The organism is Devosia sp. FKR38 (assembly GCF_005222805.1).
Taxonomy (GTDB): Bacteria; Pseudomonadota; Alphaproteobacteria; order Rhizobiales; family Devosiaceae; genus Devosia.
Genome location: NZ_STGC01000002.1, coordinates 250,329 through 360,868, shown reverse-complemented (window position 1 = coordinate 360,868; position 110,540 = coordinate 250,329). Strand labels below are relative to the sequence as shown.

At 64.7% G+C, this 110,540-nt stretch carries 109 protein-coding genes, 2 tRNA genes and 1 pseudogene (1 of these 112 only partly in view); 62 read left to right on the top strand and 50 right to left on the bottom strand.

What is annotated here, in order from left to right:
- Window positions 1–465, top strand: the 3' portion of a protein-coding gene (locus tag E8M79_RS01675) for a peroxiredoxin (RefSeq protein WP_137150195.1). It extends 171 nt beyond the left edge of the window; 465 of the gene's 636 nt are visible here — the last part of the coding sequence; its start codon lies off the left edge, out of view; its stop codon occupies window positions 463–465.
- A 55-nt stretch (window positions 466–520) separates the two neighbouring features.
- Here E8M79_RS01675 and E8M79_RS01670 read toward each other — a convergent pair whose 3' ends face one another.
- The gene (locus tag E8M79_RS01670; protein WP_137150194.1) at window positions 521–1,945 is read right to left on the bottom strand and encodes an MFS transporter; all 1,425 of its coding nucleotides are present in this window, start codon (window positions 1,943–1,945) and stop codon (window positions 521–523) included.
- 169 nt (window positions 1,946–2,114) lie between these two features.
- Between E8M79_RS01670 and E8M79_RS01665 the strand changes: the two genes are divergently transcribed.
- A complete protein-coding gene (locus E8M79_RS01665) occupies window positions 2,115–3,908 on the top strand; it encodes a hypothetical protein (protein ID WP_137150193.1) in 1,794 nt (597 codons plus the stop codon).
- Here E8M79_RS01665 and E8M79_RS01660 read toward each other — a convergent pair.
- The 3 genes from E8M79_RS01660 to E8M79_RS01650 all read right to left on the bottom strand — a co-directional run bounded on the left by E8M79_RS01660 (window position 3,880) and on the right by E8M79_RS01650 (window position 5,392).
- Window positions 3,880–4,266 carry an MmcQ/YjbR family DNA-binding protein gene (locus E8M79_RS01660; RefSeq protein WP_137150192.1) on the bottom strand — a complete coding sequence of 129 codons (387 nt, stop codon included), beginning with the start codon at window positions 4,264–4,266 and terminating at the stop codon, window positions 3,880–3,882. The genes E8M79_RS01665 and E8M79_RS01660 overlap by 29 nt on opposite strands.
- Window positions 4,267–4,355: 89 nt before the next feature.
- Window positions 4,356–5,012 carry a peptide-methionine (S)-S-oxide reductase MsrA gene (msrA, locus tag E8M79_RS01655; RefSeq protein ID WP_137150191.1) on the bottom strand — a complete coding sequence of 219 codons (657 nt, stop codon included), beginning with the start codon at window positions 5,010–5,012 and terminating at the stop codon, window positions 4,356–4,358.
- A 56-nt stretch (window positions 5,013–5,068) separates the two neighbouring features.
- Window positions 5,069–5,392 (bottom strand): hypothetical protein, encoded by a 324-nt coding sequence (locus E8M79_RS01650; protein ID WP_137150190.1) that lies wholly within the window; start codon window positions 5,390–5,392, stop codon window positions 5,069–5,071.
- 243 nt (window positions 5,393–5,635) lie between these two features.
- On the opposite strand from E8M79_RS01650, the gene E8M79_RS01645 reads away from it, so the two are divergent.
- Together E8M79_RS01645 and E8M79_RS01640 are read left to right on the top strand one after the other, a co-directional pair.
- Window positions 5,636–5,725, top strand: a tRNA-Ser gene (locus E8M79_RS01645).
- 306 nt (window positions 5,726–6,031) lie between these two features.
- Complete coding sequence (locus tag E8M79_RS01640) at window positions 6,032–6,703, top strand: DNA-3-methyladenine glycosylase I (RefSeq protein WP_137150189.1); 672 nt, start codon at window positions 6,032–6,034, stop codon at window positions 6,701–6,703.
- Between the two features lie 28 nt (window positions 6,704–6,731).
- Here E8M79_RS01640 and E8M79_RS01635 read toward each other — a convergent pair whose 3' ends face one another.
- The gene (locus tag E8M79_RS01635) at window positions 6,732–7,769 is read right to left on the bottom strand and encodes a LacI family transcriptional regulator (protein WP_171015664.1); all 1,038 of its coding nucleotides are present in this window, start codon (window positions 7,767–7,769) and stop codon (window positions 6,732–6,734) included.
- 280 nt (window positions 7,770–8,049) lie between these two features.
- Between E8M79_RS01635 and E8M79_RS01630 the strand changes: the two genes are divergently transcribed.
- From E8M79_RS01630 to ugpC (E8M79_RS01610), 5 genes are all read left to right on the top strand, one after another.
- Window positions 8,050–9,366 carry an extracellular solute-binding protein gene (locus E8M79_RS01630; protein ID WP_137150187.1) on the top strand — a complete coding sequence of 439 codons (1,317 nt, stop codon included), beginning with the start codon at window positions 8,050–8,052 and terminating at the stop codon, window positions 9,364–9,366.
- Window positions 9,367–9,526: 160 nt separating this feature from the next.
- Complete coding sequence (locus E8M79_RS01625) at window positions 9,527–10,417, top strand: sugar ABC transporter permease (protein WP_137150186.1); 891 nt, start codon at window positions 9,527–9,529, stop codon at window positions 10,415–10,417.
- On the top strand, window positions 10,418–11,233 hold the full coding sequence (locus E8M79_RS01620) for a carbohydrate ABC transporter permease (RefSeq protein WP_137150185.1): 816 nt from the start codon (window positions 10,418–10,420) through the stop codon (window positions 11,231–11,233).
- Window positions 11,230–14,430, top strand: a complete 3,201-nt coding sequence (locus E8M79_RS01615; RefSeq protein WP_137150184.1) for a glycoside hydrolase family 38 C-terminal domain-containing protein — start codon at window positions 11,230–11,232, stop codon at window positions 14,428–14,430. The genes E8M79_RS01620 and E8M79_RS01615 overlap by 4 nt, the downstream gene beginning before the upstream one ends.
- 10 nt (window positions 14,431–14,440) lie before the next feature.
- Window positions 14,441–15,496, top strand: coding sequence for a sn-glycerol-3-phosphate ABC transporter ATP-binding protein UgpC (ugpC, locus tag E8M79_RS01610; RefSeq protein WP_137150183.1), 1,056 nt, complete (start codon window positions 14,441–14,443; stop codon window positions 15,494–15,496).
- Between the two features lie 112 nt (window positions 15,497–15,608).
- On the opposite strand, the gene E8M79_RS01605 is transcribed toward ugpC (E8M79_RS01610), so the two are convergent.
- Window positions 15,609–15,980, bottom strand: a complete 372-nt coding sequence (locus E8M79_RS01605; protein ID WP_137150182.1) for an integration host factor subunit alpha — start codon at window positions 15,978–15,980, stop codon at window positions 15,609–15,611.
- 180 nt (window positions 15,981–16,160) lie between these two features.
- Here E8M79_RS01605 and rirA point away from each other — a divergent pair, with 180 nt between their 5' ends.
- Together rirA and E8M79_RS01595 are read left to right on the top strand one after the other, a co-directional pair.
- Window positions 16,161–16,622: an iron-responsive transcriptional regulator RirA gene (gene rirA, locus E8M79_RS01600; protein WP_137150181.1), complete on the top strand. Its 462-nt coding sequence runs from the start codon at window positions 16,161–16,163 to the stop codon at window positions 16,620–16,622.
- A gap of 279 nt (window positions 16,623–16,901) precedes the next feature.
- Window positions 16,902–18,716, top strand: a complete 1,815-nt coding sequence (locus E8M79_RS01595) for an ATP-binding cassette domain-containing protein (RefSeq protein ID WP_137150180.1) — start codon at window positions 16,902–16,904, stop codon at window positions 18,714–18,716.
- A 12-nt stretch (window positions 18,717–18,728) separates the two neighbouring features.
- On the opposite strand, the gene E8M79_RS01590 is transcribed toward E8M79_RS01595, so the two are convergent.
- The gene (locus E8M79_RS01590; RefSeq protein WP_248304858.1) at window positions 18,729–19,775 is read right to left on the bottom strand and encodes a LacI family transcriptional regulator; all 1,047 of its coding nucleotides are present in this window, start codon (window positions 19,773–19,775) and stop codon (window positions 18,729–18,731) included.
- A 53-nt stretch (window positions 19,776–19,828) separates the two neighbouring features.
- Between E8M79_RS01590 and E8M79_RS01585 the strand changes: the two genes are divergently transcribed.
- Complete coding sequence (locus tag E8M79_RS01585; protein WP_137150178.1) at window positions 19,829–20,176, top strand: hypothetical protein; 348 nt, start codon at window positions 19,829–19,831, stop codon at window positions 20,174–20,176.
- A gap of 113 nt (window positions 20,177–20,289) precedes the next feature.
- Window positions 20,290–20,511, top strand: coding sequence for a hypothetical protein (locus E8M79_RS01580; protein WP_137150177.1), 222 nt, complete (start codon window positions 20,290–20,292; stop codon window positions 20,509–20,511).
- A gap of 44 nt (window positions 20,512–20,555) precedes the next feature.
- On the opposite strand, the gene E8M79_RS01575 is transcribed toward E8M79_RS01580, so the two are convergent.
- From E8M79_RS01575 to E8M79_RS01560, 5 genes are all read right to left on the bottom strand, one after another.
- Window positions 20,556–20,759 (bottom strand): hypothetical protein, encoded by a 204-nt coding sequence (locus E8M79_RS01575; RefSeq protein WP_137150176.1) that lies wholly within the window; start codon window positions 20,757–20,759, stop codon window positions 20,556–20,558.
- Window positions 20,746–20,895 (bottom strand): hypothetical protein, encoded by a 150-nt coding sequence (locus E8M79_RS18290; protein ID WP_171015662.1) that lies wholly within the window; start codon window positions 20,893–20,895, stop codon window positions 20,746–20,748. Before E8M79_RS18290 ends, E8M79_RS01575 begins: the two co-directional genes overlap by 14 nt.
- A gap of 63 nt (window positions 20,896–20,958) precedes the next feature.
- The gene (phnN, locus tag E8M79_RS01570) at window positions 20,959–21,525 is read right to left on the bottom strand and encodes a phosphonate metabolism protein/1,5-bisphosphokinase (PRPP-forming) PhnN (RefSeq protein ID WP_137150175.1); all 567 of its coding nucleotides are present in this window, start codon (window positions 21,523–21,525) and stop codon (window positions 20,959–20,961) included.
- A gap of 3 nt (window positions 21,526–21,528) precedes the next feature.
- Window positions 21,529–22,659, bottom strand: coding sequence for an alpha-D-ribose 1-methylphosphonate 5-triphosphate diphosphatase (locus E8M79_RS01565; RefSeq protein WP_137150174.1), 1,131 nt, complete (start codon window positions 22,657–22,659; stop codon window positions 21,529–21,531).
- Window positions 22,656–23,348 (bottom strand): DUF1045 domain-containing protein, encoded by a 693-nt coding sequence (locus E8M79_RS01560; protein ID WP_137150173.1) that lies wholly within the window; start codon window positions 23,346–23,348, stop codon window positions 22,656–22,658. The genes E8M79_RS01565 and E8M79_RS01560 overlap by 4 nt, the downstream gene beginning before the upstream one ends.
- A 135-nt stretch (window positions 23,349–23,483) precedes the next feature.
- Between E8M79_RS01560 and E8M79_RS01555 the strand changes: the two genes are divergently transcribed.
- The 3 genes from E8M79_RS01555 (at window position 23,484) to E8M79_RS01545 (ending at window position 26,130) form a co-directional block, all read left to right on the top strand.
- Window positions 23,484–24,713 carry a glycerate kinase gene (locus E8M79_RS01555; RefSeq protein WP_248304894.1) on the top strand — a complete coding sequence of 410 codons (1,230 nt, stop codon included), beginning with the start codon at window positions 23,484–23,486 and terminating at the stop codon, window positions 24,711–24,713.
- Between the two features lie 58 nt (window positions 24,714–24,771).
- Window positions 24,772–25,119: a VOC family protein gene (locus E8M79_RS01550; RefSeq protein WP_137150171.1), complete on the top strand. Its 348-nt coding sequence runs from the start codon at window positions 24,772–24,774 to the stop codon at window positions 25,117–25,119.
- A gap of 72 nt (window positions 25,120–25,191) precedes the next feature.
- The gene (locus E8M79_RS01545) at window positions 25,192–26,130 is read left to right on the top strand and encodes a Gfo/Idh/MocA family oxidoreductase (RefSeq protein ID WP_137150170.1); all 939 of its coding nucleotides are present in this window, start codon (window positions 25,192–25,194) and stop codon (window positions 26,128–26,130) included.
- A gap of 86 nt (window positions 26,131–26,216) precedes the next feature.
- Here E8M79_RS01545 and E8M79_RS01540 read toward each other — a convergent pair whose 3' ends face one another.
- Both E8M79_RS01540 and E8M79_RS01535 read right to left on the bottom strand, forming a co-directional pair.
- Window positions 26,217–27,155: an aldo/keto reductase gene (locus tag E8M79_RS01540; RefSeq protein ID WP_137150169.1), complete on the bottom strand. Its 939-nt coding sequence runs from the start codon at window positions 27,153–27,155 to the stop codon at window positions 26,217–26,219.
- Between the two features lie 52 nt (window positions 27,156–27,207).
- Window positions 27,208–27,582 (bottom strand): VOC family protein, encoded by a 375-nt coding sequence (locus E8M79_RS01535; protein WP_248304857.1) that lies wholly within the window; start codon window positions 27,580–27,582, stop codon window positions 27,208–27,210.
- A gap of 247 nt (window positions 27,583–27,829) precedes the next feature.
- Here E8M79_RS01535 and E8M79_RS01530 point away from each other — a divergent pair, with 247 nt between their 5' ends.
- Genes E8M79_RS01530 through E8M79_RS01510 form a run of 5 tightly spaced genes read left to right on the top strand, consistent with a single transcriptional unit; the run spans window position 27,830 to window position 33,066 of the window.
- A complete protein-coding gene (locus E8M79_RS01530) occupies window positions 27,830–29,422 on the top strand; it encodes an ABC transporter substrate-binding protein (protein ID WP_137150167.1) in 1,593 nt (530 codons plus the stop codon).
- Between the two features lie 51 nt (window positions 29,423–29,473).
- Window positions 29,474–30,487, top strand: coding sequence for an ABC transporter permease subunit (locus E8M79_RS01525; RefSeq protein ID WP_137150166.1), 1,014 nt, complete (start codon window positions 29,474–29,476; stop codon window positions 30,485–30,487).
- The gene (locus E8M79_RS01520) at window positions 30,484–31,386 is read left to right on the top strand and encodes an ABC transporter permease subunit (protein WP_137150165.1); all 903 of its coding nucleotides are present in this window, start codon (window positions 30,484–30,486) and stop codon (window positions 31,384–31,386) included. Before E8M79_RS01525 ends, E8M79_RS01520 begins: the two co-directional genes overlap by 4 nt.
- Window positions 31,387–31,390: 4 nt before the next feature.
- Window positions 31,391–32,239, top strand: a complete 849-nt coding sequence (locus E8M79_RS01515; RefSeq protein ID WP_137150164.1) for an ABC transporter ATP-binding protein — start codon at window positions 31,391–31,393, stop codon at window positions 32,237–32,239.
- A complete protein-coding gene (locus E8M79_RS01510) occupies window positions 32,236–33,066 on the top strand; it encodes a dipeptide ABC transporter ATP-binding protein (protein WP_137150163.1) in 831 nt (276 codons plus the stop codon). Before E8M79_RS01515 ends, E8M79_RS01510 begins: the two co-directional genes overlap by 4 nt.
- A gap of 49 nt (window positions 33,067–33,115) precedes the next feature.
- Here the strand turns inward: E8M79_RS01510 and E8M79_RS01505 are convergent, their stop codons facing one another.
- From E8M79_RS01505 to E8M79_RS01485, 5 genes are all read right to left on the bottom strand, one after another.
- Entirely contained in the window at window positions 33,116–34,150 is a 1,035-nt protein-coding gene (locus tag E8M79_RS01505) for a Gfo/Idh/MocA family oxidoreductase (RefSeq protein WP_137150162.1), read from the bottom strand.
- Window positions 34,151–34,226: 76 nt separating this feature from the next.
- Entirely contained in the window at window positions 34,227–36,893 is a 2,667-nt protein-coding gene (locus E8M79_RS01500) for an EAL domain-containing protein (protein WP_349236033.1), read from the bottom strand.
- Between the two features lie 106 nt (window positions 36,894–36,999).
- Entirely contained in the window at window positions 37,000–37,782 is a 783-nt protein-coding gene (locus E8M79_RS01495; protein ID WP_137150161.1) for a DeoR/GlpR family DNA-binding transcription regulator, read from the bottom strand.
- A 1-nt stretch (window position 37,783) separates the two neighbouring features.
- Window positions 37,784–38,338, bottom strand: a complete 555-nt coding sequence (locus E8M79_RS01490; protein ID WP_137150160.1) for a gamma carbonic anhydrase family protein — start codon at window positions 38,336–38,338, stop codon at window positions 37,784–37,786.
- Between the two features lie 10 nt (window positions 38,339–38,348).
- On the bottom strand, window positions 38,349–39,755 hold the full coding sequence (locus tag E8M79_RS01485; protein WP_137150159.1) for a protein adenylyltransferase SelO: 1,407 nt from the start codon (window positions 39,753–39,755) through the stop codon (window positions 38,349–38,351).
- Window positions 39,756–39,859: 104 nt separating this feature from the next.
- On the opposite strand from E8M79_RS01485, the gene E8M79_RS01480 reads away from it, so the two are divergent.
- A complete protein-coding gene (locus tag E8M79_RS01480; RefSeq protein ID WP_137150158.1) occupies window positions 39,860–40,543 on the top strand; it encodes an HAD family phosphatase in 684 nt (227 codons plus the stop codon).
- Between the two features lie 333 nt (window positions 40,544–40,876).
- The gene (locus tag E8M79_RS01475; protein WP_137150157.1) at window positions 40,877–41,809 is read left to right on the top strand and encodes a cell wall hydrolase; all 933 of its coding nucleotides are present in this window, start codon (window positions 40,877–40,879) and stop codon (window positions 41,807–41,809) included.
- A 649-nt stretch (window positions 41,810–42,458) separates the two neighbouring features.
- Here the strand turns inward: E8M79_RS01475 and pckA are convergent.
- Window positions 42,459–44,051, bottom strand: coding sequence for a phosphoenolpyruvate carboxykinase (ATP) (pckA, locus tag E8M79_RS01470; RefSeq protein WP_137150156.1), 1,593 nt, complete (start codon window positions 44,049–44,051; stop codon window positions 42,459–42,461).
- A gap of 253 nt (window positions 44,052–44,304) precedes the next feature.
- Between pckA and E8M79_RS01465 the strand changes: the two genes are divergently transcribed.
- From E8M79_RS01465 to E8M79_RS01445, 5 genes are all read left to right on the top strand, one after another.
- Complete coding sequence (locus E8M79_RS01465; RefSeq protein WP_137150155.1) at window positions 44,305–45,021, top strand: response regulator transcription factor; 717 nt, start codon at window positions 44,305–44,307, stop codon at window positions 45,019–45,021.
- Window positions 45,022–45,029: 8 nt separating this feature from the next.
- A complete protein-coding gene (locus tag E8M79_RS01460; protein ID WP_248304856.1) occupies window positions 45,030–46,847 on the top strand; it encodes a sensor histidine kinase in 1,818 nt (605 codons plus the stop codon).
- Window positions 46,848–46,856: 9 nt separating this feature from the next.
- On the top strand, window positions 46,857–47,315 hold the full coding sequence (locus E8M79_RS01455) for an HPr kinase/phosphatase C-terminal domain-containing protein (protein ID WP_137150154.1): 459 nt from the start codon (window positions 46,857–46,859) through the stop codon (window positions 47,313–47,315).
- A 178-nt stretch (window positions 47,316–47,493) separates the two neighbouring features.
- The gene (locus tag E8M79_RS01450; RefSeq protein WP_137150153.1) at window positions 47,494–47,895 is read left to right on the top strand and encodes a PTS sugar transporter subunit IIA; all 402 of its coding nucleotides are present in this window, start codon (window positions 47,494–47,496) and stop codon (window positions 47,893–47,895) included.
- Window positions 47,896–47,941: 46 nt separating this feature from the next.
- Window positions 47,942–48,241, top strand: a complete 300-nt coding sequence (locus E8M79_RS01445; RefSeq protein ID WP_137150152.1) for an HPr family phosphocarrier protein — start codon at window positions 47,942–47,944, stop codon at window positions 48,239–48,241.
- Window positions 48,242–48,279: 38 nt separating this feature from the next.
- Here E8M79_RS01445 and E8M79_RS01440 read toward each other — a convergent pair whose 3' ends face one another.
- Window positions 48,280–48,894 carry an HAD-IA family hydrolase gene (locus tag E8M79_RS01440; protein ID WP_137150151.1) on the bottom strand — a complete coding sequence of 205 codons (615 nt, stop codon included), beginning with the start codon at window positions 48,892–48,894 and terminating at the stop codon, window positions 48,280–48,282.
- 219 nt (window positions 48,895–49,113) lie between these two features.
- Window positions 49,114–50,421, bottom strand: a complete 1,308-nt coding sequence (locus tag E8M79_RS01435; protein ID WP_205747855.1) for a serine hydrolase domain-containing protein — start codon at window positions 50,419–50,421, stop codon at window positions 49,114–49,116.
- On the opposite strand from E8M79_RS01435, the gene E8M79_RS01430 reads away from it, so the two are divergent.
- On the top strand, window positions 50,407–51,030 hold the full coding sequence (locus E8M79_RS01430; protein WP_137150150.1) for a TetR/AcrR family transcriptional regulator: 624 nt from the start codon (window positions 50,407–50,409) through the stop codon (window positions 51,028–51,030). The two genes, E8M79_RS01435 and E8M79_RS01430, sit on opposite strands and share 15 nt — an antisense overlap.
- A gap of 95 nt (window positions 51,031–51,125) precedes the next feature.
- On the opposite strand, the gene E8M79_RS01425 is transcribed toward E8M79_RS01430, so the two are convergent.
- Complete coding sequence (locus tag E8M79_RS01425) at window positions 51,126–51,461, bottom strand: antibiotic biosynthesis monooxygenase (RefSeq protein ID WP_137150149.1); 336 nt, start codon at window positions 51,459–51,461, stop codon at window positions 51,126–51,128.
- A 198-nt stretch (window positions 51,462–51,659) separates the two neighbouring features.
- Between E8M79_RS01425 and E8M79_RS01420 the strand changes: the two genes are divergently transcribed.
- The 4 genes from E8M79_RS01420 (at window position 51,660) to tsaE (ending at window position 56,989) form a co-directional block, all read left to right on the top strand.
- A complete protein-coding gene (locus E8M79_RS01420; protein ID WP_137150148.1) occupies window positions 51,660–52,172 on the top strand; it encodes a DUF2937 family protein in 513 nt (170 codons plus the stop codon).
- A 95-nt stretch (window positions 52,173–52,267) separates the two neighbouring features.
- A complete protein-coding gene (gene ahcY / locus E8M79_RS01415) occupies window positions 52,268–53,668 on the top strand; it encodes an adenosylhomocysteinase (RefSeq protein ID WP_137150147.1) in 1,401 nt (466 codons plus the stop codon).
- A gap of 501 nt (window positions 53,669–54,169) precedes the next feature.
- Window positions 54,170–56,563, top strand: coding sequence for a PAS domain-containing sensor histidine kinase (locus E8M79_RS01410; protein ID WP_171015661.1), 2,394 nt, complete (start codon window positions 54,170–54,172; stop codon window positions 56,561–56,563).
- Window positions 56,564–56,566: 3 nt separating this feature from the next.
- Window positions 56,567–56,989 (top strand): tRNA (adenosine(37)-N6)-threonylcarbamoyltransferase complex ATPase subunit type 1 TsaE, encoded by a 423-nt coding sequence (tsaE, locus tag E8M79_RS01405; protein ID WP_248304855.1) that lies wholly within the window; start codon window positions 56,567–56,569, stop codon window positions 56,987–56,989.
- Window positions 56,990–56,995: 6 nt separating this feature from the next.
- Here tsaE and E8M79_RS01400 read toward each other — a convergent pair whose 3' ends face one another.
- Window positions 56,996–57,490, bottom strand: coding sequence for a cytochrome b/b6 domain-containing protein (locus E8M79_RS01400; protein ID WP_137150144.1), 495 nt, complete (start codon window positions 57,488–57,490; stop codon window positions 56,996–56,998).
- Between the two features lie 390 nt (window positions 57,491–57,880).
- Window positions 57,881–58,297, bottom strand: coding sequence for an OsmC family protein (locus E8M79_RS01395; protein WP_137150143.1), 417 nt, complete (start codon window positions 58,295–58,297; stop codon window positions 57,881–57,883).
- A 314-nt stretch (window positions 58,298–58,611) separates the two neighbouring features.
- Here E8M79_RS01395 and E8M79_RS01390 point away from each other — a divergent pair, with 314 nt between their 5' ends.
- The gene (locus E8M79_RS01390; protein WP_137150142.1) at window positions 58,612–58,920 is read left to right on the top strand and encodes a GIY-YIG nuclease family protein; all 309 of its coding nucleotides are present in this window, start codon (window positions 58,612–58,614) and stop codon (window positions 58,918–58,920) included.
- Between the two features lie 532 nt (window positions 58,921–59,452).
- On the opposite strand, the gene polA is transcribed toward E8M79_RS01390, so the two are convergent.
- Window positions 59,453–62,380, bottom strand: a complete 2,928-nt coding sequence (gene polA, locus E8M79_RS01385) for a DNA polymerase I (RefSeq protein WP_137150141.1) — start codon at window positions 62,378–62,380, stop codon at window positions 59,453–59,455.
- Between the two features lie 219 nt (window positions 62,381–62,599).
- Here polA and E8M79_RS18520 point away from each other — a divergent pair, with 219 nt between their 5' ends.
- From E8M79_RS18520 to E8M79_RS01375, 3 genes are all read left to right on the top strand, one after another.
- Window positions 62,600–63,028, top strand: a complete 429-nt coding sequence (locus E8M79_RS18520) for a hypothetical protein (protein WP_248304854.1) — start codon at window positions 62,600–62,602, stop codon at window positions 63,026–63,028.
- A complete protein-coding gene (locus E8M79_RS18515) occupies window positions 63,022–63,234 on the top strand; it encodes a helix-turn-helix transcriptional regulator (protein ID WP_282568092.1) in 213 nt (70 codons plus the stop codon). Before E8M79_RS18520 ends, E8M79_RS18515 begins: the two co-directional genes overlap by 7 nt.
- A gap of 68 nt (window positions 63,235–63,302) precedes the next feature.
- Window positions 63,303–64,265 (top strand): NAD(P)-dependent alcohol dehydrogenase, encoded by a 963-nt coding sequence (locus E8M79_RS01375; protein ID WP_137150139.1) that lies wholly within the window; start codon window positions 63,303–63,305, stop codon window positions 64,263–64,265.
- A 21-nt stretch (window positions 64,266–64,286) separates the two neighbouring features.
- On the opposite strand, the pseudogene E8M79_RS18695 reads toward E8M79_RS01375, so the two are convergent.
- Window positions 64,287–64,628, bottom strand: a pseudogene (locus E8M79_RS18695) (lytic transglycosylase domain-containing protein); the annotation flags it as partial.
- Window positions 64,629–64,986: 358 nt separating this feature from the next.
- Window positions 64,987–65,223, bottom strand: coding sequence for a hypothetical protein (locus E8M79_RS01365; protein ID WP_137150137.1), 237 nt, complete (start codon window positions 65,221–65,223; stop codon window positions 64,987–64,989).
- A gap of 201 nt (window positions 65,224–65,424) precedes the next feature.
- Here E8M79_RS01365 and E8M79_RS01360 point away from each other — a divergent pair, with 201 nt between their 5' ends.
- Together E8M79_RS01360 and E8M79_RS01355 are read left to right on the top strand one after the other, a co-directional pair.
- Entirely contained in the window at window positions 65,425–67,329 is a 1,905-nt protein-coding gene (locus E8M79_RS01360) for a hypothetical protein (RefSeq protein ID WP_137150136.1), read from the top strand.
- 158 nt (window positions 67,330–67,487) lie between these two features.
- Window positions 67,488–67,564: transfer RNA gene (locus E8M79_RS01355), tRNA-Arg, on the top strand.
- A gap of 146 nt (window positions 67,565–67,710) precedes the next feature.
- On the opposite strand, the gene E8M79_RS01350 is transcribed toward E8M79_RS01355, so the two are convergent.
- From E8M79_RS01350 to E8M79_RS01315, 8 genes are read right to left on the bottom strand one after another with little or no spacing between them, the layout of a single operon-like run.
- Window positions 67,711–68,559 carry an intradiol ring-cleavage dioxygenase gene (locus E8M79_RS01350; RefSeq protein ID WP_137150135.1) on the bottom strand — a complete coding sequence of 283 codons (849 nt, stop codon included), beginning with the start codon at window positions 68,557–68,559 and terminating at the stop codon, window positions 67,711–67,713.
- 9 nt (window positions 68,560–68,568) lie between these two features.
- Entirely contained in the window at window positions 68,569–70,353 is a 1,785-nt protein-coding gene (locus E8M79_RS01345; RefSeq protein WP_137150134.1) for an FAD-dependent monooxygenase, read from the bottom strand.
- A gap of 23 nt (window positions 70,354–70,376) precedes the next feature.
- A complete protein-coding gene (locus E8M79_RS01340; RefSeq protein WP_137150133.1) occupies window positions 70,377–71,438 on the bottom strand; it encodes a branched-chain amino acid ABC transporter permease in 1,062 nt (353 codons plus the stop codon).
- A gap of 9 nt (window positions 71,439–71,447) precedes the next feature.
- On the bottom strand, window positions 71,448–72,311 hold the full coding sequence (locus tag E8M79_RS01335; protein WP_137150132.1) for a branched-chain amino acid ABC transporter permease: 864 nt from the start codon (window positions 72,309–72,311) through the stop codon (window positions 71,448–71,450).
- On the bottom strand, window positions 72,308–73,015 hold the full coding sequence (locus E8M79_RS01330; RefSeq protein WP_137150131.1) for an ABC transporter ATP-binding protein: 708 nt from the start codon (window positions 73,013–73,015) through the stop codon (window positions 72,308–72,310). Before E8M79_RS01330 ends, E8M79_RS01335 begins: the two co-directional genes overlap by 4 nt.
- Window positions 73,015–73,734, bottom strand: a complete 720-nt coding sequence (locus E8M79_RS01325; RefSeq protein ID WP_137150130.1) for an ABC transporter ATP-binding protein — start codon at window positions 73,732–73,734, stop codon at window positions 73,015–73,017. The genes E8M79_RS01330 and E8M79_RS01325 overlap by 1 nt, the downstream gene beginning before the upstream one ends.
- A 58-nt stretch (window positions 73,735–73,792) precedes the next feature.
- On the bottom strand, window positions 73,793–75,067 hold the full coding sequence (locus E8M79_RS01320; RefSeq protein WP_137150129.1) for an ABC transporter substrate-binding protein: 1,275 nt from the start codon (window positions 75,065–75,067) through the stop codon (window positions 73,793–73,795).
- Window positions 75,068–75,108: 41 nt separating this feature from the next.
- A complete protein-coding gene (locus tag E8M79_RS01315) occupies window positions 75,109–76,182 on the bottom strand; it encodes a maleylacetate reductase (protein ID WP_137150128.1) in 1,074 nt (357 codons plus the stop codon).
- 104 nt (window positions 76,183–76,286) lie between these two features.
- Here E8M79_RS01315 and E8M79_RS01310 point away from each other — a divergent pair, with 104 nt between their 5' ends.
- Window positions 76,287–77,237: a LysR family transcriptional regulator gene (locus E8M79_RS01310; protein WP_137150127.1), complete on the top strand. Its 951-nt coding sequence runs from the start codon at window positions 76,287–76,289 to the stop codon at window positions 77,235–77,237.
- Window positions 77,238–77,248: 11 nt separating this feature from the next.
- Here the strand turns inward: E8M79_RS01310 and E8M79_RS01305 are convergent, their stop codons facing one another.
- Both E8M79_RS01305 and E8M79_RS01300 read right to left on the bottom strand, forming a co-directional pair.
- Complete coding sequence (locus E8M79_RS01305) at window positions 77,249–77,905, bottom strand: phospholipase (RefSeq protein WP_137150126.1); 657 nt, start codon at window positions 77,903–77,905, stop codon at window positions 77,249–77,251.
- The gene (locus tag E8M79_RS01300) at window positions 77,905–78,864 is read right to left on the bottom strand and encodes a VOC family protein (RefSeq protein WP_137150125.1); all 960 of its coding nucleotides are present in this window, start codon (window positions 78,862–78,864) and stop codon (window positions 77,905–77,907) included. The genes E8M79_RS01305 and E8M79_RS01300 overlap by 1 nt, the downstream gene beginning before the upstream one ends.
- 224 nt (window positions 78,865–79,088) lie before the next feature.
- On the opposite strand from E8M79_RS01300, the gene E8M79_RS01295 reads away from it, so the two are divergent.
- The 8 genes from E8M79_RS01295 (at window position 79,089) to E8M79_RS01260 (ending at window position 87,782) form a co-directional block, all read left to right on the top strand.
- Window positions 79,089–80,066: a LysR family transcriptional regulator gene (locus tag E8M79_RS01295; RefSeq protein WP_137150124.1), complete on the top strand. Its 978-nt coding sequence runs from the start codon at window positions 79,089–79,091 to the stop codon at window positions 80,064–80,066.
- A gap of 115 nt (window positions 80,067–80,181) precedes the next feature.
- Window positions 80,182–81,264, top strand: a complete 1,083-nt coding sequence (locus E8M79_RS01290) for a LacI family DNA-binding transcriptional regulator (protein ID WP_137150123.1) — start codon at window positions 80,182–80,184, stop codon at window positions 81,262–81,264.
- Between the two features lie 2 nt (window positions 81,265–81,266).
- Window positions 81,267–82,523 carry an extracellular solute-binding protein gene (locus E8M79_RS01285; RefSeq protein ID WP_137150122.1) on the top strand — a complete coding sequence of 419 codons (1,257 nt, stop codon included), beginning with the start codon at window positions 81,267–81,269 and terminating at the stop codon, window positions 82,521–82,523.
- A 70-nt stretch (window positions 82,524–82,593) separates the two neighbouring features.
- Window positions 82,594–83,667 (top strand): sugar ABC transporter permease, encoded by a 1,074-nt coding sequence (locus E8M79_RS01280; protein WP_137150121.1) that lies wholly within the window; start codon window positions 82,594–82,596, stop codon window positions 83,665–83,667.
- Window positions 83,667–84,545: a carbohydrate ABC transporter permease gene (locus E8M79_RS01275; protein WP_137150120.1), complete on the top strand. Its 879-nt coding sequence runs from the start codon at window positions 83,667–83,669 to the stop codon at window positions 84,543–84,545. The genes E8M79_RS01280 and E8M79_RS01275 overlap by 1 nt, the downstream gene beginning before the upstream one ends.
- A 12-nt stretch (window positions 84,546–84,557) precedes the next feature.
- The gene (locus E8M79_RS01270; RefSeq protein WP_137150119.1) at window positions 84,558–85,550 is read left to right on the top strand and encodes a levansucrase; all 993 of its coding nucleotides are present in this window, start codon (window positions 84,558–84,560) and stop codon (window positions 85,548–85,550) included.
- Window positions 85,551–85,553: 3 nt separating this feature from the next.
- Window positions 85,554–86,627, top strand: a complete 1,074-nt coding sequence (gene ugpC, locus E8M79_RS01265; protein WP_137150118.1) for a sn-glycerol-3-phosphate ABC transporter ATP-binding protein UgpC — start codon at window positions 85,554–85,556, stop codon at window positions 86,625–86,627.
- A 165-nt stretch (window positions 86,628–86,792) separates the two neighbouring features.
- Window positions 86,793–87,782, top strand: coding sequence for an AraC family transcriptional regulator (locus E8M79_RS01260; RefSeq protein ID WP_137150117.1), 990 nt, complete (start codon window positions 86,793–86,795; stop codon window positions 87,780–87,782).
- 63 nt (window positions 87,783–87,845) lie between these two features.
- Here E8M79_RS01260 and E8M79_RS01255 read toward each other — a convergent pair whose 3' ends face one another.
- On the bottom strand, window positions 87,846–88,403 hold the full coding sequence (locus E8M79_RS01255; RefSeq protein WP_137150116.1) for a hypothetical protein: 558 nt from the start codon (window positions 88,401–88,403) through the stop codon (window positions 87,846–87,848).
- Between the two features lie 366 nt (window positions 88,404–88,769).
- On the opposite strand from E8M79_RS01255, the gene E8M79_RS18285 reads away from it, so the two are divergent.
- The 4 genes from E8M79_RS18285 to E8M79_RS01240 all read left to right on the top strand — a co-directional run bounded on the left by E8M79_RS18285 (window position 88,770) and on the right by E8M79_RS01240 (window position 91,048).
- Window positions 88,770–88,934, top strand: a complete 165-nt coding sequence (locus E8M79_RS18285; RefSeq protein ID WP_171015660.1) for a hypothetical protein — start codon at window positions 88,770–88,772, stop codon at window positions 88,932–88,934.
- Between the two features lie 131 nt (window positions 88,935–89,065).
- On the top strand, window positions 89,066–89,587 hold the full coding sequence (locus E8M79_RS01250) for a GNAT family N-acetyltransferase (RefSeq protein ID WP_205747854.1): 522 nt from the start codon (window positions 89,066–89,068) through the stop codon (window positions 89,585–89,587).
- 174 nt (window positions 89,588–89,761) lie between these two features.
- Window positions 89,762–90,121, top strand: coding sequence for a hypothetical protein (locus tag E8M79_RS01245; RefSeq protein ID WP_137150114.1), 360 nt, complete (start codon window positions 89,762–89,764; stop codon window positions 90,119–90,121).
- 129 nt (window positions 90,122–90,250) lie between these two features.
- Complete coding sequence (locus E8M79_RS01240) at window positions 90,251–91,048, top strand: Crp/Fnr family transcriptional regulator (RefSeq protein ID WP_137150113.1); 798 nt, start codon at window positions 90,251–90,253, stop codon at window positions 91,046–91,048.
- An 81-nt stretch (window positions 91,049–91,129) separates the two neighbouring features.
- Here E8M79_RS01240 and pcaF read toward each other — a convergent pair whose 3' ends face one another.
- From pcaF to pcaD, 8 genes are all read right to left on the bottom strand, one after another.
- Window positions 91,130–92,332, bottom strand: a complete 1,203-nt coding sequence (gene pcaF, locus E8M79_RS01235; protein ID WP_137150112.1) for a 3-oxoadipyl-CoA thiolase — start codon at window positions 92,330–92,332, stop codon at window positions 91,130–91,132.
- Between the two features lie 4 nt (window positions 92,333–92,336).
- A complete protein-coding gene (locus E8M79_RS01230) occupies window positions 92,337–93,008 on the bottom strand; it encodes a 3-oxoacid CoA-transferase subunit B (protein ID WP_137150111.1) in 672 nt (223 codons plus the stop codon).
- Window positions 93,005–93,727, bottom strand: a complete 723-nt coding sequence (locus E8M79_RS01225) for a 3-oxoacid CoA-transferase subunit A (RefSeq protein WP_137150110.1) — start codon at window positions 93,725–93,727, stop codon at window positions 93,005–93,007. The genes E8M79_RS01230 and E8M79_RS01225 overlap by 4 nt, the downstream gene beginning before the upstream one ends.
- 155 nt (window positions 93,728–93,882) lie before the next feature.
- Window positions 93,883–94,914, bottom strand: coding sequence for a 3-carboxy-cis,cis-muconate cycloisomerase (locus E8M79_RS01220; RefSeq protein ID WP_137150109.1), 1,032 nt, complete (start codon window positions 94,912–94,914; stop codon window positions 93,883–93,885).
- Window positions 94,915–94,932: 18 nt separating this feature from the next.
- Window positions 94,933–95,553: a protocatechuate 3,4-dioxygenase subunit alpha gene (gene pcaG / locus E8M79_RS01215; RefSeq protein WP_137150108.1), complete on the bottom strand. Its 621-nt coding sequence runs from the start codon at window positions 95,551–95,553 to the stop codon at window positions 94,933–94,935.
- Entirely contained in the window at window positions 95,553–96,299 is a 747-nt protein-coding gene (gene pcaH, locus E8M79_RS01210) for a protocatechuate 3,4-dioxygenase subunit beta (RefSeq protein ID WP_137150107.1), read from the bottom strand. The genes pcaG and pcaH overlap by 1 nt, the downstream gene beginning before the upstream one ends.
- Window positions 96,296–96,685 (bottom strand): 4-carboxymuconolactone decarboxylase, encoded by a 390-nt coding sequence (gene pcaC / locus E8M79_RS01205; protein WP_137150106.1) that lies wholly within the window; start codon window positions 96,683–96,685, stop codon window positions 96,296–96,298. Before pcaC ends, pcaH begins: the two co-directional genes overlap by 4 nt.
- Window positions 96,678–97,472, bottom strand: coding sequence for a 3-oxoadipate enol-lactonase (gene pcaD, locus E8M79_RS01200; RefSeq protein WP_137150105.1), 795 nt, complete (start codon window positions 97,470–97,472; stop codon window positions 96,678–96,680). Before pcaD ends, pcaC begins: the two co-directional genes overlap by 8 nt.
- 150 nt (window positions 97,473–97,622) lie before the next feature.
- Between pcaD and pcaQ the strand changes: the two genes are divergently transcribed.
- On the top strand, window positions 97,623–98,546 hold the full coding sequence (pcaQ, locus tag E8M79_RS01195; protein WP_137150104.1) for a pca operon transcription factor PcaQ: 924 nt from the start codon (window positions 97,623–97,625) through the stop codon (window positions 98,544–98,546).
- Here pcaQ and E8M79_RS01190 read toward each other — a convergent pair.
- The gene (locus E8M79_RS01190) at window positions 98,543–99,364 is read right to left on the bottom strand and encodes a helix-turn-helix domain-containing protein (RefSeq protein ID WP_137150103.1); all 822 of its coding nucleotides are present in this window, start codon (window positions 99,362–99,364) and stop codon (window positions 98,543–98,545) included. The genes pcaQ and E8M79_RS01190 overlap by 4 nt on opposite strands.
- A gap of 84 nt (window positions 99,365–99,448) precedes the next feature.
- On the opposite strand from E8M79_RS01190, the gene pobA reads away from it, so the two are divergent.
- Entirely contained in the window at window positions 99,449–100,603 is a 1,155-nt protein-coding gene (gene pobA / locus E8M79_RS01185; protein WP_137150102.1) for a 4-hydroxybenzoate 3-monooxygenase, read from the top strand.
- A gap of 39 nt (window positions 100,604–100,642) precedes the next feature.
- On the opposite strand, the gene E8M79_RS01180 is transcribed toward pobA, so the two are convergent.
- Window positions 100,643–101,764: a 5-methyltetrahydropteroyltriglutamate--homocysteine S-methyltransferase gene (locus tag E8M79_RS01180; protein ID WP_137150101.1), complete on the bottom strand. Its 1,122-nt coding sequence runs from the start codon at window positions 101,762–101,764 to the stop codon at window positions 100,643–100,645.
- 121 nt (window positions 101,765–101,885) lie between these two features.
- Here E8M79_RS01180 and E8M79_RS01175 point away from each other — a divergent pair, with 121 nt between their 5' ends.
- From E8M79_RS01175 to E8M79_RS01140, 8 genes are all read left to right on the top strand, one after another.
- The gene (locus E8M79_RS01175) at window positions 101,886–102,932 is read left to right on the top strand and encodes an aromatic ring-hydroxylating dioxygenase subunit alpha (protein WP_137150100.1); all 1,047 of its coding nucleotides are present in this window, start codon (window positions 101,886–101,888) and stop codon (window positions 102,930–102,932) included.
- Entirely contained in the window at window positions 102,932–103,663 is a 732-nt protein-coding gene (locus E8M79_RS01170; RefSeq protein ID WP_137150099.1) for a GntR family transcriptional regulator, read from the top strand. The genes E8M79_RS01175 and E8M79_RS01170 overlap by 1 nt, the downstream gene beginning before the upstream one ends.
- Window positions 103,664–103,818: 155 nt before the next feature.
- Entirely contained in the window at window positions 103,819–104,799 is a 981-nt protein-coding gene (locus tag E8M79_RS01165; RefSeq protein ID WP_137150098.1) for a PDR/VanB family oxidoreductase, read from the top strand.
- A gap of 66 nt (window positions 104,800–104,865) precedes the next feature.
- Window positions 104,866–106,725, top strand: a complete 1,860-nt coding sequence (locus E8M79_RS01160; protein WP_137150097.1) for a feruloyl-CoA synthase — start codon at window positions 104,866–104,868, stop codon at window positions 106,723–106,725.
- A gap of 3 nt (window positions 106,726–106,728) precedes the next feature.
- Complete coding sequence (locus E8M79_RS01155; RefSeq protein WP_137150096.1) at window positions 106,729–107,973, top strand: thiolase family protein; 1,245 nt, start codon at window positions 106,729–106,731, stop codon at window positions 107,971–107,973.
- Window positions 107,970–108,731 carry an SDR family NAD(P)-dependent oxidoreductase gene (locus tag E8M79_RS01150; protein WP_137150095.1) on the top strand — a complete coding sequence of 254 codons (762 nt, stop codon included), beginning with the start codon at window positions 107,970–107,972 and terminating at the stop codon, window positions 108,729–108,731. Before E8M79_RS01155 ends, E8M79_RS01150 begins: the two co-directional genes overlap by 4 nt.
- 9 nt (window positions 108,732–108,740) lie before the next feature.
- Complete coding sequence (locus E8M79_RS01145) at window positions 108,741–109,157, top strand: thioesterase family protein (protein ID WP_137150094.1); 417 nt, start codon at window positions 108,741–108,743, stop codon at window positions 109,155–109,157.
- A 23-nt stretch (window positions 109,158–109,180) separates the two neighbouring features.
- Window positions 109,181–109,945: a crotonase/enoyl-CoA hydratase family protein gene (locus E8M79_RS01140; protein WP_137150093.1), complete on the top strand. Its 765-nt coding sequence runs from the start codon at window positions 109,181–109,183 to the stop codon at window positions 109,943–109,945.
- Window positions 109,946–109,948: 3 nt separating this feature from the next.
- Here E8M79_RS01140 and E8M79_RS01135 read toward each other — a convergent pair whose 3' ends face one another.
- On the bottom strand, window positions 109,949–110,401 hold the full coding sequence (locus tag E8M79_RS01135) for a MarR family winged helix-turn-helix transcriptional regulator (RefSeq protein WP_137150092.1): 453 nt from the start codon (window positions 110,399–110,401) through the stop codon (window positions 109,949–109,951).
- Between the last annotated feature and the right edge of the window lie 139 nt (window positions 110,402–110,540).

Sequence of the window (110,540 nt, the reverse complement as noted above, 5' to 3'; positions counted from 1 at the left end):
GAGTTCGACAAGCGTGGCGTCAAGGTCCTGGGCCTGTCGGTCGACAAGCTTGAGGATCATGCCGGCTGGGCCCGAGACATCGAGGAAACCCAGGGCACTGCGCTCAACTTCCCGCTGCTGGCCGATACCACCGGCGAAGTCGCGCGCAAATACGATATGATCCATCCCAATGCCGACAACACGCTGACTGTCCGCTCGGTCTTCGTCATCGGCCCGGACAAGAAGGTCAAGCTCAAGATCGAATATCCGGCATCGACCGGCCGCAACTTCAATGAAGTGCTGCGTGTCATCGATAGCCTGCAGCTCACCGCCAAGCATTCGGTGGCGACGCCGGTGAACTGGGAGAATGGCGACGACGTGATCATCGCCGCTTCGGTCAACAACGAGGCCGCCAAGGCCAAGTTCCCCGAGGGCTGGAAGGAACTCAAGCCCTATCTGCGCATCGTGCCCCAGCCCAAGGGCTAAGCGTCGACGCAGCCTGACAGCGATCAAGGGCGGTGGTTTCCACCGCCCTTTTTGCTTAGGCCGGGCGGGCCATCTGGCGCTCGGCCTTCTGCATCAGCCCCACCATGCGCCACGCCGCCAGCAGGGCCAGCACTGCCACGATGGCGCCCAGCCCATAGACCGGGATCATGCTGGCCAGCACGGCATCGGGCGCGGTCGCCGTGGCCAGGCCCGCCGCATTGGCCGCCACTCCGGCCAGCGCCGCGCCGATGGCGCCACCAGCTGATTGCGTGGTGGGCACCAGCGCCGATGTGCGGTCCCGCTCGGCATCGCTGGCCGCTTCCATCATCGACAGGTTCAGATAGCCATTGCAGGTGCCAAAGCCGGCCCCGATCAGCAATTGCCCGGCCAACACCACCCCGGCCTGGCCCATTTCGAGCCCGGCCAGCACCAGCAGCAGCCCGCCCGCGATCATCGCCGGCCCGGTGCGGATCAGCAGCTTGCGCGTCGCCCGCTGGCGCACATTGGCCACCACGATGGCCGATGCACTCCAGGCCACGGCCAGCACGGCCGCCACGGCGCCGGCCAATGTCGGGCCATAGGCCCAGGCCTGCTGCACCACCAGCACCAGATAGACCGCCGATCCCGCCCCGGCGATGTTCATCAACAGGCTCATCCACAGCCCCGTGCCCACCACAGTGCTCAGGCGAAAGGCGTCGGGCGGCATCAGCCGGTCGCGGCTGCGCCCATCCAGCCACACCGCGCCCACCAGCACCACAGCGGCCAGCGCCAGCAGTCCGGTCGCTGCCAGCGGCGGCATCACTGCCGCCAGCGCCACCAGCAAGATGCCGGCGCCGATCGCCAGCAGCCGCACGCCGGGGAACTGCACCACCTGCTCATCGGCGATCTGCGCCGGCACGGCCACCAGCACCATGGCGCCAAAGATCAGCACCAGCGGCACGCTGAACAGGAACGCTGCGCGCCAGGACAGCCATTCGGTCAACAGCCCCGCAACGGCCGGCCCGCCAAACGCGGCAATCGCCCACATCATGGCCTGCAGCCCGAACACCTTGGGCACCAGCCGGGCGGGAAACAGCGCCGGAATCAGCGCAAAGCAGATGGCCGCCACCATGCCTTCGCCCAGGCCTTGCAGCGCCCGGCCGACCAGCACCTGCGGCATGGCGCCCGCGCCGCCCACCACCAGCGTGCCGACCAGGAACAGCCCCGCCGATCCCAGCAGCGCGCGACGCGCCCCGAGCTTCTGCTTGAGCAGCGCCGCGCCCGATCCGCCCACGATCGCCAGCACCAGATAAAGCGTCACCGCCCAGGAGATCAGCGCCACCCCGCCCAGCTCTTCAACGGCGGTGGGCAGCGAGACCGTGGCCACAAAGGAGTTCAGTGCCAGCAGCGCCACGCCCAGGCTGATGATCAGCGTGGCAGGGGCATAATGCGGCGTCAGGATTTCGCCCCAGCGGCTGGAAACGTCTTCACTCGTGGCCATGGGGCACACTCCGTAATTAAACAAGTCTTTGCTTGATATATTGGGCTAATTAAAAAAGCAAATGCTTGTTTAATAGTCGGGTCCTGGCCATGCAAAAGCTCTGGCTGTGCCAACCCCATCTTAACGCCGCCCGGCGCATGGTCGACCCGCAATCTCCAGGGTATCCAACGTGCGCCAACCATCCCCCGTCCGAAGCGGTGTCGACCTGCGTCTCGTGCTGGCGGTGTTCGCGCTGGCTTCAGCCATGCTGGTTTGGCGGAGCCTGTCGGGCGGCGAGGCCACGCCCTTCTTCAGCGATACCGATGACGCCATGCGCATGGTGGTGGTGCGCGATTTTCTCGGCGGTCAGGCCTGGTACGATCCGATCCAGCATCGGCTCAATACCCCCTGGGGTGCAGAGATCCACTGGTCGCGCCTGGTCGATCTGCCGCTGGCCGGGCTCCTGGCGCTGTTCACGCCATGGCTCGGCCCCGATGCCGCGCTGGTCGCCATTGGCTATGTCTGGCCGCTGCTCTTGCTGGCCGTGCTGCTCTGGCTCAGCGCCGGGCTGACCCAGCGCCTCGTCGGACCCGAGGGCGTGTTGCCCGCGCTGATCCTGCCGGTGCTCAGCCCCGCCGTCACCGCCGAGTTCGTCCCTGGCCGCGTCGACCACCACAATGTCGTTATCCTGCTCACCCTGGCCACCATCTGGGCTGGGGTTGAGGCCGTGCGCCGGCCGCGCTTTGCCATTCTGGGCGGGCTATTGGCCGCGACCGCGCTGGCCATCGCCACCGAATCGCTGCCCGTCATTGTCGCAGCCGTCGTCGTCTCGGGCCTGCTCTGGGTCGCCGATCCCCATAAGGCCGGCACCATGCGTGGCTTCGGCCTCGCCTTCCTCGCCGGCATGGCGATCCATCTGGCCATCTATCGGCCGCCCGCGCGCTGGCTCGAGGCCGCCTGCGATGTGCTCTCGCCAGTCTATCTGGCCTTTGCCGCCGTCGTGGCTGTTGCCTTCACTCTGGCCAGCCTGCTGCGCCTCTCGGCGCCCTGGCAGCGCCTCCTGCTGCTCGCCCTGCTGGGTGGCCTGGGCAGTGCCGCAGTGGTCGCGCTCTATCCGCAATGCCTCAAGGGCCCCTATGGCGCGCTCGATCCCTGGCTGCAGCTCCATTGGCTGGCCGGCATCACCGAGGCCAAGCCCTGGGTGCTGAGCCTGTTCGAATTGCCCGGCTATGTTGCCGCGGTCGGGCTGCCGGTCTTGCTCGCGCTTGGTGTGGTGGCCTGGCGCCTCTGGCGCCAGCCGCAGGATCGCCCCGAATGGGCGGCACTGCTGCTGTTCATGCTGGCCACCGCCCTGGTCATGCTGGCCCAGGTGCGCGGTGCGCGCCTCGCCATCATGCCGGCCATGCCGGCTGCCGCCTGGCTGATCGTCTCTGCGCGCCATCACTATCTCCGCCGTGCCAGCATCGGCTCGGTGGCCGGTCTGGTCGGCAGCTGGCTCGGCTTTGCCGGCGTGCTGATCGCCGTGCTGGTAACGGTTGGCGTCAATCTGGCGCCCAGTGGCGTCGCTGCGGCAGCCGATGCCGCCGCCCGCCAGAGCCGGGAAGCCTGTCTCGCCCCGGCGGCCTTCGCCGATCTGGCTGCCCTGCCGCCCGAGCGCATCATGTCGCCCATCGATCTGGGCTCACACCTGCTGCTCTATACGCCCCATGCGGTGGTGGCCGCGCCCTATCATCGCAATGAACGCGGTGTGCGCGACGCCTTCCGCTTTTTCAACGATCCCATCGACGAGGCCCGCGCTATCCTGACGGCACGCGGCATTGGCCTGGTCGTCATCTGCCCGGCCATGCCGGAAGTGTCTGGTCTGTCCGACCGTGCGCCCGACAGCTTTGCCGCGCTCTATGAGCAGGGCCGCCTGCCGGCCTGGCTGGCCGATGTCAGCCTGCCCGATAGTCCGCTCAGGGTGTTTGCGGTGCTGCCGCAATAGGGCCTAGGCCCAACGCTTCGCGTTGCCGCTTGGGCAGCTTGCTGGCCACCAGGCGGTGCGCCTCGCGCACATAATTGCGCAGCTCATCCTCCCCCAGGGCCGAGCCAGCTATGATCTGCACCCATTTGGCGCGCGCCAGATAGGGCGCCGGGCGCACACCGTCGAGGTCAGGCAGCAGATCAAAGCTCATGTCCGAGCACTTAAAGCTCAGCCCGACGTCGCCGCCGGTGCTCCAGCCCGAGAGCAGGGCAAAGATCTTGCCGCCCACCTTGGCGACACTGGCGTCGCCCCATTGATGCACAATCTCCACCGCAGGCAGGCTTGATACAAAGCGCTCAAAGCCTGCCCGCGTCAGCATGCTACCGATCTGCTGTGTCACAGGTTCACCCCATGCGAGCCATTTGGGACAATCGGTGCCTGCCAATTCAGCAGCATGCTACGCCGATTTCAGGCCGCTGTGACGCCCAGCCCGATCGGGCAGCTGACGCCCGTGCCCTGCAGCCCGCAATAGCCGGCCGGGTTCTTGGCCAGATACTGCTGGTGATAGGTCTCGGCATAAAAGAACGGGCCAGCCGGCGCGATCTCGGTAGTGATCCGTCCCAAGCCTTTGGCATTCAAGGCCTTTTGATAGGCGTCCCGGCTCGCGGCCACGGCCGCCGCCTGCTCCGACGAGGTCGTATAGATCGCGCTGCGATACTGCGTGCCCACGTCATTGCCCTGGCGCATGCCCTGGGTCGGATTATGCTCTTCCCAGAAGCACTTAAGCACGGTCTCCAGGCTGGTCACCTTGGGGTCGAACACCACCTTGACCGCCTCGGTATGGCCCGTGCGGCCCGAGCAGACTTCCTCATAGCTGGGGTTGGGCGTGCTGCCGCCCTGATAGCCCACGGCGGTGACGATCACCCCCGGCAGCTGCCAGAACAGGCGTTCGGCACCCCAGAAACAGCCCAGGCCCAGATAAATCGTTTCCGAATCAAGGGGATAGGGCCCCTTGAGCGGCTGGCCATTGACGAAGTGGTTGGCAGCAACCGGCATCTCGACAGCACGGCCAGGCAGCGCCTCAGCTGCCGAGGGAAGGGTGGAAGGCTTGGTTTTGAAGAACATGTGAACTTCCTTTCATGCCTCTATACGGCCAATGGCCGCAAAGGGTTACATCACCTTCAGATCTGGTCTTCGCGCAGGAACAGCGCGCGCCGCGGCTTGCGGCCCAGCACAGTCAGCACGATGCCCGGCACGCCGAACACTGCAAACGCCGGCAGCGCCAGCACCTGCACCAGCCCCGCCTCCAGCAGATCGGCAAACATCCGGCTGCCGAGAAATTCATGCAGGCCTTCAAGGCTTTGCGGATGCAGCTGCAGCCACATCTGGCTCAGGCTGGTCAGCAGCAGCGCATTGGCGCCCAGCGACTTTGTGCCGTCGATGACCAATAACACCAGCGCCAGGCCGATCAGCCAGGTGCCCAGAATTCTCAAGATCAGCCGCATGCGCATTCCCGGTACTGGCAGCGATCCGACCCCGTCTGGCCTGGCTGGATGGTCGCCGCGCAGGGCCTTTGTGCCATGCCCGCGCCCCCTCTCACAAGCTGGGATGCCGCCCCGGCAAAAACAATCGTCATCTCGGTGTCGTGATCCCTTGCGCCCAAGCCCATGATAAGTATATTGCGCCTCGCTCGCGCCGGCCAACCAGCCGGCCCCTCCGGCGATTCCAGCCCGGAGATTAGGCGATGCGGAGAGATGGCCGAGTGGTCGAAGGCGCACGCCTGGAAAGTGTGTAGGCGGGGAACCGTCTCAAGGGTTCGAATCCCTTTCTCTCCGCCATTTATTTCCAGAAGAGCTATAGTCTCCATCGGATAGCTGTCGTCTGGGGCCTTGCAGCCCCTCACCTGCAAACAGAGCGGTATGCATGGGCAACCCGCGTCGCCCACCATCTCCCCACGGCCTACGACATTTCCGACCCGGCCATCACCAGGGCAAGGGGCGTGGTGATCGATAGGGGCCACGTCCTGGCTGTGCTTGACAACCCGCAGCCCCCCTATTCAATCGCCGTCAGGACTACTGCGGACATCCGCTGCCATGCGCTGACCTCGTGCACATATGGCGCTGGGTATTTGGAGAGGAAGAGCCATGCGCCCGTTCGAGGATATCTTTGCCATCGCCGCAGCGCGACAGGGTGGCGCCGATGCGCTCGAGGCGCGGCTGACGGTGCCGGCGCCCATTACGGCCCTGCGCGCCACTTCCGATGATCGCTGGCTATCGGCCATGGCACGCGGCCTGTTTGAAGCCGGTTTCAACTGGTCCGTCATCGACGTGAAATGGTCCGGCTTTGAAGCTGCTTTTGACGGCTTTGCGGTCGAACGGGTCAATCTCTACCATGATGGCGACCTTGACCGCCTGTTGGCAAATTCAGGCATCGTGCGCAACCGCGCCAAGCTGGCAGCGGTGATCGCCAATGCGCATTTCCTGGCCGAGATCGCTGCCAGCCATGGCAGCTTTGGCGCCTTCATTGCGGCCTGGCCCCGTGCCGATCTTGTGGGCCTGCTCGATGTGCTCGACCGGCGCGGCGCGCGTCTGGGTGGACTGACCGGTCAGCGTGTGCTGCGACGCATGGGCGTGGACAGTTTCGTGCTCTCGCCAGACGTTGTTGCCCGTTTGATCGCCGAGGGTGTCGTGAACAAGCCACCCAGTTCGCGCGCCGACATGGCGGCAGTTCAAGCGGCCTTTACGGAATGGGCAGCGCAGTCAGGTCGCAGCTTCACCGCGATTAGCCAGACCCTGGCGGCCAGTATCGACGCGTGAGGCGTCCTCGCGGCGGCCTGCCCTGGCTTCAGTTGCGCCACTGCGGCTGCGGTTCGGCCAGGGTTTGGAGGGTTTCGGGCTCCGCGCCCTCGATGCGGCGCAGCAGGAGATTGGTCAGTTCCACGCCCGCCGCGAACACGTCCTCGCGGATGCTGTCGACCGCTGGGAACAGTGTGGGCAAGATACCCGAGGTCTGTTTGTAGATCAGATGCACATCCTGTCCCATGCGCAGGCCGCCCTCCATTAGGCCGCCGGTCAGGGCAATGGTGCGCATTTCGCTGTCGCAGATAATGCCGTCCGGCCGGTCAGGCTCGCTGGCCAGTTCCATGGCCATGCGGCGCATCTCGGTGGGCGGCAGATATTGCATGCCGGTCATGATGCGCGGCTCGAGCCCGGTGCGGGCGGTGGCGCGGTGAAAGGCCGTTACGATATTGTGGTGGTTGGTGGTGGTGTCGTCGCCCACCACCAGCATCGCCCGCTTGCAGCCCTTGCTGGCCAGGCGCTCAACCGCTGTGGAGGCGAACACTTCCGAGTGGAAATCGTGGAACGGGTGCGGGGTGAAGAACTCCGTTCGCCCGTGGCTGACAAAGGGAAAGTCGGCATCGATCATCATCTGCACGCGCCGGTCACGCGGCGCGGTATGGGTGATGATGACCCCGTCGGCGGTGCGGTTGTCCAGCACATAGCGCACGGTGTCCGGGCTGATATTGCGCTCGAACTCGGGGATCACCGTCAGATGATAGCGCGTGCCCTTGATGGCATGCCCGATGCCCTGGATCATTTGCCGCGCGAAATCGATCGAATCTTCGGCGCCGTCAAGCACCAGGGCGATCACATTGGTCTTGCCGGTGCGCAGGCGTACGCCGGCGCGATCGGGCACATAGCCCAGCGCTTTGGCGGCCTCGGCGACCTTGTCGCGTGTCTCCTGCTTGAGCGTGGTGCCCCCGCGCAGCGACAGCGAAACCGTCGATAGGCTCAGCCCGGTCATCTGCGCAATGGTGCGCAAGGTGACCCGTCCGCCACCGCCAGCGCGCCCGCTGCCATTCTCTGTCGTTCTGATCGCCATGGGACCCTTCCTTCCCTCGGTTTTACACCGCCGTGAGCAGAAACCAAATATGCTAAAATATGCAACGATGCAGACGCCACCCTGGAATATCTGAAACGATTTCATTGTAGTAAGCTACTGAAAAGAATGGTGAAAACTCTAGAATGGTCAGGCTGACTGACCAAAGCAAGAAATAATTTGCAACGTTGCATATCCTGTGGTTACGTCAGCCCGCGTTGAGGCCCCGCGGTCTGACGCGGCGCCGTCCAACGAGGCGGCGAGAGCAGCAGAGGAGGAGTTCATGCTCAAGAAGGGTTTTCTGACCACCGTGGCGGCCCTGTCGCTGGTGGCGGCCGCCGCAATCCCGGCCCGGGCCGAAGTGACATTCATGTATGCCGACTGGATTGAATCGCTGGTCGAGCCCGGCATCAAGGCCTTCGAGGCCGAGACCGGCGAGACCGTCAAGGCTATCAAGCTGCCCGGCCAGGGCTATGACCAGCGCATTGCGCTCGATCTGGCTGCCGGCACCGCCGCCGACGTCAATCTGATGGATAGCTTCATGGTGTCCGAGCTGGCCTCGTCGGGCTATCTCGAGCCGCTCAACGATCTGGCTGCCGGCTGGGACCAGTATCAGTACTATCTGCCGGGCCTGCTGGAAGTGGCCTCCTACCAGGGCAAGGTCTACGCCCTGCCCACCGACACCGACGTGCGCATGCTCTGGTACGACAAGTCCAACTTCGAAAAGGCCGGCATTGCCCTGCCTTGGGAGCCCAAGACTTGGGCCGATATTCTCGACGCGGCCCAGAAGCTCAAGGATGCGGGCGTGCAGTATCCGTTCCAGCTGCCCGCCGGCACCAAGCAGGCTGAAGCCGCCACCATGCAGGGCGTCTATATGGCGCTGCTCGGCGCCGACGTCCCCGAAGGCGACCGCAATCGCCTGCTCAATCGTGAAACCGGCCAGTGGATCGGCGACAGCCCGGCGCTCCGTCGTACGTTCGACCTCTACCATCAGGTCTATGTCGACAAGCAGCTCAACCCGGCAGACCTGAACTACGCCACCGATATCGGTGCCGCTGTTCGCGCGGCCCTTGCCAATGACCAGCTCGGCATTCTGGCCAGTGGTTCGTGGGAAGATGCCTGCCTGTGGGATTGCAACAATCCGCCCAGCCGCGAAGAGCGCGACGCCCAGGTGGGCTGGACCCCCTGGCCCGGTTCGGGCGAGCCTGGCGCCAAGACCACCACCAATATCTCGGGTGGCTGGACCATCGGCGTCAATGCCAAGGCCGCCGACAAGGATATGGCTTTTAAGCTCGTGACCGCCATTTTCGACGAGGCCAACTTCAAGGCCTGGACCTTGGCCAACCACCGCATGGCTGTGCGCACCGACATCTCGGAATCGCCTGAATATACCGCTGACCCCTTCCTGGCCAAGGCAACCGCGCTGGCGGCCGAGACCACGGGCCGCGATACCGTTCCGGGCTACCAGACTGTCTCCGCGCTGGTCCAGCAGGCCACCGCCGATATCCTCGATGGGGCTTCGGTCGATGACGTCATCCAGGAGTATCACGATGCTCTGGTCGACGAATTCGGCACCGACAAGGTCATGACCTACGAGTAACCGCTCTCCCCAGCGACGCCCGCACTGTCCTCCGGGCGTCGCTCCAGGGGTGCCGCGACCGCAAGGTTGCGACACCCTTTGCTTGATTGGTTGGCGCAGCCATCGCGCCGGCGCTTAGCCATTTGCTCGACTGACTATTGTCGCCAGTGAGGGATCCGCAATGAAGAACCAGTCCAATCCCTGGCTCACCAGCAATCTGCTCGTCCTGGGCCTGGGCATGCTGCCGGCGGCCCTGCTGATCGGCGTGCTGCTCTATTTCACCGCCTGGGCCTTTGCCTTCAGCTTCACCGATCTGGCCCTGGTGGGCCGCAAGTCGGTGGAATGGAGCTGGGTGGGCCTGCAGAATTTCGAGCGCCTGTTCACCCGCAAGGGCTTCCTGGACGCGCTGTGGACCACGGTGGTCTTTGTCTTTTTCTCCGCCATCGTCGGCCAGTCGGTGCTCGGCTTCCTTCTGGCGGCCACGCTGCGCGGCACGCAATCGACCATCCGCAGCGTTGTGGAAGTCTGCATCATGCTGGGCTGGCTGTTGCCCGATATCGTGGCGGCGTTCCTGTGGTCGGCCACCACCAGTCAGACCGGCCTGATCAACGCCCTCATTGTGGTGCCGCTTGGCTTCCCGCCGATCAGCTTCATCAATGACTATGCCCTGCCGGTCGTCATTGTCGCCAATGTCTGGAAGGGCACGGCCTGGTCCTATCTGCTGTTCTCGGCAGCACTGGATTCGGTGTCCCGCGAAGTGGTCGAGGCGGCCAAGGTCGATGGCGCCACGCCACTGCAGCGCATCTGGCTGGTCATGCTGCCCATCATCCGGCCGCACATCGCCACCAATATGCTGTTCATCACCATCTGGACCTTCACCTATTTCCCGCTGATTTTCGCGATGACCGGCGGTGGTCCTGGCCGGCAGACCGAAACCCTGGCGGTCTTCCTCTACAATCAGAGCTTTGCCCGCGGCAACCTGGGCTTCGGCAGCGCCATTTCCGTAGCCATGCTGGCCATCGTGGGGGTTCTGTCCATCTTCTATCTGCGCCTGCTGCGGGAGCCCAAGTAAATGGAAACCAACCCGACGCATTCGCGGCTGACGGCCATTGCCTTGACCTTCATGGCCATCATCTGGGTCAGTCCCTTTTCCTGGCTGTTCCTGAATGCCTTCAACACCGCCTCCACCGGGCAGCTGGAAATCCCGCGCTCGGTGGGCCTGGACAACTTCGCCATGGCCATCAGCGGCAATGCCGGGCGACAGTTCCTCAATTCCATGCTCATTGCCGCCGGGACAGCAACGCTGAGCGTTGTGGTGGGCATTGCGGCCGCCTATCCGCTGTCACGCCTGCGCATCCCGGGCCGCAATGCCTTTTTGTGGACCCTGGTGCTGCTGCGCATGCTGCCATCGGCGGGCGTGCTGGTGCCCCTCTATTTCGCAGCCCAGCGCGGCGGCCTGCTCAATCAGCTCGGCGTCATCATCGCGCTGACAATTCTCAATCTCCCCTTCACCCTGCTGCTGCTCAAGAACTTCTTCGACACCGTGCCGATCGAGCTTGAGGAAGCCGCCTATGTGGAGGGAGCAACACTGTTCCAGATCGTCACCCGCATCGTGCTGCCCATGTCGCGGGCCGGCATTGCCGTGGTCTGGTTCTTCAGCTTCACCGGCGCCTGGAACGAGTTCCTTTTGCCGCTGATCTTTGCCCGCGTGCAGGATGCCTTCCCCATGTCGGTGGGCCTCTATGCCGCCTTCGGCCAGCAGGGGGCCATCAACTACGGGTTCCTCACGGCCTATTCCATCATCTACGCAGCGCCGGCGGTCGGCGTCTATTTCTTGCTGCGGCGAAACATGAACACTGGTTTCGCCGGCGTCGGAGTCAAAGGATGACCTATTCCAATCCCCTCTCGTCCAAGCTGGGCCTGCTGGACGACGATCTCAAGATGGAAGGCAAGCTGCTCCGGCTGTGTGCCGATCTCGAGCAGAAGATCCTTACCCCCATCGCCGATGCGCCCTTCCAATGGCATGTGCAGCGCGCCGATGTAACGGCAGCGGCTGCACTCGCCGATGACTGGCGCGCCTGGGAACAGTTTGGCAGCCATTCGGTCTGGGCCAAGAAACAGGGGCACACCTGGTTCGCTGCCGAGGTCGAGGTGCCCGCCGCCGCGGCCGGCAAGACGCTGGTGCTCAAGTTCACCAGCCAGTGGCAGGATCGTCCGGGCTCCACCGATCCGCAGTGCCTGGCCTATCTCGATGGCAAGATCGCCCAGGCGCTCGATGGCAACCACACCGAACTGGTCATCGAACGCAAGGCCAAGCCGGGCAACAAGCATATCCTTTTGGTCAATGCCTTCACCTTCTTTGATCGCCCGCTGGTGGGCTTCAAGGTCGAGTTCTTCACGCGCAACGAGCGCGTTGAGAAACTCTACTATGACCTGATGACGCCGCTGGAAGTGGCCGTGCGCCTGCAGCAGCAGGATTCGCGCCGCCATGCCATTCTGGCCATCGTCGAGCGGGCGCTGCGCGCGCTCGACCGCCGCGATGGCAATGTCGAGGGGCTTGAGGCCTCGCTGGGTGCGGCCGAAAAGATCGCCGCCGAAGTCTATGCCCTGGTCGATACCGAGACCCAGCCGCAGATCACCGCGGTCGGTTCCACCCATCTTGATGTGGGCTGGCTCTGGCGTGTCATGCACACGCGCGACAAGACCGGACGGTCCTTCGCCACGGTGCTCAACCTGATGGAAGAGTATCCCGAATTCGTCTTCATGTATAATCAGTCGGTGCTCTTCGACTTCATCAAGAAGGACTATCCCGAGCTTTGGACGCGGCTGCTCAAGCGCGTCAAATCCGGCCAGTTCGAGATCGAAGGCGCCATGTGGGTGGAGCCCGACGTCAATATCGTCTCCGGCGAATCCCTGGTCCGCCAGATCATGCGCGGCCGCCGCTTCCACCTGGAAAACTTCGGCGTCGACCCCAAGACCGTCTGGTTGCCCGATACCTTTGGCTATTCGGCCAACCTGCCGCAGGTGATGGACAAGTCAGGGCTGAAGTATTTCGTCACCAGCAAGCTGAGCTGGAACGACACCGACCGCTTCCCCTATGACAGCTTCCATTGGCGTGGCATCGACGGCACGGTCACCAAGGCGCAGCTGATCACCGCCCAGCGCTTTGAAAGCGAGCAGATCTTCACCACCTATAATGGCGATCTCTCGGTGTCCGAGACCATGGGCGCTTGGAAGCGCTATGAGCCCAAGGCCGCCCATGACGAGGTGGTGATGAGCTATGGCTATGGCGACGGCGGTGGCGGCCCCACCCGCGGCATGATCGAGCGCGGCATTCGCCTTGAGCGCGGCATTCCCGGCGCCCCCCGCGTCAAGCTCGAAGGCATCGTGCCCTTCCTCGAGCGCCTCGGCGCCCATATGGACGCCCCCGATTCCCGCTTCCCCACCTGGAACGGGGAGCTCTATCTGCAGTATCACCGCGGCACGCTGACCTCGGTGGCCAAGAACAAGGCCAACAACCGCAATGCCGAGCGCAAGCTGCGCGAGCTGGAGTTCCTGGGCATGATGGCCCTGGCCCAGACCGGCGCTGCCTATCCGGTCGATGTGCTCGCCCAGTTCTGGGAGCTGGTGCTGATCAACCAGTTCCACGATATCCTGCCAGGCACCTCGATTCCCGAGGTCTATGTCGACAGCGACGCCGAATACGACCAGATCTTCTCAACCCTGAGCTCGCACAATGGTCCCTGGCACAATGCGGCCCAGGCCTTTGCCAAGCCCGGTGCTGACCAGCTGCGGCTGTTCAACTTCACCGGTCAGGAGCGCACCGGCCTGGTCGTGCTGGGCAGTCAAGCAAGTCTGGCCGGCACGGCTTTGGCCACAGCCGGCGCCAACCATCCAGTGCAGCGCCTCGTCGGCGCTGCCGGCGAAACCAGCTATGCGGCCCCGGTCGCCGGGATTGCCCCGCTCGGCTGGACAGCGGCGCAACTGGTGCAGGGCGATGGCGGCAAGGCCAAGTCGACCCTGTCGGTCTCGGCCACTCATCTTGAGAACGAGCTGATCAAGCTGACCTTTGATGCGTCGGGCGAAATCACTTCGATTTTCGACAAGACGCGCCAGCGCGAGACCCTGGCCGCGGGCGCCCGCGCCAACCGGCTCATTGCCTATGAAGACAAGCCGATGGAATGGGACGCCTGGGACATCGACCGCTATTTCGAGGAGCAGTTCTGGCCCCTGGCGGACGGCAAGTCGTCGGTGACCGTCGTCGAGACGGGCCCGCATCGGGCCGCCATCCGCGTCGAGCGCAGCTATCAGGCCTCAAAGCTGGTGCAGATCATCTCCCTGGTCGCCGGCGAGCGGCAGGTGGAGTTCGACACCTTCATCGATTGGCACGAGCGCCACACCGTGCTCAAGGCGCAGTTCCCCTTCGATCTCAACACCTCAGAGATTCGCTCGGAAATCCAGTTCGGCCATGTCAAGCGCCCCACTCATCGCAACACCAGCTGGGACAAGGCGCGTTTCGAAGCCTCAATGCACCGCTGGGTTGACCTCAGCGAAACCGACTTCGGCGTCGCCCTGCTCAACGACAGCAAATATGCCTATGACTGCCTGGAGCAGTCGGTGCGTCTGACTCTGGTGCGCGGCTCGATCTTCCCCGATCCCCAGGCCGACATCGGTCACCATCGCATCCGCTATGGCCTGTTCGTGCACGGTGGCGTCACCGATCTGGCCGAAGTGCACCGCGCCGCCGAACGCTTCAACAATCCGGTTGCCGTCATCGGCGCCCTGGCGCCGGCCAAGGCGCTGGCCGCCGAACTGCCCAGCTTCAGCTTTGCCCGGGTCGACTGCAACAATGTCACCCTTGAGACGGTCAAGAAGGCGGAAAAGTCCGATGCTGCCGTGTTGCGCGTGTTCGAGCACGCCAATATCCGCGCCAACGCGACCATCACTTTCGGTATGAAGGTGAAATCGGTCCGCACCGTCAATCTGATGGAGGAGCACCCCGGCAAGCCCCTCAAGCTGACCGACAACAGCGTGACGCTGGCACTGCGGCCGTTTGAAATCGCCACCTTGCTGATTGAAACCTGAGGAGTCTGCTATGGCTGATGTGTCCCTGCGCGGTATCCGCAAATCCTACGGCAGTGTCGAGGTGGTCCATGGCGTCGACCTCGACATCAAATCGGGCGAGTTCGTCGTCTTCGTCGGGCCCTCGGGCTGCGGCAAGTCCACACTGCTGCGCATGATCGCCGGGCTTGAGCCGATCAGCGGCGGCGACATCTCGATCGGGGGCGTGCTGGTCAATGACGTGCCCTCGCCCAAGCGTGGCATTGCCATGGTGTTCCAATCCTATGCGCTTTATCCGCATATGACGGTCTACGACAATATGGCCTTCGGCCTCAAACTGGCCAAGACGCCGCGGGCGGAGGTGGATCAGCGCGTGCGGGCAGCGGCGCGCATCCTGCAGATTGAGGACTATCTCGAACGCATGCCCAAGGCGCTCTCGGGCGGCCAGCGTCAGCGCGTGGCTATCGGCCGAGCCATCGTGCGCGACCCCAAGGTGTTCCTGTTCGATGAGCCGCTGAGCAATCTGGACGCCTCCCTGCGCGCCCAGACTCGCATCGAGATCGCCAAGCTGCACGATACGCTCGACGCCACCATGATCTATGTGACCCATGATCAGGTCGAGGCCATGACCCTCGCCGACCGCATCGTGGTGCTCAACGCCGGGCGGATCGAGCAGGTCGGCAGCCCGCTCGAGCTCTATTCAAACCCGGTCAATATCTTCGTGGCCGGCTTCATCGCCAGCCAGCGCATGAACTTTACTGCGGTCGAGCAGCATGCTGGCGGCCTGCGCCTGCCTGGCGGCAAGCTGCTCTCCATTGCCCATGGGCAATTGTCCAAGGCGCGGACCCTGGGCGTGCGCCCCGAGCATCTGCACCTGGCCACACCCGAGACCGCGCATTTCTCTGGCACGCTGTCGGTGATCGAGCAGTTCGGCGAATATGCCCTGGCCTATGTCGAGCTGCCAGGCGGCGAGATGATCACCGTCAAGCTCGATGGTGCGCCCGACCTCAAGCTGCATGACACCATCCATATCGGTCTGCCCGACCATGGCGTGCATCTGTTTGATGAGACTGGTCGCGCCCTGCGCTGACCGGAGGCAGTCAGGACTGTCTATTGGCGCAACGGTGGCCCGGCTGCAGCCGGGTCGCAGGTCGCAAGAGGGCGCTTGACCTGGCCGCGCCGGCCTGGCGCGAGCCTACGTCCTAGCTATCGACGCTTTCCTTGGCCTTCGCCTTGGCGTCAGCCGGGGGCAGCTCAACGGCATCGAGCGTTTCGCGCAGCTGCGCGCTTGGCGTGAACACCACCGTCTGGCGCGGCGATATCTTGTGCTCTTCGCCCGTGCGGGGGTTGCGGCCAAGACGCTCGGCGCGCTTGCGCACCTGAAACGACCCGAATGCCGTCAATTTGACATTCTCGCCGTCCATGAGAGCAGCCGCCATGTGAGCGAACATGCTGTCCACAAACGGCGCGATGTCGGCTTTGTGCAGCCCTGTCCTCCGCGCTGCCGCTTCCGCGAGCATGGCCCGCGTGATTGTCTTACTCAACGTCGATAATCTCCCTTTCCTTAAATCCATTAGCAGAATTTAAGGTCCTGTCCAGAGGCAACGCGGGCCCTTTAAATATGAATGACCCCATCATGTTTCGTTGACATAGCTTAGAATGGTTATAATATACGGCCAGCGCATCGATCTGGATCGCTGTGCTGTCCTTGCCGTCATCGGGCCGTCCGGGTGGCGCCTGCTAAGAGGTTCAATGTGCGTCTGACCCGTCAGTCCAACTATGCAATCCGCACCCTTGTGTACTGCGCCGTAAATGAACCGGACCTGAGCCGGGTGGCCGACGTGGCTAAGGCCTACAACATTTCCGAGCTCTTCCTGTTCAAGCTGATCAAGCCATTGGTTGAAGCGGGCCTGCTGGCCACCGTGCGCGGTCGCCATGGCGGCATTCGTCTGGGCAAGAAGGCCGAAGACATCACCCTGCTCGATATCATTCGCCTCACCGAAGAGAGTTTCGCGCTGGCCGAATGCTTCGAAGAGGGCTCCGAATGCCCGCTGGTGGGGGAATGCGACCTCAATGGCGCGCTGCGCGAGGCACTTGGAGCCTTCTTCGAGGTTCTGGCCGGCTATACAGTCGCCGATCTCGCCAGCAAGAAACGCTCCATCCGCGATCGCCTGGGCCTGACCGCTATCGAGGCTGTCTCGGTGCCCCTGCACTGAGGCTGACGCGAGATACATCCGTCAAACAAATATGAGTTTGACAATCATATTTAGGCGTGCTCTAGTCTGAGCCATCGGGCGCATGCGTCTGGACCCATTAGGTCCACCCCTGACGCCGCCCGACGAGCGGGGCTTGCTGCTGCCGTCTCCCCAGGCCGGTCCGGGTCCTCAACGCCTTGGCCGGCCTTTCCTTGTCTGGCCATTGCCTGGCTCCGCAAGCGGGCGTTTGGACCGCGAACCAGCTTCCCTTTGGGCGCCGGCTATGCTCTATCCGCGGACATGGCTGCAGCACCCCTTCTTTCGCTTCAAAACATCCAGTTGACCTTCGGCGGCACCCGCCTGCTCGAGGCCGCTGAACTCATCGTTTCCCCCGGGCAGCGCATCGCCCTGGTGGGGCGCAACGGCTCGGGCAAATCGACCTTGCTCAAGATCGCCTCCGGCGAGGTCGGCCACGACGCCGGCCAGCGCTTTGTCGAGCCCAGCGCTACTCTGCGCTATCTGCCGCAGGAGCCAGATCTCAGCGCCTATGCGACCACGCTCGAATACGTCGAAGCGGGCCTGGGGCCGGGCGACGACGAGTACCGCGCGCAATATCTGCTGAGCTCGCTGGGCCTCAATGGCACCGAAAATCCGCGCACCCTGTCGGGCGGCGAGGGGCGCCGCGCCGCGTTGGCGCGCGTTCTGGCGCCCAAGCCCGATATCCTGCTGCTTGACGAACCGACCAACCATCTCGACCTGCCGGTGATCGAATGGTTGCAGTCCGAACTCGATTCCATGCGCTCGGCCATGGTGCTGATCAGCCACGATCGGCGCTTCCTCAGCGACCTCACCCGCTCCACTGTCTGGCTCGATCGCGGCCTGACCCGGCGCCTCGACAAGGGCTTCGGCGATTTCGAGGCCTGGCGCGACCAGGTGCTGGAAGAAGAAGAGCGCGACCGCCACAAGCTCGATCGCCAGATCGTGCGCGAAGAGCATTGGGTGCGTTATGGCGTCACCGCCCGGCGTAAGCGCAATGTCGGCCGCATGGAGCGGCTGGCCGGCCTGCGTCAGGATCGGCGCGAACAGCGCAAGGTGACCGGCGCGGTCAATATGCAGGCCACCGAGGGCCGCACCTCCGGTGCGCTGGTGGTCGAAGCCGAGAACATCACCAAGGTCTATGGCGACCGCACCATCGTGGGCGATTTCTCCACCCGCGTGCTGCGCGGCGACCGCATCGGCATTGTCGGCCCCAATGGCGCCGGCAAGACCACGCTGATCAAGATGCTCACCGGCATGCTCAAGCCCGATAGCGGCACCATCAAGCTCGGCTCGGCCCTCGAACTGGCCATGCTCGACCAGGGCCGCGCCAAGCTTGATCCGGAAACCCGGCTGCGCGATGCGCTGACCGGCGGCGGTTCAGACACGCTGCAGATCAACGGCCAGCCCAAGCATGTCGTGGGCTATATGAAGGATTTCCTGTTCACCGCTGAGCAGGCCAATACCCCCATCGGCAAGCTCTCTGGCGGCGAACGGGCCCGCGTGGCCCTGGCGCGCCTCCTGTCGCTGCCGTCCAACTTCCTGGTGCTCGACGAGCCCACCAATGATTTGGATCTCGAAACCCTCGACCTGCTTGAGGAAATGGTCAGCGACTATGCCGGCACCGTGGTGGTCGTCAGCCATGACCGTGATTTCCTCGATCGTGTCGCCACCTCGGTGATCATCGCCGAGGGCGATGGCAACTGGACCGAATATGCCGGCGGCTATTCCGACATGGTGATCCAGCGCGGTGAGGGCGTGCAGGCGCGCTCCGCCGCCAAGGTGCATCGCCCAGGCAAGACTGCCATGGCCCCCATTGCGGCCACGCCGTCGCCAGCCAAGCGCAAGATGAGCTTCAAGGAAAAGCACGCGCTCGAAACCCTGCCCGCCCAGATCGAAAAGCTCGAGGCGGAAATCCAGGCCATCAACACCGCGCTGGCCAAGCCGGACTTCTATACCCGTGACCCCCGCGGCTTCGCCGAAAAATCCCAGGAACTGCTCGCCGCCGAGGCCAAGCGCGCCGCCGCAGAAGAGCAGTGGATGGAGCTGGAAATCCTGCGCGAGGAAATCGAGGGCTGAGGCCGTCCTTGACTAGTCGGCCCAGGTAAAGACCGGCTGGGCCAGCGCGCGCAGATCGCCCGTATCCCCGGAAATGCGCCGCAGCAGCAGCGAGCCCAGGGTCCGGCCGGATTCGGTGAAATCCTCGAACACCGTTTCGGCGCCACTCTGGAACTGGGCGAACAATTGCGTGGCCTGCTTGGTCACCACATGCACATCGCCGCCCACCTTGTGCCCGGCCTCACCGATGCCACTGATCACTGCGAGCGCCGACACTTCCGAGGCACACACCCAGCCATCGGGACCATCGGGCCGCCTGCTGCGCTTGATCACGTAATTGCGGATCGCATCGTTCGCGCTGCTCAGATTGACGTCGGCGGCAAATTCATAGGCGATACCCACTTCCTGGGCCGCCCGGGCAATGCCGGCCTTGAGATGCTCGGTATAGGTCAGGGCGCTGTCGGGCAGCACGATCGACACCCGGCGGCAGCCCTTGGCAGCCAGCCGCAGCGTAGCGCCATAGGCATAGGCTTCATTGTCGAAATCCACCGATGGATGCGCCTCGGGCCAGCGGCTGCGCCCATGGGTGACGAAGGGAAAATCATTCTCGATCAGGAAACGGATGCGCTCGTCAAAGCTTTCGGCCTTCGAGAAGATGACGCCATCGGCCATGCGGTTGCGCACGATATGCTTGATGGGTTCCATCGGCTCGACATTGCGGAACAAGGGCATGATCACCAGGTGATAGGCCGTGCCACGCAGCGCCTCGGTCAGCCCACTCACGATCGATGAGCCAAAGCCATAGATCTGCTCATCGGGCTCGAGCACCATCGCGATCACATTGGTCCGCCCGGTCTTGAGCCGCAGGGCCGCGCGATCAGGCAGATAGCCGATTTCAGCGGCGATCTTCTGCACCCGGTCGCGCGTTTCCTGCGCCAGTTCGGGCGCATTGTTGAGCGCACGCGAAATGGTGGTCACCGCAAAGCCGGTCATCTGCGCAATGGTCTTGAGCGTCGGTTTGCCGGACGGCTTGGCACCGCGCTTGGCCTTGTTAATTTTCGGCAGTTCGTCGTCCGGCACCACTGATACCTCTCGCATCGCCCGAGAATGGCGATCACGTTTACGCAGATGACATGACCAGATTGTCCGGCACAGTTCAAGCGCGCCGCACCCTATGGCACAAATCGGACGGCGCCGGCCAGAATGCGACAAACTGGTGTTCTGCGACGAAAGTCGAGCAGGCTTTTTTGTCTTTTCTGCAATCTGTGGTTTGCCGCACCCTAGCTTTCAACGGCAAACGCGCCTATCTTGCCCTTGCATCGTCACATGGCGATGCAGTGTACGTGCCAACCACCCGCAGGAAAGGATTGAAGATGAATACATCCCATTGCTTCACCATCCATGCCGGTCATGCGCTCGTACGCACCCAGATGCGCGGCGTAAAACGCTGGCAAGGGACCTGTCGCTGCAAACGAATGTGATCCGTCACACCTTCGTCTCACAACTTCGATAGACCCCCAGCGTTGTCGGCCCGGATGGAGCAGGTGTTGCTCATTCGATTCCCCGTCACGACGCGCAAGTGGAGCATCCACCCATGCTGGAACGTAATCTCGATCGGGCCAAGGCCCACAAGCCCATTGTCATAGAAGTCGCCGGGGAGCCGCTTGGCGTCGTGGTTCCGCACGGCCAGGGCTACCGCTTTCTCGCCGTCAAGCTGCCGGCCTTTGCCATCGATGGCCAGGAATTCGCCTCGGTCGAACTGGCCCATGTGGCCGTGTCGCAGGCTGTCCGCGACGGGCTGTCGCCCGCCGCCTGAAACCAAACGGTGCTGGCGCGTCGCGCGCACCAGCACCGTGTTATCTAGTCATCATTGGTGGCGTTGAGCTCGTTGGGGCGCTTGCCTTCATCGATACGCTCGGGCGCATCGAGCGCAGCTTCGACGGCCGTGGCAATCGCCTCGATGTCAAACCCGGTGGCGCCGGCATCGGCCTGACGCGCCAGCTCAGCGGTTATGGCCGCAGCGATAACGGCGCGCCGCGATGTGTCGCGGTCAGCCGTTGCCATCGATCGAGATCCCATTGCTGTCCACCTTCACTTCAATGCCCGGTTGGGCCTGCTGTTGCTGGTAGCTGTAGATGCCAAAGCCAACCACCGCGATCAGCAAGATGGCGATGACGGCGTAAAGTCCATTGCGGCTCATGCGAGCTCCTGTTCCTCAACAAAGCACTATCGATCAATGGCTCTATTGGGACGCAAAGCGTGTCTATTCTTGGGCGGCGATGGCGCGCAGGGCCATGACAAAGGCAGTCACGCCAATTGCCAGCGATCCGGAATTGTCAATGATCACCGGATCCACCCCGCTGGGCACCGCTGCCGTCTCGCGCGCAAGGCGCGAGGTCACCTGGTCGCGGCTCTCGCGGCCCCTGGCAATCAGCCGCTCGGCGCGCAGCGAGATTTCGGCCGTCACCATGACCACCGCGCAGGCGGGGTATTTCGCCATCGCCTCTGCGACCACATGGCGTGACACGCTCGCCACCACTGTCTTGCCCAGGGCAATGTCGGTTTCCACGCTGATCGGCAGGCCATAGCGCAGATTGTGCGCGTCCCAGGTGAGGCAAAAGCGTCCGGCTGCTTCGGCGCGCGCAAAGTCTTCGGGGGGCAGGGGATCATGCTCGTCCAGGTCGATATCGGCCGGGCGGGTCACCACCCGACGCACGAAGACGAACCGTTTGTCATTATCCAGGGCTCGGCTGGCGCCATCGATCAGCGTGTCCTTGCCAACCCCCGAGGGACCAACGACCAGGACCAGAGAACCGAGCGGTCGCGCCATATATCAGCTTACCCTTTTGCCTTGCCGCCAGACGCTGCGCACCACGGGAAGATCGCCTACCATGCTGACGCGCACAAGGTCTGCGCGCTTGCCCAGTGCAATTTCTCCGCGGTCGGTGAGCCCGGCTGCTTTGGCTGGGTTGAGCGTGACCTTGGCCACAGCCTCGGGCAGCCCCAGTCCGTCCACCTGCCGAGGCAGCACAAAGGCCGCCTGCAGCAGGGCAAAGGGGACATAGTCCGAACTCAGAATGTCCAACAGTCCCGCCCGCACCAGATCGGTCGCGGCGATATTGCCCGAGTGCGAGCGGCCACGCACCACATTTGGCGCGCCCATCAGAATCGCCAGCCCGCCGTCATGGGCGGCAGCGGCAGCTTCCAGCGTCGTTGGGAATTCCGAGATCGCCACGCCATCGGCAATGGCTTCTTCGGCATGGGCCAGCGTCGCGTCGTCATGGCTGGCCAAAGCCAGACCCAGTTCGCGCGCCCGCTTGACGATATGGCTGCGGTGCGGCGCCGAATAGCGGGCATGGTCGGCTAGCCGGTCGGCGATGTAGCGATCAAGCTCCTCGGGCGTGCGCCCGATGCTGTAGAAACGCTTATAGGCCTCCAGCGTGCGGAACTGCCGCTGGCCGGGCGTATGATCCATCATCGAGGCCAGCCGCGTTTGCGGATGGCTGGCATGAGCCTCGAACTGCACGATCACATCGTGGCTGGGCAGTTCGCAGCGCAAATGCACCAGATGTTCAGCACGCAGCCAGCCGTCGCGGCCGGCCGTGGCAATCGCCGAGGTCAGCTTTTCGACATGGCTGCCCATCTCGGGCATGTCGGTATCCGAACCCACGCGCACCGAATCGAACACTGTGGTGATGCCCGATCCGGCCACCTGCACGTCATGGGCATGCAGCGCCGCCAGCGGATCCCAGAACACGCCGGGTCGCGGGCGATAGTGGTTTTCGAGGTGATCGGTGTGCAGTTCGATCAGGCCGGGGATGAGGAAATCACCCTCCATGTCCTCGCCCACCTGGCTGACGCCGGTGTCGATGGCCGCGATCAGCCCTTCTGCAACAGAAAGGCTGCCGTCCACCACCCGGTCGGCCAGCACCAGCCGGGCGTTGCGCAGCGCCTGAGCCGTCATTCGGCGGCCCCCAGCTTGAAATCGGCAATGCGGCGGAACGGTTGGCCGGCATCAGGCTCGTGGAACAGGCTCAGACGATCGAGCACCAGTTCGTCCTCCAGCACCGGCTTGAACCAGGTGGCGGCGGCCCGGCCGATCTCGGCCGCATCGGCTTCGCCCAGCCGGTCGGTCAGCGTCATGTGGAAGCGGAATTCCTCGAACACATAAGGGTAGCCATAGGCGTCGAGCAGTTCCACCTGCCGCTCGCTGAGGCCACGGCTGGCCCGGGCGGCGCGATCCTTGACGCTCATAGGCGCCCGGAAGCTGTCAAATTCCTCGACCACATAGGCGGCGAAATCCTGCAGCGCCTCATTGGGCTCCACCAGCAGCGCCAGGAAGCCGCCCAGCGATTCCAGCTTGGGCCGGCCCAGGGCGACCGGCTGGTGCTGCACGGCAAAGCTGGCCAGCGCCGTGCGCAGATCGGCTTCCGTCGCGCCATCCACCAGCGCCATCGGCGCCTTGATGGTGGCATGAAAGCCATAACGATTGGCCGATTGGGTGAGGTTGAGCAAGCGGTCGCGGTCAATGCCGGCCACTGGACCACTCAGGATCTCGTCATTGGCGGCGTCGCGGCCCAGCCAGGTGGCGGCACGCTCCCAAAGATTGCTCGTTGCGGACGGGGCGTAGTAAATCGCGAATCGTTCGGTCATCGGAACTCCTTGCCCTGCCGCTATTGGGCTAGTGTGTCAGGGGTTTGACACTGACGGCGCCCCTGATGCTGGCTATCGTCACCCGCGGCGAATCGCAAGGCGAGAGAGACAATGGACACTAGCCTGCTCGAGCAGATGTTCCACACCGCAGTGGCCCAGGCGCAGCCGGCGCTGGCTGTCAGCCAGAATCTGCCCGAGCGCCCGCGTGGCCGCACCGTGGTGATCGGCGCCGGCAAGGCCTCGGCGCAGATGGCCCGCGCCTTTGAGCTGGCCTGGGATGGCCCCATCACCGGACTGGTGGTCACCCGCTATGGCTATGCCGAGCCCTGCGAGCGCATCGAGATCGTCGAAGCGGCCCATCCCGTGCCCGATGAGGCTGGCTTTCTGGCCGCCCGCCGCATTATGGAGACCGTGTCCGGGCTGAGCCACGATGATCTGGTGGTGGCACTGATCTCGGGTGGCGGCTCGGCCCTGCTGCCTGCGCCGGCCCCCGGCCTGTCGCTGGACGATGAGCAGGCCATCAACCGCGCGCTGCTCGCCTCTGGCGCGCCCATCGGCGTGATGAACCTGGTGCGCAACCAGTTCTCCGCCATCAAGGGCGGGCGCCTCGCCGCCCGCTGCCGCCCGGCGCGGGTGGCCACCCTGGTGGTCTCGGACGTGCCCGGCGACGATCCGGCGTTGGTGGCCTCCGGCCCCACCATTCCGCTTGGCGGCAATCGCTCGCTGGCGCGCAAATATGTCAGCCTCTATCGGATCGCGCTGCCGCCTCATGCCCAGGCCCTTCTGGCCGGCGAAGACAATCTGGCGCCCACCACCGGCGACCTCACGTTTGCCCACAACAGCGTGCGCACCATTGCTTCGGCCGCCCTCTCGCTTGAGGCCGCGGCAGAGCTGGCGCGTCGGCACGGCGTCGAGGCCGCCATTCTGTCCGATTCCATCGAGGGCGAGTCCCGCGACGTGGCCCAGGTGCATGCGGCCATGGCCCGCGAGATCGCCGCGCGCAACCGCCCCTTCGCCAAGCCCGTGGTGCTGCTCTCGGGTGGCGAGACCACAGTGACGCTGCGCGGCAAGGGCAGGGGCGGGCGCAATGCCGAGTTCCTTCTGGCCCTGGCCATTGCCATCGACGGCGTGCCCGGCATCACCGCCCTGGCTGCCGACACCGACGGCATCGATGGTTCGCAGGACAATGCCGGCGCCATGGTGGATGGCACCACCGCCACGCGCCTGCGCCATGCCGGTGTCGATCCCCTGGCGGCGCTGGCCAATAACGACGCCTATGGCGCCTTCCAGGCCATTGGCGACCTGCTGATGACTGGTCCGACGGGCACCAATGTCAACGACTTCCGGGCGATCCTGATCCGCTAGTCAAACGAGGCGTCTTGGCATAGCCTTGCTATACGCCGCGTTTCAGAGGAGTGACGCCATGGTCAGGATCACCGGAATTGGCGGCGTATTTTTCCGGGCGCGCGACACTGACGCACTCGGGCAATGGTATGAGCAGCATCTGGGCATTCCCGGCTTCTGGAGCCAGGACGCCGGCATGACGGTCTTTGCACCATTCAAGGCCGACACCAGCTATTTTCCCGCCGACCGGCAATGGATGATCAATCTGCGCGTCGATGATCTCGATGGCCTCCTGGCGACGCTGCGTGCCGCCGGCATTACCGTCGAGACCCGGCCTGACGAATGGGACACGCCGGAGACCGGTCGTTTCGCCCGCATCCAGGACCCCGAGGGCAATCCCATCGAGCTCTGGCAGCCGCCAAAATAATCATACAAATCCACTTGGCAGAGTGGGGGCGCGTCTGTTCTATACGCCCGACTTTTCCTGAGGAGCCGGAGCATGGCCAAACGCAAGATCGCCGTTATCGGTGTGGGCAAGATCGCGCAGGATCAGCACCTGCCGGTGATTGATCAATCCGAGGATTTTGAGCTGGCCGCGACGGTCTCGACGCGCGGCGTGGGTCACCATGGCGTGCCGGTGTTCAAGACCCCCGGCGAACTCTTCGCCGCCATGCCGGAAATCTCTCTGGTCTCGATCTGCACCCCGCCCGGCATTCGCCATCAATATGTCCGCGAGGCGCTCGACGCCGGCAAGGATGTGATGATGGAAAAGCCGCCAACCACCACCATTTCCGAGCTCGACGATCTCGTCGCCCATGCCGACCGACTGGGCCGCGTGCTCTATCAGACCTGGCACAGCCAGTATAACGCCGCCGTCGACCGCACCAAGGCGATCCTGGCCGAACAGGGCGTGGTCTCGGCTCGCATCGACTGGCGCGAAAGCGTGCGCAAATGGCATCCGGGCCAGGATTGGGTCTGGGAGCCCGGTGGCTTTGGCGTCTGCGATCCGGGTATCAATGCCCTCTCCATCTTCACCAAGGTCATGCCCTTCCCGGCCTTTGTCAGCGCCAGCAAGCTGACGTTCCCGGCCAATCGGCAGACCCCGATCGATGTCGAGATCACCTTCAAGTCCGGCCAGCCGCATCAGCCGGTGATGTCGGCCGGCTTCAACTGGCTCGAAGAGAGCGGCGAGATCTGGACCATCCGCTTTGAGACCGGCACCGGCGATGTGCTGCGGCTCGAAGGCGGCGGCCGCAGCCTGCGTATCAATGACGAGCTGGTGCTGCAGCATGGCGATGCGGAATATGCCGCCATGTATGACCATTTCGCCGACCTGCTCGACGCTGGCCGCAGCGACGTCGATGCCGCCCCGCTCCGCCTGATGAGCGACGTCTTCCTGATGGGCGCCCGCGTCAACGGCCCAGATTTCGAGTGGTAGGCTGCAGCCGGCAGGACCGGCTGACACCATTACATGCAAAGGCCCCGGGACGCGTCCCGGGGCCTTTGTCTTGGCGGCTATATCGACTAGCGACCGGCGTCGGTCAGCGTCTGGATTTCTGCGGCGCTGAGCTTGAGCCGCACGCCGCGCGCCAGGCTTTTCACCTGTTCCACCGAGGTCGCCGAAGCGATCGGGGCGGTGACGCCCGGCTGGGCGACCAGCCAGGCCAGCGACACTTCTGCCGGGGTGGCATCATGCGCCTTGGCCACGCCGTCGAGCGCGGCCAGGATGGCCTTGCCCTTGGCATCGAGATACTTCGCCATGCCGCCGCCGCGCTGCGATTTGCCGAAATCGGCCTCGCTACGGTATTTGCCAGTCAGGAAGCCGGAGGCGAGACTGTAGTAGACCACGGTGCCCATCTCCTGGGCGATCACCGTGTCGCGCAGCGCGTCAAATTCGGCGCGGTCATAGAGATTGTAGCGCGGCTGCAGCACTTCATAGCGCGGCAGCGATTTGACGATCGCCGTCTCCTGCGCTGCCTTGACCATGTCTGCGGTATAGTTCGAGGCGCCCAGCACCCGCACCTTGCCGGCCCGGACCATCGGGTCGTAAGCAGCCAGCGTCTCTTCGTGGCTGGTCTTGGGGTCCGGCCAATGGCTGAAATAGACGTCGACATAATCGGTCTGGAGCCGCGCCAGGGAGTCTGCAAACCCCTGGGCCACCGGCCCGGCCGCCAGGCCACCCGGCTCATTGGCCGAATTGACCTTGGTGAAGATATGGACGGCATCGCGGTTGCCGCGCGCCTTCATCCACTTGCCGATAATGGTCTCGCTCATCCCGGGCGGATTGCCCGGCACCCAATTGGGATAGCCCTGGGCGGTGTCGATGGCGGTAAAGCCCTCCTCGACAAAGGCGTCCAGAATGGCAAAACCCTGTTCCTCGTTGACCGTCCAGCCGAAGACATTGCCTCCCAGCACCAGCGGTTCGATGACAAGTTCACTGCGTCCGATCGGGCGGCGGTCCATGCAAGCTCTCCATTGTTGCTGTTTCAGCCAAGGCTAGACACCTGATCTGGTGCTATTGTGGCCGCGGTTCAATCAGGTCCCAAAGATTGCCGTAGAGATCTTCAAACACCGCCACCGTGCCATAGGGTTCGTGGCGCGGATCCTCGCGGAACACCACGCCCCGCGCCAGCATGCCGGCGTGTTCGGTTGCGAAATCATCGGTCTCGATAAAGCCCATCACCCGGCCGCCCGTCTGGTCGCCGACGGCAGCCATTTGCGCTGGTCCATCGGCGCGGGCCAGCAGCAGCCGTGTGCCGCCGCCGTCGCGCGGACCGACCAGCACCCAGCGCTTGCCGCTGCCCATATCGGTGTCGGCCAATAGGGCAAAGCCCAGCTGGTCACGGTAAAATACGATCGCCGCATCATAATCGGCGACCACAAGGGTCATTGTTGCGATAGTTTTTGCCATAGGGCCAAGGGAGCACCAGCCGCACACCTGTGGTCAAGGGGCTCGATGTGGGCGACCGTACGGATAAACTCAATTCCGTCCAATCCTGTGGAAGAGGGCTTTGACTGTCATCCAATTGACCAAATGGTCAAACTCCCCCATTGCACTCCCCCGGATTCTAGGCTTTGTTGACCGCCAAGCCCGGATGGCAAACCGGTGCGCAAAGATCTTTCGGGAGACAACAATCATGAAATTGATGAAAAGCCTGCTGGCGGCAACCGCCATCATCGCGCTCGCAGTCGGTGCTGCCCAGGCCAAGCAGTTGATCTACTGCTCGGAAGCGTCGCCCAAGCATTTCGATCCGGCCATGGCGACCGGCGGCAATGACTTCGACGCGTCTGCTCGCACGATCTACAACCGCCTGGTTGAGTTCAAGCACGGCGAAACCGCCATTGAACCCGGTCTGGCTGACAGCTGGGAAATTTCCGCGGACGGTCTGGAATACACCTTCCACCTGCATCCGGGCACCAAGTTCCACACCACCGACTATTTCACGCCCACCCGTGACCTGAACGCCGACGACGTGGTGTTCTCCTTCGAGCGCCAGTTCAAGGCAGACAACCCGTTCAATGCCTATTTGGCTGACAGCCAGTATGAATACTACGAAGCCATGGCCATGCCGTCCTACATCAAGGAAGTGGTCAAGGTTGACGATCTGACGGTCAAGATCGTGCTCAATTCGCCCAACTCGCCCATGCTGGCCAACCTGGGCATGGACTTCGCGTCCATCGTCTCCAAGGAATATGCCGACAAGCTGCAGGCCGAAGGCAAGGCTGCCGATTTCGCTGCCAAGCCGATCGGCACCGGCCCGTTCCAGTATGTCGACTATCAGCTGGATTCGGTCATCCGCTACGCCGCTTTCCCGGACTACTTCAAGGGCAAGGTTGCGCTCGACGACCTGATCTTCGCCATCACGCCCGACACCACCGCGCGCACCCAGCGCCTGCTGGCTGGCGAATGCGACATCATGAGCTACCCCAATCCGACCGATATCGCCTCGCTCAAGGACAATCCGGATCTGGTTGTGCTCGATCAGGCTGGCCTGAACATCGGCTACATGAGCTACAACACCACCGTTGCGCCCACCGATGACGTGGAAGTGCGCAAGGCGCTCAGCATGGCCATCAACAAGCCTGCGCTGGTCGAGGCCCTGTTCGGTGCCGGCAATGCCGAGCCCGCCAAGAACCTGATCCCGCCCACCATGTGGTCGTACAACGCCGCAACGCCCGAGCAGGAATACAATCCCGAGAAGGCCAAGGAAATCCTGGCTGCCAAGGGTGTGACCGAGATCGAGCTGTGGGCTTCGGACCGCGCGCGTTCCTACAACCCGAGCTTTGCACGGTCCGCTGAAATCATTCAGCAGGATTGGGCTGCCGTTGGCGTCAAGGCCACCATCAACACCGTTGAATGGACGCAGTACCGCATCGACGGCGCCAAGGCCGATCGTCCCGGCGCCTTCCAGATCGGCTGGGGCGGCGACAATGGTGATCCGGACAACTTCTTTGCCGTGCTGTTCGGCGCGGCTGCCATCGGCACCCAGAACTACTCGATCTGGAACAATGCCGAGTTCGAAGACCTGATCAAGCAGGGTGTGCTCGAGACTGATCCGGCCAAGCGCGCCGAGATCTACACCAAGGCTCAGGAAGTCATGACCCGTGAAGAGCCCGCCTTCCTGATGGCGCACTCGACCATCTACATGCCCATGAGCAAGAAGGTCATCGGCTACACCATGGATCCGCTGGCCATGCATCGTTTCGACAACGTCGACGTTGCCGAATAAGCCATGAGGCCTGGCGGCGCCGGTTGATCCGGCGCCGCTGGCCATTGCACCATGCTCAGATACATCATCAACAGACTCGCGTTGGTCATCCCGACGCTGATCGGCATTACCATATGCTCGTTCGGCTTCGTGCGGCTGATCCCCGGCGACCCCATTCTGGCTCTCTCCGGCGAGCGCGGCGTCAGCGCCGAGCGCTACGCGGCCCTGGTCACCAAATATGGTTTCGACCGGCCGATCTGGGAGCAGTATTTCCGCTATATCGGTCAGGTCATCCAGGGTGACTTCGGCGATTCCCTGGCCACCCACCGTCCGGTGATCGAAGAGTTCTTCAAGCTCTTTCCCGCCACGGTCGAGCTGGCGCTGTTTGCGCTAGTCTTTGCCATTGTGCTGGGCATTCCGGCCGGCATCTTTGCCGCCGTCAAGCGCGGCAGCTGGCTCGATCAGGGCCTGATGGGCACCGCCCTTGTCGGCTATTCCATGCCGATTTTCTGGTGGGGCCTGCTGCTGATCATCTTCTTTTCCGGCTATCTCGGCTGGACGCCCGTTTCGGGCCGCATCGGCCTGCAGTTCTTCTTCAAGCCCGTCACCGGCTTCATGCTGATCGACAGTCTGATTGCCGGCAAGCCCGATGGCTTTGTTTCGGCGCTGCGCCATCTGATCCTGCCCACCATCGTGCTGGGCACCATTCCGCTGGCGGTCATCGCCCGGCAGACCCGCTCGGCCATGCTCGAAGTCATGGGCGAGGACTATGTGCGCACCGCCAAGGCCAAGGGCCTGAGCGGGCGGCGCGTGATTGGCCTGCATGCCCTGCGCAATGCGCTGATCCCGGTGGTGACCACGATTGGCCTCCAGATCGGCGTGCTCATGGGCGGCGCCATCCTCACCGAGACCATCTTCTCCTGGCCCGGCATCGGCCGCTGGCTGGTCGATTCCATCTACAAGCGCGACTATGCCGTGGTGCAGAATGGCCTCCTGATCGTGGCCGTAATCGTCATGCTGGTCAATCTGGTGGTCGATCTGCTGTACGCCTTCATCAATCCCAGAATCCGGGTGCAGAAGTCATGACCTCGATCCCCTCCGCTTCGCCACAGGCGCAGCGGCCGGTCTCGGCCCTGCGCGAGTTCTGGCACTACTTCTCGCAGAACCGCGGCGCCGTTATTGGCCTGGTCGTCCTCGGCTTCATGGTGGCCATCGCCATCCTGGCGCCGGTGCTGGCGCCCCATTCGCCCGAACTGCAATATCGCGACGCCCTGCTCAAGCCGCCCGCCTGGGAGGCCGGCGGTTCCTGGACCTATGTGCTGGGCACCGACGCAGTGGGCCGCGACATGCTCTCGCGCCTGATGTATGGCGCCCGCTTCTCGCTGGTCATCGGCGTGGTGGTGGTCACCCTGGCGCTGATCGGCGGCATCACCCTGGGCCTGATCGCGGGCTATTTCCGCGGCTGGGTCGATGTCGTCATCATGCGCATCATGGACATTATCCTGGCCTTCCCCTCGCTGCTGCTGGCGCTGGTGCTGGTGGCCGTGCTGGGGCCGGGCCTGGTCAATGCCATGCTCGCCATCGCCCTGGTGCTGCAGCCGCATTTTGCCCGCCTCGTGCGCGCTGCGGTGATGTCGGAAGCCAATCGCGACTATGTCACCTCCTCGCGCCTGGCCGGCGCCGGCCATGTGCGCCTGATGCTGGTCACCATCCTGCCCAATTGCCTGGCGCCCCTGATCGTCCAGGCGACGCTGAGCTTTTCCGCCGCCATTCTCGAAGCGGCCGCGCTGGGCTTTCTCGGCCTGGGCGCCCAGCCGCCGACGCCCGAATGGGGCACCATGCTGGCCACCGCGCGTGAATTCATCACCCGCGCGCCCTGGGTGGTGACCTTCCCCGGCGTGGCGATCCTCGTCACCGTGCTGGCCATCAATCTGATCGGCGACGGCCTGCGCGACGCCCTCGATCCCAAGCTCAAGAGGAGCTGACCATATGCCCCTGCTTGATATCCGCAATCTGACGGTCGCTTTCGACACCTCCGTTGGCCTGTTCAAGGCCGTGGACGGCATCGATGTCTCGGTCGAAGCCCGCGAAGTGCTGGCCATCGTCGGGGAATCCGGCTCCGGCAAATCGGTGGCCATGCTGGCCGTGATGGGCCTCTTGCCGTCCTCGGCCACGGTCACCGCCGACCGCATGGAGTTCGAAGGCAGAGACCTGCTCACCATGACCCCGGCCGAGCGGCGCCTCATCATAGGCAAGGATATTGCCATGATTTTCCAGGAGCCGGTGGCGAGCCTAAATCCCTGTTTCACCATCGGCTTCCAGATCGAGGAGGTGCTCTCCGAGCATCTGGGCCTGCATGGTCGGGCAGCGCGCGAGCGGGCCATAGAGCTCTTGCGCCTGGTCGGCATCACCGACGGGGCCGAGCGCCTCGGCGCCTTCCCCCACCAGATGAGTGGCGGCCAGTGCCAGCGCGTCATGATTGCCATGGCCATTGCCTGCAATCCCAAGCTGCTGATCGCCGACGAGCCGACCACGGCGCTCGACGTGACCATCCAGAAGCAGATCCTCGATCTCCTGGTGCGGCTCCAGGCCGAGCATGGCATGGGTCTGATCATGATCACCCATGACATGGGCGTGGTTGCTGAGACCGCTGACCGGGTCATCGTGCAGTACAAGGGGCACAAGATGGAGGAGGCCGACGTGCTCTCCCTGTTTGAGAACCCCCGCTCCAATTACACACGCGCCCTGTTGTCGGCCTTGCCCGACAATGCGGTGGGCGACCGTCTGCCCACAGTGTCCGATTTTGTCTTTGAGCCGGCGCCGGGGGCCCAGCCATGAGCGCACCCGTTCTCGAAGTCCGCGATCTCAAACGCGACTATACCAGCTCCGGCGGCCTGTTCCGGGCGCCCAAGGTGGTCCATGCGGTCAAGGGCGTGAACTTCAGCCTGGCTCAGGGCAAGACCTTGGCCGTGGTGGGCGAGAGCGGCTGCGGCAAGTCAACCTTGGCCCGCATGATCACGCTGATCGACGCCCCGACGGCAGGCGAAATCCTGATCGACGGCCAGGCGGTGGATAGCCATCACGTCACCCATGAGATGCGCCAGAAGGTGCAGATCGTGTTCCAGAATCCCTATGGCTCGCTCAATCCACGCCAGAAGATCGGCGATGTGCTGTCCGAGCCGCTGCTGCTCAACACGCGCCTGTCGGCGGCCGAGCGGCGCGAGAAGGCCATGGCCATGCTGGTCAAGGTTGGCCTTGGCGCCGAGCACTTCAATCGCTATCCGCACATGTTCTCGGGCGGCCAGCGCCAGCGCATCGCCATTGCCCGGGCGCTGATGCTCAATCCGCGCTTCCTCGTGCTCGACGAGCCGGTCTCCGCGCTCGATCTCAGCGTGCAGGCCCAGGTGCTCAATCTGCTCAAGGATCTGCAGGACGAGTTTGGCCTCACCTATGTGTTCATCAGCCACGATCTCAGCGTTGTGCGCTACATCGCCGACGAGGTGATGGTGATGTATTACGGCGATGTGGTCGAGCATGGCAGCCGCGATGCGGTGTTTGCCGATCCCCAGCACGCCTATACGCGCACCCTCTTTGCCGCAACGCCCAAGGCCGATGTCGCCAGCATTCGCGCGCGCCTGGCCAAGAAGGCCGCGCTGGCGCAGTAAGTCATCGGCGCTGGCGGGCAGAACCCGCCGGCGCCGTATCATCTCCCAATCACAGCTGCACGCGCGCCCCGGCCTTGGCCGACCGCATCAGCGCGTCGATCAACCGGTGGACCTGTAGCGCCGAATGGCCCGTCGACACCGGCGGGCGTCCGCCCTGCACGGATGCGGCGAAATCGGCGATCTGGGCGGCATGCCAGTCAAACGGGAACGCCATGGGGTCGGCGCCGCCGCCGCCCTGGCTGGCTTCGCCCTCGGTAATGGTCTCGCCTTCCATGGTCCGCACCGTCAGATTGCCGGCCGTCAGCGTCGCCGAAGCATGCGCGAAATTGAGCGTCAGGCTCTCCGGCCCGCCAGGAAAGCTCGCCGTGGTCGCCATCATCGCCCCGACCGCGCCATTGGCAAATTCGAGCCCGGCGCTGACGAAATCCTCGGTCTCCATCTGATGCAGCCGCGTGGTGGCGGCCATGGCCGTCACGGCTTTGACCGGCCCGCAGAGGCTCAGCATCAGATCGAGCGAATGGATGGCCTGGGTGATCAGCACCCCGCCGCCGTCCTGCGCCAGCGTGCCGCGGCCGGGCTGGCTGTAATAGCCCTCCTGCGGCCGCCACCACGGCACCACCAGATGCACCGCCTCGAGCCGACCGTAACGCTCCTCGGCAATGGCCTGGGCCAGAAAACGCGAGGCGCGCCGGAACCGATGCTGGAAGATCACGCCCAGCGTCACGCCGGCGGCGTCGCAGGTGGCGACAATGCGCTCGGCGGCAGCGACGGTGCGCTCCACCGGCTTTTCGAGCAGCACATGCTTGCCCGCTGCGGCCGCAGCCGCCACGATGTCCTCGCGCGCATTGGGCGGTGTCAGCACCAGCACGGCATCGAGCCGCGGATCGGCCAGCATGGCCTCATAGCTCGGCGCTGCGGGAAGACCATAGGTGCTGCAAAACGCCTCCAGCTCGGCCCGGTTGCGACGAAAGACGCCCAGCACGGCAATGGAATCGGCCAGCGACTGCAGCGCCAACCCATGCGGCTTGGCCCCCATGCCCGCGCCCACCACACCTAGGACGAACCGCCCATTCCCGTCAGCCATGCCAGCCATCCTCCGCAACCGATTATGCGGGGATCAATGGACCACGGGGACAGATTTGAGAAGGGGCCCAGCCCGATCAGGACGCAGCCAGGGGCTGTCTCTGGGTGAGGAAGGCTTCCAGGCCCGCCGCGCTTAGCGGCCGCGACAGGGCATAGCCCTGCAGGATATCGCAGCCCAGGTCGCGCAGGATCGCGGCATGCTCCATGGTTTCCACACCCTCGGCAATCACCTCGATGCCCATCGATTTGCCGATGTCGATGATCGAGGTCAGCAATTGCCGCTGCTGCAGATCATTCAGGATCGGCATCACCAGTTGACGGTCGATCTTGAGCCGGGTTGGGCGCAGCTTCTGCAGCGAGACAATGGAGGCATAGCCGGTGCCGAAGTCGTCGATCTCGACATCCACGCCCAGTTCCTTGAGCTGGTCGATGTTCCAGCCGACGATCTCGTCGCTGTCGTCCAGATAGATCGATTCCACCAGTTCGAACGAGATGCGCCCCGGCGCGATGTCGAGCTTGCGCATGCCGGTGATGAGTTCGGCATCATGCAGGCGCCGCAGCGAGACATTGACCGAAACGCGCGGCATGCCAAGGCCCATGCGGTCCCAGCGCTCGAGGCAGGCCAGCGACTGTTCCAGCATCATCCGGTCGATGGTGGCCATCACATTGAGGTCTTCGGCGATCGACAGGAAACTGTCGGGCGTCTTGAGGCCCTCGGTCGGATGGTTCCAGCGGGCCAGGGCTTCGACCCCCACCACCGCGAGCGTATGGGCGTCGAACTGCGGCTGGAACCAGGCGACGAATTCCTGCCGCTCGAGCCCGCTCAGGATCTCGTCGGCCACGCGCTTGGTCTTGACCACCTCGGCCTGCAGCACTTCGGAGAAATATTCGTAGCGGTTGCGGCCGCGCGCCTTGGCCCGGTACAGCGCGATATCGGCATTGATCAGCAGGCGCTTGGCATCGAGCGCGCTGTCGCACTCCGAGGCAATGCCCACGCTGACGCCACAGCGGCACTGGTGGCCCTGATAGTCGAGCGGCTGGCGCATCTGGGCAATGATGAGCTCGGCAAGCGTGCGCACATAGTCGTCATTGTCCCGCGTGGTGGTGAGCACCACGAATTCGTCGCCCCCCACGCGGGCGACAAAATCGGTGTCCCCGCAGGTCTGGCGCAGCACGGCGCTCATATGCCGGAGCATGGCGTCGCCGGCCGCATGGCCCAGCGTGTCATTGATCTGCTTGAAGCGGTCCAGATCGATATGCAGCAGGTTGAGCGCGCTGCCGCTCTGCTGGCCGCGTTCGGCATGCAGGCGCAGCTTCTCATCCAGATAGCGGCGATTGGGCAGGCCGGTCAGACTGTCGTGCAGCGCATTGTGCTCGATACGGACGCGGGCGGCCTCCAGCTCGCGATTGCGCGCATCGGTCAGCATATTGGCGCGACGCAGGTCTTCGCTCCGCGTCACATCTGCCGTCACGTCCCAATTGACGCCGACCACGCGCTCGGGCTCGTTGGGCTCACGATAGAGCGCGGCGATGGACCGCACATAGCGCAACTGGCCGCTGGGCAGCAGCACGCGATAATCGGACTCATAGCGGCCGGTGCGGATCATGCGGCGGAAATCCGCCTCGGCCCGCGCCTGGTCGTCGGGGTGCACGGCCGCCTTCCAATTGTCGTGGTTGCGCGGGCCGCTGTCGGCCGGCAGGCCATAGAGTTCATTGGTGCGATCGTCCCAGCTTTCCTCGCCGCTGGCCAGATCGAGTTCCCACACGCCCACCTTGGAAACATCCAGCGCCAGCGACAGGCGGCGGGACACCCGCGCCAGCTCGATTTCGCGCTGCGCCTGCAGGCGCGAATGCTGCTGCCGTTCGACCAGCAGCCGCCCGATGGTGACAATGGGCAGCATGATCAGTGCCGCCGCGCTGGCCAGGCCCAGGCGGAACAGCCAGAGATCATTGCTCGCCGCCCCCCAACCGCCCTTGGGAGCCGCGGCGATGACCCACTTGCCCGATGGCAACATGACGTCGGCAGTCACCGGATCGGCGGCCGTCAGGTCCGACCCGAAGAAAGGGGGCATCGCGGCGTCGGTGGAGCCAGTGCTGGTGATGGAGATATCCAAATCCTGCGATGCGTCCAGCAGGCCGCTATCGGCATAGAGACGCTGTTCGTCGACGACCGCCGACACCACGCCCCAGAACTGCTCGCCGGCTGGCGTGTCGACAAACACCGGGAAGCGCCCCAGAAAGCCGCTGCCGCCCTGCACCAGTTCGATCGGCCCGGCCAGCACCAGCTTGCCGGTGTCGCGTGCCCGCAGCACGGCATCGCGCTGCTCGGCATTGCGCCGGTAGTCCAGCCCCATCGCCGGCATATTGCCAGCCAGGGGATACATCAGATGCACCACCAGGTCGCGCGCCGCGGCCACTGAGCGCAGCTGGCTGCGTTCCTCGAACAGCTTGGCCACCAGGATGGAGAAACGGGTCTCCGACATGTCCGGCTCGGTCGACAGCGTCGAGACCAGGCCGCGCACCAGCTGGAAATTGCCGTTGATATTGCCTTCCAGTTTGGCGCGGAGCAGCGACACATCCGAGGCCACCGTGGCGCGAACGCGCGCCTGCGACAGCACCGAGTTCTGCCGGTCCAGCAGCATGGCACCGGCCAGCACCACCACCAGGGCAATGATGGCGGGAATGAAGATAGGTTTCAGCCAGCTCGGCCGGCTATCCTGCGTTGGCATAGGCTTGGCGGTCACAGCGATGCACTATCCTTCGACCATTCCGGCCTGAGTCCATAATGGACCGAGACACTTAGTCGGGGATTACCAGGATCAACTAGCTGATCTGATGGTTAGCAGACTGCTAAATATCTGACAGCGTGTCAGTTTCGATCAATGTCACCCCTGCATTGGCACACAGTGTCCGCACCCCCTCGATCGGGCAGTGATCGGTGACAAAGGTACCCACCTGGTCGATTCGGGCAATGCGTACCGGCGCCGAGCGGCTGAACTTGCCCTGGTCGGCCACCAGGATCACATGGCGTGCATTGGCCATGATGGCCTGGGCCACGCGCACCTCGCGATAGTCGAAATCGAGCAGCGCCCCGTCGGCATCAAGCGCCGAGGCGCCGATGACCGCATAGTCCACTTTGAACTGCGAGAAGAAACCCGCCGCCGCCTCGCCCACCACGCCCCCGTCGGAGGGGCGCACCACCCCGCCGGCGATCACCACCTCAAAGCGCGGATAGACCCGCATGCGATTGGCGACATTGATGTTGTTGGTGACGACCAACAGCCCCGTATGGTCGAGCAGCGCCTGGCTGACTGCCTCGGTGGTGGTGCCGATGTTGATGAACAGCGAGGCATCATTGGGAATGATCGCCGCTGCCGCCCGGCCAATGGCCGCCTTGGCCTCGGCGGCAATGCGGCGCCGCGCCTCATATTCAAGGTTCTCCACCCCAGAAGGCAGCGTCGCCCCGCCATGCACCCGCGTCAGCTGGCGCTGGTCGCACAACAGGTTGAGGTCCTTGCGGATGGTCTGCACCGAGACGCCAAAGCGGCTCGCCAGATCATCCACGGTGACCCGGGACTGCTGGCGGGCCAGCTCGATGATGGCGCGGTGGCGCTCGCTGCTGTCGGCTGCCATCTCAGGCCGGCTCAAAATCGGTGGGACGGGCTGTCACGTCGACCAGGCCCGCAGCAAAGCGGCGGGCATTGCGGATGTAATTGTCGGCCGAGCGGCGCAGCCCCTCGATGGCCGCTGCGTCGAGAGCACGGATCACCTTGCCCGGCGCGCCCACCACCAGCGAGCCATCCGGAATGTCCTTGCCCTCGGTGACCAGCGCGCCGGCGCCGATCAGGCAGTCCCGCCCGATGCGCGCGCCATTGAGAATGGTGGCGCCCATGCCGATCAGGGTATTGTCGCCAATGCTGCAGCCATGCAGCATGGCCTTGTGGCCAATGGTGCAGCCGGCGCCAATGGTCAGCGGATAGCCCATGTCGGTATGCAGCACGCAGTTCTCCTGCACATTGCTGCCCACCCCGATGATGATGGGCTCATTGTCGCCACGCGCCACCACACCAAACCAGACGCCGGCATCGGCCTGGACCACCACGCGCCCGATCAGCACTGCTGTGGGCGCAATCCAGGCGGCGTCGGGGTCGATCTCGGGGGCAATGCCATCAAGGGCATAAAGCGTCATCTCTGTCTCCTCAGCCCAGGCCATGCGCCTGGCGCATCTCGGCAATATCGGCCAGCGCCGCCGCAAAGCCCGACCAGTCGTCATCGGCAGCAATCGGCGCCCAGATCGCCTCGACCTCATCGATCAACATGCTGCGTGGGCGTTGCCGGGCAAAATAGGCATGGCCGAGATTGTTGTCATCTGCGCTCTGATAGCCCTCGAGCGCATCGGCGATTGGCCGGAAGGCCTCGCTGGCGTAAAATCCCGCAGACGGGCTGCGCGCCGCGCGCTCCACACTGGCCACGCCGCCGCGCCAATCAAACAGCATCTGTTCATAGGGCGCCTGGCTTGTGGTGAGAAAGCCGAACAGCGCCGTGACGAACTCGCCGTCACGCGCATCACCATGCGGCACCAGCGCCAGTCGCCGCAGCATCTGTCGCGGCAATTCGTCTTGGAACACCGGCCAGATCTGGTTCAGCGCCGGCTCCAGCGCGTCGATGCTGGAGAGCGGCACGAGGCATTCGGCCAGCCGGGTCAGGTTCCAGGCCAAGGCATCGGGCTGTCGGCCGAAGCTATAAAGCCCCGTCTCGTCGAAATAGGCGGCGGTGAAGGCGGGGTCATAGCGCTCGATGAAGCGCCACGGCCCGTAGTCAAAGCTCTCGCCGGTGATGTTGATATTGTCGGTATTGAGCACGCCATGCACAAAGCCGGCAGCGATCCACTGCGCGCCCAGCCGGGCCACCCGGGTGGTCACCGCCGCGAGAAAGGCGGCAGCCGGGTCGGCCACCCCGTCCAGCGCCGGATAATAATGGGCAATGGCATAGTCCAGCAGCTGGCGCAGGCCCGCGGTATCGTCGAGATAGGCCAGGCGCTGGAAGGTGCCGATGCGGATATGGCTGTGGCTGAGCCGCACCAGCACCGACGAGCGCGTGGGGGAAGGCTCGTCGCCGCGATAGAGCTGCTCGCCAGTTTCCACCAGCGACAGGCTTTTGGAGGTATAAACGCCCAGCGCCTCCAGCATTTCGCTGGCCAGCACCTCACGCACGCCGCCCTTGAGCGTCAGCCGCCCGTCGCCGCCACGCGACCAGGGCGTCTTGCCGCTGCCCTTGGTGCCCATGTCGAGCAGGCGCCCGTCCGCGAGATCGCGCGCCTGGGCGAAGAGAAAGCCGCGCCCGTCGCCCAGGTCGGGATTGTAGCTGCGGAACTGATGGCCGTGATAGCGCAGCGCCAGCGGCTGTGGCAGCGAGCCGGGCAGCGGCTCGAACCGGCCGAAATGGGCGAGCCAGTCCGCATCGCTGAGCCCGTCAAGTCCGATGCGGGCAGCCCAGCGCTGATCGCGATGGCGCAGGATGGTCTGGGGAAAAGCCGCAGGCGCGACGCGATCAAAGAAAGCGTCGCCCAGCGTCTCATGGTTGCGGGCCGGCTGGAAATCACTCATGTCGGGTCAAGGCTAGCACAGCCGTTCGGTACGGGGACAGCGCAACCCTGCCTTTCGCCGGTGCAGTCTGGCGCGTTTACGAAAATCGCCCTATATCGAGGCAGATGACCAGCCAGTTCGACACCCTTGACCTTGACCCCTTCCAGGCCGTGATCTTTGACATGGACGGGACCCTGCTCGATACCGAGGCCGTGTTCCGCACCATCGTCTTTGAGGTCTGCGACGAGCTGGGCTTTGAGATGACCGACGATGTGCACCTCTCCATGGTCGGGGGCAGCCACGAGCGCACCAATCAGTTGCTGATCGAGGCCTATGGCGTAGCCTTTCCCTATACGCTGTTCGACCAGCGCTGCCGCATCATCATGCATGAGCGCAGCCAGTCCGGTGTGCCGCTCAAGGCCGGGGCCCGCGAACTGGTGAGCGACCTCAAGGCGCGCGGCATTCCCACCGCCGTCGCCACCTCGTCGCGCCATCCCCATGCCACGCATCACCTGGGCGCCGCCGGCCTGCTCGATCTGTTCCAGACCATCGTCACCCGCGACGATGTGCTCAATCCCAAGCCGCATCCCGAGCCCTATCTGACGGCGGCCCATCGCCTGGGCGTTGCGCCGGAGCATTGCCTGGCACTCGAGGACAGCCACACCGGCGTCCGCGCCGCCCATGCCGCCGGCATGCAGACCGTCATGGTGCCCGACCTGGTCCATCCCAGCGCAGAGATCCGCGCCCTGGGCATTGCCGTGATGGAAAGCCTCAGCCACGTGCACCACGCGGCCTTCCGCCGCTCCTGATCGCCGGCCCAATACTGGCCTGTTGCCGGCAGACCTGACGGGTTTGGCCGCCGCCATTTCCCGCTTTCGTGCGTCATAAAAACGCGGTGCGGAACTTATCGACACCCGTAAACTTTTATGATTCGGGCAAAGCCCGCCTTCACCACATCCCAAGGCATTGCTTTTCAAGGGTTTTCATTCGCCCCGGGCTCAATTAACCGTAACTTAAGAAGCTAACCGGCATGGTTAACCAGCCGTAAATTCTGGCTTCCCTCCGCGCCAAGCCTTGGCTAGTGTGCAGCCGGATACGGATTACGGGCCCGCTAGACGGCCCGGATCGAAGGTTCGTCGGAAATGACCGACGGGCTCACGAGTAAGGACGGGGCATTGACGCAGACCTGGCAGCTCAAGGCGGTACGTGCTCTGGCTCATCTGCTCGCCCTGTGCGCGGTTTCGCTCGTGCTGTTCATCACCCTTGCCCCTGCCCAGGCCCAGACCATCCAGGTGGCCTCGGTGACGCCCATGCCCGTGCCGGCCGATCTGCTCGCCGTGCGCCAGCAGCCGGCCATTGGCCCGACGGTGGTGCCGCTCGCCCCCGGCGAACAGGCACTGACCCCGGCGCTGCTCTCCAATTACGTCGCCCGCCAGCAGCAGCTGCGCTCGGTCAATGTCGACAGCATCGGCCCGCAGGCCCCGCTCAACACCGACGTGCTGCTCGGCTACATTGCCCGCGGCCCCTTCGGCACCAATAGCGCCATCTCGGCGATCGCCGACGTCGCCAGTGCCAAGGTGACCGCTGAACCCGCGCTCAATTCCAGCGCCCTGGCCGACTATATCCAGCACGGCTACCAGCCGCTCGAACAGCGCCTGGCCCATGCCAATGCCGAACGCGACTGCCTGGCCCAGGCCATCTATCACGAGGCCCGCGGCGAAAGCGCTGCCGGCCAGCTGGCCGTGGCCAATGTCATTGTGAACCGCGCCCGTTCGGCCAAGTTCCCCTCGACCCTGTGCGGCGTGATCTACCAGAACGCCGACAAGGGCTTCCATCGGTGCCAGTTCACCTTCGCCTGTGATGGCCGCACTGATGCTCCGGCTGAACGCCGCGCCTGGGCCCGCTCGGCCGAACTGGCCCAGACCGTCTATGCCGAATTTGCCACCGGCGAAGCCGTTGGCGCCATCCCGCGCTCGGCCCTCTACTACCACACCACCAATGTGCGTCCGAACTGGGCCAATACCTACAATGCCGTCGCCCAGATCGGCTCCCACATCTTCTACGCCCCCAATTAATCCGCGCTTTCGCGCCTGGTCATGGCCGCGCGCCGCACAGCCCTTTTGGGCTTGCGGTGATGGGCATTGGCGGACCCCGAGACGGCCTTCGCCCCTGGTTGACACCAAATTATGGGGCGAGACCGCCTCGGGGCACCGGTTTTGGGAGCCGAACGAGCGGCGGAGGGCGCCGCCCCTACATTGGCAACGCGCCCGCAAACCTGTGCGAGAGGCGTCCTGCACCTGGCTCGCCCGCCACTGCTCGCCTGCAGGCCGCCGTGTGGGAAGATGGGGGGAGTGTGCCACAGGATTTTGGGGCGGGGACGAAGGTGATTGGGGGCGCCCCCCACCCGACCTCCCCCCGAAGGGGGAGGGGTACGGCCGGTGGTTGGGGAGGGCCAAAGAACGCAGCGCAGCGCTTAAGGCACTTCACCGCGTCGTTCGTCACCCTCGGGCTTGACCCGAGGGGCCTTCACTGCGCGACACCTCCGCCAGTACAGAGCCCTCGGGTCAGGCCCGAGGGTGACGCGCGGTGGTTGGGGCGCCATAGCGCCAGGGAGCCTCTGCAGCCCGCCAACAAAAACCCACCCCACAGCGCCGGGGGGACACGGTGGGGTGTAGCAGGGAGGCTGGGCCCTGGTCTGCCGGACAGTGCAGCGCCCGGGCTTGTCTATTCCGCCGCTTGCGCCAGGCGGGGGCCGGGGGTGGCGTTGGCTTGCGCGCCAAATTTCTCGAAATTGGCGCGGAAGAGGCCGGCCAGATGCAGGGCCTGGCGGTCATAGGCCTCGGCATCGGCCCAGGTCTGACGTGGCGTGAGGAGGCGGGTTTCAACGCCCGGCACGGCCACCGGCACGGCAAAGCCGAACAGCTCGTCGATGCGCATCTCGGCGTCATCGAGGCTGCCATCAAGCGCCGCCGTCAGCAGGCGCCGCGTCGAGGCAATGTCGATGCGCTTGCCCACGCCATAGCCGCCGCCGGTCCAACCGGTGTTGATCAGCCAGGTGGCGGCGCCGCTGCTGGCCAGCTTTTCGGCCAGCATCTCGCCATACACAGTGGGGTGTAGGGGCATGAACGGCGCGCCGAAACAGGCCGAGAAGGTCGCCTGCGGCTCGGTGATCCCACGCTCGGTGCCGGCCACCTTGGCAGTGTAGCCGGACAGGAAATGATAGACCGCCTGCTCGGGCGTCAGCCGCGCCACTGGCGGCAGCACGCCAAAAGCATCGGCCGTCAGGAACACCACGCTGCGCGGCGTGCCGCCGACACTGCCACGCGCCACCGAGGGCAGCACGGTCAGCGGATAGGCCGCACGGGTGTTTTCAGTCAGGCTCACATCGTCGAAATCGGGCACATGGGCGGCGTCGAGCACGACATTTTCCAGCACCGTGCCGAAGCGCTTGGTGGCGGCAAAGATCTCGGGCTCTGCCGTAGGGCTGAGCTTGATGGTCTTGGCGTAGCAGCCGCCTTCGAGGTTGAAGACGCCGTCCTGGCTCCAGCCATGTTCGTCATCGCCGATCAGCGGCCGGGCCGGATCATTGCTGAGCGTGGTCTTGCCGGTGCCCGAAAGGCCAAAGAACAGCGCGGCCTCGCCATCGGCGCCCAGATTGGCCGAGCAGTGCATGGGCAGCACGCCCTGGCGCGGTGCGTGGAAATTGAACAGCGAGAACACGCTTTTCTTGATCTCCCCGGCATAGGAGGTGCCGGCGATGACAACGATATTGCGGCTCATGTCGAGCGCGATCACCGTCTCGGTGCGGCAGCCATGGCGGGCCGGATCGGCGCGGAACAGCGGCGCATGCACGATGGTGACCGGGCTGGCGCTCGGGCTGGTCGGCACGGCTTCGCCGGGGCGGATCAGCAGGTTTCGGATAAAGAGGGCATGCCAGGCGCTGGGGGTGAGCACGGTGACGCCGAACTGGTGGCGCGGATCGGCGCCAGCGAGAAGATCCTGCCGGAAGAGGCCGAGCCCGGCCAGCGAGGCCATGGCATCGCTGAGCAGCAGGTCGAAATGGGTCGGGCTCATGGCGCCGCTATTGTCCCACCACACTTGGGTTTCGGTTAGCCCGTCACGCACGATGAACTTGTCCTTGGGCGAGCGCCCGGTGAAGGCCCCGGTGCGCACCGAGACGGCGCCATCGTCGGTCAGCTGGCATTCCTCGCCCTGCAGCGAGCGCGCGACCAGTTCGGGGACATTGGCATTGGCAAGCACCGAGCCGGCCAGGCCGGCAATCCTGGTCCTCAGGCTCTCATGGTCGAACGGGGTCATCTGGCTTCTCCATCGGGGCCGCAGCGGACGCGACCGGCAATGGGCAGAAACTAGGGGGTGCGCAGAAGGGGCAACATCCCCAAATCGGTCGTAAGACGGAAGTCGCATCACGCTCTGGGCGGGCAAGAAAGCGGGCCCAGCCAGCGCGCTGCCCTTGGCCGCGCCTTATTTAATGCTTATTTGTGGCCTGCAAGCAGAGATAACGGCCTATGATGCCGCGTGTTTGCATGTGTCCGAACAAGAAAGGCAGCTCATGCCCAAGATCGCACTCGTCGATGATGACCGCAATATTCTCACCTCTGTCTCGCTGACCTTGGAGGCCGAGGGATATCAGGTTGCGACCTATACCGACGGCGCCTCGGGACTGGAGGGGCTCACCACCGACAAGCCTGATCTGGCCATTCTCGATATCAAGATGCCGCGCATGGACGGCATGGAACTGCTGCGCCGCCTGCGGCAGAAGTCCGATGTGCCGGTTATTTTCCTCACCAGCAAGGACGAGGAAATCGACGAGCTGTTCGGCCTCAAGATGGGCGCCGATGATTTCATCACCAAGCCGTTCTCCCAGCGCCTGCTGGTGGAACGCGTCAAAGCCATCCTGCGCCGCTCCGCCCCCCGCGACCCGTCGGCTCCCGCTGGCACGCCCGGTGAGCCCCAGACCGGCAAGGCGCTGATCGAGCGCGGCTCCCTGGTGATGGACGAAGAGCGCCACACCTGCACCTGGAAGGGCCAGCGCGTCACCCTGACGGTCACCGAATTCTTGATCCTGCAGGCCCTGGCCCTGCGCCCCGGCGTGGTCAAGTCGCGCAATGCCTTGATGGATGCCGCCTATGACGACCAGGTTTATGTCGATGATCGCACCATCGACAGCCACATCAAGCGCCTGCGCAAGAAGTTCAAGGCCACCGACGATGATTTCGAGATGATCGAAACCCTCTATGGCGTGGGCTACCGCTTCAAGGAGCAATAGGCGCAGCCGTGGCCATCCTCGACCCCGATTCCGAGCGCAAGCCCGAGCCCGTCATGGACTGGCGCTCGAGCGAGGCGGACGCGCCGGCGCCCGAAACGGCGGCGGCCGAGGCTGGCCGCCCCGGCTGGCGCCGCTGGCTGGCGCCCTTTTATCGGGTGACCGGGGCGGTGCGCCGCTTTCTTGACATCACCATTTTCTCCAGCCTCACCCGTCGCATCATCGTGCTCAATATGGCGGGGCTGCTGGTGCTGGTGGTGGGTATTCTGTACCTCAACCAGTGGCGCGCGGGGCTGATCGATGCTCGCGTGCAGTCGCTGCGCGTGCAGGGCGAAATCATCGCCGCCGCCGTGGCCGCTTCCGCCACGGTGGACAGCGACGTCATCTCGGTCAATCCCGACCGGCTGCTGGAACTGCAGGGCGACGGCTCGGTGTCGAGCCTGTCCTATTACGACCCCACGCTGGAATTTCCCATCAATCCCGAACGCGTGGCGCCGCTGCTGCGCAATCTGATCACCCCCACCCATACCCGTGCCCGCATCTATGACCAGGGCGGGCTCATGATCCTGGACAGCGATAATATCTATACCCGCGGCGAGGTGATGCCCGCCGCCGCCACGGCCAAGCCGGCGCCAGCGTTCTTCCTCGTCGACTGGTGGAACAAGATCATCAACTGGGTGCCGGGCGACAATTTCCCCAGCTACCAGGACTATGACGTCGACGAGGGCACGCGCTATCCCGAGGTGGCCTCAGCCCTGCAGGGCGCGGCTGCCGACTTCGTGCGTGTTGACGCCCAGAACCAGCTGGTGGTTTCGGTGGCCGTGCCCGTGCAGCGCCTGCGCGCCGTGGTGGGCGCGATCCTGCTCTCCACCGCCCCGGGTGATATTGATTCCATCGTTTCTCAGGAGCGCGGCGGTATTCTGCGCATCGCCATGATCGCCGCCGTGGTGCAGGTGGTGCTCTCGCTGGCGCTGGCCGGCACCATTGCCGGGCCGATGCGGCGCCTGTCGGCGGCCGCCGAACGCATCCAGACCGCGGGCAATGCCCGCGCCGAAATCCCCGACTACAGCGACCGTCCCGACGAGATCGGCCATCTCAGCGACGCCTTCCGCCGCATGACCGACGGGCTCTACAACCGCATCGAAGCCATCGAGCGCTTCGCCGCCGACGTGGCCCATGAGCTGAAAAACCCGCTGACCTCGCTGCGCAGTGCCGTCGAGACTCTGCCGCTGGCCAAGCGGCCGGAGGATCGCGACCGGCTCAACGCCATCATCCAGCATGACGTCAAACGCCTCGACCGGCTGATCACCGATATCTCCAGCGCCAGCCGGCTCGACGCCGAACTGGCGCGCGAAGGCGCCGAACGCGTCGACGTGGAGAAACTCGCCGAAGCCATTGTTTCGATCCAGAAGGACATGGCGCATGGCCGCGGCGTCACCGTCGAAATGGTCAAGCGCATCGGCAAGGGGCCGGCCATCATCAATGGCCACGAAAGCCGCCTGGCGCAGGTGTTCGCCAATCTGATCGACAATGCCGTGTCTTTCTCGCCCCAGGGCGGGGTGGTGCAGGTGGCGCTGGCGACGGACGCAGAGACCACCACCATCACCGTCACCGACCAGGGGCGCGGCATCACCGGCGATTTCGGCAAGATCTTCCAGCGCTTTTATACCGACCGCCCCGACAGCGAGAGCTTTGGCGATCATTCGGGGCTGGGCCTGTCGATCTCCAAGCAGATCGTGGAAGCCCACAAGGGCACGATCCGCGCCAGCAATCGCCGCGACCGTTCCGGCGCGGTGTTCACGGTTGTGTTGCCGCGCGCGCGCAAATAGACTGCTCGGATGAAACCGACCATCAATGTGCACGGCACTGGACTGTTGCTGGGGTCCACTGGCGTGCTGCTCCGGGGACCTTCGGGCGCCGGCAAATCCGTACTCGCCCTGTCGCTGCTCGACCGCTGGGAAGCACGCGGCTGGACCGCGCTGCTGATTGCCGACGACCGGGTGGATATCCACAACACCGCAGACGGGCTGACCATGCAGGCACCCGATCAGCTCACCGGCCTGATCGAGCTGCGTGGCCGCGGCATTATCAGCCGGCCCCATTGCGCTAGCGCGCAGCTGCATCTGGTCATCGACATGGTGCCCGACATGATCCGCATGCTGGAAGAAGATGAGCTCCGCACCGAGCTTGCCGGGGTGACCCTGGCCCGGGCGCCGGTGCCCTTCGGCAATGTCATCAGCGTGCATCATCAGCTGCTGCTGGTGGCCCAGGCCATCGCCGAACTGGCGCCAAATTGACAAAAAACCACTTGAATCATGTCCGGTGCCGGACAAGAGTGGCCCTCGCCCAGCCGTTTGGCCGGGCAATCGCATGGCATGCCGCCCCTTCGGGCGCCCGTGTCGGCGCGGGTGGATTGAGACTGGAAGGCTGTCGGCGCCGCGTCGCAGGCGCAGGTCGGCAGGCTGGGGACGTCGCATGATTGGTCTGGTACTGGTAACCCATGGCGCGCTCGCCAATGAGTTCAAGTCGGCGCTTGAGCACGTGGTGGGGCCGCAGGAACACTGCGAGACCATCGCCATTGGTCCGGAAGACAATATGGAAGCCCGCCGCGACGACATCCTGGCGGCGGTGGATCGCTCCGACGACGGCCAGGGCGTCATCATCCTCACCGACATGTTCGGCGGCACCCCGTCCAACCTGGCCATCTCCGTGATGCAGAACCGCGCGGTGGAAGTCATCGCCGGCGTCAACCTGCCCATGCTGGTCAAGCTGGGCCGCGTGCGCGGCGACATGAACATCAAGGATGCCGTGGCCCTGGCGCAGGAAGCGGGCCGCAAATATATCACGGTGGCCAATTCCATTCTGGGCGCCGACTGACCGTCTGCGGGCCGCCGGCGGCGCCCGCATCGTGTGGAGAGCCGACATGGATGCCAGCCGCGCCGTCGCGCAGCAACTGACCATCGTGAACCGCAAGGGCCTGCACGCGCGGGCCTCTGCCCGCTTCGTGCGCACCGCCGAATGCTTTGATGCGTCCATCTCGGTGATCAAGGACGGCAATGCGGTGGCCGGCAATTCCATCATGGGCCTGATGATGCTGGGCGCCGGACCCGGCAGCACGATTCTGGTGCAGGCCAGCGGCAAACAGGCCCGCGAAGCGCTCGAGGCGATCGTCGAACTGGTCAACAATGGCTTTGACGAGGATGTCGAGGGGGCGGCGGGTTAGGGGGACTCCGACGCAAGAGCGCTGTCGCTCGGAAGAGTTTATTCCTGCTGCGAAGTGAGCGCGGCAAGCTCCTGTGCCACCGACATGTCCGGCGTCCAATGCACCGCGCTCCAGCCAAATGCCCGTGCTGCCAACACATTCTCTTCCGTGTCGTCAATCAGCGTGATGTCTGAAACGGGCACGGCCACGGCGCCTGTCGCGTGCGCGAAAAATGCACGGTCGGGCTTTCGATGTCCAATCGATGCCGAGTAGAAAATGCCATCGACATGGTCTTTGAGGCCCATGGTCTCCATCAGGTAATTGGCCCTCATGTGCTCCTGATTGGTGGCGAGATAGACACGATCGCCACTCAGCCGAAGCTTGCCGACGGCGTCCAGCACGGCCAGATCAACCCGGGAATCGTTGAAAAACCAGTAGTCGATCAGCGCCTCGGCGGTGACGTGAGGCGCGATACTGGCCAGCACTTCGGTGAGTTCAGGCACAAGCGGCTTCTGCCCGGTGACAATAGCCGGCCAGCGCGGCTTGAAGAACGCGCTCTGAAGCTGGTCCAGGGATAGGCCCAGGTCTTTCTCAAGGTCGGTGAACAGGTGCGCCCCGTCATGCGGGCGTCCCCGCACCAGAACACCGTCAACGTCCAACATGATCGTCCGCATGGCAACGCCTCGCAAAGCGCAAGCACATACTTGGGACAGATGACGGGCCAATGAAACCGCTTCTGGGACAGTGCCGTCGTGTCCTCCGTCAGACGCCCGCCGGGTAGGATGGCGGTAGTCGATGCCAGATGGACATCGGCTGTGGCGTGCGATGGTCCCAAATGCGCTCGCGCCTGCGCACGGATGTCATGCTGCCGATGCCGTGACACGCTGCGGGCGCTAATCGGCCATCGGCGCCATCGCTTGAAAGTCGCTGATGGCAGCGTAAACACCCAACCCAACACCGGATGCCATCTGATCGGCGTCGACCATGTTGTGTGTCAGAAAGATCGCCACGCTGGAGTCATTGGGATCGGCTTGCCACCACCCACCATAGGCGCCCGGCCATCCGATGGCCCCAACCCCGCCGCCACATAACGTCGGCACCGCTTTATCGGGCTCCACAACCACTGCCACGCCAAGACCGAAGCCGTGACCGGTCGCAAAAATGGGTAGGCCGAACATCCTGGCCTCGTCCCGTTGCGCGGGCGAGAGCCTGTTCGTCATCATCCGGTGCACGGTTTCGGGCTGCAGCAGGCGCACACCGTCCACTGCACCGCCCTCAACAAACACGCGCGCAAAGGCCAGGTAGTCATCCGCTGTCGACCATAGTCCCTGCCCGCCGGAGACATAGCTCATACCCACAGGGCGCTCCTGCAAAGCATGTCCAGCCGGTACCATTGCTCTTTGAGCCGGGCGACCATCGGCGCTGAACCCAAGCGGCGCGGCACACCGATGGCGCTTGGCGACGGAGACCGTAAAGTCCGTGTCGACCATGCCGAGCGGCTCAAAGATCCTCCGGCGCAGCAGGTCCTGGAGCGGCATGCCCTCGATGCGCGCCAGAAGGAAGCCAAGCAGGTCAGTTGAGTGACCGTAATGGAAGCCGGCGCCGGGCTGGGCCACCAGTGGCAGGCTGGCAAGTCGAGCCATCCAGCTGTCCGGCGAATGCTCGGAGTCGATCGAAGCCCCCAGAGCTTCGGCATAGGCGGCGGCAATGGGGCCAGTATGGAAATCGCCGTAGGTGAATCCCGCCCGATGTGTGAGCAGGTCTTCAACAGTAATTTCCTGTTGCGCGGGTTCGACGTCGTCGCAAGGCCCATCAATGGCGCGCAGAACGTTCAGCGTGGAGAACTCTGGGACCCAGCGACTGATGGGGTCATCCAGAGCAATGCGCTTTTCTTCAACCAACATCATCGCGGCGACTGAAGTGACCGGTTTGGTCAGTGAAGCGACTCGGAACAGGGTGTCGCTCTCCATGGGAAGACCGGCAGCGAGGTTGCGCTGACCTTGCGAGGCTTTGTGGACAAGCCGCCCGTTGCGCCAAATCAGCGTCACCGCGCCCGCCATATTGCCTTGTGAGATATGCTTTGCCATGGCGCGGGCTATGGGCTCGTTCATCGCGCACTCCTCAATTATGTTGATGACATATAAAATAGGATTCCTATAAAATAGCAATAGAGGTAAACCCAGCGCATGGAAAACAGCCATCAAGATAACTCTCGCCGCCGACCCAAGGGCGACAAGCGGCAGCGAACCCGGGCGGCACTGCTGGCCGCAGCGCGTGAACTGGTCCACGAAAACGGCTTTGATCAGGTAACGATGGAGGCTGTGGCGCGCCGCGCTGGCATGACGAGCGGGGCAATTTATGGAAACTTCAAGAATCGGGACGACCTGCTCATCGCCCTGTCGGACCAGTTCTGGGCGCCCATCATGCCCGATATTGCGCCCGGATCGAGCTTTGACGAGATCCTGGCGGCACTAGCCGACGCAACCATTGCGGTGCTGCCGGAGAGGGAGCTTGCGGCTGTAGGCTATCTCCGCGGTCGTGCCTTTGCGTTAGGTCAGTCTGAGTTGCGCCGGAGAGTGCATGAGGCGACTGCGCAGGATTATGCGGCTGGTGCGCAATGGCTCCGCGAGACGGTCAAGGCGGGGGAACTGCAGGTTGAGCCAGAACTGCTGGTTCGCGTGATTCACGCGATGTCGGAAGGACTGGTGTTGCAGCGCTTGCTGACTCCGGACCTGGTTCCTGACGCCGTAATCCGAGCGGCGTTCGCCGCCTTGAGCGGCAACTTCAAATGCCGCAGCACCACGACCTGAGTTTGAGCGTCCAAAGTGTCTATTTTGGGCCGCCGCACGTTCTGTACCAGACAGTCCCCTTGCCACCCAAGGTTGCCGTTGGGGCTAGGCACATTCTAGGGCGTCTCGGCGTCAAAGCCGTAAGCGCGCTGAACCAGGGCGACGCGAATTTCATACCGGGAGTACCAGTCCTGGCGCCCCCGTCGTTGTGCCTCAACGTGATCGACGACGGCTTTCCAGGCTCGGATGCTCTCTTCATCCTTCCAGAATGAAATAAGTATCCCAAAGCCATCCGCGCCACGCGCGCTCTCAAAGCCAAGATAGCCTGGCTGTTGCCTCGCGAGCTCGGTCATTGCGTATCCAACCTGGCCGTAGCCATCGTCCATATTGGTTCGCTGCGAGGAGAAGCTGACCATGAAATACGGCGGTTTCGGCAGTGTTGACATGCGCATTTTGGGAGCCCGCGAGTTCCTGGACATGGCTACATCAAGATCGAAAATCCATCTCAGTTGATGTGCGCGCTGTGTCCACAATAGCAGACAAAAGGGTCCGTAGCCGCCCCTCTGCCTCCCTCTTTCCAGCCCCCCACCCCGCCATAGCGCAACCGCATTCCTCCCCTTAAAGTGTCTTTGGGCAAGGAGGAGGCCGTGATGCGTCGTTTTGTTGCGGGAGCCGGGGGCATTGGGTTGGCTTTGGTGCTCAGCCAGTTCCCCGAATATGCCCAGCAATATACCCAGCGCCTGGGCGGCGCGGTGGATGAGCTGCGCATCATCACCACCGACTTTGACAATGCCGCCTTGGCCGAGGGGCTCGACCGGGACCAGGCACTCGAGCGCTATGCGGCCTCGTCAGATAGTTTTCTCACCGGGCGCGGGCAATCGATGGCCGCCACCTATGATCGGTTTGAGCAGCTCAGCCAGACGCTGGCGGAGATCAGCAATGCCGACCCGATTGCGCGGCTAAAATCCTTGCCGGCGTATCTCGACACCGATATCGGCCGGCGCACGCTGGAGGCCTATCAGCCGGCGGTGCCCGTCACCATGGAGGGCATCCTCTATGCCGGGGCCGGCTTGATCGCCGGATATCTGGTGGTGTCCGGGCTTTGGCGCTTCCTCATGCTGCCGTTTCGGCGCCGCCGTCCGCTCTATCGTCCGACCGAGTGAAACGGGATATAAACCTATCTTTATATCTTTCTTGATCCCGACACAGGCCTTGCGTATAGCTGGGACAACGCCCCCCAAGACCTCGGAGTCTGCCCATGTCCACCAAATCGATCGATTATGCGGTTAAGGATATTTCCCTCGCTGCCTTTGGCCGCAAGGAACTCGACATCGCCGAAATCGAAATGCCCGGCCTGATGGCTATCCGTGCCGAATATGCCGCTGCCCAGCCGCTCAAGGGCGCCCGCATCGCCGGCTCGCTGCACATGACCATCCAGACCGCCGTGCTCATCGAGACGCTGGTGGCGCTGGGCGCCGAAGTGCGCTGGGTCAGCTGCAATATTTTCTCCACCCAGGACCATGCTGCCGCAGCCATCGCCGCTGCCGGCATCCCGGTGTTCGCCCACAAGGGTGAGACGCTGGAAGAATACTGGGACTTCACCGACCGCATGATGGACTGGCCGGGCACCACGCCCAACATGATCCTGGACGACGGCGGCGACGCCACCATGTATGTGCTGACCGGCGCCAAGGCCGAAAAGGACATCTCGGTGCTCGACAAGCCCGGCAGCGAAGAAGAGGAAATCTTCTTTGCCACCATCAAGCGTCGCCTGACCAAGAGCCCCGGCTTCTTCTCCAAGATCCGCGACGCCATTCGCGGCGTGTCCGAAGAGACCACCACGGGCGTGATGCGCCTGTATCAGCTGCACGCCAAGGGCGAGCTGCCGTTCCCGGCCATCAACGTCAATGACTCGGTGACCAAGTCCAAGTTCGACAACAAATATGGCACCCGTGAATCCCTGGTCGACGCCATCCGTCGCGGCACCGACGTGATGCTGGCCGGCAAGGTCGCCATCGTTTGTGGCTTTGGCGACGTGGGCAAGGGGTCGGCTGAATCGCTGCGCGGCGCCGGCGCCCGCGTGCTGGTGACCGAAGTCGACCCGATCTGTGCCCTGCAGGCCGCCATGGAAGGCTTTGAGGTCGTGACCCTCGAAGAAGCCGCCCATCGCGCCGACATCGTGGTCACCGCCACCGGCAACCGCGACGTGCTGATGGTCGATGACATGCGCCACCTCAAGGACATGGCCATCGTCTGCAACATCGGCCACTTCGACAATGAGATCGACGTGCTGGGTCTGCGCAACTTCAAGTGGACCAATATCAAGCCGCAGGTCGACATGGTCGAAAAGCCCGATGGCAAGCGCCTGATCCTGCTGTCCGAAGGGCGCCTGGTCAACCTGGGCAATGCCACCGGCCACCCCAGCTTTGTGATGTCGGCGTCCTTCGCCAACCAGACCCTGGCCCAGATCGAGCTGTGGACCAAGGGCGAGACCCTGGAAAAGAAGGTGCATGTTCTGCCCAAGCACCTCGACGAAAAGGTCGCCGAACTGCACCTGGCCAAGCTGGGCGCCAAGCTCACCAAGCTGACCAAGGCCCAGGCCGACTATATCGGCGTCAGCCAGACCGGCCCCTTCAAGTCGGGCGAATACCGCTACTAAGCGGCTCGGTCGCTTAAAAAATCCGGCGCCCGTGGCTTTGGCTGCGGGCGCTTTTGTTTGGGGTGTCAGAGGAAGGGCCCCGTGGCTAAACGGGCTGCGTGCCACTCGGGTTTAGCCCTCGTGGCCTTCTCGGTTTGAAAGGCTCCATCGGAGCCTTTCATCGGCTGTGCCGAACATGCTCGAAGGGTTGCTGCTTCGTTCTCGGGTCAAGCCCCCATATGGCGCCTTTGCCCTGTCGCGTCGGGCATTAAGACTCTTTTAGCCGATTCCACGGGCCGGTATGGTCAAGGTGATTCGGCGGCATGGGGGACATGCCGGCTGATCGGGACGGCGGGACAGCATTGGTCCAGCGTATGCCGTCTCCCACTCGAGTGCACGTGTGTCGGCTTTTTGCGGGGCCGACTTGGCAGCGATAGAAATTGACCTAGAGGGTAGCGCATGGCGCCGGATCACTTCCGGAAGCATTGGGGATTCGCAACACTTGCGGCAGCCCCTCTTACCGTGTTGACGGCGGTCCCCGCCCTGGCACAAGGCACTTCAACGGCAAGCTTCGCCGGCGCCGCCCCCCTCGCTGTCGCCATTGGCGCCGGTGCTTTCGCCATCCTGGCCATGATCTCGGTGCGCCGGATCCTCAGCCAGGCCAGAATCGCCCGCTACAAATCGGCCGAACAGGTCGCGGGCCTGCGCGCCCTGGTGGATGAATATGAAGCCCTGCTGTCGGGCACGCGCGAAGTCACCGTGCTGTGGACTGACACCGGCGCCCCCAAGCTGCTCGGCCAGGCGGCCGCCATTCTGCCCATCGGGCGCCAGCCCGAGAGCGTGCTCAACCTGCAGAGCTGGCTCACCGATGCCGATGCCGAGCGTCTCGCCCGCCTGCTCGAGGATCTGCGCGTGCATGGCCATGCCTTTGCGGCGAGCCTCAATACCCTCGACGGTCGGCTGATCCGCGCCAATGGCTGGGTGCATGGCAGCGGCACGGCCATGCGCCTGCGCCCCGCCTTCTTGCAGCCGGGCGCCGAGCCCGAACTGGTGGCCGCAGCCGCCACCGGCGATGGCCGCAGCGTCCGTGCTATCCTCACCACATTGAGCAAGCCCGCTTATCTGCGCGATCACAGCGACGCCCTGATCTATGCCAATGATGCCTATCTGGCGCTGGCCAAGAGCCTGGGGAAAACGGGCAGCCAGAGCAAGCCACCCGAACTGCTCGAGGCCACGCGCCTGGCCCAGCATTTGAGCAAATGCCGCGGCGTCAGCGAACCCACCGTGTTGCCGCTCAGCTTCAAGGGCAAGGGCGATTTCGAACTGGTCGAATTCCCCATCGAAGGCGGCCGCGCTGGCCTCTTCCGGCCGCTGCACGAGCAGGCCATCGGCGTGGTGGATGACTCGGCGACCCATATCAGCGGCATTATCGACACGCTGGGCACGCCCATCGCCATCTTTAATGCCAAGCGCGAGCTGGTGCAGTTCAACCAGGCCTATGCGAGCCTATGGAACTTCGGCCGCGGCTTCCTGACCCTGGGGCTGGACGAGCGCGCCATTCTCGACAAGCTGCGCACCGAGGGCATGTTGCCTGCCCAGGTGAATTATCACAGCTGGCGCGACGAGCACCTCAAATCCTATGGCCGCACCAAGCCGCATGAGGACGATCCCTGGCACCTGCCCGATGGTCGCACCATCAAGGTGATCTCGGCCCCCGCCGGCGCCAGCGGCGGCGTGATCTATGTGTTCGATGACATCACCGAACGCCTCAAGCTGGAATCGACCAACAAGGCCTTCTCCAATGTACAGCGCGAGACCATCAATGCGCTGAGCGAAGCCGTCGCCGTGTTTGGCACCAATGGGCGCTTGACCCTCTCCAATCCGCGCCTCTCGGCGCTGTGGAAACTGCCCACCAATGAATTGGGCAAGAACCCCCATATCGACGAGATCGCCGAAGCCAGTGGCCGCGCCATTCCCGAGGACGGCGCCGCCATCTGGCGCGACCTCAAACGCGGCATTATCGACCTCAACCCCACGCGCTCTGACACCACCGGCCGCATCAACCGCTCCGACGGGCGGCTTCTTGATTATGCGATAACGCGTTTGCCCGACGGGCAAACCATGATGACCTTCCTCGATGTCACCGAAAGCGCCAGCTATTCCAAGGTGCTCAAGGAGCGCAACGACGCCCTGGTCGCCGCCGACGTGCTCAAGGACGCCTTTGTCGAGAACGTCTCCTATGAGCTGCGCTCGCCGCTGACCAATATCATCGGCTTTGCTGACCTGTTGGCCACCGAGGCCGGCGCGCTCAACGAGCGCCAGACCGCCTATGTCGACTATATCCGCGCCTCATCGGTGACGCTGGGCGTGCTGATCGACAATATTCTCGATCTCGCCTCGGTCGACGCCGGCATTGCCGAACTGCGCCCCGAGCCGCTCGATGTGGCCCTGCTGGTCGACAAGGCCCGCGCCGGGCTTTCGGCCAGCTTTCCCGAAATCTCGGGCGAAAAGCCGATTAACCTGGTGGTCGATATCGACCCGCACCTGCCCGAATTCATCGCCGACGGCACACGCATCGTGCAGGTGCTCTATAACCTACTGTCCAATGCCGCCCGCTTCTCCCCGCCGGGCGGGGAAATCCGCCTCAGCATTTCCCACCGCGGCGAGCGTATGCTGTTTGTCATCGAGGACGAAGGCCCGGGCCTGACCGACGAAATGAAATCGGCCATCCTGACCCGGCTGGACAACCCCGGCGTCACCGGTCGCCAGCGCGGCGCGGGCCTGGGTCTGGCCATCGTCAAGACCTTCGTCAACCTGCATGGCGGCACCATTTCGGCCGAAAAGCGCGAGCCGCGCGGCTCCAAGATCATCGTCAGCCTGCCGCGCGACAGCTCCATGTCCGCCGTCGCCGAATAGATGATGCCGCGCCTGCTGCCCGACGATGCCGCCACCGCCGCCTTCGGCGCCGAACTGGCGACAGAGCTGGTGCCCGGCGATCTGATCCTGCTCGAGGGCGATCTGGGCGCTGGCAAGACAGCGCTGGCCCGCGCCATCATTCGCGCCCTGGCGGGCGATCCAAACCTGGAAGTGCCTTCGCCCACTTTTGCTTTGGTGCAGCCCTATGACACGCCGAAGGGGCCGGTGCTGCATGCCGATCTCTACCGGCTGGGTGATCCGCGCGAGGTCGATGAACTGGGCCTGCTCGACAATCCCGACGCCATCGTGCTGGTCGAATGGGCCGAGCGCTCACCAGAGATCACCGATGCGGCCACCTATGTGGTGACGCTGGCCATCCCGCCCGGCGGCGCCGGGCGCATGGTGACGGTCAGCCGCTCCGGCTAGAGCGTTCTAGAGCGCCTTGTCGGGCACGGCCATGCGGCGCAGCACGCCATTGCGGAACCAGAACTGCTGCACCAGCGCGCCCAGGACATGCAGGCCAATCAGCGGCAGGAACGCCAGCTGGATATAGACATGGGCGATGGCCGCCGGCTCGACATGGCCGAACCAGGCCGCCATGCCGCTCAGTGGCAGGATGAACAGCAGCGCGTAAAAGAGGATATGCGTGCCGCTGGCCAGCGCCGTCAGCACGGCCGGCTGGCCCGAGGGATGCGCCGGCGCGCCATTGCGCAGCCGCAGCACGATCCGCCAGATTGCCAGCACCAGGATCAGAATGCCGGCCACCACATGGGGCACCGGATTGACGCCTTCGGCCACCCCGCCCATCTGCACGATCCAGGCATTTTCCATGCCGGTGTGCACCAACAGCTGGAACAGCACCAGGGCCGCAATGACCCAATGCAGGATAATATGCGTGCGGGAATATCCCGCCGCCGGGCTGGCCATGGTTTGTCTCCGGTCTGCCGCGACGGCGCATCACGCACCGCCTTCAAACCAAAAGTGGGAACGCCCGCAGGAGCTTGCAAGGGGCCGGCGCAATTTTGCCACGCCCTCGGCACCCCCTGCCGAACGGCGGTTAACATGCCGGACGATTATGCGGCCCGCTTGCCCCCAATATGCTGACAAAGCGTTCACCTGTGTTTCGCACTTTGCCCGCCACTGGCGACAGCCTGTCCGCCGCAACCGCCCACGCCACAAGCACCGCCGGCGCACCACGGCGCCAAACAGGGTAAAAGGGGACATCAGGACAGCGCCGCTGCCGGGCAGCACCGGCCTCATGAGCGCGCAGTCTAGCCGCCGCGACGGGGGCGGGGACAATCCTGGCGCGGCGGTGTCTCAGGCCGCCGGCTCGCCCGTCCGCACAATCGTGCCGATCAGCGCCACACTCTGCGCCAGCGTATTGGAGATGGTGCCATATTTGCGCACATTGGTGTGCAGCAGCTCCAGCCGGCGGTCGCTCTCGTCCGTGTCGATCCGCAGCTCATAATTGATCACGGTGACCCGGGGCTGCATGTCCTGCCGCTCGGCCGTCAGCGTGACGCTGACGCCGGTGAACTCGAATTTCAGCATTGGCGCCGAACGCTCCACCCCCTTGATCATGCAGGCGGCCAGGCTGGCCAGCAGCAGCTCGACCGGATTGAAGGCATCGAGACGCCCCGCCAGCGAGGTATCGAGCACCAGCCGCGCCTCCCGCACCAGGGCCGTGCTGCCGTTGGCGTCGTCACGATGAGCCGAAAGGGAATAGCTGCGCATGGTGGATCTCCCGGTGGATTGGGGGAGAGACTAGCAGGTGGGAAGGGGAGGCGTGTTGATCGAGCGCAAGGGGAGAAGGCATCGAGAGGCGCCCCACACGCGGTGTCATCCCCGCGAAAGCGGGGACCCATTCTGAGATGGTGGTGCGCTTGGGATCATCGAACTCTGCCGGGTCCAATCTACCTAGCGGCTGTTGAGGGATCTCGGGATGGGTCCCGGCTCAGGGCCGGGATGACATCGTGGGTTGGGAGACATTTGCGGCAAATCACTATTCGGCTAATTTGCGTACGCACCCAATCGTTGCGGTTCCGCACATGCAGCGCAGCTATAGTGTCTACATCGTCGCCAGCCGTAAACATGGCACGCTCTACACCGGCGTCACCAATGATCTCGTCCGGCGCATATCGGAGCATCGCGAGGGATTGGTCGCTGGCTTCTCAAAGACCTATCGCTGCACGCACCTGGTGTGGTTCGAAACCCACGAGGACATCGACGTGGCCATTGCCCGCGAAAAGCGCATCAAGAAATGGCTGCGTCCCTGGAAAGACGCGCTGATCGAGCAAGCCAACCCCGAGTGGCGCGATCTGTGGTGGGACATCATCGGTCCACAATGGCAGAGGTGATGTTGGTTGGGCGCGGGTGCCCCTCCCCACACGCGGTGTCATCCCCGCGAAAGCGGGGACCCATCCTGAGATGGTGCCCCGGTTGGCGGCGTCGAACTGTGGTCGATCCAAACCACCTTGCGGCTGTGGAGTGATCTCGAGATGGGTCCCGGCTCAAGGCCGGGATGACACCGTGCGTGGGGTGAAAGTGGTGGTTTGAACGAGTTCGGGCGCTGCAACGCGATGCTCTGCGTCCCACACTCCGTACGATTGCCAGCCCCTCCCCACACGCAGTGTCATCCCCGCGAAAGCGGGGACCCATCCTGAGATGGTGCAACGTTCGAGGTCGTCGGGCCGTGCCCGGCACCAACTACCTTGCGGCTGGTTGGAGATCTCGGGATGGGTCCCGGCTCACGGCCGGGATGGCATCGTGGGTGAGGTGACGGCGGTGGTATGAACGAGAGCGGTGCCCCCCTCGCCATTCGAGCATCGCCCTCCGGGCCTGACCTCCTGAAATCGCTCCACCGGAGCGATTTTGCCTGCGGCACGTCGGTCAATGCGCCTCGTCCCAGTTCCCCGCGGCATGCGCGTCCACCTGGATCGGCACGGTGAGCCGCACGGCCGGTTCGGCCGCGGTTTCCATGACCTGTTTGATCACCGGAATGGCCTTGTCTTCGGTGCCCAGGGGTACCTCGAAGATCAGTTCGTCGTGCACCTGCAGCAGCATGTCGGCTTCGATCTTGGCGGCCTTGAGGGCCGGTTCCATGCGGATCATGGCGCGGCGGATGATGTCGGCAGCAGAGCCCTGGATGGGGGCGTTGATACTGGCGCGTTCGACGAAGGCGCGTTCGCTCGGATTGTGCGAGCGGGCATTGGGGAAGTTGATGCGGCGGCCGAAGATGGTGGTGACGTGGCCGTCCTCCTTCACCTTGCGGCGCTGCTCATCCATATAGTCCTTGATGCCCGGGAAGCGCTCGAAATAGGTCTTGATATAGTCGCCCGCCTCGCTGCGGCCGATGCCCAGCTGATTGGCGAGGCCGAAGGCGGAAATGCCATAGATGATGCCGAAATTGATCGCCTTGGCGCGGCGGCGCACATCACTGGGCATGCCTTCCACCGGCACGCCGAACATTTCGCTCGCCGTCATGGCGTGAATGTCGAGCCCCTCCTCGAAGGCATCCTTGAGCGCCCCGATATCGGCGATGTGGGCGAGGACGCGCAATTCGATCTGGCTATAGTCGGCCGAGATCAAAATCTTGCCGGGCGCGGCGACGAAGGCGCTGCGGATCTTGCGGCCATCCTCGGTGCGCACCGGGATGTTCTGCAGGTTGGGATCGTTTGAGCTCAGCCGCCCGGTCAGTACCGAATGCTGGCTATAGGTGGTGTGGACGCGCCCGGTGCGGGCGTTGATATATTGCGGCAGGGCGTCGGTATAGGTGCTGCGCAGCTTGTTGAGCTGGCGCCAGTCGACAATCGTCCGGGCGAGGGGCACGCCCTTGAGCGCGAGATCCTCCAGCACATCGGCGCCAGTGGACCAGGCGCCGGTCTTGGTCTTGGTGCCGCCCTCGAGCCCCATCTTGTCAAAGAGGATTTCGCCAAGCTGCTTGGGGGAGCCCAGGTTAAAGCTCTGTCCGGCCAGCTCATAGGCCTCGGCCTCAAAGGCGGCGGCGCGCTGGGCGAATTCACCCGAGAGGCGGGAGAGAATGGCGCGGTCGATATTGACGCCACGCGCCTCCATGCGGGCCAGCACCGGGGCCAGCGGCCGCTCGATGGTTTCGTAAAGCGTGGTCATGTTCTCGGCGACCAGGCGGGGCTTGAGCACATGCCAGAGCCGCAGCGTCATGTCGGCGTCTTCGGCGGCATAGGCGGCGCCATCGGCGATCGACACCTGGGCAAAGGTCTTCTGGCTTTTGCCCGAGCCGATCAGATCCTTGATCGACTGGCCAGCAAAACCCAGCCAGTGCTCGCCCAGCTCGCCCATGGTGTTGAACTGCGGACCATCGAGCGCGTAGCTGAGCAGCAAGGTGTCGTCCATGGAGCGGACCTCGACGCCATAGCGCGTCAGGATCCCCAGATCATATTTGCCATTGTGGAAGATCTTGAGGATCGACGGATCGGCAAACAAGGGCTTGAGCATGTCGAGCGCGATGCGGATATCCATCTGGCCCTCGGCCAGCCCGCCACCGCCAAAGATGTCGGCCTCGCCCTCGGCATGGCCGAGCGGCAGATAGGCGCCATTGCCCGGCGCGGTGGAAAAGGAAATGCCAACCAGGTCTGCTGTCTGGTTGTCGAGTCCGGTGGTCTCGGTGTCGGTGGCGACAATGCCCGTGGACATGGCGGCGTCGATCCAGCGCTGCAGCGCGGCCGCGTCGCGGATGATCTCATAGGCCTCGGGCTTGAAGGGCAGGGCGCGGATGCGGGCATGCACAGCGGCGGCATGGGCCACTGGCGCCGCCTCAGACCGGCCGGTGGCTTCCTGGCGAGCGCTGCGCGCTTCGGCGCGGGCCGCATTGTCAAAGCCCACGGCAGCCGGCGTTGCGCTGCCCTGGGCGCTCAACTCTGGATCGGCGGGGAAATCATCGGGATTGGCGTCGAGCAGCCCGGCCAGCCGCTTGGTGATGGTGGCAAATTCCATGGCCTTGAGGAAGGGGAAGAGATTGCCCGGCTCCATCGGCTGGCGCGCAAGCGCGTCGAGGTCGAGCTCCACCGGCACCTCCTGGCTCAGCGTCACCAATTGCTTGGAGATCAGCGCCAGCTCGGCATTGGCCTTGAGCTTCTCGCGCCGCGCGTTCTGCTTGATCTCGTCGGCATGGGCGAGGAGGTTTTCCACGGTCCCATATTGATTGATCAGCTCGGCCGCCGTCTTGACGCCAATGCCGGGCACGCCCGGCACATTGTCGACGCTGTCGCCGCACAGCGCCTGGACTTCCACCACCTTGTCGGGCGTGACGCCGAACTTGGTGAACACTTCATCCACGCCAATCCAGCGCAGCGGCGGCTGGCCGGGGCGGGGGATGGTGTCGAGCATGCGGATGGATCCATCGGCCTCCACCATCTGCATCAAATCCTTGTCGGAAGAGACAATGGTGGCCTTGCCGCCGGCGTCGCGTGCCATGCGGGCATAGGTGGCGATGATGTCGTCGGCCTCCCAGCCCTTCATCTCGATGGAGGGAATGGAAAAGGCCCGCGTCGCGGCGCGCGTCAGGGGAAACTGCGGCACCAGCTCGGGCGGCGCCGGCGGGCGCTGCGCCTTGTATTCGGTATAGATGTCGTCGCGGAAGGTCTTGCCGGAATGATCAAAGATCACCGCCATATGGGTGGGCGCATCCTCGCCCTTGAGGTCTTCGGTCAGCTTGAACAGCATGTTGCAGAACCCCTGCACGCAGCCGACCGGCAATCCGTCCGACTTGCGGTTGAGCTGGGGCAGGGCATGGAAGGCGCGGAAGATATAGGCCGAGCCGTCAACGAGCAGCAGGTGCATGGGCAGCGATTCCCTTTGGAGCGTGGGGCGACCTTAGTGGATCGGCAGCGCCTTGCCTATTTGGCGCGCGATTGTTCCCCTGTTGTTCTCGCATGGGCTGCGCCAGCGCGGTCTGGCGGCGCCAGGCTCAGGGGTCAGAATGTAAAGCAGACTTGACTCGGTGTTAGCCAAGCTGTACATCCAATGTCAATGAAACTTGACATTGGATAGGGTGTTGTCATGCCGTATCAGGAGAAAAGCGCCTGGATCCTGCTGCTCGCCAGCCTGCTCTCTTATGGCTGGTATGTCACAACCGTGCTGGGCTCGCTTGCCGGGGCGCCGCTTCAGGCGGCGGCCTATCAGGCGCCGCTGCTATGGAGCATCGGTGTGTCGCTGGTGGCGGTGATCGTGCTGCATATTCTGGCCGCTATCGTGGTGCCCGGCGGCACCGGCAAGATGGATCAGCGCGATCGCGATATCTACCGGCTGAGCGAATATACCGGACAGAGCTTTGTGGTGATCGGCGCATTGGCCGCCATGGCCATGGCGCTGGCCGCTTGGCACCCGTTCTGGATCGCCAATGTCATCTACCTCTGCTTCATGCTGGCGGCGGTCCTGAGCACCATCACCCGCATCGCGCTCTATCGTTTCGGCTTCCACCCGTGGTGACTCGTATTACCAATTCCATCCGCACGCTGCGCTTTGCCCAGGGTGAGATGACCCAGGCCGATCTGGCCGATCAGGTGGGCGTATCGCGCCAGACCATCATTGCCATCGAGCAGGGCAAATATTCCCCGACGCTGGAAATGGCCTTCCAGATCGCCCGGGCTCTAAAGACCCCACTCGAAGACGTGTTCCAGTTTCCCCAGGGGTGATGGCGGCAGACGCTGCGCCCTTGCCGTCCATGTCACCCGCGCCGGATGCCCGGCAGAACGAGGATCCCATGCAAGCGATTGTCCAATCGGCCTATGGCTCCCCTGACGTGCTCCATCTGATGGAGGTCGCGACACCCGAGCCAGCGGACAACGAGGTGCGCATCAAAATGGTGGCAACAACAGTCACTTCGGCCGATGTGCGGCTGCGCGCCTTCGACGTGCCGGCCATGTTCTGGCTGCCGGCGCGGCTGGTCATGGGCATCACGCGGCCGCGCAAGCCCATATTGGGCGTGGAATTCGCCGGGACCATTGATGCCGTGGGCAAGGATGTGACGCGGTTCAAGCTCGGCGACGCCGTGTTCGGCCAGCATGTCTATGGTTGCTACGCACAATACAAATGCGTGCCCGAAACCGGCGCCATCGCCCTCAAGCCGGCAGCGATTGACTTTGCCGAAGCGGCGGGCGTGCCCTTTGGCGGGCTGACGGCGCTGCATTTTCTGCGCAAGGCCGGCATTGCCGCTGGCCAGAGCGTGCTGATCTATGGTGCTTCGGGCGCAGTGGGCACAGCGGCGGTGCAGCTGGCCAAGCATTTTGGCGCCACGGTCACGGCCGTGGCCAGCGCGGCCAATGGCGATCTGCTGCGCTCGCTGGGCGCCGATGTGGTGATCGACTATGCCGCCACCGATTGCACTCAGGGCTCGGCGCGCTACGACATTGTCATGGACACCGTGGGCAAGCTCAGCTTTGCCCGGGCCCGGGCGGTGATGCAGCCGGTTAGCCGCTATGTGCCGCTGGTCATGCAACCCGCCGACATCGCGCATATGCTGCGCTCAGCCCTCACCGGCGGGCAAAAAGTGGTGGCCGGCACCTCGGGCGACAGCCAGGCTGATCTCGACTATCTGGCAGGTCTGATCGCGGCAGGTCAGTATCGACCGGTGATCGACCGGCACTATCGCTTTGATGAGATCCAGGCGGCGCATGCCTATGTCGACACTGGGCGGAAGAAGGGCGCGGTGGTGGTGCTCATCTGAGCCCCGTCCGGCGCCGACCCATCAGCGCAGGCCGGATTTCTCCAGCAACCCTGCGCGCTTGGCATCGTAGTAATAGCCATTGGCATAAAAGCGCACCGAGCGGTCATAATCGCCGCCGGCGGTGACATAGGCCCCGGCCAGATAGCGCACGGCATAGCGCAGATTGGTCTCGGCATCGAGCAGGCCCTCGGGCTTGCCGTGATAGCCCATGCCGCCGGCCGTGGCGTGGCTGATCTGCATCAGGCCGTAATAGGGGCCATTGCGCGCGGCCGGGTTGTAATTGCTCTCGCGCACGATCACCCGGCGCACCAGATCCTCGGGAACCTTGTAGCTCTGCGCATAATGGGCAATCAGCCCATCGAGCGAGCCTTCGGCATAGCCCAGCGCCTGCGGCGCTGCCGGGATATCGGCGGCACGCGGCATATGGCCCGGCGGGGTGGTGGTGGGGGCGGCAAGACTGGCCAGCGCCGCCTTGGCGGAGCCAGTGGCCGGCTTGAAGGCCGACACCGAGCAGCCCGAGACGGCCAGGGCAAGGCCCAGACCAAGCCCGAGCACTGTGGCGTGCCTGAACAATTGTGTCGCTTTCATCATCCCGCCAGCTTTAGCCAAATTCACGCTAACGCGATAGGGAGAAATCGGGGCAGCTTGATGGCAAAGCCAAGGCAGGCCGGGCCTCCTGCCTGCCGGGGAGTTCGCGAGCGGCGAAAAGACCGGGCGTCGGCTAGAACAGATAGACGCCTTCGCCGCCGCGCAGCCGGTCCATGATGGCCTGGCAGTCCTTGCTCAGCTCGGCGTAATGGGTGTCCAGGCACTTCTGCATCGGGTCGCCATAGCCAACGCCCGCGCATTGTGCCTTGGCATCATCGCCGCACACCCGCGCCAGCTCGGCAATCGACACCGCCTGGGCCAGGCCCGTGGCCGCCAGCATCATGCCAACTGCCAAAAACAACCGCTTCATCTGCGCCTCCACCATGCCCGCAATTCTGCTCTTTTACGCCGCGCTGGCGCTGCTTGGATCACCTGGCGCGCACTGGCGGCGTCGCCGATGTAAACCAAACTGTCGCAAACCGCACAAAACCCCCACAAGACCTATTGTTTTCGCACTTTCTTCCGGTATGGAAGGCTTTACGCAGGCGCCGTATGGGGCTCCGGAGGATTGATGAATAAGCCAGGCAAGCTGAGCGCGCGGTTGCGCTATGAATTCGACAAGTCGATGTCCGCTGGGCCGATCGCCCTGATCGGCTGGCTGGCGTTGATTTCCCTGGTCGTGATCATCGTGGCCGGCGTGGTCATCGTCAGCCTGCAGCTTGGCCCCGAGGGCCAGCCGCCGCTCGATTTCGTCGAGGCCGCCTGGGAATCGCTGATGCGCTCCATGGATGCCGGCACCGTGGCGGGCGACACCGGCTGGGGCTTCCGCGCCGTGGGCCTTTTGGTGACCCTGGCCGGTATTTTCATCTTCTCGACCCTGATCGGTATTCTGTCCTCGGGCATCGAGGGCAAGCTCGAAGAGCTGCGCAAGGGCCGCAGCAAGGTGCTCGAGCAGGACCACACCATTATCCTGAACTGGAGCCCGTCGATCTTTGACGTGATCTCCGAACTGGTGGTGGCCAATGCCAGCCGCAAGCATCCGCGCATCGTGGTGATGTCCGGGCTCGACAAGGTGGAGATGGAAGACCAGATCGCCGCCAAGATCGAGGACCTGGGCAATACCCGCATCATCTGCCGCCATGGCGATACCTCCGATCTCTATGATCTGGCGCTGGTGTCGCCGCAGACCGCGCGCTCGATCATCGTGCTCTCGCCCGAGGCGGGTGAGGATGGCGCCGACACCGCCGACAGTCGCGTCATCAAGACCGTGCTGGCCCTGGTCAATGATCCGCGCCGCCGCGCCGCGCCCTATCGCATCGCCGCCGAAATCCGCGACGCCGCCAATGCCGAAGTGGCCCGCGTGGTGGGCGGCAGCGAAGTGCAGCTGGTGCTGGCCGACGACCTGATCGCCCGCATCGTAGTGCATTCCTCGCGCCAGTCGGGCCTGTCGGCCGTCTATTCCGAACTGCTCGATTTTGACGGCTGCGAAATCTACACCATCGAACAGCCCGCGCTCGCCGGCATGAGTTTTGGCGCCGGCGTGATGGCCTATGAGGGCTCGACCCTGATCGGCTTCACCCGCCCCGATGGCAGCGTCACGCTCAACCCGCCCATGGATACGGTCATCCCCCCCGATGTCCGCGCCATCATCATTGCCGAGGACGATGCGGCCATCAAGCTGACCACCGGCACCCGCCCGGTCAGCCGCGAGCTGATCGTCACTCCGGCCGAGCGCCCCGATGCGCCCGAATATACCCTGATCCTGGGTTGGAACCGCCGCGCGCCGATCATCGCCCATGAGATGTCGCGCTATGTGGCGCCCGGCTCGATCCTGACCATCGCCGCCGATACGCCGGACCTTGATGCCGACATGGCGCGCCTGAGCGTTTCGGGCACCAATCTGGCGCTGCACTATGTGCGCACCGACACCACCAGCCGCGCCGCGCTCGAACAACTTGACATCGCCGCCTATGACCATGTGCTGGTGCTGGGCTATTCCGATCTGATGGGCGCCCAGGCCACCGACACCCGCACGCTGGTGACCCTTCTGCACCTGCGCAAGATTGCCGACCAGGCCGGCAAGCACATCAATGTGGTCAGCGAAATGGTCGATGTGCGCAATCGCGAGCTGGCCGAGGTCACCAAGGCCGACGATTTCGTGGTGTCCAACAAGCTGGTCAGCCTGATGCTCGCCCAGGCCTCCGAGAACGATCGCCTCGCCGCCATCTTCGACGACCTGCTCGACGAGGACGGCTCGGAAATCTACATGCGCCCCGCCGAGGACTATGTGCGGCTAGGCACGCCGGTCAATTTCTACACCATCACCCAGGCCGCCTGCGACCTTGGCCAGGTGGCGCTGGGCTATCACCGCCCGCGTGCGGGCGCCAAGGCCGGCGGCATCGTGGTCAACCCGCCCAAGACCGATGTGCTGGACTACCAGCCCGGCGACCGCATCATCGTGCTCGCCCGCGACTAGCGGGCAGGCTCCGACATTGCCGCCACCAACCGGCGGGCCAGACTAATCAAAGACCGGCCGGGCGGGCTCAAACAATTCCGCCCGACCCGGTTGCGCGGCGCGCCAGCTTTGGCTAGTTTGCGCCCGTTCAGCCGGGGTCCCGCCCCGCGCCCACGGATGCACCCGTAGCTCAGCTGGATAGAGCGCTGCCCTCCGAAGGCAGAGGTCACAGATTCGAATTCTGTCGGGTGCGCCAACACTTTCAGTTCAGCTACGGTCGGAACAAACAGCGCAAGGGGCGTCGCCTGCGTGTCTGGGGACGATCAGGCGCATCCTTGATTCCCCCGCCAAGACCTGCCCCTGCGGGCAGGCCGGTATTTTGGTTCCTCCCACGCCAGGGCGTCAGTCCCCGGCGGGGGTCATGACGAAGTCGAATTGCGAACGCCAGGCGGTGTCGGTGCCCGGTTCCATGCTGGCGATCAGCGAGGCCTTGACGCCGAAGACGGCGTCGGAGGCCAGCCATTGGTCGCCGGCCACGAAGGTGTGGGTGACAATGGTTTCATAGCCCGGCGCCGAAACCAGGAAGTGCATATGGGCCGGCCGGTTGGGGTGGCGGCCGAGGGCGGCCAGCATCTGTCCGACCGGGCCGTCGTCGGGGATCGGATAGGCCACCGGGCGGATACCGCGGAAGCTGTAGGCGCCGTCCGGACCGGTGACAAAGATGCCGCGGTTGTTCCACTGCGGCTGCACGCCGGGCTGCTGCACGTCATAATAGCCATCGGCATTGTCGCACCACACATCGATCACCGCATTGGCCACCGGCTGGCCTTCGGTGTCCACCACCCTGCCGCTGAACAGACAGCTCTCGCCCTTGCCATCGAGCGAAATCATGCTGCCCATCGGATAGTGCGGCGCGCCGGCGACATGGAACGGGCCGAGCACGGTATTCTCGGTTGCGCCCGACGGGCGGCGATGGTTGATGGCATCCACCAGCATGGACAGGCCCAGCACGTCGCTGAGCAGGATGAACTCCTGCCGGTTGCCATCGCATTTCTGGCCCGTCGCGGTGAGAAAGGCCACCGCCGCGGCCCATTCCGCCTGCGTCAGGCCCACATCCTTGGCAAAGGCGTGCAGATGCCGCACCAGCGACCCCATCACCTCGGCCAGGCGCGGCTCGACAGCGGCGCCCATGCGGCCATTGACCGCCGCTTCGCTCTGCTCTTCGGTAAAATAGTCGATCGGTTCGGCCATCGAAATCTCCTATTGGGCAGCGTTGCGATGCGCAGCGGCGTCGCGGTCGAGAATGGCGGACAGCACGCGCACCAGCTCGGCCGCCGGATTGGCGGCCAGCTCCTCGGCGCGCCAGGCAATGTGATGATCGGGCCGCACCAGCACACAGCCGCTGTCGCTGACCTCGCGCGCCCGGGCCCAGGCCCCTTCGAGATCGGCCAACGCCCGGCGCGGCCCGATGACATGGGCCACCAGGTCAATGCCCATGGACTTGGCCACTTTATCGGCCGCCGTGGCCCAGGCCTGGCCGGCGATGCCGGTCAGAAGGGTGAAGCGGCCCTTGCCGGTGATGTCGAGCGTGGATTGCCGGCGCCCCTCGGCATCATAGAGCCAGGCATGTGGCACGCGGGCGCCCGGCCAGGTGGTGGGCTGATAATGCAGCTCGGCGTCGAGCTCGAAGCTGGGCTCCATCTGCCCGTCGGCGACCACGCTGCTGGACTGGTAGCGCTGGTTCATCTCCACGCCATGTGCGTCGAACTCGTATTTCTTGAAGGCAATGGCCTGGCGCAGCGCCTCGCGCTGCCGTTCGGCGGCCGGGGTGGCGTCGCAGCGCGCATCCATCGAGGCCTTGATCTTGGCGATATCGGCGCCGCCGGTCATGCCCAGCGCCTCAAAGATCGGGCCGAATTCGCCGATCGACTGATTGGCCCGGGTGACGATCTGCTTGGCGATCGGCGCGCGCTCCACCGAATAGCTGTCGAGCAGACCCGGTCCCGCCTGGCCTTTGACCACGGCGGCCAGCTTCCAGGCGAGGTTGAAGCCATCCTGGATCGAGGTATTCGAGCCCAGCCCGTTGGAGGGCGGATGGCGATGCGCCGCATCGCCCATGATGAAGACCCGTCCGGCCTGCATCTGGGTGGCGTACATATTGTTCACCGTCCAGGTGCTGGCCGACAGCAGCTCGATCTCCAGCGCCGGATCGCCCACCAGCTGGCGCGCCACGCCCGTGGCAAAGGCCGCATCCACCACCGGGGCCGGCTGGTTGATGTCATAGCCCCACACGATCAGCCACTCATTCCAGGGCCGCACCATGCGCACCAGGCCCATGCCGATGCCGCCCACATCGGCCCCTGGCTGCATTACCCAGTACAGCACAGAGGGACGGTGGGCGACAAAGCGCGACAGGTCGGCGCGGAACAGGATATTCATCGAGCCGCCCACGCCCATCTGCCCCTCAAAGGGCAGCCCGGCCTGCTCGGCCACTTTGGAATTGCCGCCATCGGCGCCCACCAGATAGCGCGAGCGGATGGTGATTTCCTTGCCCGTCAGCCGGTCCAGGCAGGTGGTGGTCACCCCATCCTTGTCCTGCTCATGGCTGAGATATTCGGTCGACATGCGGGCCTGGGTGCCGCGCGAACAGGCCGTCTTGAACAGCAGCGGCTCCATGAAGGTCTGCGGCAGATCATTCATCAGGCAGGGCGAGGACAGCTGGTGCTCGGCCTTGGACAGCGGGTGATTGCCCCAGCTCTTCATGCGCCCGATCTCTTCCCCGGCCAGGCTCTCGCAGAAGATGTTCTCGCCCATCAGATCCTGCTCGGTGGCAAAGAGATAGGCCTCGTTCTCCACCGATTGTCCAAGATCGCGCAGCACCTCCATGGTGCGCTGGTTGGTGATATGGGCGCGCGGCGTATTGGCCAGCCAGCGGTAGCGATTGATGACCATGTTCTCCACCCCATAGGTGGACAGCAGCGCTGCCGTGGCCGAGCCAGCCGGGCCGGTGCCGATGATCAGAATGTCGGTGGTGATGTCGGCCATGATAGTCCTCCCTTGGGATTGTTCTAGAGTCGGCCGCCGGTGAGGCGCCGTCGAATGGGAAACAGCTGGATGCCTGTGCGGTGGGAAAAACTGCCCCACAGGCCGCGCGGCGCAGCCAGCATCACGCCGATGCTGACCAGGCCCAGGATCATCAGGTACCAGGCGCCATATTGCGCCAGCAGCGTCTGCAGCAGGAAGAACACCAGCACGCCGATGATCGGGCCTTCAATGGTGCCGATACCGCCGATGACCACGATGAAGATCACATAGGCCGTCCAGTCGCTGAGCGAGAAGGCGGCGTCGGGCGAGATGCGGGCCTTCTGCATATAGATCAGCGCGCCGGTCAGCCCCGTGCCCAGCGCCGCGGCCAGAAACACGAACCACTTCACCCGCTGCCCATCCACCCCGATCGAGCGGGCGGCCTGCGGATTGTCGCGCACCGCGGCCAGGGCCAGGCCGCGCTTGGAGCGCAGCAGCCAATAGATGCCGCCAATGGCCAGGATGGCCAGCACCAGCGCCAGCCAATAGGCCAGGATATCGCGCGCCGCGGCGGGCCGCACATCGAGCAGCTGGGCGATGGTTTCGGTGAAAGCGATGGTCTCGGTCGCCTGGCGCGGCAGCGACGTCCCGGTGCCACCGCCCACGGCGCGCCATTGCGCCACCACCAGCCGCGCCACCTCGGCCAGCACCCAGGTGCCGATGGCGAAATAGGCGCCTTGCAGGCGAAAGGCGAAAAAGCCGAAGGGCACCGCCAGCGCCAGCGCCGCCAGCCCGCCGAGCAGTATGGCCGGCAGCGGATCGAGCCCCCACAGGATCACCGCGCCAAACATGGCATAGGCACCGATGCCCACAAAGGCCTGCTGGCCCACCGACACCAGCCCGCCATAGCCAGCCAGCAGGTTCCAGAACTGCGCCAGGGTCAGCATGGTGAAGATGAAGAACAGATCCTGGATCAGCCCGCGCGAGGCAAAGGCGGGCAAGACAAAAAGCCCGGCCAGCAGCACAATGGCGGCCAGACCCGCCACGCGCGAGGTGCGGGTGCGCGTCTCGACGCGATAGCCTGTCTCAGGTGTGCTTGTGGTCATGGCCGGGCCTCAATCGAACGCGCGGGGAAACAGCCCGCGCGGCTTGAACAGCAGCACGAGCAGAAAGGCGATGTGACCACTCAGGATCTGCCATTCCGGATTGATGGCGGCACCCATGGTCTGGGCCACCCCGATGATGACGCCGCCCGCCAGCGTGCCCCACAGCGAGCCCAGCCCGCCGATGATCACCGCCTCAAAGGCATAGACCAGCCGGGCCGGGCCGATCGCCGGATCGAAATTGGCGCGCATGCCCAGGTAGAGCGCGGCGATGGTGACGATCATCATGGCAATGCCGGTGGCCTGGGCAAACACCATGCGCGGACGGATGCCCATCAGGCTGGCTGTCACCGGATCGTCCGAGGTGGCGCGGAACGAGCGCCCCAGCGCGCTGTGGTAGAACATGTGGTTGAGCAGCACGATCACCGCCACCGCCGAGGCAAAGGTCAACAGCGGCAATACGCCAATGGTCACCGGGCCCAAGTTGAGCGAGGCGACGCCGATATCGCCGGTGGGCAGCCGCCGCGTATCGGCCGAGGCCCCCTGCAGCAAGCCATTCTGCAGCACCACCGAAATGCCAAAGGTCACCAGCAGCGGCGGCAGGATATCCTCGCCCAGCACCCGGTTGAGCACCACGCGCTGCAGCCCGTAGCCCAGGCCGAACATCAGCGGCAGCGCCACCAGCGCCGCCACAAAGGGCGACAGGCCCAGCAGCGAGACAATCAGCAGGATCAGATAGGCGCCCAGCACAATCAGATCGCCATGCGCCAGATTGACCAGCCGCATGATGCCGAACACCAGGCTCAGCCCGGCGGCAAACAGCGCATAGAGCCCGCCCAGCAGAATGCCCTGCACAATGGTGTCGAGCCAGTTCATGCCGCTGCTCCGAAATAGGCGTTGTGGATGGCCTCGCGACTGAGGCCGGCCGCCGGACCGCTCAGGGTCACGCGACCCTCCATCATGCAATAGACGCGGTCGGCCACCTTGAGCGCCTGGCCGATATCCTGCTCGACGATGATCACGGCCGCCCCGCCGGCCCGGATCTGCGGCATGGCATTGTAGATGTCGCGGATCACCACCGGGGCCAGGCCCAGCGAAATCTCGTCGCACAGCAGCACATCGGGATTGCTCATCAGCGCCCGGCCGATGGCCACCATCTGCTGCTGCCCGCCCGAGAGCGCCGTGCCCGGGCCATGCCGGCGCTCCTTGAGAATGGGAAACAGCCCATAGACCGCCTCAAGCGACCAGGGGCCGGCCAGCTTGCGCGCATGCGCGCCGATGAGCAGGTTCTCCTCCACCGTCAGCGAGGGGAAGAGCTTGCGCCCCTCGGGCACCATGGCGATGCCGCGCCGCAGCACCGCATCGGCCGGGCGATCCCCGATCGGCTCACCCTTGTAGACAATGGCGTCGGCTCGATTGGGCAGCACCCCGGCAAGCGCCCGCAGCAGCGTGGTCTTGCCAGCGCCATTGGCGCCGATGATGGCCACGCATTCGCCCCGCTCAAGCGTGATGTCCACGCCGAACAGCGCCTGGAACTGGCCATAATGGGCGGTCAACCCATGGGTGGAGAGCAGCGCCATCAGACCTCGATCCCCAGGTAGATCTCGCGCACTTCCCGGCTGGCCATGATGGCCGCCGGCTCGCCTATGCCCACCACCCGGCCGAAATCGAGCACCAGGAGCCGCTCCACCACGGCATTGAGGGCATGCAGCACATGCTCGATCCAGATGATGGTGGTGCCGCTGGCGTGGATGTCCCGAATGGTGCCGACCAGCTGGCGGCACTCGCCCTCGGTCAGCCCGCCGGCGATTTCGTCGAGCAGCAACAGCTTGGGATCGGTGGCCAGGGCCCGCGCCAGCTCCAGCCGCTTGCGCTCGAGCAGCGACAGGCTCTCGGCAGAGGCATTGGCCCTGACCAACAGGCCCGTGCGATCCAGGATTTCGGCACAGGCGGTTTCGACGCTGCGCTCGCTGCGGCCCTGTCCAAAGGCGGCGGCGACCAGCAGGTTTTCGAACACCGTCATCTTGCCAAAGGGCTGCGGGATCTGGAACGAGCGGCCGATGCCGCTCAGGCAGCGCTGCATGGCCGAGGTCCGCGTCACATCCTTGCCCATGAAATGCACCGTGCCGCTATCGGCGGCGATATTGCCGGTGATCAGGTTGAACAGCGTGGATTTGCCGGCGCCATTGGGCCCGATGATGCCCAGAGCCTCGCCCTCCGGCACCGCAAAGCTGATGCCATCGGCGACCTTGAGGGCGCCAAAGCTCTTGCAGACATTGTCCAGCGCGATAATGGCCATGAGACGAAATACCTCGATGAGCCGGGCGCCCGAGGACGCCCGGCAGCTGTCGGACGGATCAGGAAATGACTTCCATCTTTCCGCCGGTCGGGATGCTGTCAAAGCCGGTGTTGTCCACGATCACCAGATCGTAGCCGCCGCCGTCGCGCAGGCGCCACTGGCCCCCCACCAGCGGCGTCTTGCACACATTGGTCGCCGCAAAGGGCGGCAGGCCCTTGCCGTCGAACACCACCGGACCAACGATGGTCTGCAGATTGGTGGCCGCAATGGCTGCCACCACGGCGTCGCGGTCACCCACGTCGCTGACCCGGCCCATCACATCGGCCGCCATTTCGAACAGCGCATGCACAAAGCCGATCGGCTGCGTCCACTGCTTGCCGGTGGCGTCCGTATAGGCGGCGGCCAGCTCGGCCGAGCTCATGCCATTGAGCGAGGAACTGTAGGGATGGCTGGGCGACCACCACACTTCGGACGACAGATTGTGCCCGCTGTTGCCCAGGGCCTCGACGGCCTGCGGGAACAGAATGGCCTTGCCGATCGAGGCCGCCTTGGGCGCAAAGCCCTGCTGGCGGGCCTGGGTCCAGAAGGTGGTGAAATCGGGCGGGATGGGCACGCCGGTGATGATCTCGGCATTGGCCTGGCGGAAGGCGCTGATCTGGGCCGAGAAATCATCGGTCAGGTTCTGGTAGCGACCCGGATCGAAAATGCTGAAGCCCTTTTCGGCCAGCGCCGGCGGGAAGCCATTGGCCGGATCGCCCCAGGCATTGCCATCGGCATCATTGGGGAACAGGCCGCCGACGATCTTGTTGGTGTCCAGCTGGCCCCACATGTTGGTGAAGACCGAAATGACGTCTTCCAGGCCCCAGAAGAAATGGAAGGCATAGTTGAACGGCTTCCAGCTGGCCGGATCGCCCGGATTGCCCTGCTGGCCGATGAACCAGGGCTGCCAGGGCGCCATGGTCGAGATCAGCGGAATGCCCTCGGCTTCCGCCGTGGTGGTCACCGGATTGGTGGTTTCGGGCGTTGAGGCCACCATCATCAGATCGACTTCGTCGTCGATGATCAGCTCCTGGGCCACTTCGGCCGCGCGGTTCGGATTGGACTGGCTGTCCTTGACGATGATCTCGAACTGGCTGGCCGCCTCGCTGGAGGCGAAGTTGGACAGGATGAAATTGTCGGCCTCGGCAAAGGCGGCCAGCGGACCCGATTGCGGGCTGACATAGCCCACCCGGATCTTGGCGCCCTGAGCAATGGCGGGCATGGGAAACGCGCCCGTAGCGGCAACCAGGCCGGTTGCAGCGGTTCCCTTGAGCAGATTGCGACGGGTTATCATGATTGGTTCTCCTCCCAAATCACATGTGCCTTGCGGCGGGTTCAGAATGCCGGCGGATCGCCCCTCCAGGCCGCAGCCAACAGCGTGGCGATGTCCTCTTTCGTCACCGGCTGCGGGTTCCAGTAGGGCTTGGACGTGGCGATCTCCGCCGCCTTGTCCAGATCGGTCTGGTTCAGTCCTAGATCGCGGAGCGCCATGGGCGCCCCGAGCTTGTGCGCAAAGGCGTGCAGCGCGCGCCCCGGCGCATCCATGCCGAAGATGCGGCCGACCGGCGCGAGCTCCCGCGCCGCGGCACGGGCATTGAACGCGATGGTATGGGGCAGCATCACGGCATGGGTTTCGGCATGCGGCAGGTCAAACGAGCCGCCCAGCGTGTGGCAGAGCTTGTGGTGCAGCGCCATGCCGACCTGGCCCAGCACGGTGCCGCAGAGCCAGGCGCCATAAAGCGTGCGTCCGCGTGCCTCAAGGTCGTCCGGCGCTGCCACCACCCGTTCGAGCGCTTCGGCAAAGGCCTCCAGCCCCTCGATGGCCAACAGCGTCGACACCGGATTGCGGTCACGCGCATACAGCCCCTCGGCGGCATGGGCCATGGCATTGAGCGCGCTGGTCACCGTCAGGCCGACGGGCAGGCTGCGCACCAGTTCGGCGTCATAAAGAATGACCTCGGGCTGCACCCTGGCGTCGGTCAGCGTCGTCTTGATGCCATTGTCGGTCTGCCCCAGGATATTGGTGGCCTCTGAACCGGCATAGGTGGTGGGCACCACGATCTGCGGCAGGTCGGTACGCAGCGCAATGGCCTTGCCCAGCCCGGTCGTGGAGCCGCCGCCCACGGCGACCAGGCAATCGGCCCGCACCGCGAGCGCATGCGCCACGGCCTCTTCGGTCACCGCCACGGGCGTGTGCATGGTGGCGCGGGTGAACACGCCCACCGCCAGATCGCCAATATCCTGCGCCATTTCCATGGCCTGGCTGGCCTGCGGCGGCGTTGACAGCACCAGCGCCCGCTTGCAGCCCAGGCGGGCGATCTCCTCGCTCACCTGCCGGCGGATGCCGACGCCGAACCGCACCCGGACCGGGGCAAACTGGGCAGCAAAGCTGGCGGTGAAATGGGACATTATGCGCTCCCCCGCACGCCAATGGGTCGTTCGGGCCGCTGCAGCTTGGCACAATCGACATACCAGCTTGATCGGATTGGCGTAAAATAAGATAACTCTATGTTATGAAGCTTGACCCGCGGCATCTCGAGATCCTGGCGGCCATCGTGGACAGCGGTGGGCTGACCGAAGGCGCCCAGGCCATTGGCCGGGCGCAACCGAGCGTGTCGCGCACCGTGGCCATGCTCGAAGCCCGCATCGGCGCGCCACTGTTCGACAAGAACAAGCGCCCCCTGGTGCCCACCGAGCTCTGCCTGAGCCTGGCCGGGGAGGGGCGGCGCATCCTGGCCGCCGGCAATACCGCCTCGGCCATCGTGGCGACCTTTCGCACCGGTCATCGCGGCATGGTGCGCATCGGCGGCACGCCGGTGTTCATGGACGGCGTCATCTCGACGCTGATCGCCGAATTCCAGCAGAACCATCCCCAGGTGCGCATCGAGCAATCCTATGGCTATGTGCCCGAGCTGATGCACCAGCTGGTCGCCGGCAGGCTCGACGTGGCCATCTGCCCCACCAATCCGGCCGCACTGCCGCAGGGCTTCCAGTTCGTGCCGGTGCTGCCGGGGCGCAATGTCATTGCCTGCGGCAGCCATCATCCCCTGCTGCGCAAGGGGCCGCTGCGGCTGGCCGACATCGCCCCCTATCCCTGGATCGCGCCGCCCGCATCGAGCCCGCTTTACGAGGACATGCGCCATATCCTGCGCGACATCGGCGTCAATGATACGCGGATTTCCTTTTCCGGCGGCACGCTGGCCTCCATGACGGCCATCCTGTCCAATTCCGACGCGCTGACCGTGCTGCCCTATTCGGTGGTGTTCATGGCGCGGCGGCAGCGGGTGCTGGCCGCGCTCTCGATCCGCATCGGCCATCCCGAGCGCATGCTGGGGATCCTGACCGGGGACGCCGAGGCCGCCAATCCCACCGTGCGCCGTTTCCGGCGCTTCATCGAGACCGAATTCGGCAATCTCAGCCGCGTCATCCAGCAGCATGAGCAGAACACCGTCTGGCGGGACTGAGGCGCCCGGGCTCATCGCGCCGCGCCGAACCTCGGCGACCGTCCCGCCGCCAGATCGGCGAGCATGCCCGCCATCATGGCGATCTCGGCATCGCAGGCCTCATGGCCCCGTCCCGGGAACACATCGGCGCGCAGATTGGTGCCTTGCCCGCCCAGGCTGCGGGCAGCCTCCAGCATGGCCTGCAGCGGAATCCAGGGATCGCCGTCGCTGCCGCTGAGATAGATCGGCAGGCCCGCCGGCGCCGCATCGGGGCGGTCGCAATCGGGCGTGCCCACCCGGCAGCCCGTCAGCGCCAGAAGCGCATCGGGCAGGTGCAGCCCGCGGCAGACATGCTCGATCGACAGGCACGCGCCCTGCGAGAACCCGGCCAGCAGCAGCGGCACATCCGGATAGTCATGGCGCAGGCTGGCGATCTCGGTGGTCAGCTGCTGCAGCGCTTCGCCCAGCTGATCGCGGGTCTGCCCGGTGAGCGGATCGACCGCGCGCGCATCATACCAGGCGCCGCGCGCCGCGCGGGGCAGGGCGAAGGTCACATCCGGCGCGTCCAAGCGCTGCAGGATCAGCCGGATCATTTCCTCGGGCGACTGGCCGCGGCCATGGACCAGGACGCAGAGCGCCCTGACCCCGGAGCCGGTCGCCCCCAGCCGCAGGCCGGCCGCCGCCGCCATCAGACGAAGTCCGCCTGTTCCAGGCCCTCGCGCAATTCGGCCTCGCGGTCCTTGAACCACGGTGGAAACACCAGCGTCTTGCCGATTTCGCCGGCCGGCTCGTCAATGGTCCAGCCCTGCGGCGTGGTCCAGGCCAGCTCGAACAGCGCGCCGCCCGGCGAGCGGACATAGCAGGACTTGAAGTAGTTGCGGTCCTTCTGCTCGGAGATGTCGGTGAAGCCCAGGCCCTCGATATGCGCCCGCAGCTTGAGCTGGCTCTCCTCGTCGCCGGTGTTGAGCGCCAGATGGTGGATGGTGCCGCCAGCCAGCGTCCAGGTGCCCTGCGGGCTCTCGCGATCTGTGATGACCTCGACGCGCTGGATGACGCCGCTGGAATCGGGCACGCGATAGACGTCGCCGTCATCGGTGCGCGATTCCAGCTCCAGCGGCAAAGCGATGGTCAGGAAGTCGTTCATGGCCGATTTGTCGGTAGTGGCCACCACACTGCCATAGATGCCCTTGATGCCCTGGTCGCGACCAATGCCCTGGGCCGCATTGGTGATCGGCTCGCGCCGGTCGCTGTCGCTCTCCACCAGCTCATGGGCAATGCCGCAGGGATGGGCGAAAATCACCCGCTCGGTGCCAAAGCGCGTCACCTTCTGCGCCGGGATACCGCGGCCATTGAGCCGGTCGACCCAGAAATCGGCGGCCCCCACCGGAATGGCCTGCAGGATGGCGCGCGACTGATTGGTGCCACGACGGCCGAACACGCCCGGCTTGCGGAACGGAAAGGTGGTGATGATGGTCGAGGCATCGCCATCGGGCGAGCCGTAATAGAGGTGATAGACCGGCAGCACACCATCGAACAGCACGGTGCGCTTCACCGAATGCAGCCCCAGAGTCTTGGTGTAGAAGTCGAAATCCTCCTGCGCGCCGTCGGTCGACAATGTCAGGTGATGATAACCGCTGATGCCACTCATAATGAGCTCCTTCCTGGCATGAACTGCGCTCGACCACAGGACCGGGCGCACGATTGGGACTGTCTGGGATGATCGCGAACCAAGCAAGCTGGCGGCGGTCCGCCCACCATTGCGCCCGCGATCGCCCCGCGTCCTGCTGAAAGGGCCTCCCCGCCCGGCTTCAACTTGGCACGCGGCGGGGCCGGTCTTGATGAATGTTGCGATAGCGATTATAGCATTTTGCTATGAAGCTGAATGAGCGCCACCTGATGCAGCTGGCCGCGGTGCTCGATGCCGGTGGGGTGTCGGAGGGCGCCGCGCTCTTGGGCATGACGCAATCGGCAGTGAGCCGCTCGCTCTCCATGCTGGAGGCGCGCGTGGGCGAGCCGTTGTTCCTGCGCGGCCGGCGCCCGCTGCAGGCGACGACGCTGGGCACGCAACTGGCCGTTCACGGCCGCGCCATTCTCACCGCCTCCCGCCGCGCCACCGATGCGGTGCAGGGGCACCTCAAGGGCACCAGCGGCATGGTCCGCGTCGGCGGCGTGCCCTTTTTCATGGATGCCCTGGTCAGCCAGATGATCGCCAGCTTCCATCGCGACGAGCCCGAGATCACGGTGCAGCAGAGCTATGGCAATCTGCCCGATCTGGTCTCCTCGCTCGATGCGCGGCTGATCGATATCGGCATTGTGCCCATTGGCTCGGCCCATCCGGGCGGCGCCTATGAGTTCATCGACATCCTGCCCGGGCGCAATGTCGTCGCCTGCCGGACCGGCCATCCCCTGCTCAAGCGGCCCCATCCCCAGGCCACAGATCTGGCCGCCTTTCCCTGGATCGCGCCGCTGCCGGGTTCGCCTTTGCTCACGGACCTGCAGATGATCCTGCTCAGCATCGGTCTGTCCGAGCTCAATATCCGCTATTCGGGCGGCTCGCTGATGTCGGTGGTCAATTTCCTCGCCGATTCGGACGCGCTGGCCGTGCTGCCCTTCTCCGTGCTGTTCGCCCTGCGCAAGGACAATCGCGTCACCGTGCTGCCCTTCGCCATTCCCCAGCCCGACCGCTCGCTGGGCATTCTGCGCCGGCTCGATAGTCCGCGCTCGCCCGCCGCCGAGCGCTTCTCCCAGCATGTGATCCGCGTCTTCGGCGATCTCAAGCACACCATCCAGCGCCATGAGAATGCGGTGGCCTGGGCCGGTCCCGACGAGGCCTTTCCGCCGCGACCCTGATCGCATTCGGCAAATCCGTCCGCCGCCCGCGCTTGACTCCCGGAACGGCGTCGTCGTATGACATCGGTGTCATGACATCGGTGTCATAAGCTGAGCATGACCTCCGGAGGTGTCGATGGCAACCATTTATGATGTGGCGAAAGCCGCCAATGTGTCCCCCAAGACGGTCAGCCGCGTGCTCAATGGCGACGCGCCCGTCGGCGACAAGACGCGCGACGCGGTCAATGCCGCCATGGCTGAACTGGGCTATGTGCCCTCCAACGCCGCCCGCATGATGCGCTCCAACCGCTCGGGCCTGATCGGCCTGATCACCGGCGCCATCTCCGCACCCACCGAAAATGTCCAGGTCGCCGGCCTGCCCGAACTCATGCTGGTGCAGGGCATCCAGCAGATCATCGGGCTGAGCGGCAAGACGCTGATGATCGCCGACTCTGGCGGCCAGCGCGACCGCGTGCCCCATTTGATCGAGACCTTTGTGCGCCACCGCGTCGAGGGCCTGATCTATGTTGCTGAATATCACCAGAAGGTGCAGTTGCCGCGCCTGCCCGACGATGTGCCCATGGTGCTGGCCAATTGCTTTGACGATGCAGGCACCCCGGCCGTGCTGCCCGATGACCGGCGCGGCCAGCATGATCTGGTGGCCCGGCTCATCGCCGCTGGCCATGAGCGCATCGCCTATCTGACGCTGCGCGAGGACATCGTTGCCACCGGCCTGCGCAAGGCCGGCTATCGCGACGCCCTGGCCGAGGCGCATCTGCCTTATGACGCGTCCCTGGTGCAATGCGGCGAGCTGATCAATCCCGATGGCGAGACCCAGGTGCTCTGGGACGCCATCGACCGCATGCTGCGCCTGCCCGTGCCGCCCACCGTATTCTGCTGCGGCAACGACCGGCTGGCGCTCAAGGTCTATGGCATCCTGCGCTCGCGCGGCCTGCTGGTGCCCAGCGAGATCTCGGTCGCCGGCTATGACAATTACCGCGTCATCGCCGAGACGCTCTATCCGCCGCTCACCACGGTGGAACTGCCCTATACGGCCATGGGCGTGCGCGCGGCGCAGCGCCTGATTGGCCTGATTTCCGGCGAAGGCCGGGAAGATCTGGCCCCCTCGATCGTCGCGGGTCCGGTTCAATGGCGCGGCTCGGTCACCGACCGCCGCCCCAACAATGTGTCTCAGCTCAAGATCGTCAGGGAGGAATAACCATGGGCAAGTTCACGGTATTGGCAGGGGTGCTGCTTGGCAGCGCACTGCTCAGCAGCACGGCAATGGCGCAGACGGAACTCTCGCTGTGGTATCACGGCGCGGGCAATGAAGTTGAAGCCAAGATTATCGGCCAGATCGTCAGCGACTTCAACGCCAGCCAGTCCGACTGGGCGGTCAAGCTCGAGAGCTTCCCCCAGGCCGCCTATAACGACAGCGTCGTGGCGGGCGCCCTGGCCGGCAATCTGCCCGACATCCTCGATGTCGATGGTCCCGTGATGCCCAATTGGGCCTGGTCGGGCTATCTGCAGCCCCTGACCATCGACGAAGCCAAGATCGCCGACTTCCTGCCCGGCACCAAGGGCATCTGGGATGGCAAGCTCTATTCCATCGGCCTGTGGGACGCGGCGGTGGCCATGGTCACCCGCAAGTCCACGCTCGAAGAGCTCGGCCTGCGCACCCCCACGGTCGATGCGCCCTGGACCAAGGACGAGTTCATGGCCGCGCTCGACGCTGCCAAGGCCTCGGGCAAGTTCGAATTCGCCTTCGATCCGGGCATGGCCTGGACCGGCGAATGGTATCCCTACGCCTTCTCGCCGTTCCTGCAGAGCTTTGGCGGCGATATCATCGACCGCACCAGCTACACCACGGCCGAGGGCGTGCTCAATGGCGATGCGGCTCTTGAATTCGGCGCTTGGTGGCAGAGCCTGTTCACCGAGGGCTATTCCCCGCTCGCCCAGGACCCGGCCGACCGCGACTCCGGCTTTGCCAATGGCAAATATGCCTTCTCCTGGAACGGCAACTGGGCCGCGCTGGGCGCCCTGACCGCCTTCGACGACGCCATCTTCCTGCCGGCCCCCGACTTCGGCAATGGCCCCAAGATCGGCGCCGCCTCCTGGCAGTTTGGCGTCTCGGCCAAGTCCGAACATCCAGAAGGCGCTTCCGCCTTCATCGCGTTCGCGCTGCAGGACAAATACCTCACCGCCTTCTCCGATGGCATCGGCCTGATCCCGCCGACGCCGGCCTCGGCAGCCGCCTCGATCAACTACAAGGCCGGCGGCCCGATGGAAGCCTTCTACGAACTCTCGGCCAAGCAGGCGCTGCTGCGCCCGGCAACCCCGGGCTATGTCGTGGCGGCCAAGGTGTTCGAAAAGGCGCTGGCTGACATCGCCAATGGCGCAGACGTCGGCGAAACCCTCGATGCTGCCGTCGACGAGATCGACGCCGATATCGAGAAGAACGGCAACTACGGCTTCTAGGGCAGACCCCTCTGGTCCTGGAGGGACCCCGGCTCACCCCGGGGTCCCGCAACCCAAGCAGGCAGCAATCATGGCGTCCAAGTTTACCCGCTCCAACCGCACCGGCTGGATGATGGCCGGCCCTGCGGCGGCCTTGATGGCGATCTTCGTCGTCCTGCCCTTCCTGTTTGCCATCGGGCTGAGCTTCACCAATCAGCGGCTGATTTCGCCCAATCCCACCCAGTTCGTGGGCCTGTCCAACTACGAGCAATTGCTCGGCGTGGGCGTGCTGACGCTGGCGCCGGAAACCGATACGACCGGGGCGGTGCTGCGCGACGCAGACGGCAAGCCCAGCTATCCCTCGGTGCGCAGCTTCACGCGCAACAATGACCAATATCCGCAGTATGATGGCATGCGCGAATGGTTCAGCTTCGGCCTGGGCGACAACCAGGTCTATGTGCTGGGCCGCGACATCGTCTTCCTCAAGGCGCTGGTCAATACCGTCATTTTCGTGCTGGTCGTGGCCCCGGTGCAGGGCGGGCTGGCGCTGGGCCTGGCGCTGCTGATCAACCAGCGGCTGCGCGGCATCAACCTGTTCCGCGCCATCTATTTCATGCCGGTCGTGGTCTCGATCGTGGTGGTCTCGCTGCTCTGGCGCTTCATCTATGATGGCAATAGCGGGCTGCTCAACAACCTGCTCGGCGCCATCAGCCTTGGCACCATTCCGCGCATCGACTGGCTGGGCAATCCGGGCACCGCACTGGGCGCGATCATCGCCATGTCCGTCTGGCAAGCGGTGGGCTTTCACATGGTGATCTGGCTCTCTGGCCTGCAGACCATCAGCCCCACGCTCTATGAAGCGGCGGCCATCGAGGGCGCCTCGCCCTGGCAGACCTTCCGCTATGTCACCTGGCCCGGCCTGCGCAACACTGCGGTGCTGGTGCTGATCGTGATCACCATGCAGGCCTTCTCGCTGTTCAGCCAGATCGACGTCATGACCGGCGGCGGCCCGCTCGACTCCACCCAGACCATCGTCTTCCAGGCCGTCGAGCGCGGCTACGGCAAGCAGGACATCTCGGGCGGCTCGACCATCTCGGTGGTGCTGTTCGTCATCGTGCTGTCGATCTCGCTCATCCAGCGCTGGCTCACCCGGGAGAAGAAGTGATGGCCGCCATCCAGTCCGACAATCACGGCCTGCGCCTGTTCGTGCGCTATGCCGTGCTGACCCTGATCGCGGTGATCTTCATCTTCCCGCTGATCTTCATGCTGATGTCCAGCCTCAAGCCCGATCAGCAATTGCTGACCGACACCGAGAGCCTGCGCGCCTTCCTGCCGGTCGGCGATATCTCGCTGGACAATTACTTCGCCGCCTTCCGCCGCGCGCCGGTGGGGCTGTTCGTGTTCAATTCCGTTTTGGTCACGGGGCTGACCGTGCTGCTGTCGCTGGCGGTCTGTTCGCTGGCCGCCTTTGCCTTTGTCTTTATCGACTGGCGCGGCCGCGAACTGCTGCTGACGCTGATCCTGGCCACGTTGATCGTGCCTTTTGAGACCATTGCCATTCCGCTGCTGCTGATCTCGGCCAATCTGCCCTGGATCGGGCTCGAGGGCATTACCCGCGGCTGGCTCAATTCCTACCAGGTGCAGATCGTTCCCTTCATCGCCGACGGGCTGACGATTTTCCTGTTCGTGCAATATTTCAAGGATCTGCCCGGCGAGCTGATCGAAGCCGCCCGGGTGGAAGGCGCCAGCTGGGGCCAGGTCTATCGCAAGGTGGTGATGCCGCTGGCCGGGCCGGTGCTGGCGACGGCCGCGATCCTGAAGTTCCTCGCCATGTACAACCAGTACCTCTGGCCCCTGATGGTGGTGCAGCAGGAAGCCTATCGCCCCGTGATGGTAGGCCTGCAGTATTTCTTCCAGCTCAACCGCGCCTGGGGCGAGATCATGGCCTATCTCTCGCTCATCACCGTCCCGGTGCTGGCCTTCTACCTGTTCCTGCAACGCGCATTCATTGCCTCGATCGCCTCGACCGGCATCAAGGGCTGACGGAGACTGACTATGGTAATTGCTCTTAAAGACAAGTGGATCTGGGACAGCTGGTACACCCACGACGGTGAGCGCTGGCACGGCTTTTTCCTGCAGGCCGACAAGAGCCTGGGCGATCCCGATCTGCGCCATTTCAATGTCTCGCAGGGTCACGCCGTCTCGGACGATCTGGTCAACTGGACCCATCTGGGCACCTTCCACCAGCCCAGCAGCAGCCCGGCCTGGGACGACTACACCACCTGGACCGGCTCGGTCGTGCAGGATGACAGCGGCCTCTGGCACCTGTTCTACACCGGCTCCACCCGCGCCGAAGCCGGCCTCTACCAGCGCATTGGCCATGCCACCTCGACCGATCTGCACACCTGGACGCGCGTCGGCGATGGCCTCTGCCTTGATCTCGTCGGGCCGGCGGCTGCCCATTACGAGGCCAGCCATGCCATTGGCCATTGGCCCGATCGCGCCATGCGCGACCCCTGGGTGATGCGCGACCCCAATGGTCCCGGCTGGCTGATGTATTTCACCGCCCGCGTGCCCGGCGTCAGCGAACCCAATGGCGGTGGCGCCATCGGCTTTGCCACCTCGCCCGATCTGATGACATGGACCCTGCAGCCGCCAGTGTTCGCGGGGGGCTTCGGCCAGCTCGAAGTGCCGCAGGTCTTCAGCGTCGGAGACAAGTGGTACTGCCTGTTCTGCACCTCTTCGATCCACTGGTCCGAAGGCTACATGGCCAGCAATCCACAAAGCCCGGTCACCGGCAATCACTATCTGATCGCCGACGATCCGCGCGGCCCCTGGACCATTGCGCCTGGCCCGTTCTTTGACGGCGCCGAGCCCTGCCAGCGCTATGCCGCGCGCATCGTTGAGACCGCCGACGGCCTGCGCATCCTGGGCTTTGCCGACAATGGCAAGGCCATTTTCGGCGGCTATGTCATGGACCCCGAGCCGGTTGTCGTCGGTGACGATGGCCTGCTCTCGGTGGTCCCCATCGCCAAAGCAGCGGAGTAAGCCATGGCACGGGTCTCGCTTTCGGGCATCAAGAAGAACTATGGCGGCGTCGAGATCATCAAGGGCGTCGACATCGACGTCGCCGATGGCGAGTTCACCGTCTTTGTCGGCCCCTCGGGCTGCGGCAAGTCCACCCTGCTGCGCATGATCGCCGGGCTCGAGGATATCACCGGCGGCACGCTGACCATTGGCGACCGAGTGGTCAACGACCTGCCGCCCAAGGATCGCAGCATTGCCATGGTGTTCCAGAGCTATGCGATCTTTCCGCACATGACCGTGCGGGAAAATCTCGCCTTTGGCCTGACCATCGCCAATGCGCCCAAGGCGGAAAAGGACGCCAAGGTGGCCGAGGCCGCGCGCATCCTGCAGATGGAGCATCTGCTCGATCGGCGCCCCAGCCAGCTCTCGGGCGGCCAGCGCCAGCGCGTTGCCATCGGCCGCGCCATCGTGCGCAAGCCGGGCGTGTTCCTGTTTGACGAGCCGCTCTCCAATCTCGATGCCGCGCTGCGCGTCGACATGCGCATGGAACTGGCCAAGCTCCATGCAGATCTGGGCGCCACCATGATCTATGTGACGCATGATCAGGTCGAGGCCATGACGCTGGCCGACAAGATCGTGGTGCTCAATGCCGGCATCGTCCAGCAGGTGGGCACCCCGCTTGAGCTCTACCACCGTCCGGCCAATCTCTTCGTTGCCGGCTTCATCGGCTCGCCCAAGATGAACTTCCTCAAGGCCAAGGTCGAAGCGGTCGACGCGACCTCCGTCACGGTCGGCTCGCCCGACATCGGCACGCTCGTCCTGCCCAAGGCCAATGTGGCTGCAGCGGTTGGCGATGCGGTCACCGTCGGCATGCGGCCACACCATCTCACTCTGGGCGGCGCACAGGATATCACCGGCCGCGTCGTGCTGGTCGAACGCCTGGGCAATGAGACGCTCACCGCCATCGTGCTGGCTTCGGGCCAGCAGATCATCGTGGCTTTGCCCGGCGATATCGAGGTGATGGCGGGCCAGCAACTGCATCTGGCCACCCAGGCCGAGCGGGCCTGTCTCTTCCTCGCCAACGGGCTGGCCGCCTAGCGGCGACCGGCAACCACCCTGAATCGGCTGTTTGCAACGGTGCAAAACCTCTGTTCCTTGGAGGAATCTAATATTGACGGCACCATCCGAAATCTGCTGAGAAAATACCGTGCAGATACGGTCAGCGTCCATTTGTGAGCGGCCGAGATAGATGTGGCGGTGCCAATGGGATTCTTTACGGCCCCTATAGCCGAGGGGAGTTCATTTGATGGCTTCCTCAGTTTGCTGCAGCAGGGCAGCATCGAGCCCTTCCGGGCCGAGATTACCGGCAAGAGCAGCGATTTCCGCTGGCGCTCCGAACTGGTGGCCTCACCCAGCCTCGTGCTGCTGCGCGCCCAATATACCCAGGATTGGGGTCTGGTGCCCGAGACGGCCAGCGAAGGCCTGTCGGTTATCATACCGACCCGGGATGGCGGCCTGGAGGCGCGCATGCACGCCAGCGACCACCGCGTCGAGGTCGGCGCGGCGCTGCTGGCGCCCAACTGCCAGCTCGAACGCATCCTGATGCTCAGCGCCCCCGGGCTGCAAACGGCTACGCTGGTCTTCTCATCGGAGGCCGTGCAGCGCGTGCTGTCGACCTTTGCCGAGGGCGTATCCCTCAGCCGGCTGGGCCTGATGCCCATTCTGGACCTGGGTTCGTCGGTCGGCGGCTGGTTCCGCCAGATCGCCCTGGCGCTGTCGGCCGGCATGCACAAGGACCGCCCGCTCGAGCGCTCCCCTCTGGCGTTCGAACTGCTGGTCGAGGCGGCGCTGCAGATCCTGCTGACGCAATTGCCCAACCGCATCAACAGTGGCCTGCCCACTCGCGCGCCGCAGACCGCGCCGCGCCATGTGCGCCGTGCCATCGACTATATGCATGCCCATCTGCATGAGCCCATCACCATCGGTGAAATCGCCAGCCACGCCGGCATTGGCGTCCGCGGTCTGCAATGGGCCTTCCGGCAATATTGCGATACCTCGCCGGGCAATTACCTGCGGCGCATCCGGCTCGATGCCGTGCATCTGGAACTGTCCAACCCGGGCAATATCCTGCCGGTCAGCGAAGTCGCCCTGAAGTGGGGCTTTGTGCATATGGGCCGCTTTGCTGCCGAATATGGCCGGGCCTTTGGCCGCCTGCCGTCCGAGACCCTGCGCCTGACGCGCAGCCGCCACTGACCCAATCAGGGCGGCGGGGAAGGCAAATTCCCCGCCCGGGTCAGCCGCCAGTGCGGCCGATCATCATTCGGTGCGCACCACCGCGGCGGCGCTCAGGGCGCCGTTCACCGTCAGGCCATAGTCGAACAGCACCGGCCGGAAGGGCTGGCTGAGCGAGACCGCCACGAACTGGCCGGCAGGGCCGCTTGACGCGCAGGCCGATCCACAGCCCAGCGCCCCCCTGTCGATAATGCCGCCGCTTGCGACCCCCGGGCACCAGCACATGTTCGCTTCCGCAATGATTGCGCCGTGCGTCGATCCATCCCCGAGCAGCCGCGCGGTGGGGCCATTGTTGAGGGTGACCTTGATGCTTGTCCCAGGCCTGACCGCGCTGGCGATCTGCAGCGCCAACTCATGGGCCAGCACGCTGCCATCCTCGGACTGTACCCGGGCGATATTGACCATGCCGTGGCTGGTCGCGGCATTGAGCGCAGCATTGAGCTCGACGTTTTGCCGTATGATCTGCACCAGGTCCAGACCGGCCACGAAGATGAACCCCAGAACGGCGGCGATCAGCACAAATTTGGCCGCCGACAGGCAGTGCGGCATGATCAAGGGCGTCTTGCTGGTTGCGCGCGTCATGCGTCTCTCTTCTGCGTCAGGGGTGTCAGCGGCCGGGCGCTGGGCGTGGTCGGGCAGGGCGCGGCACTCCTGGTGACGACGCTATGGCGGCAGATCAAGTGTCTGAAACGATACAAAGCCCGGCTAGTCCCGTTGAGTTAATCGGTCTAGAGCCGGCCAAAAGTATGAATCAGACCTTAACCCGTGGGGTCCCCGCTACAGGATCCGGACAGGCTTTGCGCAAAGCGGACAGGCAACAGGCCGATTTCGGGCCCGCGGTGCGCCCCAATTTGGCCGGACCGTAATCGTTTGCGCTGGATCAATTGTGGCCAGGCGCAGTCATGCTTTGCTGTTGGGCGACGTCATGTCAGCATGAGGAGACAGGCCATGGAACGCATCAAGGTCACGCAAGGCTGCTCGCTGGGCGCCTTCTGGTTCGCCGGCTGGCTGTTCAGCATCGGCTATCTGCATCTCGATTTCTGGATGGGTCTGCTGGGCCTGATTGTCTGGCCCTACTTCATCGGCAGCCATCTGGCGCACGCGCTGCCCTGAGCACAGGCTTTGGGGCGCGTGCGCCGTTTGACCGGCAAATCCGCGCGCCCCGATTGATCCTGGTCAATGCCGCCTGAGCGCCACGGCCCTAGCGTGCCCGTGCCGGCATGGGGCCGGTACAGGAGAGCGATGTGACACACGGCACCAGGCAGAAAACCACCCATAGCGGCTTCACATTCCAGGTCCGACCGGTGCGCCAGGATGACGAGGCTGCACTGGCCGAGTTCTTCCGGCATGTGACGCCCGAAGACCTCCGCTTCCGCTTTCTAGGCAGCCTCAAGCAGGTGGATCACGACCGACTGCAGGCCATGATCGATGTCGATCACAACCGCACCGAGAGCTTTATCGCCTGCGAGCAGGCGGGTGGGCCGATCATCGGCGCCGGCATGCTGGCCTGCGACACCGCTCTCAAGACCGGCGAAGTCGCCATCTCGATCCACAGCGACTACAAGAACCGCGGCATCGCCTGGGAACTGCTTGGCCATATCACCGAATTTGCCGAGGCCAAGGGCGTCAAGCGCCTGCAGTCGATCGAGGATCGCTCCAATCAGGCCGCGATCCGCCTCGAGAAGGAAATGGGCTTTTCTGCCCGTCCCTATGCCGGGGATTCCACCCTCGCCCTGCTCGAAAAGACACTGAGCCCCGCCGCCTGAACCCGGCTGACGCCGCAGGCCCCTGTCGCCACAGGGGCTGGCGGCGCGACGAATGGGCAGAGCAATTGCCAAGGCGATCGAAAATTTGTCGACCAGTGTGATAGATTTTGTGGAGCCGTCATGCTCGATAGGGGCGGGCGTTTTTCGGGGTAGCAGATGAATCGGCAGGCATGCATGGAGACAGGACGCGCGCTGGCGCTGCTTGCCGTCTATATGCTGGCCCTGCTGGTGCCCCTGCACCAGGCCGCCGCGACGCAGCGCGACATGGCCAGCCTCGGCTATGAGGCCATCGGCAGCTGGAGCATCTGTTCGGCGCTGGCCGCCGAGGACGGCTCCGGGCAGAATTCGCCGGCGGTCAAATGTCCGCTCCAGGCGCTTGGCAAGCAGGCTCTCGATACACCCGTCGCCGCCACCGCGGCTGTGTTCGCGGCCCATGTCCCGGCCTTTGTCCACAATGGGTCGCCGGCAGCAGCAGCGCCGGTGCTCATCCATCAGCGCGGCCCCAGGGCCCCACCCAGCGTCAGCCTGACCTAGCATCCCCGTCCGGTGCCGCAGTCCTGCGGCCAAAGACCGGGGATATCAGCGGTTCCGCCGCTGCACCCCCGTCATCAGCGCGCTGGGTGCAGTCGGGGCCAATTCCTGGTCAAACTGGATGATCGCGCTATGGCACAACTCATCGACCTCAAGACATTTTCCAATCCGGCTGTGCTTCGAACCAATATGGCGACGGCCGAACCCATGCTGCGGGCCATGCCTCTGCTCGCCAATCTCAACTCCACCATGTTCGAGCGCCTGCTCGAGAAGGCCACCAGTGTCGACCTGATCGCCGGCGAAGCCATGGACGGCCTCGGCGCCGGGCGCTTCTGCCTGCTGGCCGGCGGACGGCTGCGCATCCAGCAGACCACCAATGATGGATTGCGGCACATAGCGCGCTTCCTGGTGCCGGGCGATGTGTTCGATCTGTCCAGACCATGCCCCACCGGCATGGCCACCCAGGCCATCGCCTCGACGGACTGCCGCATTCTGGTCTGGGACGCGGACGTCTGGGCCAGTCTGCTGGAGCAGGATGTTGTGCTCGCCAACAACGCCATGCGCGCCATGGCCCGTGTGCTCGACGATGCGCAGGACCGCATGCGCGAAATCGCCACCCAGGACGTCGAACAGCGCCTGGCCAATGCCATGCTGCGCCTGGTCGAGCGCTCGTCCGAACCGGCGGGATCTGGCCGGATGATCGATTTTCCGATCACCCGAAAGGACTTTGCCGATTTGGTCGGGGCGACCCACACCACCGTGTCGCGCATTGTCTCAGCCTGGCAGGTCCAGGGCGTTCTGCGCCGGCGCGGCGTGAGGTTGATCGTCGCCGATCTGGTGCGCCTGCGCGATCTGGCCGATGGGCTGGACAAGGATTCGCCCGATCGCTTCGTCAACCGCAGGGCCCGGCAGCGCCTGGCGCACGCCTGACCGGCCGATGACAGCCGAGCCATGCGCCATCCCGCCAGCAGCGTGGATGGCGCGGGCTCCGGCCTGGGGCTAATCCGGCCGCTAGACTCGTTCGAGACCGATGGCGATGCCCTGGCCGACGCCGATGCACATGGTGGCCAGCGCCCGCCGCTGCCCGGTCAGCGCCAGCTGCAGCGCCGCGGTGCCGGTGATGCGCGCGCCGCTCATGCCGAGCGGGTGGCCCAGCGCAATGGCGCCGCCATTGGGATTGACCCGCGCGTCGTCCTCGGCAATGCCCAGCTCGCGCAGCACGGCTATGCCCTGGCTGGCGAAGGCCTCGTTCAGCTCGATGACATCGAAATCGGACGCGCCGAGCCCGAGGCGGGCGAACAGTTTCTGGCTGGCCGGGGCCGGGCCCATGCCCATGATGCGCGGCGGCACACCGGCGGTTGCGCCACCCAGAATGCGGGCAATCGGGGTGAGGCCATGTTTGCTGGCGGCGGCTTCCGACGCGATGATCAGCGCCGCAGCGCCATCATTGACGCCCGAGGCATTGCCCGCCGTGACGGTGCCATTGGGAAAGAGCGCGCGCAGTTTGCCCAGGGTTTCAAGGCTCGTCCCGGCGCGCGGATGCTCGTCGGTATCGACCACCACCGCATCCCCCTTCTTCTGGGGAATGGACACTGGCACGATCTCCTGCGCGAGCCGACCGCTCTGCTGGGCGGCGACGGCCTTGTCCTGGCTGCGCACGGCAAAGCTGTCCTGCGCCTCCCGCGACACGCCATAGTCCTGCGCCACGTTCTCGCCGGTCTCGGGCATGGAATCCACGCCATACTGCGCCTTCATCGCCGAATTGACGAAGCGCCAGCCGATGGTGGTGTCATAGATCTCGGCATTGCGGGAAAAGGCCGTGTCGGCCTTGGGCAGCACGAAGGGCGCGCGGCTCATGGATTCTGTGCCGCCGGCAATCAGCAGCTCGGCCTCGCCCGATTTGATGGCGCGCGCCGCCGTTATCACCGCATCCATGCCCGAGCCGCATAGCCGGTTGATGGTGGTGCCGGTGACCCCCACCGGCAATCCGGCCAGCAGCAGGCTCATGCGGGCGACATTGCGATTGTCTTCGCCGGCCTGGTTGGCACAGCCGAAAATGACATCGTCGACCGCGTCCCAGTCCACCTTGGCATGTTCGGCCATAAGCGCCCGCAGCGGCACGGCGCCCAGATCGTCGGCCCGCACCGGGCTCAGCACGCCGCCAAAGCGGCCAATGGCAGTGCGCCGATACGCGCAGATAAAGGCTTCGGCCATGGTGTCAAATCTCCGGGGCGATGAGCTCGCCAATGCTGTCGGGAACCACCAGTTCGGCCCCGGTCATCGCCTGCAACTCGTCCAGGCTCAACTGGGGCAGTTTCTCGCGCAGCACGAAACGCTGGTTCTCGATGTCGATCACCGCAAGGCTGGTATAGACGCGGGTGACGCAACCCACGCCGGTCAGCGGCAGGCTGCAGCGCTGCACCAGCTTGGGGCGACCGTCCTTGGTGACATGGTCGGTAATCACCGCGACGCGCTTGGCGCCATGCACCAGATCCATCGCCCCGCCCACGGCCGGCACGCCCTTGGGGCCGGTGCTCCAATTGGCGAGATCGCCGTTTTCGGCCACTTCATAAGTGCCCAGGATTGCCACATCGAGATGGCCGCCGCGCACCATGGCAAAGCTGTCGGCATGGTGGAAAAACGCCGCGCCGGGCTTGAGCGTCACCGCGCGCTTGCCGGCATTGATCAGGTCCCAGTCCTCCGCGCCCTCCGGCGGCGCCTCGCCGAAGTTGAGAATGCCGTTCTCGGTGTGAAAGATCGCCTGCTTCCCCGGCGGCTGGAACCGCGCCACCATTTCGGGAAAGCCGATGCCCAGGTTCACATAGGCGCCGTCCTCGATGTCCTGCGCCGCGCGCCAGGCGATCTGCGCATTGGAAAGTCTGGTGCTCATGGATAGGCCACTCCGGCGCGGATCAGCGCCTCTTCCTGTTGCGGATTGCCCACTTCGACAATGGCGTCGACGAACAGCCCGGGTGTGATGACCTGTTCGGCGTCGATGGTGCCCGGCTCGACCACGCGCGTGGCCTGCACCACGGTGAAACCGGCGGCAGCCGCCATCAGCGGCGAGAAATTGCGCGCGGCCTTGCGATAGGTGAGATTGCCCTGGCGGTCGGCCAGTTCGGCCTTGATCAGCGCCACATCGGCCTTGAGCCAGCGCTCCTGCACATACATGCGGCCGTCAAACTCGGCCACCGGCTTGCCAGCGGCCAGATCAGTGCCATAGCTGCTGGGCGTATAAAAGGCCGGAATGCCGGCGCCGCCGGCGCGGATGCGCTCGGCCAGCGTGCCCTGCGGCACCAGTTCGAGCGCGATCTCACCGGCCTGATAGCGCTCGGTGAAGGCGCGCGGATCGGACGAGCGCGGAAACGAGCAGACCATCTTGGCCACCATGCCGGCATCGATCATCGCGGCGATGCCGATGCGGCCATTGCCGGCATTGTTGTTGACCACCGTCAGCTTCCCCGGGCTCCCGGTGGCGACGAAGCGATCAATCAGGGCATGAATGAGTTCGATGGGCGCGCCGGCGCCGCCGAAGCCGCCGATCATCACCACCATGCCATCCTCGACCCTGGCGACGGCTGTGGCCAGGGAATCCACCGTCTTGTCCATGCGCAGTCCTTTCGGGCTATCGCTGACATCAATGCCAGCATGTGCCCCGCAAAGGAAATGAAATGGAGGCCGCAATCAATAACCTATTGGTTATGAAATTCAGGTCGGAGCGGCCTGTTTCGGCATAAGTAATGCTCTAACGCATAACCAAATGGCTAGTTGATGCGAATCTGGTTGAGCAGGGTGGTGGACAGCCGCAGGCTGGCGCCGGTGGCTTCCAGCATCGGGGGCAGGGTCAGCCATTCCAGCGTCCAGGCAGCGCCGGAGCGCTCATATTCATGCACCATGGCCTGCTGCAGCACGCCCGACAGGCCCGCATTGTAGCGGGCCAGCGCCACCAGGGTCTCGGCAATGATCGGGTTGGACTTATGCGCCATGGCCGATGAGCCGCCGCCAGTGAGCAGGGTCACCGCCTGCACTTCGCTCTGGGCCAGCAGCGTGATGTCGGCACCAATCTTGCCCAGCGTACCGGTGATCTGCGCCAGGCGTCCGCCCAGTTCGACCACGCCGTCGCGACTGGCCTGCCAGGGCGGCCCGTCGGCCAGACCCAGGCGCCGGGCCATGGCGGCGGCGATGGCATCGCCATGACCGCCAAAACTGCTGCGGTCACCAACCGGGCCGCCCAGTTGCAGCACCAGCCCCGTGCGGCGCAGCGCCTCGAGCGCGGTGCCATGGCGGCCAAGCGGCGCGGCCCAGCTGGCGAGCTTGGCGCCCCAATGGGTCGGCAAGGCCGCCTGCATGCGGGTATGGGCCATAAGGGTCTGCTGGCCGTGGCGATCCGCCAGCTCGGCAAGCCGCGCGCGGATGTCAACGATGCGGCTTTCGAGCAGCGCCAGCACCTGGTCGAGCTGCAGCATCAGCGCGGAATCGATGATGTCCTGGCTAGTGGCGCCCTTGTGCAGCCCATCGCGGTGCTCTGCGGGCAGCTGCGCCCGCACCTGCGCCACCAGGTCCGGCACGACGACGCCATCGCGGGCCATGCCCTGCTTCAGTCGGTGCCAGTCGGGTGCAAAGCCGGCGATGGCTGCCGCAACCGCCTGGGCAGCGTCAGGACTGATCCAGCCGGCCTCGGCGCTCGCCTCGGCCAAGGCCTGCTCGACCGCCAGCATGGCCTGCAACTGGGCGGTGTCACTGAGCAGGGCGGCGATGGTGTCATCGCCCGCAAGGGCGGAGAGTAAAGGTGTCATGCCGCCAATATGGCCCGCTCAGAAGTCGAAGAACACCGTTTCATTGGGCCCCTGCAGGTGAATGTCGAGCACATAGCGCGGCACATCCCCGTCCTGCTTCTGCGCGATCAGCGTGGGGCGCCGGCGCTTGTCCATGATCTTGTTGAGCACATAGTCCTCGGCATTCGCTGCGGCCTCGTCGGAGAAATAGAGCCGGGTCTGCAGGCCAATATTGATGCCGCGCGCCACGATCCACAGCGAGACATGCGGCGCCTGCGGGCGACCGTCGGGACCGGCAACCGGGCCGGGCTTGATGGTCTCAAAGGTGAAGCTGCCCTCCGCATCGGCGGGCTGCCGTCCCCAGCCGAGAAAGCTCGGGCGGGAATTGGAGTCCCGGCTGGGCGGGGTGACAAAGCCGCCGTCGGCATCGGCCTGCCAGATTTCGATCACCGCATCGGCGACCGGCGCGCCCGAGCCGTCGATCACCCTTCCGGTGATGACGATTCGCTGGCCCTTGGTGTCGGGCGTCAGCATGGACAGGCCCATGTCGGCGTCGATCACCCCGGTGATGCCACAGAAATTGGGCGTCATGCCGATATGCACATAGGGGCCCGCGGTCTGGGACGGGGTTTCCTTGAGGGTTGGAACCGGGTGCAGCATCAGTTTCCCTCCAGCTTGTTTTCAAACATGGTTGAGCGGCGGCCCCGCAGCACAATGTCGAAGCGATAGGCCAGCGCATCCATCGGCGCGGTGTTGTGGCGGTCCAGCCGGGCAATCAGCTGATCGATGCCGGCCTTGTCAGGCACGGTGCCCACGATTGGACACTGCCAGATCATCGGGTCGCCCTCGAAATACATCTGGGTGATCAACCGCTGCGCAAAGGCGTGGCCGAAGACCGAGAAATGGATATGCGCGGGCCGCCAATCATTGCCGCCATTGGGCCAGGGGTAGGCGCCCGGCTTGATGGTGCGAAAGGAATAAAAGCCATTCTCGTCCGTCAGGGCACGGCCGAAGCCGCCGAAATTGGGGTCGATGGCGGCCAGATAGCCCTCTTTCTTGTGGCGGTAGCGGCCACCGGCATTGGCCTGCCAGAACTCCACCAGCGTGCGCGGCACAGGGCGGGCATTCTCGTCCAGCACCTGGCCATAGACCACCAGGCGCTGGCCGATGGCCTCGGTGCCATCCTGGCTGAAATTGCGGATCAGGTCATTGTCCAGCGCGCCCAGCTTTTCGTGCCCGAAGGTCGGGCCGCTCAATTCGGACTTGGTGGGGCCGAGCGCCAAAAGGCTCTGCTTGGGGGCGCGGAACGTGGTGCTCTTATAGGTCGGCGTATCGGCCGGCGGATGCCAGGCCCGGTCGCGTTGATAGAGGGCGCCATCGGCACCCGGAAGGATGATCCCGCTCATTGTGCAGCCTCCTTGCGCTTGGCCAGCTCGTCCTTGGCAATCCGGAAGGCACGATTGGCCGCCGGAACGCCAGCATAGACGGCAACATGCAGCAGCGCTTCCTTGATATCGTCCGGTGTTGCGCCGGTATTGACGGTGGCCCGCACATGCATGGCAACCTCTTCGTCGTGGCCCAGGGCCGCCAGCAGGGCCAGGGTGATCAGCGAGCGCTCGCGCTTGGTCAGGCCTGGCCGCGACCACACCGAGCCCCAGGCACCCTCGGTGATGAAGGTCTGGAAATCCTGGTCGAACCCGGTCGTGCGCGCGGTGGCGCCGTCGACGTGGCCATTGCCCAGAACCGCGCGACGGGTCGCCATGCCGCGGTCAAAAAGCGTGCTGTCAGCCATGTGCGGGCTCCTTAAGAAAATCGGCGATGAGCCCGGACACGACGTCCGGCTGCTCGATGGATGGAATATGGCCCGCCCCGGCGATGATTTCGAAGCGGGCGCCGGGAATGGCCGTCGCCAGGCTGCGGACCTGCTCGACGGGGGTGGATTTGTCGGCGCTGCCGGCGATCACCAGGGTGGGGCAGGCGATGCGGCTGACCTGCGCCGTGAGATCGGCATCGCGCAGCGTGGCGCAGGTCGCGGCATAGCCCGCCGCGTCCGACCGCAGGAACAGATTGCGCCAGCCGGCCAGGGCATCGGGCTGCTGGGCCATGAAATCGGGGCTGAACCAGCGCTCCATCACGCTATCGGCAATGGCGCCCATGCCGCCCTGGGCAATCGCCGCGATGCGGTTGTTCCAGAGAGCGGCGTCGCCGAATTTGGATGCCGTGTCGCACAGGATCAGCCGGCGGATGCGCTCGGGCTGCAGCAGCGCCACGCCCTGGGCGATCAGGCCGCCGATCGAGACGCCGCAGATCGCAACGTCCCCGATGCCCAGATGGTCGAGCAGGCCGGTGAGGTCAGCGACATGATCGCCGAGGCTATAATCGCCTGCTGGCGCATCGCTCAGCCCATGGCCGCGCTTGTCATAGCCCACAACCCGGTAGCAGTCGGCCAGTTGCGCTGTCACCGCGTCCCAGATCCGCAAATCGGTGCCCAGCGAATTGGCAAACACCAATGCCGGCGCGTCTGACGGTCCGGCCAGCCGATAGTGCAGCAGCACCCCATTGATCCGCGCAAATGCCATTTGTCCTCGCTCCGACACAAACCTTACGCATTGGCGACGGCAAAGGAAAATGAGTATGATCTAGTCAAAAATAACCTCTGGGTTATGATGCATTGGCCGGGATGCGGGAATTCTGCGTCACTGGCCGAGCATTCATAACTGGAGGACAAGTTGGCTCAGCGCATTATCGATCCGCGCATTCGCCTGCGGCACATCGCCTGCTTTTTGGAAGTGGCCCGGCTCAAGAGCGTCGTCGAGGGCGCGCGCGTGCTCAACATCAGCCAGCCAGCGGCCTCCAAGACCATCAAGGAGCTCGAAGAGGTGCTCGGCGGCGAGCTGTTTGACCGCAGCCGGCGCACCCTGACGCTGACCGCCTTTGGCGATGTGTTCTACCGCTATGCCTCCAACAGCCTGGCCTCGCTGCGGCTGGGCATGGATGCGGTCAAGGGCAATGTCGCCGGCACCATCGTGCGGGTCGGCGCGCTGCCGACGGTGTCCGCCCGGCTGCTGCCTGCTTCGGTCGCGGTCTTCACCGCCGACCATCCCAACATCCGCGTGCAGGTGGTCACCGGACCCAATGACCATCTGCTCAACCTGTTGCGTACGGCCGAAATGGACTTCATCATCGGCCGCATGGCCGAGCCCTCGGTCATGGTCGGGCTGGCATTCGAGCCGCTCTACACCGAGCGGGTGGTGATGGTCGTGCGCCCCGGCCATCCCCTGCTGGGCCAGCAGCCATTTGCCCTGCATCGGATTGCGCCCTACCAGATCATGATGCCCACCGGCGGCGCGGTGATCCGGCCGCTGGTCGATCGCATGCTGCTGGCCAATGGCGTGACCAATCTGCGCGACCAGATCGAGACGGTTTCGGACGCCTTTGGCCGCGCCTATGTGCAGGAAACCGACGCCATCTGGATCATTTCGGAAGGCGTGGTGGCGCGCGACGTCGCCGAAGGCGCCATGGTGCTGCTGCCCGTCGATACCAGCGAGACCCTGGGGCCCGTCGGGTTCACCACCCGCGGCGAAGTGGCGTCCGAATTCCCCGCGACCCTGTTGATGGACGTGGTGCGCGAACAGGCGTCCAAACTGCGCTAACGCTCGCGGCGGAAAGTGCTGGGCGGCGCGCCCAGCACGCGGGTGACAAAGCGCGTGAAATAGGCCGGATCCTCATAGCCCAACGCGCTGCCGATCTGTTTGATCGACAGGGTCGAGAAGGCCAGCATGCGCCGCGCCTCAAGCCCGACCCGCCGCTCGATCAGCCCCAGGGCCGTGGTTCCGGCGACGCGCCGGCAGACGCGGTTGAGATGGGTCGGGCTGACGCCGAGCGCCCCGGCATAGTCACTAATGCGCCGTGTCTCGCGGAAGCGCTCCTCGACCAGATCGCGAAAACGCTGCGCCAGGCCAAGGCCGCGGTCGGGCGTTGCGCCATCCCCCTCGCCCTGCCGGCTGCGGTGGATTTCGATGATCAGCAGGGTGAGCAGCGCCCGCATCGCCGCGTCATGGCCCGGGCCGGCATGGCGCGCCTCGTCCACCAGGTTTTTTGCTGCAGCGCAGAGCCGCCGGGTCTGCTGGGTCACCACCATGGCCGGCGGCACCTGCAAGTCAGCGGTGCGGATATCCTGCTGCATCAGCGTCAGCACTGTCCCCTCGACATCCTCGCTGAAAGCGAAGCCATGCACGGTCTGCGCCGGTACGACCACCACCATGGCCGGCGCCAGGCCATGGTCGATTCCGTCCAGCGTCACCGCGCCGCCACCGCGTGTCAGCACCAGCACCTGGAAGAAATGCTCGTGCCGATGCGGGGCGATGCGATAGCCATGCGGCCGGCTCCGCGACTGGATACTCTCCCAATGGAGCCAGTCGGTGCTGCTGTCCTGTTCGCCATAAAGGCCGTAGATCGGGATCCCATCCATGTTCCGATAGTGCAAGCGATTGCCTCGCCTGTCCATTCTCAAGCGGCCGATCTTCCGCATGCTTGAAGGCGGGAGGACTACACAGTGCGTACACAGGTTGTCATTATCGGAGCGGGGCCGGCCGGATTGGCCCTCGGGCGGCTGCTCGAACAGGCGGGCGTCGACGCCATTATTCTTGAGCGCAAAAGCGCGAACTATGTGCTCGGACGCATCCGGGCCGGGGTGCTCGAATGGGGCTCGGTCGAGCTGCTGGATCGCGCCGGCGCCGGGGCCAGAATGCATGCCGAGGGCCTGGTGCATCACGGCACGGCCCTGAGCTTTGACGGCGATCGCATGCATATCGATTTCACCGATCTCGTCGGCAAACAGGTCATGGTCTATGGCCAGACCGAGGTGACGCGGGACCTGATGGACATCCGCCAGGGCACCACGGTCTATGAGGCCGAGGACGTGCAATTGCACGATTTCGACGGCAAGCCCTGGGTGAGCTACAGCAAGGATGGCACGACCCATCGCATCGACTGTGACTTCATCGCCGGCTGCGACGGCTATCACGGCGTCAGCCGCGCCAGCCTGCCAGCCAGTGCTGTCAGTACCTTCGAGCGGGTCTATCCGTTTGGCTGGCTCGGCGTGCTGGTCGACAAGCCACCGGTTGACCCCGAACTGATCTATGCCCATCACGAGCGCGGCTTTGCGCTGTGTTCGCAGCGCTCGCCGACGCGGTCGCGCTATTATGTGCAGGTCGCCGCCGACGAGAAGGTCGAGGCCTGGTCCGACACGCGCTTCTGGGACGAGTTGCGCCGCCGGCTGGACCCGCAGACCGCCGAGCGGATCGAGACCGGCGAGTCCATCGAAAAGTCCATCGCGCCGCTGCGCAGCTTTGTCGCCGAGCCGCTGCGCTTCGGCAGGCTGTTCCTGGCCGGGGACGCGGCCCATATCGTGCCACCCACCGGGGCCAAGGGGCTCAACCTGGCGCTGAGCGATGTGGCGCTGCTGGGCAGTGCCCTCATCGAGGCGCTGCAGGACGGCTCAGCCGCTGGCATCGACACCTATTCGGTGCGGGCGCTCGAACGCATCTGGAAGGCCGAGCGCTTCAGCTGGTGGATGACCAGCCTGCTGCATGTATTCCCTGAGACCGGCGATTTCGGCCGCCGCATCCAGCGGGCCGAGTTCGACTATCTGATGGGCTCGCGCGCGGCCCGGCAGAGCCTGGCGGAAAACTACGTCGGCCTGCCGTAAGGCGCCGGCGCCGGCTTCACCGGCGCCGGACCGGGGCGGCTAGACGCCGCCCCAGATGGCTTCGGCCGTCTTGACCACCAGATCAAGCTTGCGGCGCTGATCATCCATGGTGATGGCATTGCCCTCTTCGGTGGAGGCAAAGCCACACTGCGGCGCGATGCCGAGCTGGTCGATATCGGCAAACTGGGCTGCCGCCTCGAACTTGCGCTTGAGGTCGTCGAGGTCTTCCAGTTCCGCCGTCTTGGTGGTGATGAAGCCGGGCAGCACGCGCTTTTTGCCCTTGGGCAGCAGGCGCAGCGGCTCCAGCCCGCCGGCGCGCTCGGAATCATATTCCATGAAGTAGATGTCGACATCGGTCTGGTTGAACACGGCGTCGGCCGCCGGGTCATAGGCGCCATCGGCCACCCAGGTGGATTTGAAATTGCCCCGGCACATGTGCATGCCGATCAGCATGTCGTCCGGCCGGTCGACGATCGCGTCGTGCATCATCTTGGCATAGCGGCTGATCAGCCAGTCGGGGTCCTCGCCCTTGGCCAGGCGCTCGGCGCGGATCTTGGGATCGCACAGATAGGCAAAAAAGATGTCGTCCATCTGCAGATAGCGACAACCGGCGTCGTAGAACGCCGAGACCGCGGCCTTGTAGGTCGCGGTGATGTCAGCGAAATATTCCTCGGCGTCGTCGCGATAGGCGGCATGCCCGATATCGTCCTGGGCGATGCGGAAGTGGATGGCGCTGGGGCCTGGGATCGAGATCTTGGGCGTCACCGTGCTGTTGGCAGCAACGAATTTGAAGTGCTCCAGCATCGGATGGTCAGCCGGGAAGCCCAGCTTGCCGGTGATCACCGGGACGTCGGCCTTGGTGGCCACGCCATGGAACTGGATGCCGCCGGCGGCGCGATGCTCGATCTCGAGCCCATCCAGCATGCCCATGAAGTCGAAATGCCACCAGGCGCGACGGAACTCGCCATCGGTCACAGCCTTGAGGCCGGCCTCCTCCTGCATGCGGATGACGTCGCGGATCGCAGCGTCTTCGATTTCCTTGAGCGCTTCGGCGGACAGTGTCTTGTCGGTGAAATGCGCGCGGCGCGCGGCATGCACAGCGGTCGGTCTCAGAAAGCTGCCGACGACGTCGGCGTGATAGGGCGGCTTGGCTACGGCCATGAGTGTCTCCTCCTCTTGGGTGCAAGGGTGATCGCGCGATCTCGCCGGACTGGCAATGACAATCTTGCAAAATGTATACAACCGGTGTTCAATGCCGCATCTCGGGGAGGAGATGACAGATATGGACGAGCCACGTTTTCCGCTGAACGCCTGGTATGCCGCGGCCTGGGACGTTGAAATCAAGCGCGCGCTGCTGCCGCGCACCATCTGCAACAAGCCCGTTGTTCTCTATCGAAAGCTGGATGGAACCGCCGTTGCGCTGGCCGACGCCTGCTGGCACCGGCTGCTGCCGCTGTCGATGGGCGAGCTGCACGACGACAATGTCATCTGCGGCTATCATGGCCTGGAGTTCGATGACTCGGGTCGATGTGTATACATGCCATCGCAAGACACCATTAACCCCTCGGCCTGTGTGCGGGCCTATCCCCTGGTCGAGCGGCATCGCTTCATCTGGGTCTGGATGGGCGATCCGGCCCTGGCCGACCCGGCGCTGGTCCCCGATCTGCACTGGAATGACGATCCCGCCTGGGCCGCCGACGGCAAATATATCCATGCCCAATGCGACTACCGGCTGGTGATCGACAATCTGATGGATTTGACGCACGAGACCTATGTGCATGGCTCCTCGATCGGCAATCGCGCCGTCGCCGAGGCGCCCTTTGAGGCCACCCACACCGATAATACCGCCACCATCACGCGCTGGATGCGCGACATCGACGCGCCTCCCTTCTGGCGCGGTCAGCTCGGCAAGCCGGGCAATGTCGACCGCTGGCAGATCATCAACTTCCAGGCGCCGGCCACCATCGCCATCGACGTGGGCGTGGCGCCCACCGGCACCGGCGCGCCCGAGGGCGACCGCAGCCAGGGCGTCAACGGCTTCGTGCTCAACACCATGACGCCCGAGACCGACAAGACCTGCCACTATTTCTGGGCCTTCGCCCGCAACTACAAGATCGATGAACAGGCGCGCACCCACACTCTGCGCGAGGGCGTGTCGTCGATTTTCCGCGAGGACGAACGTATCCTCGAGGCCCAGCAGAAGGCCATCGACGCCAATCCGGACCACGTCATCTACAACCTCAACATCGACGCCGGTTCGATGTGGGCGCGGCGGCTGATTGACCGAATGATTGCGGACGAGACCAGCCTACGCCAGGCCGCCGAGTGATGGAAAAATCCGATCGCGCCCAGCAGTCGCAACGGGCCCTGATGGGCGTGCGCGACCTGATCGTCTCCGGCGAGATCCGCGCCGGCTCGCGCCTGTCCGAAGTGGCGCTGGCCGAAAAGCTCGGCATTTCGCGCACGCCGCTGCGGGCGGCGCTGGCCCGGCTGGGGCAGGAGGGGCTGGTCGATACCATTCCCTCGGGCGGCTATGCCGTGCGCAGTTTTACCCGCGAGGATGTGATCGACGCCATTGAGCTGCGCGGCGTGCTGGAAGGCACGGCGCTGCGGCTGGCTGCCGAGCGTGGCGTGGCCCCGGCCCGCATGGGCGATCTGCATCGCCTGCTGGTCGAGCTGGACACCACCCTGCGCGGCACGGTGGAGGTGATGGATTTCGACCGCTATGTCGACCTCAATGCGGCGTTCCACGAACGCCTCTGGGGGCTGGCGAGCCAGACCATAAGGCGCGAGATCGAGCGGGTGACCAGCCTGCCTTTTGCTTCGCCCAGCGCCTTTCTCGACAAGCAGGCCGATGTGCCCGCCTTCCGTCGCTCGCTCTACGGCGCCCAGGCGCAGCATCGCGCCATGGTCCATGCCATCGAGATGCGCGAGGGCGCGCGCGCTGAAGCGCTGGCCCGCGAACATGCCCGCCTGGCGCGGCAGAATCTCGAACATGTGCTCGACGAGGATCGCAGCCTGATCCGCCGGGTGCCGGCTCTGTCGCTGGTGATGGGCTAGTCCCCGCAAGAGCCACACAACAACAAGCGCCTGTGCACCCACCCGCTTGCGGTTGGACCAAAGGCGGGGTGTTGCCAGGTTGACTGGCTGCCCTGGCCCGGCCCCGAGGAGGAAGGGGAGGCACAAAGGCGCGCCACCATTGGGAGGAAAACCACATGCGCAATCGTATCGAATGGCGCGATGCCCGCGTCGCCGAAATCCGGCCGCTCGCCGAGGATGTCCGCTATCTGGCCTTTGACGTCGAGGGGGCCGTGCCCCGCTTCGAGCCTGGCTCGCATAGCAATGTCCGGGTCGAGATTGACGGCGAGGCGGCCATCCGCACCTATACCGTGCTGCCCGCGCCACAGGGGCAGATTGCCGTGGGGGTCAAGCTGCATCCCCAAAGCCGCGGCGGCTCGCGCTTCATGTGGTCGCTCGAGACCGGCCAGTCGCTCCGGCTCACGGTTCCCGAGAACCGTTTTGAACTGAATTGGCGCGCCGGCCATTATCTGCTGCTGGCCGGCGGCATCGGCATCACCCCCATCTATGGCATGGCGCGGGCGCTGGCGGCGCGGGGCGCTTCGCTGCGCCTGGTCTATGCCGCGCGCTCGCGTCCGCTCATGGCCTTTGCCGATGAACTGACAGCGCTGCTCGGCGACCGCCTCAGCCTGCGCGACAATGCCCAGGGCGAGCATATCGACCTGGCGGCCGAGTTCGCGGCCCTGCCGGCAGAGGCAGAATGCTATCTCTGCGGCCCCATCGGCATGCTCGAAGCGGCCAAGGCCGCCTGGGCAGCGGCCGGTCGGCCCGCGAGCCGCCTGCGCTATGAAGTGTTCGGCGACAGCGGCCTGTTCCCGGAAAAGACCTTTACCGTCGAGGTGCTCAACCGCGATATCGCCGTGGCCGTGCGACCCGACCAGACCATGCTGGAGGCCCTGATCAGCGCCGGGGTGGAGATGATCTACGATTGCCAGCGCGGCGAATGCGGCCTCTGCGCCGTGCGTGTGCTGGATCGGAGTGCGGCCATCGACCATCGCGACGTCTTCCTCAGCCAGGCGGAAAAGGCCGAGAACAGCCATATGTGTGCCTGCGTTTCGCGGCTCGCCGAGGGGCGGGCGGTGATCGACATCGGCTATCGCGGCGCGACGCCGCGATAGGCGGGTCATTCCCTCTTGCGCCGAATATAGTTATGCGACATAACTATATTCGTGAGGGAGGAACTCATGAACATTCTGACCACGCCTGTCCGCTCCGTGCGGCTGGGCAATATGGCCGCGAGCGCGGAACGCCGCGCCGACGGCAGCACGATTATCAGCTCGGTGGAAACGCTCGGGCACTATCCGCGCTCGATTGTCGATGCGCTCAAGCAGTGGGCCGACAAGACGCCCGATGCCGTGCTGATCGCCGACCGTGATGGTGCTGGCTGGCGCGAACTGACCTTCGCCCAGGTGCGCGACGCCATTCCGCCGCTGGCGCAGTTCCTGCTCGATGCTGGATTGAGTGCCGAGCGCCCGCTGATGATCCTGTCGGGCAATGAGGTCGAACACTTCCTGCTCGGCATGGCCGCCATCTGGGTCGGCATTCCCTATGCCCCCATTTCCCCGGCCTATTCGCTGGTCTCCACCGATTTCGGCAAGCTCCGGCATATCGCCGGCCTGCTGACCCCCGGCATGGTCTATGCCAGCGATGGCAGCCGCTTCGCCCCGGCCATCAACGCCGTTTTCGGCGCCGATACGCCGCTCATCGTGCGCAGCAATCCGCCCGCCGGAGGCAATGCCCATGTCTTTGCCGATCTGCTGAACACGCCGGTGACGCCAGCCGTGGCCGCCGCCCATGCAGCGATCACGCCCGACACCGTGGCCAAGGTGCTGTTCACCTCCGGCTCCACCGGCCTGCCCAAGGGCGTCATCACCACCAATCGCATGATGGCCTGCAACCAGGAAATGATCCGCACGGCCCTGGCCTTTCTGGCCGACGAGCCGCCGGTGCTGCTCGACTGGATGCCCTGGAACCACGTCGCCGGCGGCAGCCACAACACCGGCATCGCCATCTACAATGGCGGCAGCTTCTATATCGACGATGGCCAGCCGACCCCGGCGCGCATCGGCCGCACGCTGGAAAACCTCAAGACGGTGCAGCCCACCTTCTTCACCAATGTGCCCAAGGCCTATGAGTTCCTTGTCGCCGCCTTTGACGAGCATCCCGAGGCGCGGCGCAACCTGTTTGCCCGGCTCAAACTGCTGCAATATGCCGGCGCGGGCCTGTCCCAGCATGTGTTCGACGGGCTCGACGCCGCCGCGCGGCAGGAGACCGGCCAACATGTGATGATCATCACCGGCTATGGCTCGACCGAAACTGCGCCCTTTGCCTTCACCACCACCTGGGTCGTTTCCCAGGCCGGTCACATCGGCCTGCCGGCCGCCGGCATGAGCGTCAAGCTGGTGCCCAATGGCGACAAGACCGAGCTGCGCCTCAAGGGCCCCAATGTCACGCCCGGCTATTGGCGCGACGCCGACAAGACGGCCGAGGCCTTTGACGAGGAAGGCTTCTATCGCATCGGCGACGCGGTTCGCTTCGCCGATGATGAGGACCTCGGCAAAGGCCTGGTGTTTGACGGGCGCGTCACCGAGGACTTCAAGCTCTCGACCGGCACCTGGGTCAATTTCGCTGCGGTTCGCGCTGCGGTCATCGGCGCCTGCGCGCCGCTGATCCGCGACGTGGTGCTGACCGGGCTTGATCTCAATTACATCGGTGCCATGATTTTTCCCGATCTTGAGGCCTGCGCGCGTCATGCCGGGTTGCCGACGGGCACCGATGCTGAGACCATCACCGCCCATCCGGCCGTGCGGCAGAAATTCACCGAGAGTCTTGCCGCCCTGGCGGCAAAATCCACCGGCAGTTCCAACCATGTGGCGCGTGCCCTGCTGATGGCGGCACTGCCCGACATCGACAAGGGCGAGATCACCGACAAGGGCTCGATCAACCAGCGCGCCGTGCGCAGCCACCGGGCCGATCTCGTGGCGGCATTGCACGCCGACCATCCCGGCCCCGACATCATTGTCTGTCCAAAAAAAGGCACCTGATCCATGAGCAAAGGCCTTCGCCTCACCTTCGATGACGCCTGGTTGCTCGGCGGCGCCCGCACGCCCTTCATCGACTATCGCGGCGCCTTCGCCGAGATCTCCCCGATTGACCTGGGCATCAAGGCGGCCCGCGCTGCCATTGCGCGCACCGGCGTCAAGGCGGCCGACATCGGCCACACCATTGCCGGCTCCATGGCCCAGGCGTCGTTTGATGCCTATGTCACGCCGCGCCATATCGGGCTCTATGCCGGCGCGCCGGTCGAAGCGCCCGCCCATCTGGTGCAGCGCATCTGCGGTACTGGGCTGGAAGTCATCGCCCAGGCCGCCGATTCCGTTTCGCTCGGTCGCGTTGATCTGACCCTGGCCGCCGGCTGCGAAAGCATGAGCCGCAATCCCATTGCCGCCTATACGCACCGCAATGGCTTCACCATGGGCAAGGTGGAGTTCAAGGACTTCCTGTGGGAGGCGCTCTACGACCCCGCCGGCTGCGTCAATATGGGCGACACCGCCGAGAACCTGGCCAAGCAGTACAATATCGGCCGCGAGCGCGTGGACCGCTTTGCCGAGCGCAGCTTCAACCGCGCCCTTGCCGCCCGCGACGCCGGCATCCTGGCCGAGGAGATCGTGTCCGTCACCAGCGAGAACTTTGCCATCGAGGGCATCGATACGCGCAGCCTCAAGCTGCCGCGCGGCGTCGAGAGCGTCGACACCGACAGCCATATCCGCGCCTCGTCCTACGAGGTGCTGTCCAAGCTGCGCCCGGCCTTTGGCGGCGTGCAGACCGGCGGCAATTCCTCGGCCATCGTTGATGGTGCCGGCGCGGTGCTGGTGGCCTCGTCGGCCTATGCCAGGGCCAATGGCCACACGCCACTGGCGCGCATTATGGCCAGCGCTGCCATTGGCGTGCCGCCGCAGATCATGGGCATCGGTCCAGCCCCGGCCATCCGCGCGGTGCTCGAAGCCGCAGGCCTGCGCCTCGACCAGATCGACCGCATCGAGATCAACGAGGCCTTCGGCGCTCAGATCCTGGCCTGTGTCGATGAACTGGGGCTCGACGAAGACAAGCTCAACGTCAATGGCGGCGCCATTGCCATTGGCCATCCGCTGGGCGTTACCGGCATCCGCCTGGGCCTGACGCTGGCGCTTGAGCTCAAGCGTTCGCGCACCCGCTATGGCATTGCCTCGGCCTGTATCGGCGGCGGGCAGGGCATTGCCCTGCTGATCGAGAATCCTGAGGCTGCAGCATGAATATTTCCGGCAAGACTGTCTTTGTCACCGGCGGCGCGTCGGGACTGGGCGCTGCAACGGCCCGGGCCCTGGTCGCCGCCGGCGCCCGCGCCGCCATCTTTGACCGCGACGCCGCCAAGGGCGAGGCCGTGGCCGCCGAACTGGGCGGGCGCTTTTTTGCCGTCGATGTGGCCGATGCCGCCAGCGCTGAGGCCGCCGTGGGCCAGGCCGTCGCGGCTTTGGGCACGCCATCGGCACTGGTCAATTGCGCCGGGATCGGCACGGCCGGGCGCATCGTCGGGCGCGAGGGGCCAATGCCGCTCGATGCCTTCGAGAAAGTGGTCCGAGTCAACCTGGTGGGCAGTTTCAACATGATGCGGCTATGCGCCCATGCCATGTCGCTGGGCCAGCCCGATGCCAATGGGCAGCGCGGCGTCATCATTTCCACCGCCTCGGTCGCCGCTTTTGACGGCCAGATCGGCCAGGCCGCCTATGCAGCCTCCAAGGGGGGCATTGTCGCCCTGACCCTGCCGGCGGCGCGCGAATTCGCCCGCTTCGGCATCCGCGTTCTGGCCATTGCGCCGGGGCTGTTCCTGACGCCACTGCTGGCCGAACTGCCCCAGGAGGTCCAGGACGGCCTGGCCGCCTCCATTCCCAATCCGGCCCGGCTGGGTCGGCCCGAGGAGTTTGCCGCGCTCGTGGCCGCCATGATCGACAATGACTATCTCAATGGCGAAGTGGTCCGTCTCGACGGCGCCCTGCGCATGGCGGCGAAATAGGAGGCGGCCATGTTCAGCAACAGCACGCGGGTCGAGATCCAGTTCGGCGACTGCGATCCGGCCGGCATCGTCTATTACCCCAATTATTTCCGCTTCTTCGACAATGCCACCGCCGCCCTGCTCTCGGCGGCCTTTGCTATGCACAAGCGCAACTGGCTGGCGCATTACGGCATCGCCGGCATCCCCATGGTCGATACCGGCGCGCGCTTTCTGGTGCCCTCGCGCTTTGGCGATGTGGTGGAGATCAACTCCGAGATCACCGAACTGGGCCGATCCAGCTTCGGGGTCAAACATCGCTTGCTTCGCGACGGCCAATTGGCCATCGAGGCGCATGAAAAGCGCGTCTGGGTGGTGGCGGGCGAGGACGGCAGCATTCGCTCCGCCCCCTTGCCCGACGCGGTACGCAAACTCTTGGGTGCCGCATGAGCGCACGCGCAAAAGGACAGGCCATGGCTGACGAACTGATCATCGAGCACACGGGCGCCATTGCCCATCTCACGCTCAACCGCCCCGAAAAGCGCAATGCCCTCAATGACGGCCTGGTCGCGGCGCTCGATGGCTTTTTCTCCGCCGTGCCCGCAGGCACGCGCGCCATCGTCATTTCCGGCGCTGGCGGGCATTTTTCGTCCGGGCTGGACCTGTCGCAACATGTCAGCCGCCAGCCGCTCGAGGTGATGGCCCATTCGCGCAACTGGCATCGCGTCATGGCGCAGATTGCCAATTCACCCATTCCGGTGGTTGCCGCCATGACGGGCGCGGTGATGGGCGGCGGGCTCGAATTCGGCGCGGCCTGCCATGTCCGGGTGGCCGAAGAAACCGTGCGCTTCCAGATGCCCGAGGGCCTGCGCGGCATTTTTGTCGGCGGTGGCGGCTCGGTGCGCATCTCCCGGCTGATCGGCCCGGACCGGTTGACCGAAATGATGCTGACCGGTCGGGTCTATTCGGGCACCGAGGGCGAGCGGCTCGGGTTGGCGCACCATCTGGTGCCCGAGGGCCAGGCCCTGGCCAAGGCCATGGAACTGGCCGAACGCATCGCCAGCAATTCCCCCACCATCAATGGCTTCATCATCCAGGCCATCGCCCAGATCGGCAGCATGCCGCCCGAGGCCGGGCTCTATGCCGAAAGCCTGGCCGCCGCGCTGAGCCAGACCGGACCCGACGCCGAAGAAGGCTTGCGGGCGTTTCTCGAGAAGCGCCCGCCCGTGTTCCGCTAGCGATCAGCCCAGCCGGTCCAGCAGCGCCAGCAACTGGCTGCGGCTGGCCTCGCCGCCCAATTGGCTCAGCAACTGCTGTTCCATATCCTCATGACGGGCCCGGGCGGCGGCGAGAAACTGCACGCCTTCGACAGTCAGGTGCAGGGCATTGGCTCGGCGGTCCCCGGCGGCGGCGCGGCGTTCCAGGAAGCCCCGCGCCTGCAGGGCATGGACCAGGGTTACAAAATTGGCCCGCTTGATGCCCAGGGCATCGGCGATCTCGGTCTGCTTGCGGCCCGGATTGTCATCGATCAGCAGCAGCACGGAGTATTCGGCCGGGCGCAGCCGCATTTCCTCAAACACCTGCAGGAAGCGCTGGAACACACTCAGCTGCGCCCGGCGCAGCCGGTAACCCAGAATTCCCGTGGTGGATTCCGTTCGCAGCGCATCGCTCTCATTGATCAGGTCTTCGCCCATGGGATTTTCGGTTTTCCGTGGTTGGCAAACATTGTTATATTCCATAGCATTGACCGCCAATAGGTCTATGTGGACTTAAGGGCTCGCATGACAACCAGGTTATCTCGCCTGGGGGTGAAGGCGTCTAATCCTGCAGAAT

What these genes read in the sequence shown, in the direction of transcription:
- E8M79_RS01670 (WP_137150194.1), bottom strand. Translation starts at nt 1,945, where the DNA reads ATGGCCACGAGTGAAGACGTTTCCAGCCGCTGGGGCGAAATCCTGACG.
- E8M79_RS01660 (WP_137150192.1), bottom strand. Translation starts at nt 4,266, where the DNA reads ATGCTGACGCGGGCAGGCTTTGAGCGCTTTGTATCAAGCCTGCCTGCG.
- msrA (WP_137150191.1), bottom strand. Translation starts at nt 5,012, where the DNA reads ATGTTCTTCAAAACCAAGCCTTCCACCCTTCCCTCGGCAGCTGAGGCG.
- E8M79_RS01650 (WP_137150190.1), bottom strand. Translation starts at nt 5,392, where the DNA reads ATGCGGCTGATCTTGAGAATTCTGGGCACCTGGCTGATCGGCCTGGCG.
- E8M79_RS01640 (WP_137150189.1), top strand. Translation starts at nt 6,032, where the DNA reads ATGCGCCCGTTCGAGGATATCTTTGCCATCGCCGCAGCGCGACAGGGT.
- E8M79_RS01635 (WP_171015664.1), bottom strand. Translation starts at nt 7,769, where the DNA reads ATGGCGATCAGAACGACAGAGAATGGCAGCGGGCGCGCTGGCGGTGGC.
- E8M79_RS01630 (WP_137150187.1), top strand. Translation starts at nt 8,050, where the DNA reads ATGCTCAAGAAGGGTTTTCTGACCACCGTGGCGGCCCTGTCGCTGGTG.
- E8M79_RS01625 (WP_137150186.1), top strand. Translation starts at nt 9,527, where the DNA reads ATGAAGAACCAGTCCAATCCCTGGCTCACCAGCAATCTGCTCGTCCTG.
- E8M79_RS01620 (WP_137150185.1), top strand. Translation starts at nt 10,418, where the DNA reads ATGGAAACCAACCCGACGCATTCGCGGCTGACGGCCATTGCCTTGACC.
- E8M79_RS01615 (WP_137150184.1), top strand. Translation starts at nt 11,230, where the DNA reads ATGACCTATTCCAATCCCCTCTCGTCCAAGCTGGGCCTGCTGGACGAC.
- ugpC (WP_137150183.1), top strand. Translation starts at nt 14,441, where the DNA reads ATGGCTGATGTGTCCCTGCGCGGTATCCGCAAATCCTACGGCAGTGTC.
- E8M79_RS01605 (WP_137150182.1), bottom strand. Translation starts at nt 15,980, where the DNA reads ATGGATTTAAGGAAAGGGAGATTATCGACGTTGAGTAAGACAATCACG.
- E8M79_RS01595 (WP_137150180.1), top strand. Translation starts at nt 16,902, where the DNA reads ATGGCTGCAGCACCCCTTCTTTCGCTTCAAAACATCCAGTTGACCTTC.
- E8M79_RS01585 (WP_137150178.1), top strand. Translation starts at nt 19,829, where the DNA reads ATGACCAGATTGTCCGGCACAGTTCAAGCGCGCCGCACCCTATGGCAC.
- E8M79_RS01580 (WP_137150177.1), top strand. Translation starts at nt 20,290, where the DNA reads ATGCTGGAACGTAATCTCGATCGGGCCAAGGCCCACAAGCCCATTGTC.
- E8M79_RS01575 (WP_137150176.1), bottom strand. Translation starts at nt 20,759, where the DNA reads ATGGCAACGGCTGACCGCGACACATCGCGGCGCGCCGTTATCGCTGCG.
- E8M79_RS18290 (WP_171015662.1), bottom strand. Translation starts at nt 20,895, where the DNA reads ATGAGCCGCAATGGACTTTACGCCGTCATCGCCATCTTGCTGATCGCG.
- phnN (WP_137150175.1), bottom strand. Translation starts at nt 21,525, where the DNA reads ATGGCGCGACCGCTCGGTTCTCTGGTCCTGGTCGTTGGTCCCTCGGGG.
- E8M79_RS01565 (WP_137150174.1), bottom strand. Translation starts at nt 22,659, where the DNA reads ATGACGGCTCAGGCGCTGCGCAACGCCCGGCTGGTGCTGGCCGACCGG.
- E8M79_RS01560 (WP_137150173.1), bottom strand. Translation starts at nt 23,348, where the DNA reads ATGACCGAACGATTCGCGATTTACTACGCCCCGTCCGCAACGAGCAAT.
- E8M79_RS01555 (WP_248304894.1), top strand. Translation starts at nt 23,484, where the DNA reads ATGTTCCACACCGCAGTGGCCCAGGCGCAGCCGGCGCTGGCTGTCAGC.
- E8M79_RS01550 (WP_137150171.1), top strand. Translation starts at nt 24,772, where the DNA reads ATGGTCAGGATCACCGGAATTGGCGGCGTATTTTTCCGGGCGCGCGAC.
- E8M79_RS01545 (WP_137150170.1), top strand. Translation starts at nt 25,192, where the DNA reads ATGGCCAAACGCAAGATCGCCGTTATCGGTGTGGGCAAGATCGCGCAG.
- E8M79_RS01540 (WP_137150169.1), bottom strand. Translation starts at nt 27,155, where the DNA reads ATGGACCGCCGCCCGATCGGACGCAGTGAACTTGTCATCGAACCGCTG.
- E8M79_RS01535 (WP_248304857.1), bottom strand. Translation starts at nt 27,582, where the DNA reads ATGACCCTTGTGGTCGCCGATTATGATGCGGCGATCGTATTTTACCGT.
- E8M79_RS01530 (WP_137150167.1), top strand. Translation starts at nt 27,830, where the DNA reads ATGAAATTGATGAAAAGCCTGCTGGCGGCAACCGCCATCATCGCGCTC.
- E8M79_RS01525 (WP_137150166.1), top strand. Translation starts at nt 29,474, where the DNA reads ATGCTCAGATACATCATCAACAGACTCGCGTTGGTCATCCCGACGCTG.
- E8M79_RS01520 (WP_137150165.1), top strand. Translation starts at nt 30,484, where the DNA reads ATGACCTCGATCCCCTCCGCTTCGCCACAGGCGCAGCGGCCGGTCTCG.
- E8M79_RS01515 (WP_137150164.1), top strand. Translation starts at nt 31,391, where the DNA reads ATGCCCCTGCTTGATATCCGCAATCTGACGGTCGCTTTCGACACCTCC.
- E8M79_RS01510 (WP_137150163.1), top strand. Translation starts at nt 32,236, where the DNA reads ATGAGCGCACCCGTTCTCGAAGTCCGCGATCTCAAACGCGACTATACC.
- E8M79_RS01505 (WP_137150162.1), bottom strand. Translation starts at nt 34,150, where the DNA reads ATGGCTGACGGGAATGGGCGGTTCGTCCTAGGTGTGGTGGGCGCGGGC.
- E8M79_RS01495 (WP_137150161.1), bottom strand. Translation starts at nt 37,782, where the DNA reads ATGGCAGCCGACAGCAGCGAGCGCCACCGCGCCATCATCGAGCTGGCC.
- E8M79_RS01490 (WP_137150160.1), bottom strand. Translation starts at nt 38,338, where the DNA reads ATGACGCTTTATGCCCTTGATGGCATTGCCCCCGAGATCGACCCCGAC.
- E8M79_RS01485 (WP_137150159.1), bottom strand. Translation starts at nt 39,755, where the DNA reads ATGAGTGATTTCCAGCCGGCCCGCAACCATGAGACGCTGGGCGACGCT.
- E8M79_RS01480 (WP_137150158.1), top strand. Translation starts at nt 39,860, where the DNA reads ATGACCAGCCAGTTCGACACCCTTGACCTTGACCCCTTCCAGGCCGTG.
- E8M79_RS01475 (WP_137150157.1), top strand. Translation starts at nt 40,877, where the DNA reads ATGACCGACGGGCTCACGAGTAAGGACGGGGCATTGACGCAGACCTGG.
- pckA (WP_137150156.1), bottom strand. Translation starts at nt 44,051, where the DNA reads ATGACCCCGTTCGACCATGAGAGCCTGAGGACCAGGATTGCCGGCCTG.
- E8M79_RS01465 (WP_137150155.1), top strand. Translation starts at nt 44,305, where the DNA reads ATGCCCAAGATCGCACTCGTCGATGATGACCGCAATATTCTCACCTCT.
- E8M79_RS01455 (WP_137150154.1), top strand. Translation starts at nt 46,857, where the DNA reads ATGAAACCGACCATCAATGTGCACGGCACTGGACTGTTGCTGGGGTCC.
- E8M79_RS01450 (WP_137150153.1), top strand. Translation starts at nt 47,494, where the DNA reads ATGATTGGTCTGGTACTGGTAACCCATGGCGCGCTCGCCAATGAGTTC.
- E8M79_RS01445 (WP_137150152.1), top strand. Translation starts at nt 47,942, where the DNA reads ATGGATGCCAGCCGCGCCGTCGCGCAGCAACTGACCATCGTGAACCGC.
- E8M79_RS01440 (WP_137150151.1), bottom strand. Translation starts at nt 48,894, where the DNA reads ATGCGGACGATCATGTTGGACGTTGACGGTGTTCTGGTGCGGGGACGC.
- E8M79_RS01430 (WP_137150150.1), top strand. Translation starts at nt 50,407, where the DNA reads ATGGAAAACAGCCATCAAGATAACTCTCGCCGCCGACCCAAGGGCGAC.
- E8M79_RS01435 (WP_205747855.1), bottom strand. Translation starts at nt 50,421, where the DNA reads ATGGCTGTTTTCCATGCGCTGGGTTTACCTCTATTGCTATTTTATAGG.
- E8M79_RS01425 (WP_137150149.1), bottom strand. Translation starts at nt 51,461, where the DNA reads ATGCGCATGTCAACACTGCCGAAACCGCCGTATTTCATGGTCAGCTTC.
- E8M79_RS01420 (WP_137150148.1), top strand. Translation starts at nt 51,660, where the DNA reads ATGCGTCGTTTTGTTGCGGGAGCCGGGGGCATTGGGTTGGCTTTGGTG.
- ahcY (WP_137150147.1), top strand. Translation starts at nt 52,268, where the DNA reads ATGTCCACCAAATCGATCGATTATGCGGTTAAGGATATTTCCCTCGCT.
- tsaE (WP_248304855.1), top strand. Translation starts at nt 56,567, where the DNA reads ATGCCGCGCCTGCTGCCCGACGATGCCGCCACCGCCGCCTTCGGCGCC.
- E8M79_RS01400 (WP_137150144.1), bottom strand. Translation starts at nt 57,490, where the DNA reads ATGGCCAGCCCGGCGGCGGGATATTCCCGCACGCATATTATCCTGCAT.
- E8M79_RS01395 (WP_137150143.1), bottom strand. Translation starts at nt 58,297, where the DNA reads ATGCGCAGCTATTCCCTTTCGGCTCATCGTGACGACGCCAACGGCAGC.
- E8M79_RS01390 (WP_137150142.1), top strand. Translation starts at nt 58,612, where the DNA reads ATGCAGCGCAGCTATAGTGTCTACATCGTCGCCAGCCGTAAACATGGC.
- polA (WP_137150141.1), bottom strand. Translation starts at nt 62,380, where the DNA reads ATGCACCTGCTGCTCGTTGACGGCTCGGCCTATATCTTCCGCGCCTTC.
- E8M79_RS18520 (WP_248304854.1), top strand. Translation starts at nt 62,600, where the DNA reads ATGCCGTATCAGGAGAAAAGCGCCTGGATCCTGCTGCTCGCCAGCCTG.
- E8M79_RS01375 (WP_137150139.1), top strand. Translation starts at nt 63,303, where the DNA reads ATGCAAGCGATTGTCCAATCGGCCTATGGCTCCCCTGACGTGCTCCAT.
- E8M79_RS01365 (WP_137150137.1), bottom strand. Translation starts at nt 65,223, where the DNA reads ATGAAGCGGTTGTTTTTGGCAGTTGGCATGATGCTGGCGGCCACGGGC.
- E8M79_RS01360 (WP_137150136.1), top strand. Translation starts at nt 65,425, where the DNA reads ATGAATAAGCCAGGCAAGCTGAGCGCGCGGTTGCGCTATGAATTCGAC.
- E8M79_RS01350 (WP_137150135.1), bottom strand. Translation starts at nt 68,559, where the DNA reads ATGGCCGAACCGATCGACTATTTTACCGAAGAGCAGAGCGAAGCGGCG.
- E8M79_RS01345 (WP_137150134.1), bottom strand. Translation starts at nt 70,353, where the DNA reads ATGGCCGACATCACCACCGACATTCTGATCATCGGCACCGGCCCGGCT.
- E8M79_RS01340 (WP_137150133.1), bottom strand. Translation starts at nt 71,438, where the DNA reads ATGACCACAAGCACACCTGAGACAGGCTATCGCGTCGAGACGCGCACC.
- E8M79_RS01335 (WP_137150132.1), bottom strand. Translation starts at nt 72,311, where the DNA reads ATGAACTGGCTCGACACCATTGTGCAGGGCATTCTGCTGGGCGGGCTC.
- E8M79_RS01330 (WP_137150131.1), bottom strand. Translation starts at nt 73,015, where the DNA reads ATGGCGCTGCTCTCCACCCATGGGTTGACCGCCCATTATGGCCAGTTC.
- E8M79_RS01325 (WP_137150130.1), bottom strand. Translation starts at nt 73,734, where the DNA reads ATGGCCATTATCGCGCTGGACAATGTCTGCAAGAGCTTTGGCGCCCTC.
- E8M79_RS01320 (WP_137150129.1), bottom strand. Translation starts at nt 75,067, where the DNA reads ATGATAACCCGTCGCAATCTGCTCAAGGGAACCGCTGCAACCGGCCTG.
- E8M79_RS01315 (WP_137150128.1), bottom strand. Translation starts at nt 76,182, where the DNA reads ATGTCCCATTTCACCGCCAGCTTTGCTGCCCAGTTTGCCCCGGTCCGG.
- E8M79_RS01310 (WP_137150127.1), top strand. Translation starts at nt 76,287, where the DNA reads ATGAAGCTTGACCCGCGGCATCTCGAGATCCTGGCGGCCATCGTGGAC.
- E8M79_RS01305 (WP_137150126.1), bottom strand. Translation starts at nt 77,905, where the DNA reads ATGGCGGCGGCGGCCGGCCTGCGGCTGGGGGCGACCGGCTCCGGGGTC.
- E8M79_RS01300 (WP_137150125.1), bottom strand. Translation starts at nt 78,864, where the DNA reads ATGAGTGGCATCAGCGGTTATCATCACCTGACATTGTCGACCGACGGC.
- E8M79_RS01295 (WP_137150124.1), top strand. Translation starts at nt 79,089, where the DNA reads ATGAAGCTGAATGAGCGCCACCTGATGCAGCTGGCCGCGGTGCTCGAT.
- E8M79_RS01290 (WP_137150123.1), top strand. Translation starts at nt 80,182, where the DNA reads ATGGCAACCATTTATGATGTGGCGAAAGCCGCCAATGTGTCCCCCAAG.
- E8M79_RS01285 (WP_137150122.1), top strand. Translation starts at nt 81,267, where the DNA reads ATGGGCAAGTTCACGGTATTGGCAGGGGTGCTGCTTGGCAGCGCACTG.
- E8M79_RS01280 (WP_137150121.1), top strand. Translation starts at nt 82,594, where the DNA reads ATGGCGTCCAAGTTTACCCGCTCCAACCGCACCGGCTGGATGATGGCC.
- E8M79_RS01275 (WP_137150120.1), top strand. Translation starts at nt 83,667, where the DNA reads ATGGCCGCCATCCAGTCCGACAATCACGGCCTGCGCCTGTTCGTGCGC.
- E8M79_RS01270 (WP_137150119.1), top strand. Translation starts at nt 84,558, where the DNA reads ATGGTAATTGCTCTTAAAGACAAGTGGATCTGGGACAGCTGGTACACC.
- ugpC (WP_137150118.1), top strand. Translation starts at nt 85,554, where the DNA reads ATGGCACGGGTCTCGCTTTCGGGCATCAAGAAGAACTATGGCGGCGTC.
- E8M79_RS01260 (WP_137150117.1), top strand. Translation starts at nt 86,793, where the DNA reads ATGGGATTCTTTACGGCCCCTATAGCCGAGGGGAGTTCATTTGATGGC.
- E8M79_RS01255 (WP_137150116.1), bottom strand. Translation starts at nt 88,403, where the DNA reads ATGACGCGCGCAACCAGCAAGACGCCCTTGATCATGCCGCACTGCCTG.
- E8M79_RS18285 (WP_171015660.1), top strand. Translation starts at nt 88,770, where the DNA reads ATGGAACGCATCAAGGTCACGCAAGGCTGCTCGCTGGGCGCCTTCTGG.
- E8M79_RS01245 (WP_137150114.1), top strand. Translation starts at nt 89,762, where the DNA reads ATGGAGACAGGACGCGCGCTGGCGCTGCTTGCCGTCTATATGCTGGCC.
- E8M79_RS01240 (WP_137150113.1), top strand. Translation starts at nt 90,251, where the DNA reads ATGGCACAACTCATCGACCTCAAGACATTTTCCAATCCGGCTGTGCTT.
- pcaF (WP_137150112.1), bottom strand. Translation starts at nt 92,332, where the DNA reads ATGGCCGAAGCCTTTATCTGCGCGTATCGGCGCACTGCCATTGGCCGC.
- E8M79_RS01230 (WP_137150111.1), bottom strand. Translation starts at nt 93,008, where the DNA reads ATGAGCACCAGACTTTCCAATGCGCAGATCGCCTGGCGCGCGGCGCAG.
- E8M79_RS01225 (WP_137150110.1), bottom strand. Translation starts at nt 93,727, where the DNA reads ATGGACAAGACGGTGGATTCCCTGGCCACAGCCGTCGCCAGGGTCGAG.
- E8M79_RS01220 (WP_137150109.1), bottom strand. Translation starts at nt 94,914, where the DNA reads ATGACACCTTTACTCTCCGCCCTTGCGGGCGATGACACCATCGCCGCC.
- pcaG (WP_137150108.1), bottom strand. Translation starts at nt 95,553, where the DNA reads ATGCTGCACCCGGTTCCAACCCTCAAGGAAACCCCGTCCCAGACCGCG.
- pcaH (WP_137150107.1), bottom strand. Translation starts at nt 96,299, where the DNA reads ATGAGCGGGATCATCCTTCCGGGTGCCGATGGCGCCCTCTATCAACGC.
- pcaC (WP_137150106.1), bottom strand. Translation starts at nt 96,685, where the DNA reads ATGGCTGACAGCACGCTTTTTGACCGCGGCATGGCGACCCGTCGCGCG.
- pcaD (WP_137150105.1), bottom strand. Translation starts at nt 97,472, where the DNA reads ATGGCATTTGCGCGGATCAATGGGGTGCTGCTGCACTATCGGCTGGCC.
- E8M79_RS01190 (WP_137150103.1), bottom strand. Translation starts at nt 99,364, where the DNA reads ATGGATGGGATCCCGATCTACGGCCTTTATGGCGAACAGGACAGCAGC.
- E8M79_RS01180 (WP_137150101.1), bottom strand. Translation starts at nt 101,764, where the DNA reads ATGGCCGTAGCCAAGCCGCCCTATCACGCCGACGTCGTCGGCAGCTTT.
- E8M79_RS01175 (WP_137150100.1), top strand. Translation starts at nt 101,886, where the DNA reads ATGGACGAGCCACGTTTTCCGCTGAACGCCTGGTATGCCGCGGCCTGG.
- E8M79_RS01170 (WP_137150099.1), top strand. Translation starts at nt 102,932, where the DNA reads ATGGAAAAATCCGATCGCGCCCAGCAGTCGCAACGGGCCCTGATGGGC.
- E8M79_RS01165 (WP_137150098.1), top strand. Translation starts at nt 103,819, where the DNA reads ATGCGCAATCGTATCGAATGGCGCGATGCCCGCGTCGCCGAAATCCGG.
- E8M79_RS01160 (WP_137150097.1), top strand. Translation starts at nt 104,866, where the DNA reads ATGAACATTCTGACCACGCCTGTCCGCTCCGTGCGGCTGGGCAATATG.
- E8M79_RS01155 (WP_137150096.1), top strand. Translation starts at nt 106,729, where the DNA reads ATGAGCAAAGGCCTTCGCCTCACCTTCGATGACGCCTGGTTGCTCGGC.
- E8M79_RS01150 (WP_137150095.1), top strand. Translation starts at nt 107,970, where the DNA reads ATGAATATTTCCGGCAAGACTGTCTTTGTCACCGGCGGCGCGTCGGGA.
- E8M79_RS01145 (WP_137150094.1), top strand. Translation starts at nt 108,741, where the DNA reads ATGTTCAGCAACAGCACGCGGGTCGAGATCCAGTTCGGCGACTGCGAT.
- E8M79_RS01140 (WP_137150093.1), top strand. Translation starts at nt 109,181, where the DNA reads ATGGCTGACGAACTGATCATCGAGCACACGGGCGCCATTGCCCATCTC.
- E8M79_RS01135 (WP_137150092.1), bottom strand. Translation starts at nt 110,401, where the DNA reads ATGGGCGAAGACCTGATCAATGAGAGCGATGCGCTGCGAACGGAATCC.